The organism is Lysobacter korlensis, from assembly GCF_042434515.1.
Genome location: NZ_JBHLTG010000003.1, coordinates 1 through 112,026 on the forward strand (window position 1 = coordinate 1; position 112,026 = coordinate 112,026).

Sequence of the window (112,026 nt, forward strand, 5' to 3'; positions counted from 1 at the left end):
TACCGGCCGCAGCCGGAAAAGAGACAAGGGCCGAGACCAAGGGTAGAGGGCGGGCAGGGCGGCACAGCAACAGGCAGAGCCGTCAGTCGGCAGCGGCGGAAGGCAGTCAACTCGGCGGCGACGCCTGAAGAGCGCACGGCCCCAGCGGACAGTGCGTTATGGAAGAACGCCCGAAAGGGCGGCGAGGGCGCGAGCCGGAAGAGTCAGAGGCCCGATGCGGCCGAAGTCAGCCAACGGTCCCGAGCGAACTTGCGGGCGCTGCGATGAACACCGCGGTGCCTTTGCCTGGGGACGGCAGCAGCTCGAAGCCATGCAGAGCACCACCGGCCAAGACAGCACTGTTGCCCGCCTAACACCTGAGTTAAGCCGCGCCGCGAAGCGGCGTCGGCTTGGACGAATTGTTAGGCGGCGCGCCTACGGTAAAGCCACAGGGCGGGCAACCAGCACATTGCTATGAAAGCTCCGAGCCAAAACCACGCCCACGGACGGCGATAGTAAGGCACGAACTGGGTGGTAGACGGCAGTTCGCAGGTGAAAGAGCGGAAGACAAACGCACCGTTTCCTTCCTCTACGCAGGACTCACTGATCGCGCCCCCGAAGAGCAGAAGGGCGCTGATCGTGAGCAGCCAGCCGAAGCAAAGTGCCACGGTCCACCAAGGTTCTCTCATGAGCCGCCTAACACCTAGTAGACCCCCAAAAGCGGGTGTCGCACCGTATGGTTGCCGGGTTCAGCGAAGGCGGTCAAGGAAAAACCCTACAAAGAATCAAGCGTTTGTCTTACCCACTAGAGCCTGCCGCCTAAGGTAGCTTGCCCGTAGATCTTCGATTTCGGGTACGTATGCAATATGACCTCGCGTGCGCGGTGAGAACCCGCGTTTTCGTTCATGAAGATCCGCCTGGGCGGGGCGATGGAAGCGGCCGTCGGAACGGTAGGAGTGCATATCCTCCACCGGCTGGTGGCGTTCCCAGCCGTCGGGCCTCGCCTCCGCGTGCCGACGCTGCGCCTTCGGCCTCCGTCCACGCGCTGAGGCCGCGCTCATCAGCAAGGCCGGGGTTGTTCGAAGAGGTTGCCCGGCAGCTGCGGTTGCGGCACTACAGCCACCGTACTGAGCAGGCGTACCTCGGATGGATCCGGCGCTATGTGGCGGCGAACGATCGCCGGCACCCGCGTGATCTGGGCGCCCCGGAGGTCGAGCGGTTTCTGACCGCACTGGCGGTTGATGAAACGGTCGCCGCGGCGACCCAGAATCAGGCGCTTTCGGCACTTTTGTTCCTGTATCGGGACGTGTTGAAGATGCAGCTGCCTTGGGTGGAGCATGTGGTGCGGGCCAAGCGTCCGCAGCGGGTGCCCACGGTCCTGTCGACCTCGGAAGTACAGCGTTTGCTGGCGGCAATGGATGGGCGCCCGTGGTTGCTGGCGAGCCTGCTGTACGGCACGGGCATGCGGCTGCTCGAGTGCCTGCGATTGCGTGTGAAGGACGTCGACTTCTCGCGACATGAGCTGACGATCCGCAACGGCAAGGGGGGCAAGGACCGGCGGACGGTGCTGCCGCGCACACTGGTCGAGTCGCTGCAGCGGGAAATCGAGCGCGCGCGGACGCTGCACTGCGCCGACCTCGCCGAAGGCTTCGGTGCGGTGTGGTTACCGGACGCGCTCGCGCGCAAATATCCGAATGCATCGACCGACTTCGCGTGGCAATACGTCTTTCCGGCCGTGCGTCGCGCGGTCGACCCGCGTAGCCAGACGCAGCGACGGCACCATTTCGATCCGGACATGCTGTCGCGTGCGTTGAAGCGGGCCCGTGCGGCGGCCGGCATCATGAAACCGTTGAGCGCGCACACACTGCGCCACAGTTTCGCGACCCACATGCTCGAGGCCGGATACGACATTCGCACGGTCCAGGAGTTGCTGGGCCACAAGGACGTCGGCACCACCCAGATCTACACGCATGTTCTCAACCGCGGTGCGGGCGGTGTGCTCAGCCCGCTGGACCGCAGCTGAGGCATGACGGCGGCAGCCGACGGCCCGATGGTCGGCCAGCCAGTGGCATGCGATTCGACGACCAGTTTGTGAAAAGCGGAACGGACCTCAAACGGCGACCACGCTGCCGATCCAGACGACGCGCGTGTGAGCACCCGCCAGCCGCCTCACCCCAGCAGGATCATCGTCGCCAGCCCGAGGAACACGAGAAAGCCCATCGTGTCCGTCACGGTCGTCAGGATCACGCCACCTGCGAGCGCCGGGTCGAAGCCGAGGCGCTTCAGGGTAAGCGGAACCAGCACGCCGGAGCCCGCGGCGAGCAGCAGATTGATCGTGAGCGCGGTCGCGATCACAAGCGACAGCAACGGGTCGCCCTTCCATGCCCACACGATCAGACCGAGCACGAGCCCGAGCGCCAGACCATTGATGAGCGCGACGCGAAGCTCTTTCCACAGCAGCACCCGCACGTTCGATGCGCCTACCTGGCCGAGGGCAAGGCCGCGCACCATCAACGCGAGTACCTGAGTTCCTGCATTGCCGCCCATGCCCGCGACGATCGGCATCAGCGCAGCCAACGCGACGAGCTCCGCAATCGTCGCCTCGAAGCGGTCGATCACGCTGGCCGCTAGGAACGCGGTGCCGAGGTTGACGCCGAGCCAGATCAGGCGCCGCCGGAATGCGCGTCGAACCGGGCTGAACAGGTCTTCGTCCTCGTCGAGGCCGGCCGCGCTCAGTGCCTGGTGTTCAGCCTGGTCGCGGATGATGTCGACGACGTCGTCGATCGTGATGCGCCCGAGCAGGATGTTGTTTTCATCGACCACCGGGGCGCTGATCCAGTCGTGGTCGGAGAACTGGCGGGCGACCTCCGAATCGGTTTCGCCGACGTCGATCGCCGGTTGCTCGTCATCGACGAGGCGGTTGATCGGCGTTCCGGGTTCGTGCGTCAGCAATGCCGCAAGCGCGATGCGCCCGAGGTACTGGTGCCGGCGGCTGACCACGTAAAGATGGTCGGTGTGCTCGGGCAGTTCGCCGCGAAGGCGCAGATAGCGCAGCACGACATCGACCGTAGTGTCGGCGCGCACCGTCACCACGTCGGGGTTCATCAGGCGCCCAGCGGTGTCCTCCGGATAGCTCAGCGCTTGCTCGAGCCGCTCGCGGTTCTCGCGGTCCATCGACTTGAGCACCTCGTCGATGACCGTGTCGGGCAGGTCCTCGACGAGGTCGGCAAGGTCGTCGATGTCGAGGTCTTCGACCGCGGCGACGAGCTCGTCGGGGTCCATGTCCGCGATCAGGCTTTCACGCACCTCGTCGCCGACGTGCAGCAGCACTTCACCGTCATCCTCGGCGTCGACGAGACCCCAGACGATCTCGCGTTTGCCGGGCGGCAGCGATTCGAGCAGGTTGCCGATTTCCGCCGGCGAGAGTGTGTTGACCAGCCGGCGCACCGGGCCGAGGCGACCGCTGTCGAGCGCGTCGGACAGCAGTCGCAGCTGCCGCGCGGTCTTGTCGTGGCGGATCGTTTCGGCCATGGCGGCGCTCCTGGACTGCGAGAGCCGCACCGTCGCATCGCGCGACGGGACGACCGATTTCAGGTGTTCATGTCGTCATTATCGCCCGCACGGCCGCGGCTTGGACAGCCGCATCTGGAACCGCGGGCAGGGATTGGCGGTCGGCCGAGCGAAATGTCCCCGTTCAACGATCATGGTTGCGAGGAAATTCGAACGCACGCGACGAGGGTCCGTAACGGAAGACGAGGTGGTGGAAGCGCCCGAGATCGGCGGCCGCTGTGGCGATCGGCCGGATCGGCAGCCAGTTGGACGCCGCCTCAGCCCGTCGCGCACTCGTGCTCGCGCATCCATTCGAGGATGCCGGCGCGATCATGCGCGCACATCAGGGCGGGCGCGGCGGCCCGCAGTCGGGACAGGTCGCAGTGGCGGATCTTGTTGCGCACCTCCAGCAACAGGCCCGGGTGCAGGCTGAATTCGCCCAGGCCCAGCGCGAGGAGCAACGGTGTGAAGCGTGTATCGCCGGCAATCTCGCCGCAGACGGCGACCGGGCGGTTGCGTGCATTCGCGAGCCGGATGATGTTGCGCAGCATGCGAAGCACCGCAGGGTGCAGCGGCGTGTAGAGGTCACCGAGCGCATCGTTGTTTCGGTCCGCGGCGAGCATGTACTGCACGAGGTCGTTGGTGCCGATCGACAGGAAATCGATCTCGTCGATGAAACCGCGCAGCGCGAGCGCGGCGGCGGGCACTTCGATCATCGCGCCAAGCGGCACGTGGTCGGCAACCTCGCAACCGTCAGCGCGCAGCTGCGCGGCAATGCGGTCCATGCGTGCGCGCACTCCGATCATCTCTTCGCGCGAACTCACCATCGGCACCAGCACCCGCACGGGGCCGTAGCCCGAGGCGCGCAGCAGCGCCCGCAGTTGTGCATCGAACAGGTCGCTGTTGGCCAGCGACAGGCGCACGCCGCGCACACCGAGCGCGGGATTGGGTTCGTCGCGCAGCACCAGGCCCGTGCGGTCGGCCTTGTCGGCGCCGAGATCGAGCGTGCGGATCGTGACCGTGCGGCCGGTCATGCCCAGCACGAGATCGCGATACGCGCGGAACTGTTCCTCCTCGTCCGGCAGCTCGGGGCGCTGCATGAACAGGAATTCGGTGCGATACAGACCCACGCCGGCCGCGCCGAGCGCGTGCGCTTCGGCGACGTCCTCGAGCGATTCGGAGTTCGCCCACAGCTTGATGTCGACGCCGTCGGTGGTCCGCGAGGGTTCGCGCCGCAGTCGATTGAGTTGGCGGCGCTCGCGGGCCTGCTCACGGACGCGTTCGCGGTGGTCGCGCAGGTCGTCGGCGTCGGGCTCGAGCACGACGGTGCCGCCGTTGCCGTCGACGCAGAGCACGTCGCCTTCGTTGACGCGCTGCAGGGCAAGTGTCGCGCCGACGACGAGCGGCAGGTGCAGGCTGCGCGCGAGGATCGCCGTATGCGAGAGCGGGCTGCCGACCGTGGTGATCACGGCCAGCACGCCTTCGGCCTGCAGTTGCGCCAGCTCCGCAGGCGCGACGTTCTCGCAGACGAGGATGTCGCCCGCACGTCCACGCGCATCGCCTTCGTACAGGTGCAGTGCTGCGCGGATGCGGCCGATGACCTGGTCGATGTCTTCGACACGGCTGCGGAAGTACGCATCGTCCATCGCCTCGAACACCGAGGCGATGCGGTCGCGCTGCAGCTTGAGCGCGTAATCGGCGCTGTAGCGTCCGCTGCGAATCAGGTCATCAAGGCCCTGAAGCAGTTCGGGGTCGTCGAGCAGCAGTGCATGCAGGTCGAGGAACTCGCCGACCTCGTGCGCTAGCGCGCCGTGCAGCCGCTCGCGCAGTGCATGCATTTCGTCGCGGACGGTCGTGATCGCCGCATGGAGCCGGTCCAGTTCGGCTTCAACCGCATCGGCGCTGATGTGCTCTTCAACGACATCGAGCGTCGCCGGTAGGCGAACCCGGGCACGGCCGAGCGCGCTGCCGCGCGACGCTCCGTGCCCTTGGAACACCTGCCGCATGCGTCAGCTGTCCTCGTCGAAGCGACGCTCGAACAGCGCCGTCACCGCGTCGGCGGCTGCGGTTTCATCTTCGCCATCGACACGCAGCTTGAGCTGCGTGCCCTGACCGGCAGCGAGCAGCATGACGCCCATGATGCTCTTGGCGTTGATCTCGCGGCCCTTCGCCGTCAGCGTCGCGCTGCACTTGAAACCCGACAGCAGTTGCACGAGCTTCGCGGTTGCGCGTGCGTGCAGGCCGAGGCGGTTGCTGACGGTAAGTTCGCGTTCGATCATCGGGCTGGGATGCTCGTCGTTTCGGATGGGGCTGCAGCGCGTTGGGAAGCGCTCACTGCAGCATGGTGAATGCACACGCACGGGTGGCCGGCCACGGTCGTCCCGGGCCGGTCGGCGCGCTGGGCTGCGCCGTGGTTGAGTCCGGGAACTCGCGCGTAGGCTTCATGCATCGTCGAGCACCACGCCGTTGCGTGCTCCCGCGGCAGCGACGCGCGCGAGCTCCTCGAAAGGCTGCTCGGCGTAGTTCAGCACGCGCAGCAGCATCGGCAGGCTCAGCGCTGAAACGCGGTGCACCGGCGTGCCCAGTGCCGCGACGCGCGCGGCGAGGTTGCTTGGCGTTGCGCCGTAGAGGTCGGTCAGCACGAGCACGCCGTCGCCCTGGTCTGCGCGGCGCAGCGCGAGGCTGGCCTGCGGTAGCAGCACGTCGAGGTCGCCATCGAACGGGACTTCGAATACCTCGACGACAAGCGGCAGCGGACGCAGCATTTGCGCCGCGACCGCGCGCACTGCGGTGCCGATGCCTTCGTGAGTGATGAGCAGGATGCCGACGGCCATGCCGGTAACCTACCAGACCAGCGTGACAGCCCGGAAGCGCCCGAACGGGCAGTTCGACGGCATCACGCCAGCCCGCTTGGCGGGATCAGTCCAGCTCGCGATGGTGCACGGCGACTTCCTGCCACCCCTGCGAACGCGCATGCGCCGCCATGCGTTCGGCGAGGTAGACCGAGCGGTGCCGGCCGCCGGTGCAGCCGAATGCGACGGTCGCGTAACTGCGCGTGGTGTCCGACTGCAGCCGCGGCAGCCAGGTGTCGAGAAAACCGGTGACCTGGCCTGCGAACAGATTGACGTCCGGATCGGCATCGAGATGCTCGCGCACGCCGGCATCGCGGCCGGACAGCGGGCGCAGGGCGGCGTTCCAGTGCGGGTTCGGCAGGCCGCGCGCATCGAACACGAAATCCGCATCCGGCGGCACGCCGCGGCGATAGGCGAACGATTCGAACAGCAACGACATGCCGCTCTCGCCGGCGAGCGCGAAGTCGCGGATCACGTGGCGCCGGAGCTGGTGCACGTTCATCGCGCTGGTGTCGATGACGGTGTCGGCGATTTGCCGCAGCGGCTTGAGCACCTGGCGTTCGAGCGAGATCGCATCGGCCAGCGCGAGTCCGAGCTGGCTCAGCGGATGACGCCGACGCGTGTCGGCGTAGCGCTTGAGCAGCACCTCGTCCGAGGTCTCGAAGAACACCAGCCGCGGGTCGAAACCGAGCGAGCCGACGGCCGACAGCCAGTCCGGCAGGTTGCCGAGGTCGCGCCGGTTGCGCACGTCGATGCCGACCGCGAGCTTCGGCGGCGCGCCGTCCTCGGCGCCCACCGTCTGCACGAACTGCGGCAGCAGTTCCGCCGGCAGGTTGTCGACGCAGTAGAAGTCGACATCCTCGAAGGTGTTGAGTGCCACCGACTTGCCCGAGCCGGACATGCCGCTGACGATGATGAGGGTAGGCAGGCTGTTGCTCATGTTTCCCCGCGTTCCAGGAAATGACTGTGCCGGGCCATGAACGCCGCGGCCGGGTCCACGCCCTTCGCCCGCAGGATGTGCGTGCGCGTGGCCGCCTCGGTCAGCACCGCGAGGTTGCGGCCGGGCATCACGGGCAGCGTGATCAGCGGTACGTCGAGGTCGAGCACGCGCCGCGCGCCGAGATCGCCGGTGATGCGCTCCAGGCCACCGGGCTCCGGATACAGCGACGGCTGCGTCAGGTGCACGATCAGGCGCAGGTACTTGTTCCGCTTGACCGCGGTGTCGCCGAACATCTGCCGCACGTTGAGCACGCCGAGGCCGCGCACCTCCAGCATGTCCTGCAGCAGCTCCGGGCAGGTGCCGTCGAGCACGTCGGGCGCGATCTGGGTGAACTCGGGTGCGTCGTCGGCGACCAGGCGATGGCCGCGCGTGACCAGTTCGAGTGCGAGTTCGCTCTTGCCCGAGCCCGATTCGCCGGTGATCAGCACGCCGATCGAATAAATCTCCATGAACACGCCGTGCAGCGTCACGCGCGGTGCGAGCTTGCGCGCGAGGTGGTACTGCAGGTGGTTGAACAGCTCATGGCCGCGCCGCGGCGATACCCACAGCGGCGTGTCGGTTTCCTCCGACGCGATACGCAGGTCTTCCGGGCAGGACTGGCTCTTGCTGATCACGAGTGCCAGCGGGCGGTACTGCATGATCTTTTCGATCGTTTCCCAGCGCAGGCGCGGCTCGAGGCCGTCGAGCCACGCTAGTTCCTCGCTGCCGAGGATCTGCACCTTGTTCGGGTAGATCGTATTGAGATAGCCGGCGAGTGACGGCCTGCGGGCCACGGTATTGGCTGCTTCGAGCACGCGGGACTCGCCACGGCTGCCGGCGATCCAGCGCAGGTCGAGTGGTTCGCGCTGCTGTTCGAACAGTTCGAGCGCGCTGATGCGGGCGGTCATACCGGGTCTCCGATCGAGCGCCGGGCAGGGCGGGGCTCGAGCAGTATCGCGCGCAGCGATTCGACATCGCCGGCATCGCGCAGGCGGTCGCGGAAATCGGCGTCGGCGAAGTGCTCGGCCAGTTCGGCCAGTTGCTGCAGGTGCTGCTGGATGTAGTGTTCCGGCACCGCGAGTGCGAGCACCAGATCGACCGGGATGCCGTCACTGGCGCCGAATGCAACCGGCGTTGTCAGCTTCAGGAATGCGCCGCGGCTTTCTTCGAGTGTGGCGATGCGACCGTGCGGGATCGCAACGCCGTGCCCGATCGCGGTACTCGCCAGCCGCTCGCGTGCCTGCAGGCTGCTGGCGATCGTCTCGGCCATACCGGTCGGTGAAGCATCCGCGGGCTGGCTCAGCAGACGCGCCGCGGCATCGAGCACGTCACCGCGCTCGGCCACGTCCGAGAGAATCGCCACGCGCTCGGCGCTGAGCAGGTCCCGCATCGGCATTGGCGGTTAGGCCTGCCAGGTGTGGATCGACGCCAAGGTCAGCCCAGCTCGCCGTTGCGCACCAGGCTCTCGCCGCGGTGGTGGTCGACGAGCTTTTCCTTGTGCTTGACCAGCAGCCGGTCGAGCTTGTCGGCCAGCAGGTCGATCGCGGCATACATGTCCACGCCGGATGCGTCGGCGTGCATCGTGCGCCCGGCGATGTTGATCGTGCCCTCGGCGCGCTGCTCGGTCTTGTCCACCACGAGGAGCGTGCGGACCTCGACGAACGGCTGGTCGAAGTGTCGCTGGAGGCGCGCGAGCTTGGTTTCGACGTAGCTGCGCAGTGCGGGTGTCACTTCGATCTGCTGGCCGTGGGTCTCAACGCGCATGGTGCACCTCCGACATCGACGGGGAACCAGCATATCGCACCGATGCAACGCCCCGGCAGTCGAAAACGTGACTGGAGCGATACCGCGTCACGAAATGCACCAATGTGTGAAAACGCCCGTGCCGTCGCACTCGGACGCAGCGGCGACAGGCTGAACAGGGCAGGCGCCCTGAAGCGGCGCGGCTCAGGCGATGCGCACCCGTTCCTGCGAGGACGGGATGTTCATCGACTCGCGGTACTTCGCGACGGTACGCCGTGCGACCGGCACGCCACTGGCCTTGAGCGTCTCGGCCAGGCGCGCGTCCGACAGCGGCTTGCGCGGGTTCTCGGCGTCGATGAGCTGGCGGATCATCGACTGGATCGCGGTGCTCGATGCCTCGCCGCCGCTGCCGGTGTCGATGCCGGATGCGAAGAACGCCCGCAGCGGCACGGTGCCTCGCGGCGTGCGCGCGTACTTGCGGGCGATCGCGCGCGAGACGGTGGACTCGTGCAGCCCGACTTCGGCTGCGACCTCACGCAGCGTCAGCGGCCGCAGCGCGCTGTCGCCGAACTCGAGGAACGCCGCCTGCTGGCGGATCAGGCAGCGCGCGACCTTGAGCAACGTGTCGCCGCGCGCCTCCAGGCTCTTGAGCAGCCAGCGCGCTTCCTGCAAGTGGCCGCGCAGGTAACTCGCATCGGCGCTGCTCGCACCACGGATCATGCTTTCGTAACCGCGATGGATGCCGACCTTCGGCCGCATCCCGTCGGCTAGCGCGACGCGCCAGACGCCATGCTGCCGCCAGATCACGACATCCGGCGCGACGTAGGTGTCGCTGGGCAGGCTGCCGATCTGGGCGCCGGGGCGCGGGTCGAGCGAGCGCAGCAGCTGCACCGCGGCCTCGACGTCCTCGACCGGCACCTTCATCTCGTTCGCGATGCCCGGGATGCCGACCCGCGGCAGGCGTTCGAGCGGGCCGTTCGCGATGTCGCAGGCGAGCTGCTTGGCCGGCGTGTGGTCGGCGATCGTTTCCAGCTGCAGGCACAGGCACTCGCCGAGCGAGCGCGCGGCGACGCCGACCGGATCGAAACGCTGCACCTGGTGCAGCACGGTCAACACCTCGTTCTCGCCCACCTCGATGCCGGGCCGCAGCGATTCGGCGATCGTGGCTAGCGGCTCGCGCAGGTAGCCGTCTTCCTGGATCGCCTCGATCACCGCAACACCGATCACCCGGTCGCGCGGCGACAACGGGCTCAGGTGCAGCTGCCAGAGCAGGTGGTCCTGGAGGGTGTCAGTCTCGGCGACCTGTTCGGCCGCGGGCGAATCGTCGTCGCGGTCGCTCGGCCCGACGCGCTCGTACCAGGTCTCGCCGTCGTTCGCGCCCCAGGGATCGTCGGCGGGCGTTGCCGCGATGACGTCATCGCCGCCCGCGGGCGCGTCCTCCTTGGCGGAGGGCGTGGCGATGTCGGTCGTGGTTTCCGTCCAGTCCAGCAGTGGATTGCTTTCCACCGCAGTCACGATTTCCGCTTCGAGTTCGACCGCCGACAGCTGCAGGAGGCGGATCGCCTGCCGCAGCTGTGGCGTCATCACCAGATGCTGTCCAAGCGTGGCTTGCAGGCGGGGTTTCATGTTCAGTGCGGACGCGACCTTCTGGTGGCGGTGGCGGAATACCGGTCGGGGTAGCCGATCTTGCGGCAGCCCGGCTTCGCAGCCAGTGAAGGGCTACCGGTGTGCCGACCTTACAGCCGGAACGTATCGCCGAGATAGACCCGGCGCACATCCGGGTTCGACAGCAGGTCTTCAGGCGCGCCCTGGGCGAGCACGCCACCCTCGTTGAGGATGTAGGCACGGTCGCAGATGCCGAGCGTCTCGCGCACGTTGTGGTCGGTGATCAGCACGCCGATGCCGCGGTTCTTGAGGTGCAGCACGATGCGCTGGATCTCGCCGACCGAAATCGGATCGACGCCCGCGAACGGCTCGTCGAGCAGGATCAGCCGCGGTCGTGCGGCGAGCGCGCGTGCGATCTCGACGCGGCGTCGTTCGCCGCCCGACAGGCTCGCGCCGAGCTGGTCGGCGACGTGGGTGATCTGCAGCTCGTCCATCAGCGCGGCGAGTTCGCGCTGGCGGCCGGCGCGATCGAGGTCTTCGCGCAGTTCGAGCACCAGCAGGATGTTGTCCGACACCGACAGCCGGCGGAATACCGAAGGTTCCTGCGGCAGGTAACCCACGCCGTATTTCGCGCGGGCATACATCGGCTCGGAGGTGATGTCCTTGCCGTCGAGCACGATGCGCCCGTCATCGGCGGGCACCAGCCCGACGATCATGTAAAAGCACGTGGTCTTGCCGGCGCCGTTCGGGCCGAGCAGGCCGACCACCTCACCCGCGTCGAGGGTCAGGCCGAAATCGCGCACGATCTCGCGCGAGCGGTACGCCTTGCGCAGCCCCTGCGCGACGAGCATCAGCCGCCGCCCTGTGCGTTACGCGGAAGGATGCGCATCTTCACGCGCCCGGAGTCCTTGCCGCCGCTCTGCACCTGGCCTGTGCGCATGTTGTAGACCACACGCTGGCCGCTCAGCGAACCGCGCGGCTGCTGGATCCGGACGTTGCCGGTGAAGATGACGATCTCGGTGGTCAGGTCGTAATCGACCTTCGTCGCGGTTGCGCTCATCGGCGTACCGTCGTCGAGTTGCTGATTGAGCTTGGCCGGAGCGCCGGTTAACACCACGCGCACGGGCTCGCCGCCACGCTGGGTGATGTCGGCCCGGTTGGCGCGGATGTCCAGCGTCCCCTGCGTAATCGTCACGCCTTCGGTCAGTACCGTTGGCTGGCTGTCGTCCAGCGAATAGACGGCATTGCCTGCGTCGATGTCCATGTCTTTGTTGCGGTCGGACGAGCGCGCCGAGACCGTCGCCGGAGCGACGATGACAGCGAGCAGCATTGCCAGCGCACTAGCGCGCAGTGCTTTCATAACGGGCCTTGACGTCGTTGAGGTGCACGCGCTTTGCATCGAGTTGGGCTTCGAGGCTGCGCCCGTTCAGTATAAGACCCGGCTGCCTGACCGTGACCGCAACCGGCGAGGTGGCACGTTTGGTTTCCGGAAAGACGTTCAGTTGCTGCGTGTTCATTGTCACCGGGCGTCCCTCGGCATCCACGCTCTTTGCAAGCACGTCGCCGCGCAGTCGCAGCTCGTCGCCTTCGGCGCTGACCCAGCCGGTGCGGGACTTCACTTCCCAGTCGCCGGTGCTCGCATCCGGGCCCGCGGGGAGCGTGAAGACGGGCGTCGCGATATCCATCGTTTCGCGCGTGGGATCACGCGTCAGTCGAGGGGCGCGCAGCGTGAACGATTCGCGGCCCTGTTCGTCGAGCGCGACCAGCTCGAAATCCTCGAGTACGTAGTCCGAACGCTCGGTGCCCGGCGCCGCTTCGATATCGTCGGTCTGCTGCTGCCACAGTGACCACCCGGTCAGCGCCGCGGCCGCGAGCAGCACCAGCGTCAGCCAGACTCGCCAGCTCATGACTGCCGCCCAAGCGAAGGCGTGACCGCCGCCAGTACCGGATCCAGCAGGCCCTGCGCCTCGAGCAGCAGGTCGCACAGCTCACGTGCGGCGCCACGGCCGGCATGCGCCTGCGTGGTCCAGTGCGCGCGTTCGCGGGTCCATGCATGCGCGTTGGCCGGTGCGACGCCAAGGCCCACCTGCGCCATCACCGCGAGATCGGGCAGGTCATCCCCCATGAACGACACCTCGTCCATCCCGACGCCGAGGCGCGATGCGATATCGCCAACACAGGCGAGCTTGTCGGGCACCGCGGTGTGCACCTCGGTGAGTCCGAGTTCTGCGCCGCGCTGCTGGGCGATCGTGCTCACGCGCGCAGTGACGAACGCCACCGTGATGCTGTTTTTGCGAAGCAGCACGAGGCCCTGGCCGTCATGGACGTGGAACGCCTTGAGTTCACGACCCTCGGTGTCGAACCACAGGCGGCCGTCGGTCAGCGTGCCGTCCACATCGAAGCAGGCCAGCCGGATGCGGGCGGCGCGCTCGCGGATGTCGGGTGGAACGTTTGAGGCATGGCCGAGCGGCATGGACGGGTTCGCGGGTGCGGGCATCGGTTCAGACCACCCGTGCGCGCAGCAGGTCGTGGATGTTGAGCGCGCCGACCATGCGTCCGTCGTCATCGACGACGAGCAGGCCGCCGATCTTGTGCGTTTCCATCAGCTGCGCGGCTTCGATCGCGAGAGCGCTTGCGCTGATCGTCTTCGGCGAGCGCGTCATCACCGCATCGATGCGCGTGGTGCGCAGGTCGACCTGTGCATCGTCGATCGTGCGGCGCAGGTCACCGTCGGTGAAAAGGCCGAGCAGCCGATCGCCCGCATCGACCACCGCCGTGAAGCCCAGGCGTTTGCGGCTGATCTCGACGAGTGCCTCGCTGATCGTGGCATCGGCGCCCACGCGCGGAATGTCGTCGCCGGCGTGCATGACGTCGGAGATGTGCAGCAGCAGGCGGCGTCCGAGTGCGCCGGCCGGGTGCGAGCGTGCAAAGTCGTTGGCGGTGAAGCCGCGTGCCTCGAGCAGCGCGACCGCAAGCGCATCGCCCATGGCGAGCGACGCGGTCGTGCTCGACGTCGGTGCAAGCGCGAGCGGGCAGGCCTCGGCCGGCACGCTGACGTCGAGGTGGATGTCGGCCTCTCGCGCCATCGTCGAATTCGGCCGGCCGGTCATCGCGATGAATTTGTTGCCCTGGCGCTTGAGCACCGGCAGCACGGTGAGGACCTCGTCGCTTTCGCCCGAGTACGACAGCCCGAGCACGATGTCGCAGTCGGTGATCATGCCAAGGTCGCCGTGTGCGGCTTCGCCCGGATGCACGTAGAACGCGGGCGTGCCGGTCGAGGCGAGCGTGGCGGCGATCTTTCGGGCGATATGGCCCGACTTGCCCATGCCGGTGCAGACGACGCGGCCGGGCGAGGCCAGGATCAGCCTGCATGCGGTGGTGAAGTCGCCGTCGATCCGTGCCGCGACCGCAGCCAGCGCCTGGGCTTCGAGCTCGAAGACGCGACGCCCGCTGGCAGCGATGTCGGTGGCGGGTTCGGCGATTCGTGCGTCGGTTGCCATTTCGGGCCGGGGGTGTTTCCGCTAGGCTAATCGGCCATTCTATGCGGTGCGCCGGTCCCTGCCCAACGCGGCGCGTCCGGGCGCGAGCCTGCGGGCCGCGCCAGCATCGCCCAGCCAGGCGCGACCGTGAACGCAGACACCATCAAGACCCTGATCGAACAAGGCCTGCCGGGCGCACGTGCCGACGTGCGCGGCGACGACGGCGTGCACTTCGAAGCGACCGTCGTATGCGAGGCATTCGCCGGCAAATTGCCGCTTGCCCGCCACCGCATGGTCTACGCGACGCTCGGCGACCGCATGGGCGGTGAAATCCACGCACTTGCGCTGAAGACCGTCACGCCCGACGAAGACGCGCGCTGACGTCCGTCCCAATCCGTTCCGTGCGGAGCGCGGAACCTGCTTTGCCGTGTCAGGCGCGCGAGGAACGCAGCGCCGGCACGCTTCCCGGACCAGGCGCTGAGCCATGCAGAAGATTGTTGTAGAAGGCGGCGCCGCGCTGAACGGCGAAGTGCGCATTTCCGGCGCGAAGAACGCGGTGCTGCCGATCCTGTGCGCGACGCTGCTCGGCAACGAGACGGTCGAGATCCGCAACGTGCCGCGGCTGCACGACGTGGTCACGACCGAGCGCCTGCTAACGCAGCTCGGTGCGGACGTGATCGATCACGGCGATGGCGTCATTACGGTGGATCCGACGACCGTGAACAGCCAGGTCGCCTCGTACGATCTGGTCAAGACGATGCGCGCCTCGGTGCTCGTGCTAGGACCGCTGCTTGCGAAGTACGGCCATGCCGAAGTGTCGCTGCCCGGTGGCTGCGCGATCGGCTCGCGGCCGGTGGATCTGCATATCAAGGGTCTGCAGACGCTCGGCGCCGAGATCACGGTCGAGAACGGCTACATCAAGGCCCGGGCCGATCGCCTGCGCGGTGCGCGGCACGTGTTCGACATCGTCAGTGTCGGCGCGACCGAGAACGTGCTGATGGCGGCCACGCTCGCCGAGGGCACGACCGTGCTCGAGAACGCGGCGATGGAGCCGGAAATCGTCGACCTGGCGCAATGCCTGAACACGATGGGCGCGCGCATCGAAGGTGCGGGCAGCAACCGCATCATCGTGCACGGGGTCGAGCGGCTGCACGGCGGCGTGCATTCGGTCGTGCCCGATCGCATCGAGACCGGTACGTTCCTCGTCGCCGCAGCGATGACCGGTGGCCGCATCACCGCCACGCATGCGCGTCCGGATACGCTCGATGCGGTGATCGACAAACTCTCCGAGGCGGGCGCACGCATCGAATGCGATGGTGACCGCATCACGATCGACATGGGCGGGCGCCGGCCGCGCGCGGTGAACCTGACGACCGCGCCGCATCCTGCGTTCCCGACCGACATGCAGGCGCAGTTCATGGCGATGAACTGCATCGCGGACGGCGTGGGCGCGATCAACGAGACGATCTTCGAAAACCGCTTCATGCACGTCAACGAGTTGATGCGGCTCGGCGCGGACATCCGCGTCGACGGACACACGGCGGTCGTGCGCGGCGTTGAACGGCTCAGCGGCGCGCCGGTGATGGCGACCGACCTACGCGCTTCGGCGTCGCTGATCCTGGCGGGTCTCGTGGCGAACGGCGAGACCGTCATCGACCGCATCTACCACCTCGACCGCGGCTACGAGAACATCGAAGCCAAGCTCGGTGCGCTGGGCGCGAAGATCCGGCGCATCAGCTGAGCCCGTCGCTCATGCGATAAAAAAGCCCCGCTTCGGCGGGGCTTTTTCGTTGCGCGTCGTACCAGCGCCTCAGCGAACCGCCTGTACGCGCAGGTCGATCGAGTCCTTGCCGTCTTCCTTCTGCACGATGCGCGCGGGCACCGGCATGCCGTCAACGACCCAGGCGACGGTCTGCTTGTCGCCGGACGTCGCGACCACCTTCGTCGCCTGCTGCTGCTTGCCACCGACGTCGATCGCCTCCTTGCCGGCGACCGTGTAGTTCATCTGCTTGACCCGGCCGTCCTCGACCATGCGGTACTTCAGCGGCTTGCCGGCGGCAACGTCGCGCACGAGCGCGAGGTTGATCAGCAGCGCATCGAGGTCACCCGGCTGCAGCTTGATCGGGCCCGCGCGATCGGCCTTCACGTCGCCGGTCCAGGTGGCGACGCCCTTGCTCCAGTCGTACTCGGCCTGCTTGTTGGACTTCTTGACCATCACCTTCGAGGCGTCGGTGCCCGACAGCGGGCGCAGCTCGCCGTCGCGCTCTTCGAATACCGTGCTCTGGCTGAGGTCGGCGAGCTGGTTGCGAATGCTCAGCGTGTAGCGCCAGCGGTTGTCGCCGGCCGGCTCGAGCGCCATGCGGCCGTTGCCCTGCATGCCCATGTAGTTGGCCTGGTAGGTCGCATTGAAAGGCTTGACCGCGAGCGCCGGGGCACTGGCGAGCAGAAGCGCGGTGGTCGCGGCCGCGGTGCGGAGCAGGGTGGACATCGTCGCCATCGTCATTCGTTTCCTCGGTATTCGGTCAGGCGCAGGTCGTAGGTGTCGCTGCCGTTCTCGCGTTGCAGGATGCGCACTGGTGTCGGAACGCCGTCGACGACCCAGATCACGGTCTCGTCGGCATCCGAATGCAGGCGACTCACGCGCAGCGCGTTGTAACTCAGATCCCCGACTTTCACCGGCTCCGGTTCTGCGGCGACCAAGTAGCGGTGCACGCGTGCACGGCCGTCGTCGACGAAACGGTATTCCAGTGTCCGGCCGGGTTGCGCGTCGCGGATCACCGCGAGGTTGATCAGAAGCCCGCTCATGTCGCCCGGTTGCAGTGGCACCGGCGCCTGGCGGGTTTTCTTGACGTCACCTTGCCAGCGGGCCTGACGCGCGGACCAATCGTAGATGCCGGTTCTCTGCCGGCGCGTGAACACGGCGCGGCGCAGCGTGGCCTGGCTCAGCGGGCGGTAGGTGTCGCCGACGGTGTCGAACACGGTGCTCTGCTCGGCGTTGATGCCGGCGATGCGCATCAGCCCGGTGCCGCGCATGGTCAGGTCGATGCGCCAGCGGCCCGCATCGCTGGGGCTGAGCTGCATCGTCGCCTCACCAAGTTCGCTGCCACCGCGGTAAACGTCGTACTGGGCGACGAACGGCACCAGCGCGGCCGCGGGGAGGCTGCACGCCAGCGCGGCACCGAACAGCAGGAGCTGGAGGAGCGGGCGCATGCGGCGGGTCAGTCAGCTCGACGCGAGCAGGCGGCCCGCGGCGTCGAGCTGCAGTGGCGCTGCCAGCGTTGCGCCGTCGAGCTCGACACCCGCGTCGCCAAGGCGGATGCGCCCGCCCGCGAGCAGGCGCAGCGACTCCACCAGCAGCGGGTGCTCGCGTTCGAGCACGCGTGCGCCGAGCGTGGCGGCGTCGTCGCCGGCGAGCACCGGCACCCGGGCCTGCGCGATCACCGGGCCGCCGTCGAGTTCAGGCGTCACGAAGTGCACGCTTGCGCCATGCACCGGCGCGCCGGCCGAGAGCGCCTGCTCGTGCGTGCGTAGGCCCTTGAATGCCGGCAGCAGTGAGGGGTGGATGTTGACCATGCGGCCGCGGTTCGCCTCGACGACGGGTTCGCTGAGAAGGCGCATGTATCCCGCGCAGACGATGAGGTCGGGCTGAACGGCGCCGATATGTTCGAACAGCGCGGCGTCGAATTCGAGCCGGTTCGCGAAGTCGCGCGGCCGCAGCGCGGCGGTGTGGATGCCGGCCTGCTCCGCGCGCTGCAACGCGACCGCGTCGGGGCGGTCGGAAAACACGCCGGCGATGCGCACCGGCAGGTCGCCGGCTGCGATCGCGTCGATCAGTGCCTGGAGGTTGCTGCCGCGGCCGGAGGCAAGAACGGCGATTCGGTACGACATCGTGGGGCGAATCCGGGAGCGGGGCGGCAGGTGCGGAACGCTCGCGGCCTTGCGCCGGGCCTGCGCCAATGGCAGCAGGCTCGGCCCATGCGACGAGGCGCCGAGCGGCGGTGGCTCAGCCGATCCGCACGCGCTCGTGGCCGGTGGCGTTCGTTACCTGGCCGATCGGCCGGTTAGGCAGGCCGAGACGGTCGAGGTCGGCCGACACCGCGGCCACGTCGCCCGGCGCAACCGCCAGCACGAAGCCCACGCCGCAGTTGAACGTGCGCCACATCTCCTCGCGCGGCACCGCGCCCTCGCGCTGCAGCCAGTCGAATACCGGTGGCAGCACCAGCGTGGAGGCGTCGATCTCCAGCCTCAGCCCGTCGGGGATCACGCGGATGATGTTCTCGGTCAGGCCGCCGCCGGTGATGTGCGCCATCGCGTGGATGCGGTCGGACTTCGACGCGTCCTGCGCCTCGCCGCCACGGCCGAGCAGTTCGAGGATCGGCTTGACGTAAAGCCGGGTCGGCTCCATCAGCGCATCGATGAGCTTCACGCCGCCGAGGTCGAGGTCGGCCGGCCGGCCGGCGCGGTCGAAGATGCGGCGGATCAGCGAATAGCCGTTCGAATGCGGACCGCTGGATTCGACGCCGATCAGCGTGTCGCCGGCCTGCACGCGGCTGCCGTCGAGGATCTGGCTTTTCTCGACGCCGGCCACGCAGAAGCCCGCGAGGTCGTACTCGCCGGGCGGGTACATGTCCGGCATCTCGGCCGTTTCGCCGCCGATCAGCGCGCAGCCCGAGAGTTCGCAACCGCGCGCGATGCCGCCGACGACCGCCGCGGCGGTGTCGATGTCGAGCTTGCCGGTCGCGAAGTAATCGAGGAAGAACAGCGGCTCGGCGCCCTGCACGAGCACGTCGTTGACGCACATCGCGACCAGGTCGATGCCGATCGTGTCGTGGCGGCCCAGCTGCTGCGCAAGCTTGAGCTTGGTGCCCACGCCGTCGGTGCCCGACACCAGTACCGGCTCGCGGTACTTCTTCGACAGGTCGAACAGCGCGCCGAAACCGCCCAGCCCGCCCATCACCTCGGGGCGGAAGCTGCGCTTGACCATCGGCTTGATGCGCTCGACGAGCTCGTTGCCCGCGTCGATGTCGACGCCCGCGTCGCGGTAGGTCAGCGGGGTGGGAGTGTTCGATGTGGACACGGCGGGCTCGTCGGTCGCGGAAGGAAGCCGGCGATTTTAACAGCGGCGGCCGGCCGTGCCCGCGCATTGAATGGACGTGCCGGCGCGGCTGCGGCACCATTCCCGCGATTTCGGCCCTCGGGAAATGCGATGCCGTTCGTGACTCGCGCAAGACGTTGGATCTGGGTGGCGATGCTGGTGATGGCGAGCTTCGGCGCCGCCGCGCAGCGCGTGGAAGGCGATCGCGCAAAGGCGGAGGGCGCGTATGCGGCCGAGATCACCGTCACCAACCAGGCGCCGGCCCAGCGCAATGCGGCGTTTACGCGCGGCCTGGTCGAGGTGCTGACGAAGATCACCGGCGACCGCACGGTCACGTCCAAGCCCGGCGTCGGCCAGGAGCTGCGCAAGGCCGGCGAGTACGTGAAGGGCCACGACTACCGCCAGGACGAGGGGGTGTCGGCCAGTGGCGCGCCGAGCTTCCGCACGGTGCTGGTGGTGCGCTACGACGAGGAGAAGATCGAGGCGCTGGTCGACACGCTGGGCCTGCCGGTGTGGCCGCAGCCGCGCGCGAAGCCGGTGCTGTGGCTGGCGATCGACGATGGCAGCGGCCCGCGTCTGGTCGGCCTGCAGGGCGCGGCCGCCGCTCGCTCGGTGCTGGATCGTGCGATCGAGCGCGGCTACCGCCTCGGCCTGCCGGCCGGCACCGCCGCCGAGCAGGCGCTGGTGGCCGCGATCTGGCGAGGCGACACCGCCGCGATCGCGCGCGCATCGCAGCGCTATGCACCCCCGATGCAGCTGATCGGCAAGCTCTACCGCGACGGCAAGGGCGGCTGGACTGCCGACTGGATCATGGTCGACAACGGCAAGGTGCTGTCGCAGTGGTCGAAGACCGAGCGCGATGCACGCCGGGCGATGGCGAGCGGCGCCGATGGCGCGGCCGATGCGCTGGTCAAGAAGTACGCCAAGCCGCGCGAGGGCGCCGGCCCGGCGGGCGAATACACGGTGACGTTCACCGGCCTGCGCAGCGGCGACGACTACATCCGGTTGATGGGCTACCTGCAGAAGCAGGCCGTGGTGCGCCGTATCGTGCCGGTCACCGCCTCGCCCGATCGACTGGTGCTGCAGCTCGAGCTCGTCAGCGGCGTGGAGGGCTTCAAGCGCGCGACCGCGAAGGACGGCGTGCTGGCGGCCGATGAAGGCGACGAGCCCGCGTTCCGGCTGCGCTGATGGACGTCGCCGCCACTCCGATCGAGGAGATCGCCCGCTTCCTGAGGCGACTCCAGTGGGCGGCCATCGTGCTGTTCGCGCTGTGGGTGCTGTGGCTGCTCGCGCCCGTGCTGACGCCGTTCGTCCTGGCGGCGATGCTGGGCTGGCTCGGCGATCCGCTCGTCGACCGGCTCGAAGCCGCGGGCCGCTCGCGCGGCACCGCGGTCGCGCTGGTGTTCTCGGCGATGACGGTCGCGCTGGTGCTGGTATTGCTGCTGCTGGTGCCGCTGATCCAGCGCCAGGTCATCACGCTGATCGAATCGCTGCCGCGCTACCGGGAGTGGTTCGTCGATACGCTGCTGCCCTGGGTTGAAACGCGCACACGGGTGGATGTGGACCGCTGGCTGGACTTCGATTACGCGGTCGCGATGGTGCGCGAGAACTGGCAGCGCGCCGGCGGTTTCGCCGCGACGGCGCTCGCGTACCTGTCGCGCTCGGGCTCGGTGCTGCTGTCGTTGCTCATCAACGCGCTGCTGGTGCCGGTGCTTGCGTTCTTCTTCCTGCGCGACTGGGACAGGCTGGTCGAGCGCATCGCGTCGCTGGTGCCGCCGAGGTTGCTGCCGACCGTGAGCCGACTCGCGAGTGAGTCCAGCGACGTGCTCGGCGCATTCCTGCGCGGGCAATTCCTCGTGATGGTGATCCTCGGCGTGATGTACGGCGTCGGGCTGTGGATCGTCGGGCTGGATCTGGGTCTGCTGATCGGCATGATCGCGGGGCTGCTGACGTTCGTGCCGTACCTCGGGCCGGCCAGCGGCGTCGTGCTCGGCGTGATCGCCGCACTGGTGCAGTTCGGCGATTGGCAGCACGTAGCCGGCGTGCTGGTGGTGTTCGGCGTCGGCCAGCTGATCGAAAGCTACTGGCTGACCCCGAAGCTCGTCGGCGATCGCATCGGCCTGCACCCGGTCGCGGTGATCTTCGCGGTGCTCGCCGGCGGCCAGCTGTTCGGCTTCCTTGGCATGCTGCTGGCGCTGCCGGTGGCGGCGGTGGGCAACGTACTGCTGCATTACGCGCAGGAGCGCTACACGCACAGCCGGCTGTATGCGGGCGACGTGCCGCACATCGTGCTGGACCCGTCCGAGCGGGCATCGGGCCGCGAGCCCGGCTGATGGCCTCGCTCGAGCCCGGACCGGTGCCGCAGCTGCCACTGGCGCTGCGCGCGCCCCCTGACCAGTGCCTGGAGACCTATCTCGATGCGCCGGCAGGTGCGATCGCGCAGCTGCAGGCGGCCGCGTGCACGGCCGGCGGGGACTGGCTGTACCTGGCCGGTGCGCCGGGAACCGGCAAGACCCATCTGCTGCTCGCAAGCTGCGCCGCGGCCGAGGCGGCAGGCCGCCGCGCCGCGTACCTGCCGCTGCAGGCCGCAACCGGGCGCGTGCGCGACGCGCTCGAGGCGCTTGAGGGTAACGACCTGCTGACGCTGGACGGGCTGGAGTGCATCGCCGGCAACCGCGACGACGAGATTGCGCTGTTCGACGCCCACAACCGTGCACGCGCGTCCGGAGCGACGCTGGTTTATGCGGCGACCGAGCAGCCCGATGCGCTCGAACTCGCGCTGCCCGACCTGCATTCGCGGCTGTCGCAGTGCACACGCATCGTGCTTTCGCCGCTCGACGAGGCTGGCCGGCGCGAAGTGCTGCGCCAGCGCGCGCAGCGGCGCGGCCTGGTGATCGAAGAACCTGCGCTGGACTGGTTGCTGCGTCGCGTCGGGCGCGACCTTGCGGGGTTGACCGAACTGCTCGACCGGCTGGACCGCGCATCGCTGGCCGCGAAGCGGCGGATCACGGTGCCATTCCTGCGCGAAATGCTGGGCACTGCCTCGCGCTGAGCTGGCGCGGGGTCTGCGATCCAATCCCAACCGGATGCGACGCGAGGCGGCTCGCGCCATACGCGTCGTGTTGACCGCCGTCTGCTAGCCGCGCAGCCGTGTGTCGAGTTCGGCCAGCCGCTGTGGCGTGCCGACGTCGGTCCATTCGCCGTGATGGTGCTCACCGGTGACGCGGCCCGTGGCCATCGCCGCCCGCAGCAGCGGCGCCAGCTTGAAGCGCGGCGGGGAGGCATCGACGCCGGGCGCATCGCCGATGACGCTGCGCCAGCGGTCGAGCAGTGCAGGTCGGTAGACACCGATGCCGGAGAACGTCAGCCGGGCCGGGCCGTCGCTGCGCACAGTGTCGCCGTCGAGTGCGAAGTCACCGGTCGGGTGCTGGACCGGGTTGTCGACCAGGACCAGGTGCGCGTCCCCACGCGGCTCGCGCGGCAACTGCCTGAAGTCGTAATCGGTCCACACATCGCCGTTGACCGCGATGAACGGGTGTCCGCGGTCGGCGCCGAGCAGCGACAGCGCATGCCACATGCCGCCGCCGGTCTCGAGCGGAGTGGGGCCTTCGAACGAGTAGCGGATACGCAGGCCCCATCGCGAGCCATCGCCGAGCGCGTGCGGAAACTGGTCGGCGAGCCAGCTGGTGTTGACGACGACCTCGCGCACGCCGAGCGCGGCCAGCTTTTCGAGGTGCCAGACGATCAGCGGCCGGCCGGCGACCTGCAGCAGCGGCTTGGGTGTGTGGTCCGTCAGCGGCCGCATGCGCTCGCCGAGGCCGGCTGCGAAGATCAGGGCGTTCATGCCGCGAGCGCAGGCCGGACGTGGCGATCGAGCACCGCGAGCAGCGGCGCGAGTTCCGGGTAGCGCGGCACCACGCCGTCGAGGTAAGTAAGAAACCGCGGCGCATCCTCGAGGTACTTCGGCTTCGCGTCGCGATGGTGCAGCCGCGCGAAGATGCCCATGACCTTCAGGTGCCGCTGCACGCCGATCCAGTCGGCGTCACGCCGGAAGCGCGCACGCTCCGGCACCGGCAGGCCGGCCGCCTGTGCCCGCTTGTGGTACTGGTCGAGCCATGCGTCGACGCGCGCTTCGGGCCAGCTCAGGAACGCGTCCTTGAACAGGCTCAGCGCGTCGTATGCGATCGGCCCGCGGACCGCGTCCTGGAAATCGAGCACGGCCGGGCCGTCGTCGACCGGCATGAGGTTGCGCGGCATGAAGTCGCGATGCACCAGCACCTGCGGTTGCGCGAGCACCGCATCGATCAGGCGGCGGTAGACGAGGTCGAGCTCTTCCATGTCGCGGCAGTCGAGCGTGATGCCCAGGTGCCGCGTCAGGAACCATTCGTCGAACAGGCGCAGCTCGCGCGCGAGCAAGGCTTCGTCGTAGGCGGGCAGGTCGGCCGGGCAGGCAATCGCCTGCAGCTTCAGTAGCTGGCCGATCGCGGCGTCGAAATGCGCATCGGCATTGCCTTCGTCGATCACCTGCAACAGCGTCTGCGCGCCGAGGTCCTCGAGCAGCAGGAAGCCGGCATCGACATCGCGGGCCAGCACCTGCGGCACGCGCACGCCACCGGCTTGGAGCAGGTCGCGGATGCGCAGCCACGGCCGCACGTCTTCCTTGTCCGGCGGCGAGTCCATCACGATCCGGCTGATGCCGTTCGCATGGCCGCGCCAGTAACTGCGGAAACCGGCGTCGGCCGAGGCACGCACGAGTTCTAGCGAGGAGTCGCCGGTGGCGGCCCGGGCCCACTCGAGGCGGGCAGACTCGCGCAGGTCGGAATCGGTGGAGGCGGGGACGGTCATGCAGGCTCCGCGCGGCCCAGCGCCGCGAGCCGCACAGCGTAGCGGCGCATCGCTGCTGTGCAACTGCAACCGGTCTCGTTTTTGCCGGTGGCGGCAGCGAGGGCCGTCACCGGGATCAAAGGCGAAACGGGGGATAATAATCAGCTCAGCTTTTTGCAGAAACCTCAGCGGATTGGCCTTGGGCAACAAACGAATGAACGCAGCCGATGCAGCATGGCCGGTGGCGACCCCGTCGGCAGACCCGCGGGGTATCGACTCGCTGCTGTTCGAGGCCAGCCCCGACTGCGTGAAACTGCTCGACCTCGACGGGCGGTTGCTGCAGATGAACCGCAACGGCATGTGCGCGATGGAGATCGACGACTTCGGGCCGCTGTGCGGTCAGGAGTGGACCAGCCTGTGGCCCGAGGAAGGCCGCGCGGCGTTGACCGCCGCGGTCGCGGAAGCGCGGCAGGGGCGCTCCCGCCGGTTGACCGCGTTCTGCCCGACCCAGAAGGGTACGCCGCGCTGGTGGGACGTCACCGTCGCGCCGGTGCCGGCCGGGGATGGGGAACCGCAGTCGATCCTGTCGGTCTCGCGCGATATCACCGAGCTGCACCGGGCGCGGGACGAGCAGCGCGAGACGGTGGCGCGTCTGGGGTTCATCCTGGCCAGTTCACAGCTCGGCGCCTGGGAGCTCGACCTGGCGACCGGCGCCGCGCGCACCTCATTCCTGCACGACCGCTGCTTCGGCTACGACGAGCCGGTGCGGAACTGGAACTACGACGCGTTCATTGCCGCGGTGCACCCGGACGACCGCGCCTGGGTGGTGGCTGCGTTCGCGCAGGCCCGCGACACCGAGCAGGACTGGAGCTTCGAGTGTCGCGTGGTCTGGCCCGACGGGTCGATCCACTGGATCGCGGTGCATGGCAGTTTCTTTCGGCCCGACGGCGGTGCGGCCAAGCGCATCCTCGGCACCGTGGTCGAGATCACCGCACGCAAGCAGACCGAAGCGGAACTGCGCGAAACCACGCTCGCCGCCGTGCAAGCCGCGGAGGCCGCCGAGACCGAACGCGGGCGACTCAACGCCCTGCTGGAGGCGACGCCGGTCGGCATCGTGTATGCCGACATGCATGGACAGCTGACGGTTTCGAACGCCGCGATGCGGGAGATCTGGGGCGATTACCCGCAGTCGGATTCCGTGGAACGATACGTCGATTGGAAGGGCTGGTGGCCCGACGGCACGCCGGGCGCGGGACAGCGCCTGACCGCCAATGACTGGCCGCTGGCGCGTGCGCTGCAGGGAGAGGAAGTGCAGGGCGAAATCGTCGAGATCGAGCCATTCGGCCGGCCGGACGAGCGCGTCACCATCCTGCTGCGCGCCTCGCCGGTGCGCGACGCCGCTGGTGAGGTCATCGGCGGCGTGGTGGTGCAGCAGGACGTCACCGACCGCATGCGCATCGAGCGCGAGCTGCGCGACAGCGAGCGCAGGTTCCGCACGATCACCGAAGCGATGCCGCAGATGGTGTGGGCCAGCCAGTCCGACGGCTACAGCGACTACTTCAACCGCCAGTGGTACGAATTCACCGGCGCGGCCGAGGGCGAAAGCTACGGCGACGGGTGGATGCGGCTGCTGCACCCCGACGATGTGGAGCGCACCCGGCAACGCTGGGAGCAAAGCCGCACGACCGGGCAGATGTACGAAATCGAATACCGCCTGCGCCACCGGTCGGGCGACTACCGCTGGGTGCTGGCCCGCGGCGTGCCGGTGAAGATCAACGATGGCGACGTGGTGCGCTGGATGGGCACCTGCACCGACATCCACGAGCATCGGCGCCTGCTCGATGCGCTGGGCGAGCGCGAGGAAGCGCTGCGGCTCGCCGACCGCCGCAAGGACGAGTTCCTGGCGATGCTCGCGCATGAGCTGCGGAACCCGCTCGCGCCGATCAGCACGGCTGCGCAACTGCTGCGCCTGGCCGCTGACGATCCGCAGCGCGTGCGTGCGTCGGCGGAAGTCATCGGCCGGCAGATCACGCACCTGACCAACCTCGTCGATGACCTGCTGGACGTGTCGCGCGTGACGCGCGGGCTGGTGCAGCTGGACATGGAAACGCTGGACCTGTCAGGCGTGGTCGCGGCTGCGGTTGAGCAGTCGAGGCCGCTGATCACCGCCCGCGGCCATGCGCTCAGCATCCGCTCCGGCCCGGGTGCGCCCTGCGTGCAGGGCGACCGCACGCGCCTGGTACAGGTCATCGTCAACCTGCTCAACAACGCAGCGAAGTACACACCGCCCGGCGGCCACATTACGGTCGAGGTCGAAGCCAGCGATGGCATGGCCCGCGTCTCAGTCACCGACAACGGCATCGGCATCGATAAAGCGCTGCTGCCGAACGTGTTCGACCTGTTCTCGCAAGGCACCCGCACGCCGGACCGCTCGCAGGGCGGGCTCGGCATCGGGCTGGCGCTGGTGCGCAGCCTCGTGGGCCTGCACGGCGGTCGCATCAGCGCTGAAAGCCAAGGCGCGAATGCCGGCAGTCGCTTCACGATCGAGCTGCCGCTGTCGAATGCGAAGCCGGATTCAGGACGGCCGATCGCAGGTCAGGTGGCTTCGGTGACCACGCCGTTGCGCGTGCTCGTGGTGGACGACAACGTCGATGCCGCGATGCTGCTCGCCGACGTACTGCGGATGGCCGGGCACGAGTCCCATGCCGCGCACAACGCCGCGGACGCGATAGAAAGCGCGGAGCGGCTGGGGCAGATCGACGCGTTCATCCTCGACATCGGGCTGCCCGACATGACGGGCTACGAACTGGCCACGCGGCTGCGTGACCACCCGGCTGGCGAGCGGGCGATGTACGTCGCGCTGACCGGCTACGGCCAGCCGCACGACCGCGTTCTGTCGCGTGCGGCGGGCTTCGACCATCACTTGGTCAAGCCCGCCGATGCACAGAAGGTGCTGGGGATTCTGGCTGATGTGGTGCGTCGCGGCCCGGCGCGACAGCCGGGCTGAGCGCGCTACGACGTGACATGAAAACGGGCGCACGGCATTGATGCCCGGCGCCCGTAATTTTCATCGAAGCGGCCTGTGGCAGTTGCGCCACCGGCCGGGTTTGCATTGCCTGCCTCAGGCAGCGGTGGTCTCGGCTTCGAGCGATGCCAGCCACTCGTCATCCGAGCCTTCCGCGACGCCTTCGAACAGGATCGTCGACAGATAGCGCTCGCCGGTGTCGGGCAGCATTGCCAGCAGCACCGAGCCCTGCGGCGCGGACTCCGCCACGCGCAGCGCGGCAGCAACCGTCGCGCCGGCCGACAGGCCTACGAACACACCTTCCTCGGCCGCCAGGCGACGCGCGGTATCACGTGCGAGCAGGTCGTCGATCGGCAGGATGTCGTCGGTGATGTCGCGGTTGAGCACCGACGGGATGAAGTCCGGCGTCCAGCCCTGGATCTTGTGCGGCTGCCACTCCTTGCCTGACAGCAGCGCCGCGCCGGCTGGTTCGCAGGCGATGACTTTCAGATCCGGACGCGCGAGCTTGAGTACCTCGCCGGCGCCGGTGATCGTGCCGCCCGTGCCCCAGCCGCTGACGAAGTAATCGAGCTGCTTGCCGGCGAAATCACGCAGGATTTCCGGGCCGGTGGTGCTGCGGTGGAAGGCCGGGTTCGCCTCGTTGTCGAACTGGCTGGCCAGGAACCAGCCGTGCTTCTCGGCCAGCTCGCGCGCCTTGCGCACCATGCCGGTGCCGCGCTCGGCGGCCGGCGTGAGGATGACCTTGGCACCATATGCGCGCATCAGCTTGCGGCGTTCGATCGAGAACGTCTCGGTCATCACCGCCACGAACGGATAGCCGCGCGCGGCGGCCACCATCGCCATCGCGATGCCGGTGTTGCCCGACGTCGCCTCGACGATCGTCTGGCCGGGCTTGAGCACGCCGCGACGCTCGGCATCGAGCACGATCGCCAGCGCGAGACGGTCCTTGACCGAGCCGCCGGGGTTGAACGATTCGACCTTCGCATAGAGCGTGACGTGCTTCGGCGCGATGCGATGGAGCTTGACGATCGGCGTGCTGCCGACGGTGTCGAGGATGCTGTCGTAGAGGGCCATGGGGACTCCGTAGGAATTGGCAATTCGATTGGCGAAAGCACACCGGATTGCAGGGCTTGGATTTCGATTGCGGCAGCGCCCAGAGCGCCATTGCCGGCTTTTCTACCAGCTACCGCATTCGATCCGAGGGCGTGCCGGCGGGGGGCGCGATGAGCGGCCCATGGATGGGCCGCGCGGCCAGTCAGGCCGGGATGACCTGACCGAGCCGGAAGCGAGCCGCCCCGGCCGACACGCCCGGGCCGAAGCACTCGCTTCCACACGCATAAGTACGATCAAGCCGCCTCCGCAAACACATGCGTCACATCACCCACCGGCGGCGCACCGAACCAATGCAGCTTCGTCGCCAGCGCCGCCACTTCGCCAACGATCAGCAGTGCGGGCGACTTCACCTGATGGGTACGCGCGGTCTCCGGCAGATCGGCCAACGTGCCGGTGATAACGCGCTGCTCGGGCCGCGAGCCGTTCTCGACGATCGCAAACGGCGTCGAGGCCGCACGCCCGTGCGCCACCAGCCGATCGCGCAGCGTTTCCAGACCGGCCACGCCCATGTAGATCGCCAGCGTCTGCCGTCCCGCTGCGAGGTTCTGCCAGTCCAGCGTGTCGGCCGAGTCCTTGCAGTGCGCGGTCACGAAGCGCACCGACTGCGCATACCCGCGATGGGTCAGAGGAATGCCTGCGTAGGCACCGCATGCGAGCGCCGCGGTGATGCCGGGCACGACCTCGAACGGAATGCCGTGCGCATGCAGCACCTCGAGTTCCTCGCCGCCGCGACCGAATACGAAGCTGTCGCCGCCCTTGAGCCGAACCACGTGGCGGCCGGCTCGTGCGTGTTCGAGCAGCAGCTCGTGGATGCGTTCCTGCGTGACCGACTGGCCGCCGGCCTGCTTGCCGACTTCGACCAGCTCGGCGTCGCGACGCGCGAGTGCGAGTACTTCTGGACTGACAAGCCGGTCGTAGAGGATCACGTCCGCCTCGTTGAGCAGGCGCAGCGCGCGCAGCGTCAGCAGGCCGGCGTCGCCCGGTCCGGCCCCGACCAGCGCGACGCGGCCGGCGGCGCGCTGCCCGGTGTCGGCGGTTGCCAGCGCCTCGTCGAGCGCACGCACGGCTGCGAGGTGCGCGCCACGGCGCAGCAGGCCCGGCACCGGCCCGGCCAGCAGGCGATCGAAGAAGCGGCGGCGCGCCTGCAGGTCGGGCAGACGCGTGCGGATGCGCTGGCGCGAATCGGCGAGCAATTGGGCGAGTGCACCGAGCGATTCGTCGAGCTGCGTCTCGAGTTTTTCGCGCAGGTGGCGCGCGAGCATCGGCGCGCCGCCGCCGCTGGAAATCGCGATCTGCAGCGGGCCGCGCTCGATACGTGCGGGCACCTGGTAGCTCGATAGCTCGGCGTCGTCGACCACGTTGACCCAGATCCGCCGCGCCTCGCCGGCAGCGGCAACCGCGCGGTTGGTCTGCACGTCGTCAGTGGCCGCGACCGCGAGCCAGGCGTCGTCCAGCCATCCGGCCTCGAACGCGCCGACGCGGTGGTCGATGCGGCCGCTCGCGGCGAGCTCGGACAACTCGGGGGCGAGCGCCGGCGCGCCGACGACGACGTGGGCGCCGGCTTCGAGCAGGGCGGCGACCTTGCGCCGCGCAACCGTACCGCCACCGACGACGAGGACGGTGCGGCCGTTGAGATCGGCGAACATCGGAAACAGGGCGGCCATGGCGCAGGTCCGGGAGGGTGAAATCGGACCCTACGCAGCACCGCCACCCGGCGGAAATGACCTGCCACTGTTCGCTCATGCCGGCTGGGAATGAGCTGGACATGCTGAATCGGTCAAGCTAGGTTGTCGCATCCCTCTATTCGGATGGAGCGATAGAGGCCTGGCCCGACCACTGGCCAACAACCTCGAAACGCTCCCATGCCAGCCCCATCACAGTGCATTGGATCCGCTACGGCTGCCCCGATCCGTCAACGCCCCGGACACCGCCGCAATGACCCTGACCCAGCTCCGCTATTTCGTCGCGATCGCCGATTCAGGCCTCAACATCACGCTGGCCGCCGAGCGCGTGCATGCCACGCAGCCGGGTCTGTCGAAGCAACTCAAGCAACTCGAGGACGAGCTGGGCTTTCTGCTGTTTTCGCGCAAGGGCCGCAGCCTGGAGTCGATCACGCCGTCGGGTGTGCAGGTGCTCGCGCATGCGCGGCGGCTGCTCGCCGAAGCCGCAAACATCCGCTCGTTTGCCGCCAACCAGCGCCGCGACAGCCAGGGCCGGCTGGTGCTGGCGACCACCCACACGCAGGCGCGCTTCGTGCTGCCCGCCGCAATCGCGCGCCTCAAGCAGGGCTATCCGCAGGTCAGCGTGCACCTGCAGCCAACCGGCGATGAAGAGGTGCTCGCCACGCTCGGCCGCGGCGAAGCCGATTTCGCGCTGATCAGCACCGCCGGCGACACGCCGGGCGGCGGCCTGGCCGTGCCGCTGTTCCGGTGGTCGCGCCTGGTGCTGGTGCCGCGCGCGCATCCGCTGGCGCAGTCCGGCGCGGCGCCGACGCTGGAGCAGCTGGCCCAGCATCCACTGGTCAGCTACGAATCCTCGATCCGGCCCGATTCGTCGCTGCGTCGCGGCTTTGCGCTGGGCGGATTCGAACCGCAGTTCGCGATGACCGCCCGCGACGCGGACCTGATCAAGACCTACGTGCGCGCCGGGCTCGGCGTCGGCCTGCTCGCGGAAATGGCGATGCTGCCCGACGACAGCGACCTCGTGGCGCTGGATGCGCCCGAGGCGATCCCAACCTGCGTGGCCTGGGCCGTGCTGCCGCGCGAGCGCGTGCTGCGCGATTACGCGCTGGACCTGCTGCATGCGGTGGCGCCGCAGATCGACCGGCAGGACCTGCGCCGCGTGTTGGCTGGCAACAGCGAGGCCGACTGGCCGGCGCCGCCGAGCTGGCGCGAGCTGAGCCAGACGATCACGATGTAACGGCTGCGGCCTCGTCGGCGTCGATTGCGCCGGGGCGTTTTACGGTGCATTGCTCCAAGGTTGCCCTACAGCTGCGCAGCTGTGTGGAGGCCGCCGTCATCGCGTACGCCGTCCTTATCGATGCCGGAACGCATCACGCCCATCCGCAGCTGCGGGCGTTATGCAGGACCCGCCAACCCGCGCGCTTGAGCCACCGAACCGCGTAGCCGCGAAAACCGCCGAGTTACGCACTGGCGTTGCTGGAGTCAGAGCCTGTCGACGTGCTGGTGCCGGACGTGGGCATGTCCGAGATGGACGGCTACGAGCTGATCCGCCGGGTGCGTGGCATCGCGCGGTTTGCGAACCTGCCGGCGATCGCTGCAACCGGTTTCGCGCGTGACGACGATGCGCGCGCGGCGATGGAGGCCGGTTTCTCGGCGCACATCGGCAAGCCGGTCCTGATCGAGCAGCTCGCCGAGGTGATCGACGAGGTGATGCGGGTGCAGCACGAGTCGTCCTGACGCGGCGCCGGCACCGCGCGGATCGGCCTGTGCAGGGCACCTCACGCTGCCCGGTCGGAGGTCTCGCCCCAGAGTTCGTGCAGGCCGCATTCGCGCTTGAGGCCGAAGAAGCGCGTTTCCTCGACGTCCATGCCGGGCTCGAGGCGGCGCGTGGTGTGCACGTCGCCGATCGACACATAGCCTTCGTGCCACAGCGGGTGATACGGCAGGTCGTGCTGCTGCAGGTACTGCCAGACGTCGCGGTCGCTCCAGTCGGCGAGCGGATGCACCTTCCAGCGCCCGTCGCGCAGCTCGACGAAATCGATCTCGGCGCGGCTGCGCGACTGGCTGCGGCGCAGGCCGGCAATCCAGGTGCGCACGCCCAGCTCGTTCAGTGCACGCTGCATCGGCTCGACCTTGCGCATGCGGTTGTAGCGCTCGATGCCTTCGACGCCTTTCTCCCACAGCTTGCCCATGCGCGCTTCCATCCACGCAGCGCCGATCTGCGGGCGGTAGACCTGCAGGTTCAGCGACAGGCGCTCGGTCATCTCGTCGATGAAGCGGTAGGTCTCGGGGAACAGGTAACCGGTATCGACCAGGATGACCGGGATGTCGGGCTTGACCTGCGTGACCAGGTGCAGCGACACCGCGGCCTGCGCGCCGAAGCTCGACGACAGCGCGTGGTTGCCCGCGAGGTTCTCGAGCGCCCAGGCGGTGCGCTCTTCCGCATCGCGTGCGCCAAGCCAGCGATTGAGTTCGGACAGCGCGCGCGGCGATTCAGCGGCGGTGATCGGATCGGGCGGGCTCATGCGGCTACCTCCAGCGAAATGCGGCGATCGCGCACGACACCGGTGCGCACGAGGAAATCGCCAAAGTGTTCGTCGTGTGCGCGCTCGGCGGCGAAGCTGGCGAGCAGCGGATCGAGCGAGTCGAAAATCGCGGCCTCGTCGACGTTCTCGCGGTAGATCGTGTTCAAACGCTGGCCGCGGTGATCGGCGCCGAGCATCAGGTTGTAGCGGCCCGGTGCCTTGCCCACGAGCGCGACTTCCGCGAGGTACGGTCGCGAGCAGCCGTTCGGGCAACCGCTCAGGCGCAGGTGGATCGGCTGGTCGAGCAGGCCATGGCGGTCGAGCAGCTGCTCGAACTTCTCCACGAACTCGGGCAGGTAACGCTCGGCTTCCGCCATCGCGAGGCCGCAAGTCGGCAGCGCGACGCAGGCAAGCGCGGCACGCTTGAGCGGCGAGGCTGCCACGTGCGTGTCCAGTCCGTACTCGGCGACCAGCGCATCGATCTGCGCGCGCTGAGCGGCCGGCACGTTCGCGATCACGAGGTTCTGGTTCGGCGTCAGCCGCAGCTGCACGCCGTCGGCTTCGAGCAGGGCCTGCGCGATTGCCCGCATGCCGCTCTGGTGGCGCAGTCCGTCCTGGTCCCAGATGCGGCCGGACAGGATGCGCAGCGTGAGGTGCGCACGGCCGTCACCGGCTTCGGTCCAGCCGAAGCGGTCGCCGTTGTGGTCGAACGCAAACGCGCACGCTGGTGCGAACACGAGGCCTGCACGGCGCTCGACCTCGGCCTTGAATGCGTCCAGCCCGTGGTCGTCGATCGTGTACTTCAGGCGCGCGCGCTTGCGCACGGTGCGGTTGCCCCAGTCGCGCTGCGCGGTCACCACCGCTTCGGCAACCGCGATCACCTGGTCCGGCGTGACGAAGCCGACCACGTCCGCAAGGCGCGGGTAGGTCTCGGCATCACCGTGCGACGCGCCCATGCCGCCGCCGATGCTGACGTTGTAGCCGACGATCGCGCCGTTTTCGATGATCGCGATGAAGCCCAGGTCCTGCGCGAACACGTCCACGTCGTTCAGCGGCGGCACCGCGAAGCCGATCTTGAACTTGCGCGGCAGGTAGGCCTCGCCGTAGATGCGGTCGGCCTCGGCATCGCCGCCGACGCGCTCGTCATCGAGCCAGATCTCGTAGTACGCGCGCGTGGCCGGCAGCAGGTGTTCGGACACCGCGTTCGCCAGCGCGAACACCTCGGTGTGCACCTCCGGCTGCAGCGGGTTCGGCGCCACCGCGACGTTGCGGTTCACGTCACCGCAGGCGGCCAGCGTGTCGATCAGCGCAGCGTTGATCGCCTGCATCGTGGCTTTCAGTTCGCGCTTGATCACGCCGTGGAACTGGAATGCCTGGCGCGTGGTGACGCGCAGGCCGCGCTCGGCGAACGTGGTGGCGACCGCATCGAGCTGCAGCCACTGCGACGGGCTGACCACGCCGCCGGGCGTGCGCGTGCGGATCATGAAGCTGTACGCCGGCTCGAGCTTCTGCTGCCGGCGCTCGTCGCGGATGTCGCGATCGTCCTGCTGGTAGCTGCCGTGGTACTTGATCAGCGTCTGGTCGGCCTCGGCGAGCGCGCCGGTGACCGGGTCGGCCAGGCTTTCCAGCAGGCTGCCGCGCAGGCCGCGGCTGGCCTTCTTGATGTCTTCGACGGAGTGCGCGCTCATCAGTACACGTCCCGGGCGTAGCGGCCCTGCGATTGCAGATCGTTGAGGTAGTCGGTTGCGGCCTCGGCATCGCGGCCGCCGTGCTCGGCGATCACGTCGACGAGCGTGGCGTGCACGTCGCGCGCCATGCGCGTCGCGTCGCCGCAGACGTAGAGGTGCGCGCCGCTTTCGAGCCAGGCGAACAGCTCGCGGCCGTTCTCGCGCAGGCAGTGCTGGACGTAGGTCTTGGCGGGCGTCGCGTCGGCATGGCCGACCGCGCGAATGCCATCGCGCGAGAACGCGAGGTCGAGCCGGTGCAGCTGGCCACGCTTGAGCGCGTCCTGCCACTCGATCTGGTAGAGGAAGTCCGTGCGCGCATGCGGGTTGCCGAACACCAGCCAGTTGCGGCCGCTCGCGCCGGTCTCCGCACGGTGCTGCACGAAGCCGCGGAACGGCGCGACGCCGGTGCCCGGGCCGATCATGATCACGTCGCGCGAGGTGTCGGCCGGCAGGCGGAAACGCTCGTTCGCCTCGACGAACACCGGCAGGTGCTCACCCTCGGCCGCGCGGGCGAGGAAGTTCGACGCCGTGCCCCAGCGCAGCTCTTCGCCGACCGCGTATTCGACATGGGCGACGGTCAGGTGCGCTTCCTCGCCGACCACGGCCTGGCTGGAGGCAATCGAATACAGCCGCGGCGTGAGCGGGCGCAGCGCGGCGACGAACTCGTCGGCCGTCCACGATGCGGGGTACGTGCGCAGCAGGTCGATCAGCTGCTGCTCGGCAATCAGCGATGCAAGCAGGGCCGCGCCTTCGGGCGCGAGCACGCCGTCGAGCACGTCGCTGCGCGCCCGCTTGGCATGTTGCAGCAGGAACGGGCGCGACAGGCGGGTCAGCTCGCGGCGACGCAGCAGCGCCTCGCGCAGCGACAGCGAGTCGTTGCCGAGCGTGACGGGCTGCTCGCCGTCGAAGCCGAGCGCATGCAGCACCGCCTCGACCAGCGCCGGCGGATTGACCGGCCAGATGCCGAGCGCGTCGCCGGGCTCGTAGTGCAGGCCCGAGCCCTCGAGCGAGATCTCGAGGTGGCGGATATCGCGGTCGCTGCCGCGGCCGGTGATGCGCTGGTTGGCCAGCAGCTCGGCCGCGAACGGCGCCTCGCGGGTCGGCGCGCTCGGCGCTGCGGCGAGCGGGCGCAGCGGCGTGACGCTGGCGCGCGGCGTGGACTTGATCGTCTCGCGGGCCACGGTGAGCGCGCGGGTGACCCAGGGCTCGGCGACGGTTTCGAGGTCGAGGTCGGCATCGCCGCGGTCGAGCAGGCGCGTGGCGCCAAGTTCGGCCAGGCGGGTGTCGAGCTTGCGGCCGATCTCGCAGAACTGCGGGTAGCTGGAATCGCCCAGACCGAGCACGGCGAACTTCAGCTCCGGCAGCGCCGGGGCGCGCTTGCCGCTGATGAACTCGACGAAGCCGCGGGCGTCATCCGGCGGATCGCCGTCGCCCTGGGTGCTGATAACGACGTAGAGATAGCGTTCGTTCTTGAGCTCGCGCGTGGGGTAGGCGTCCGCGCGCAGCAGGCGCACCGCGAGGCCGGCGGCCTCGGCCTGTCCGGCGAGCGATTCGGCCAGCCGCTTCGCATTGCCGGTCTGGCTGCCGTAGACGATCGTCAGCGTCGTGGCGGGCTGGGCCTCGGGGGCGGCCGGCACGGCGGTGCGGGCCGCCGGGGCCACGCCGGCACGGGCCAGGCCCGCGGCATAGCCGGACAGCCACCACAGCCCGGCACTGTCGAGGCCGCCGGTGAGGCGGTCGAGCAGGGCCGCCTGTTCGGACGACAGCGGCTGCGTGGGGGGCAGCAGGGAGGCGGGGGACGCGGACATGGCAGGCCTTGGGCGTACGACAGCGGGATTTCGACACCCGCAGGCTAGGCAGTGCGCACGCCGGCCGGAAAGGACCCCTCGTTATGCGCTTATGCCGCGCCCTCGTTTCCGGCGGCGCGGGCCCGTCCCGATACTGCCGGCCATTGCCCGTGCCAGGCCTGCGCTCCAGATGGAACTGCCCACCGACTTCCTGTCCTACGTTGCGATCGGCATCGCCGCGCAGCTGATCGACGGCGCGCTCGGCATGGCCTATGGCGTGATCGCGTCCAGCCTGCTGCTCGGGCTTGGCCTGCCACCGGCCGTGACCAGCGCGACCGTGCATGCGGCCGAGTGCTTCACCACCGGTACCTCGGCGCTGTCGCACCGCGCGTTCGGCAACATCGATCGGGCCCTGTTTCGCGGCCTGCTGCTGCCGGCCGTGCTCGGCGCCGGGACCGGCGCCTGGCTGCTCGCGAGCCTGGACGGCGATCTGCTCAAGCCGTGGGTCGCCAGCTACCTGCTGGTGCTCGGCGTGGTGATCGTCGCGAAGGGTCTGCGCCGCGCGCCGACGCGCCGGGTGACCTCGCGCCTTGCGCCGCTGGGTTACTTCGGTGGCCTGATCGATGCGGCCGGTGGCGGCGGCTGGGGCGCGATGGTGTCCGGCAACCTGCTCGCGCGCGGCAATGAATTCCGCCTCACGGTCGGCAGCGTCAACGCGGTGGAGTTCTTCGTCACCCTGACCGCGTCGATCGTGTTCCTGCTCACGCTCGGCCTGACCCACTGGAGCGTCATCGTCGGCCTCGCGGTCGGCGGTATCGCCGCGGCCCCGTTCGGCGCCTGGTTCGTCGGCCGCGTCCGGCCGCAGCCGATGCTGGTCGCGGTCGGCCTGGTGGTCATCGCGCTGAGTGTGCGCACCCTTGTCCTGCATTTCGGAGCGCCATGAATCTTCCGCATGCCCTGACCGGCACTTCGGCCGGCTTCGCCGCGTCCCCGGCGGCGTCTACCATGCCGGCAGCGTCCAGCCCGGCCGCGCGTCATGCCGCGGGCGCTTCCGTCTCCGCCTTTCCCCCGAGCCCCATGCCCGCAGCCGCCCTGAGCCACCTCGACCGTCTCGAAGCCGAGAGCATCCACATCCTGCGCGAGGTCGCGGCCGAGTTCCGCAACCCGGTGATGCTGTACTCGGTCGGCAAGGACAGCTCGGTGCTGCTGCACCTGCTGATGAAGGCGTTCGCGCCCGCCAAGCCGCCGATCCCGCTGCTGCACGTCGATACGACGTGGAAGTTCCGCGAGATGATCGAGTTCCGCAATCGCCGTGCGGCCGAGACCGGCGTCGAGCTGCGCGTGCACATCAATCCCGACGGCGTCGCGCAGGGCATCGGCCCGGTCACGCACGGCGCCAGCGTGCACACCGACGTGATGAAGACGCAGGCGCTCAAGCAGGCGTTGGACCAGTACGGCTTCGATGCGGCCATCGGCGGCGCGCGCCGCGACGAGGAGAAATCCCGCGCGAAGGAGCGCATCTTCTCGTTCCGCAACGCGCAGCACCGCTGGGACCCGAAGAGCCAGCGCCCGGAGCTGTGGAGCCTCTACAACACGCGCATCGACAAGGGCGAGAGCGTGCGGGTGTTTCCGATCTCGAACTGGACCGAACTCGACGTCTGGCTCTACATCTACCGCGAGAAGATTCCGGTGCCGTCGCTGTACTTCGCCGCCGAGCGCCCGGTGATCGAGCGCGACGGCGCGTTGCTCATGGTCGACGACGAGCGCCTGCCGCTGCGCGAGGGTGAAACCGCGCAGATGCGCCGCGTGCGTTTCCGCACGCTCGGCTGCTACCCGCTGACCGGCGCGATCGATTCCGACGCCGATTCGCTCGAGAAAATCATTGCCGAGATGCTGGTCGCAACCACGTCCGAGCGGCAGGGCCGCGTGATCGACCACGATCCGTCGGCCTCGATGGAAAAGAAGAAGCAGGAGGGGTATTTCTGATGACGCGCCTTGATGATTCGGCCGCGACCGTCGCCGCCTACCTGCAGCAGCACGAGACCAAGGGCCTGTTGCGCTTCATCACCTGCGGCAGCGTGGATGACGGCAAGAGCACGTTGATCGGCCGCCTGCTGCACGACACGCGCGGACTGTTCGTCGACCAGCTGGCCGCGCTGGAATCCGACAGCCGCCGCCACGGCACCCAGAACGGCGAGATCGATTACGCGCTGCTGCTCGACGGGCTGTCCGCCGAGCGCGAGCAGGGCATCACGATCGACGTTGCTTACCGCTTCTTCAGTACCGAGCGGCGTAAGTTCATCGTCGCCGACTGCCCCGGCCACGAGCAGTACACGCGCAACATGGCCACCGGTGCATCGACCGCGGATGTGGCGATCGTGCTCGTTGATGCGCGCAAGGGCCTGCTGACGCAGACGCGGCGGCACAGCTACATCGTCTCGCTGCTCGGCATTCGCCACGTGCTGCTCGCGGTCAACAAGATGGACCTGGTCGAGTACGACCAGCGCGTGTTCGACGAGATCGAATCCGGCTACCGCGCGCTTGCGGAGCAACTCGGCATCGAACACGTCACCACAGTGCCGCTGTCGGCACTCAAGGGCGACAACCTGCTGCAGCGCTCGCGGTCCACGCCGTGGTACGAGGGCCCGAGCGTGCTCGAGTACCTGGAAACCGTCGACACGGCACGCGATGGCCGTGATGTCGGTTTCCGCCTGCCGGTGCAGTGGGTCAACCGGCCGAACCAGGACTTCCGCGGCTTTGCCGGCACGATCGTCGCCGGGCAGGTGAAGCCGGGCGACGAGATCGTCGCGCTGCCGTCGGGCCGCCGCTCGCGCGTGGCGCGCATCGTCACCGCGGACGGCGACCTTGCAACCGCGGCCTCGGGGCAGGCGGTCACGCTGACGCTGGACGACGAGCTCGACATCAGCCGCGGCGACGTGATCGCCGATGCGCACAACCCGCCGCAGGTCGCCGACCAGTTCGCCGCGCACGTGCTGTGGCTGGGCGAGCAGCCGCTGCTGCCGGGCCGGCCGTACTGGCTCAAGATCGGCACGCGCACCGTGAGTGCGAGCGTCACCGAGATCAAGCACAAGGTCGACGTCAACACGCAGGACGAGCTTGCGGCCAAGCACCTCGAGCTCAACGAGGTCGGCTACTGCAATCTCTACCTGGACCAGCCGGTCGCGTTCGAGGCGTATCGCGACAACCGCGAGCTCGGCGGCTTCATCCTGATCGACCGCCAGACCAACGCCACGGTCGCCGCCGGCACCCTGGACTTCGCGCTGCGCCGCGCCGGCAACATCCACTGGCAGCACATCGACGTCGACAAGGCGGCACGTGCGCGCAGCAAGTCGCAGCAGCCGCGCTGCGTGTGGTTCACCGGCCTGTCCGGGTCGGGCAAGTCGACGATCGCAAACCTCGTCGAGCGCAAGCTGCACACCCTCGGCCTGCACACCTACATCCTTGACGGCGACAACGTGCGCCACGGCCTCAACAAGGACCTCGGGTTCACCGACGAGGACCGCGTCGAGAACATCCGCCGCGTTGCCGAAGTGGCGAAGCTGATGACCGACGCCGGGCTGATCGTGCTGGTCAGCTTCATCTCGCCGTTCCGGGCCGAGCGGCAGATGGCGCGCGAGCTGTTCGACCCGGGCGAGTTCGTCGAGGTGTTCATCGACACGCCGCTGGAAGTGGCCGAGCAGCGCGACGTGAAGGGGCTCTACGCGAAGGCGCGCGCGGGCAAGATTCCGAACTTCACCGGCATTTCCTCACCGTACGAGGCGCCCGAAACGCCCGAGCTGCGGCTGGACACGACCGCCGTGCCTGCGGCCGAGCTTGCCCAGCGGGTCGTGGAGCGCCTGCTGGCTTGAGCGCCGACGCGTATCGAACGTGCGGACCATCTCAGTTCGGATGGCCTGCCGCGGACGACGGGGCGGGGGGTGTGATGATCGTGCCCAGACGTCCCGGCCGATCGCGTGATGCGCTCCTTGCACCCCTGTCGCAGGCAGGTTCAACCCGATAGGCGCCGCCGGTGTCACGCCGGCTGGCGGGCGGTATGGGGTGTGCTGCTGCTCGCCCTGTCGCTGGTCGCGCAGGCAGCCGGTCAGGGGCCGGAGCTGCCGCCGCACCAGCGGGTCTGGCGGCAGTGGACCGTGGCCGAAGGCCTGCCGCAGATCACCGTCAACGCCATCCTGCAGGATCGCGCGGGCTTCCTGTGGGTGGGCACGCAGGACGGCATCGCCCGCTTCGACGGCGTGGCGTTCCGCAACTACACCCCGGCCGACCACCCCGGGCTGGGGCACGGCGTCATCAACGCGCTGGGCCTGGACCGCGACGGTGCGCTGTGGATGGGGTCGATGGCCGGCGTCTCGCGGTTCGTCGACGGACGCATCGTGCCGGTGCAGGCCGACGGCGAGGGCACTGGCATCGTGCTGGGCGTACGCCCGCATCCCCAGGGCGGCGTCTGGGTCAGCGCGGAAAATGGGCTGTTCCATGCCCAGGACCGCAAGGCCGTGCCGCTCCGGTTCGGGCAGAAGCGCATGCCCATGCTGACGGTGCTGCAGCCGCCAGGCCGACCCGAACTCGCGCTGGGGCATTTCCATCTGGTGGTCGACCCCGGTGGCAAGGGCCGGGTCATCCCGCTGCACAAGCACCTTCCCGCAGTGCTGTCCGGCGCGCTCGCTCGCGAGGGCGGACTGTGGCTCGGTACGCTGGGCGGGCTGTACCGCACCGATTTCGAAGGCCGGATCCAGGGCGATGTGCTGGCGCCGGGGCGCGAAGTGCAGAGCGTGGTGGAGGAGCCGGACGGGACGTTGTGGTTCGGCACCGACCGGGGCCTGCTGCGTCGCCGTCCGGGTCACGATGTCGAGCCCGCCGTGGTGCCCGGAATCGACGCCACCGAGTGGGTCGGTCGCGTCTTTATCGATCGCGAACGCAATCTCTGGGTCGGCACGCAGCTGACCGGACTGCACCGCTCCTGGGCCGATCGGTTCCGCCGCTTCACCGCGCGCGACGGTCTGGTCGACGGCGCGGTCTGGTCGGTCTACGAGGCGCCCGACGGCGAAATGTGGGCGGGCACGCCCAATGGGCTCTACCGTGGCGGGCTGGGGGGCTTCGAGAAGGCGATTGGCGGCGAGGACCTGCCGCACCCGAACGTGACCGCGATCCTACGCGACCGCCGACAGGGGCTTTGGGTAGGCACCTACAGCGAGTTGGTGCACCGCCCCGCGGGCAGCTCACGGCTGGTGCGGGTGCCGCAGGTGGGCAAGGCCGGAACATTCGCGCTGGTCGAAGACGACAACGGCGATGTCCTCGTGGGATCGCTTGAGGGACTGTTCCGGATCCGCGACGGCCGGGCGGAGCGCACCGAGCGCGTCAGTCTGCCGGGTGCATCGAATGGTTTTGGCGTCAGCGGCATCGCCCGCGGCCGCGACGGGCGGCTGTGGGTGGGCTACGAGGGCGGTGTGGCGTACCAGGACGGCGATCGCTGGGTGCTAGCACCGGCGCCGGCGAAGACCCGGATGCGGTCGGCCACGCTGACGCCGTTCGGCGACGGTGTGCTGGCGGCCGGCCTGGATGGTCTGTTCTTCGTCGACCGCACCCAGGTTCGCAAGCTGGGGCGGGAGGAAGGCCTGCATGCCGACAACGTGCATTCGGTGCTGATCGGCGGTCGCGACGTCTGGTACCAGGGCCCGCGTGGCGTCGGCCGCATCTCAGCGGACGCCTTGCAGGCGCTGCTGCGTCGTGAGCGCACGCGCGTCGACGTGGACGTCTTCGGCGATCTCGGATCGGCCCAGATGGCCCAGTGCAACGGCGGCCACCAGGCGTCGGGCGCGCTGACGCAGGGGCGCTGGCTCTGGTGCCCGGATCTGCAGGGGCTGATGGTGTTCGATACCGCGCGCGCCGGTGAACTCGCGCCGCCTCCGGAGACCCGGCTGCAGGCGCTGGTCACACCGAAGCGGCGCATCGACGTGACGGGCGTACAGCCCGGCGCCATCGAGCTGGCGCCCGACGAGCGCGATCTGCAGATCGATTACACCGGGCTGTACATGCGCGCTGCCGACCGGCTGCGTTTCAACGGCCGGCTTGTCGGATACGACACCGCATGGCGCGCGTTCGACGGGCGTCGTGCCGCGTACTACACCAACCTGCCGGCCGGGCAGTACACGTTCGAGTTGTACGCGACCAACGAGGACGGCGTGCGCGGTCCGACCATCGCGATCCCGTTCGGCATCCGTCCGCACTGGCATGAGACTGCGCTTGCGCGCAGCGCTGCGGTGATCGTGCTGCTGCTGCTCGTGGCCGGTGGTCTGCGCTGGCGGCTGCACGCGCTGCACCGGCAGCGCCAGATGCTCGAAGCGCGGGTGCGCACGCGGACCGGCCAGCTGGAAGCGGCCAATGAAGAGCTGGAAGCGTTGAACCGCAGGCTGGAGGCCGCCAGCGTCACCGACCCGCTCACGGGCCTGCACAACCGCCGTTACCTGCTCGAGCACCTGCCGCACGAACTCGCGCGTCTGGACCGGCTGCATGCGCCGGGGCACGAAAGCCCAGCGGTGCTGACCTTCCTGCACCTGGACCTGGATAACTTCAAGCGCATCAACGACACCCACGGCCACCACATCGGCGATCGCGTGCTGCAGATCGCAGCCGACCTGCTACGCCGCAACTCGCGAGCGGCGGATTTCGTGTTGCGCTGGGGCGGGGAAGAAATGCTCGTCATCGGCCAGGAGGCCGGACGCGATGATGCACATGCCTGGGCGATGCGTATCGTCGAGAGCTTCCGTCAGCACGTGTTCGAGACCGAGGTGGGCCCATTGCGCGTGACCTGTTCCATCGGCCACGCGGTGTATCCGATGTTCCCGGGCCGACGCGATGCGCTCGGCTGGGAGGCGGTCATGAACCTTGCCGATGCCGCCACCTACCTTGCCAAGCACGAAGGCCGGGATCGCTGCATCGGGTTCGAACTGCTCCGCGGCGACCTGCCGGACGACTTCTTCGCTCGCGCACATGCCGATCCACGCGGACTGGAGGCCGAGGGGTGGATCCGGATCCGCAGTGAAACCCACTGCGCTGCCGGTGTCTTCGAACTGCAACCGGCAGACTGAAACCATCCGGGGCGTCGCCCGCCGCAGCGGGCGCGCCCCGTCGTGATGACCTGCGTTAGACGCGCGGAGCGCGGCGGTGGCCGCGGAAGCGCTCGTAAATGAACAGCAGGATGATTGCCGAGATAATCGCGACGATCCAGCCGAGCACGCCGCCACCGGCGATGCTGCCGCCGATCAGTGCGCCGACGATGCCGAGCACGATCGTCATGATCCAGCCCATCGGATCCGCGCCGGGCTTGAGCAAGCGCGCGAGGATGCCGATGACCGCGCCGCCGATGATGTAACCGAAGATTCCGTCGAACATGGCCAGCTCCTTCGAACTTGGACACCGGGGGATCCCGGCTTGGATCGATGCTGGCAGCGCGCGCGTGGCGGGACCGTGGAGGCCGTTCAAGCGTTCAGGTTGGGGTTGAATTGCTCGTCGCGCCTGCATTCCGGCGCCGGGACATCCCGACGCCGGATCCGACCTCAGCAGCAGCCGTGTCCGCCGTGCTGCTCGCCACCGGCGACCGCGGACACACCGCGGGTCTCGCCGCGTTCGCTGGCTGCATGGTGCTCGGCGATCACGTGCGCGACGCATGCGGTCACGCGCTTGCCCATCGGGATGTGCAGGAACTCGTTGGGACCATGCGCATTGCTGTGCGGGCCCAGCACGCCGGTGATCATGAACTGCGCGCCCGGGAACTTCTCGCCGAGCATGCCCATGAACGGAATGCTGCCGCCTTCGCCCATGTACATCGCGGGCCGGCCGAAGAACTGCTGGCTCGCGTCGCCGATCGCCTTGGCCAGCCACGGCGACATCGCCGGTGCGTTCCAGCCGGCCGAGGCCTTTTCGAGTTCGAGTTCGACGTGCGCGCCGTTCGGCGGATTGCTGAGCAGGACCTCTTTCAACAGCTCGCCGGCGCGCTTGCCGTCCAGCGTCGGCGGCAGGCGCAGCGACAGCTTGACCGCGGTGAACGGGCGCAGCACGTTGCCCGCCGACGACAGCGCCGGCATGCCGTCCACGCCGGTTACCGACAGCGCCGGCCGCCAGGTGCGGTTGAGCACGAGTTCGGCCAGGTCGTCCGCCATCGGCGTCATGCCGGGCAGGAACGGGAATTTGTCGAACACCGCGGTGTCGAGCACGCGCGCGGCTTCCTGCGCCTGGCTGATGCGCTCGGCCGGGATCTCCGCATGCAGGCCCTCGACCACGATGCGGCCGGTCGTCTCGTCCTCGAGTCGCGACAGCAGCTGGCGCAGCAGGCGGAAGCTCGATGGGACAATGCCCGACGCGTCGCCGGAGTGGACGCCTTCCTCCAGCACTTTCACCACGAGGTTGCCGCCGGCGAGGCCACGCAGCGACGTCGTGCACCACAGCTGGTCGTAATTGCCGCAGCCCGAATCCAGGCACACCACCAGCGACGGCTTGCCGATGCGCTCGGCGAGGTGGTCGACATACGCCGGCAGGTCGTAGCTGCCCGACTCCTCGCAGGCCTCGATCAGGATCACGCAGCGCGAGTGCGGCAGGCCCTGCTTCTGCAGCGCGAGCACCGCGGTCAGCGAACCGAAAATCGCGTAGCCGTCATCCGCGCCGCCGCGGCCGTACAGGAGATCACCCTTGATCACCGGCTTCCACGGGCCGAGGTCCTCGTCCCAGCCGGTCATCTCGGGCTGCTTGTCCAGATGGCCGTACAGCAGCACGCAGTCGTCATTGCTGCCGCCGTTCGCGGCGGGGATCTCGACGAAGATCAGCGGCGTGCGGCCTTCCAGGCGCACGACCTCGACCTGCATGCCCGGGATGTCCTGCGCGCGCGCCCAGCGCTCCATGAGCTCGACGGCTTGTTCCATGTAGCCGTGTTCGACCCAGTCGGCATCGAACATCGGCGACTTGTTCGGGATGCGGATGTAGTCGACGAGCTGCGGGACAATCTCGTCGTCCCACATGCCGGAGACGAACTGTTCGATCTGGCGTGAATCCATGGGGGCGACCTTGTGTGCGGGCGGTCCAGTTTAACGCCGCGCTGCCGGTAGGACTTTTCCGACCCGGGGCCGAGGCGGTTCCGGATGCGCTAGTGGCGGCGCAGGCGATGCCGCGCGCAGTGCGCGTTCGCCAAGCTGTCTCCACCGGCGCCGCAGCACGTGGAGGCCGGATCACCCGACCACCTCAAGGAAGACCGCCATGAAACTCGCCGTTCTGATCCGCTCGCTCGTGCTGTCGCTGCTGCTCGTCGGCAGCGCCGTCGCCAGCGAGAAGGTCAACATCAACACTGCCGACGCCGCCACGATCGACCGCGTTCTGCTCAATGTCGGCCCGTCCAAGGCCGAAGCGATCGTCGCGTACCGCAAGGCGAACGGTGCGTTCAAGAGCGCCGAACAGCTCGCGCTGGTCAAAGGCATCGGCCTGAAGACGATCGAGAAGAATCGCGATCGCATCGCGCTCGGCGGCGGCGCGGCTCCGGCCCGCAAGGTCGCGCCCGCCACGACGCGCAGGCCCGCGCCTGCCGCACGCACCGCGGTAAAGGGCTGATCCACACGGCGCTGCAGGACGCGGCGCAGTCACCGGCCCGGCATGGAAGGCCGGGCATTCGGGCGGAGTCCCGGACATGGATGTGGCCGCCGCCCCGGAAGGATTCGGGGTGGCGGCGTCGTGATGGCCGCTCACGGACGCGCCGCTAGACTTGCGCGCAACCCGTACGGATGGCCCCGATGCTTGCAACGCCGACCGCCGAATCGTTCGTCATCCCCGCCAACGAATACCGGCGCGAACGCTGGCGCAATGGACTGGGCTGGACGCGCGAGATCCTGCGGCGGCAGTTGCCGGCTGTGGGCGCGGATGCCTCACCCGATGCCCAGGTATCGGGCGATGACTGGCACTGGCGGCTGTCGATTGCCGAGATCGAACGCGATGCGCCGTTCTCGGCGTTTCCGGGCGTGGATCGCGAACTCGTGCTGCTCAGCGGCAATGGCGTGCGCCTGCGTTTCAACGACGGCGAGATGCACGAACTCGAACCGCCGCACGGCCGGCTGCGCTTTGCCGGCGAGCGCGAGGTGACCGGCGAGCTCGTCGACGGCCTGACGCACGACTTCAACCTGATGTGGCGCCGCGAGCATGTGAGCGCGATGCTGTGGCACCGGCCGCTCGTGGGCCCGATGGTAATCTTCGCCGAGCCCGGAACGGCCTGGGCGGTGTATCTGATCGCAGGGCAGGCCGAGTTTGTCGACCACTCGGGCCTTCCGCCGCTCGCAGCCGGCGATACCGCCGTGCTGCAGGCCGGAGACGCCCGGCTGCGGCACGTGCTCGACGGTGGCGGTGAGGTGTTGCTGGTGCGCGTGACGCCGGCGGGCGATTGACCGCCCTTCGCTTGAACTGATCAGCCGAACGCGGCGCCCAGCACGACGGCCAGCACTGCACCGGACAGGCCCAGTACGCTCAGCAGCATCTGCTTCGCGGTGCGGCCGCGCGCCCACATCCAGATGCCCGACAGGCCGAGCAGCACCATGCCGATCGCGAAGCTGTCGGCCAGCAGGTTCCAGGCCCAGCCGCCGCCGACTCCCTTGTGCAGCCGGGTCACCACCGCGAGCGGGCTGTGACTCGATCGCTTCACCTCGGCGGTGGCGTTGCCGGGCACGTACTCCAGCGACCACGACGAGCCGCCGGTGCCGCCCGAGAGGTTCCACTTCGCGGGTTCGACCACCGCGCGGCCGGCAAGCCGCCCTTCGGACGGCTTGCCTTTGCGCACGACCCGGGCATCCAGCCCGCGCGCCTCGCGCAGCCACGTCGCGAGCGCTTCGGGAGAAGCGCCTGCAGACGTCGGAACTTCGATCACCAACCGTCCGGATTCCTCGCTTTTGCCTTGGGGCCAGGCGTTGTCACCGAAGCGGTTGTTCATCACCAGGCCGGTGAATCCATACAGCACTGCCGCGATCGCCCCCCACGCACCGACCCACAGATGCAACTGCCGCATCCATCGATAGGCCGTGGTCCCCTTCCGGCGTGCGGGGGTGCCGACAGCGGAGAGCGGAACGGGGCGGGCGGCGGCGTTCATCAGGCTGGGTACGTGTGATTTCGAACGCGGATCAGAAGCTCAGGTTCACACCGAGGTACACGCTGCGCGGCGCGCCGGGCAGGATGTTGTCGTTGGTGTGGGCCGACGCGTAGTAGGTCTCGTCGAAGAGGTTCTCGACGTTGAGCTGCATGCGAACCGAGTCGCTCAGCGTCAGGTAGACCGCCGCATCGACGCGGGTGAACGACGGCAGCACGACGCTGTTGCTGGTCGTCGCGAACACCTCGTCGCGGTACACCGCGCCCAGCGCGACGCCCCACATCGGGTTGAAGTCGTAGCGGTTCCACAACGACGCGCTGTGGTGCGGTAGCTGGGCCAGCTGTCCGTCGATGAATCCGGCCGACGGACCACCCGGATCGACCGTGCTCAGCGTGTAGCCTTCCTGGTACGCGTAGCCGCCCATCACGGTCCACGCCTCGGTGACCCGGCCGGCAATGCCGAGCTCGACGCCTTCGGTCTGCTGGCCGTCGATGAGGATCGACTCGCGCGCGTTGAACGGGTTGACCACGACGACGTTCGTGCGGTCGAGGCGGTACGCGGCGATCGTCGCCGACAGGTCAGGTCGGATATCCCACTTCGCGCCGACCTCGAGGTTCTCGAACTTCTCGGGTGCGGTCGTGCGGGTATTGGCCGCAAGACCGTTGAGCTGCTCACCCGCCCGCGGCGTGTAGGCGACGCTGTAGCTGGTGTAGATCGAAACCGGCTCGCTCGGCTTATAGATCAGGCCGACGCGCGGCGAGAACAGGTCGTCGCCGGTCTCGAGGCGCTCGCCCGTGCCGCCGTTCGCGCGGTTGTTGGTGAAGTCCAGCGCGAAGCGGTCCCAGCGGGCACCGATGATCGCCTGCCACTGCGGCGAGAACTCGATCTGGTCCTGGATGTAAACCGAAGCGATGTCGGCCGTGCCGGTGTTGTCGAGCCCGGGTGCGGTCTGCGGGAACGTGACCGCCACCGGGCCGTCAGCATTGGCCAGCGGTACGCAGACGGTGTTCGTAACAACGACGGCCGTAGCCGACGCGATGCACGGCCGCACGTCCGGCGACGCGAAGAAGCCGTTGACGCGCAGGTTGTCGGTTTCCTGGCGGCCGATTTCGGCGCCGACCAGGACGGTGTGGCGCACCTTGCCTTCGAATACCTTGACCAGGTCCGTCTGGTTGAAGAAGTTCTCGCGGTCGGTGCCCGAGTTGTAGGCCGACAGGAAAAGGTGGGTCCGGTCCGCGTTGACGGTCGGCAGGTTCCGCTGGCCGCCTACGATCGATGGCGCACCCGGATACACGTTCTGGTAGAACTTGTCGTAGCTCGCGATGCGGGTCGCATTGCGCAGTGTCATGCCGTTGCCGAACTCGTGTTCGACCGTCGCCGTGAACGCGTGCGATTCGAAGTCGCTGAAGCTCAGCTCCGGATCGCCGAAGAACGTCTCGACATCGACCGCTAGCGGGCGCAGCTGGAAGCTCGGCACGCCGCGGTCGGTGGTGCGGTCGTCGCGGAAGTACTCGTAGCCGAATGTCGCCGTCGTGTTCTCACCGAAGCGCACGGCGAACGTCGGGTTGATGCCGAAGCGCTCGATCTCGACGTGGTCGCGGAACGTATCGGAGTTCTCGTACAGCGCCACGACGCGGAACGCGGCGTCGGGGCTGATCGGGCGACCGAAATCGGCGACGCCGCGGCGACGGCCGTGACTGCCGAACTGGAATTCGAGCTCGTCGTGCGCCAGCCAGTTCGCCTGCTTGGTCACGCGGTTGATGATGCCGCCCGAACCACCGCGGCCGAAGATCATCGAGTTCGCGCCCTTGAGCACCTCGATGTGCTCGACGTTGTAGAGGTCGCGCAGGTACTGGACGTCGTCGCGGATGCCGTCGATGAAGAAGTCGCTGGTGGAGACGTTGCCGCGGAAGATCGGCGCATCGCGATGGCCTTCGCCCTGCGCCATGCCTACGCCCGGCACATAGCGCACGACGTCGGCCATGCTCGTCATCGCCTGGTCGTCGATGAGGTCCTCGGTGATGATCGTCACCGCCTGCGGCACGTCACGCAGCGCCGTCGTCGTCTTGGTCGCCGTGCGCGTGGCATCGACGTTATACCCCTGGGCCTGGCCATAGACGCGGACTGCATCGAGGTCGGCGGCGGCCGGTGCGGGCTCGGCGAGGGCAGGCAGACTCAGGGCAAGGGCGAGGGCGCCGGCAAGCGGCGAAAGAGCAGGCAAATGACGCATTGAATCCATCCAGAACGGTGCAGCGGTGGCGCTGCGGGCCGGCGCATGGTAGTGAGAAGGATTCGCATTTGCAATGTTATTTTAACGACTTGCCCCGTACAGTACGGCCGCGCCTGCTAGTCGCGTGCCGGGTGGGTGCGTCCGGGCCTCTGCTGACTCACCCCGCGACCATGCGCGCGTCGGCCGCCACCACCGCGGTGCGGCTCAGCGGTCGTCCCGCGTCCACACTGCGCCGTCCTCGACCTTGACCGGAAAGCGCGGCACTGGCGCATACGCAGGCGCGCACAGGGCGCGGCCGTCGCGCACGTCGAACTTCGCGCCGTGCAGCGTGCACTCGACCGTCCCATCCTGGCCGTCGAACGCGCCTGCGGAGAGCTCGAAGTCCGCGTGCGAGCACTTGTCCTCGAGCGCGTAGAAGTCGCCGTCGTAGTTGCACACGAGGATCGGCGTGTCGCCGTCCCACGCGACGGTGCTCTCACCCGGCAGCAGTTCGGAAGTGGCGCAGACGCGGATCCAGTCGGTCATGGGGTTCGGCGGACAAGAGTGGATGGGGTTCTAAGGTCCCGCCGCCTGGGCGACCAGGTGCGCCGGAACACATGCTTCGTCGCATCAGCGAACGGAGGTGGAGCTGCTAACGCGCCGGCTCAGCCCAGCGGCTTTTCCAGCACTTCAAAGCGAAGGTCATCCCGACGTGGAATGCCGAAGCGCTCGTCGCCGTACGGAAACGGTTTGACGATGCCGGTGCGTCGGTAGCCGCGGCGCTCGTAGAACGCGATCAGCTCGTCACGCACGTCGATCACGGTCATGCGCATCACCGGCAGGCTCCAGTGTTCGCGGACGAAGCGCTCGGCATGCTCGAGCAGGCGCTTGCCAATGCCGCCGCCCTGCAAGCCGGGGCGGACGGAGAACATGCCGAAGTATCCGGCCCCGTCCTCATCGGCCACGTGCGCGCACGCAACAAGGTCGCGTCCGCCATCGTCGTCGAGCTCCGCCAGCAGGATCGTGCTGCGCGGCCTTGCGATGCAGGCCGCCACGTCGTCCGCGCCTGTGCGCCGCCCGTCGAGCAGGTCGGCTTCCGTGGTCCAGCCGGCGCGGCTCGCGTCGCCGCGGTAGGCGGATTCGACGAGCGCAACGATTGCGTCAGTATCGGCGGGTGCGGCACGGCGGAACTGCAGCGCCGCGCTCATGCCGACACCATCCCTGCGTACGACGACCACAGCAGCGCGACGATTGCGAACACGAGCGCCGGGGCGATCACCCACGGCGCCACCTTGCTGGTCGCGCTCGCGCGCGCCTGGATTGCTTCGGCGCGGTCGTTGATGCGTTCAACGCGCTCGATCTGGCTCTGGGCCAGCGCGAAGTGCGCGCGCTGCAGCTCGATCGCCTGCACTTGCAATGCAAGCTGTTCGCGCTGCTGGTCACGGATCATGCGCAGCAATGACGCCAGGTCGGACTCGTCGGCCATCGCGTTCCCCCGAACGGAAAGCGCTCAGGCTAGCAGCCTGCGCACCTTCTGCAATGCCGCCACGAACGCGTCGATTTCCTCGTGCGTGTTGTAGAACGCGAACGAGGCACGACAGGTCGCGCCCACGCCGAGCTTCTGCATCAACGGGTGCGCGCAGTGATGGCCGGACCGGATTGCGACGCCTTCCAGATCGAGCAACGTCGCAAGGTCATGTGCGTGTGCGCCTTCGACGAGGAAGCTCACCACCGCGGCCTTCTCGCGCGCGTTGCCGAAAATACGCAGGCCTTCGACGCCTGCGAGCGCCTCGGTGGCATGCGCCAGCAGTTCCTGCTCGCGTGCCTCCACGTGCTCCATGCCAAGCCCGGTCAGGTAATCGACCGCCGCGCCGAGCCCGACGAAGCCGGCGATGTTCGGTGTGCCGGCCTCGAAGCGATGGGGTGCGTCGTTGTAGACCGTGCCTTCGAAGCGCACTTCCTTGATCATCTCGCCGCCACCGAGGAACGGCGGCATGCTCGCGAGCAGTTCGCGCCGTGCCCACAGTGCGCCGGTGCCGGTCGGACCGGCCATCTTGTGGCCGGTGACCGCATAGAAGTCGCAGCCGATCGAACCGACATCGAGCGCGCGGTGCGGCGCAGCCTGTGAACCGTCGATCACCGTCACGATGCCGCGCCGGCGCGCCTCGCGGCAGATCTCGCGTACCGGGTTGACGGTGCCGAGCACGTTGGACACGTGCGACATCGCCAGCAGCTTCACCTCGGGTGTCATCAGTGCGTACAGGCCTTCGAGATCGAGCTCGCCCGCCTCGTTGAGCTCGGCAACCTTGATCACCGCGCCGGTGCGCTGGGCGACGATCTGCCACGGCACGATGTTCGCGTGGTGCTCCATGCGCGTGAGCACGATCGCGTCGCCGGCCTTGAGCTGGGGCAGGGCCCAGCTGTAGGCGACGAGATTCAATGCGAACGTCGTGCCGCTGCACAGCACCAGCTCGTCGCTGCGCACGTTGAGGAACGCGGCCAGCCGGTTGCGCGCCGACTCGTACGCCTCGGTCGCCTCGGTGCCGAGCGCATGCACCGCGCGGCTGACGTTCGCGTTGTGGTGCCGGTAGAAATCATCGACCGCTTCGATCACGGCGGCCGGCTTCTGCCCGGTGTTGGCCGAGTCGAGATAGATCAGCGGCTTGCCGTGCACCTCGCGCTCTAGCAGCGGGAAGTCGGCGCGCACGCTCGCCCAGTCGGGCGGGCCGATGCGCGGCGGCTCCGGCAGCGGGCGGGACACGTGGGGATGGTTGCGGGTCATGCGGGCTCCAGTCGCGCGAGCGCGGCGTCCAGGCGCACCGCGAGCGCATCACGAACGGTGGCGTCGTCGATCACGGTGAGCGTCTCCCGGCAGAACGCGGCAGTGAGCAGCGCGCGCGCCTGCTCGGCCGGCAATCCACGCGAGCGCAGATAGAACAGTGCAGTCGGGTCCAGCTGGCCAACGGTCGCGCCGTGGGCGGCCTGCACTTCGTCGGCGTGGATCACGAGCACGGGCTGCGTGTCGATCTCGGCCGCGTCGCTGAGCAGCAGGTTCTTGTTCGACAGCGAAGCCGAGGTGCCGTCGGCACCTTCGCGGATCAGGATGCCGCCGTGGAACACGGCTCGCGCGCGGTCGGCGCCCAGGCCGCGCCAGACCAGCTCGCAGGCGCTGTCGCGGCCGATGTGGTCGATGCCGAGGCGGGTGTCGAGGTGACGGCGACCGGTCGCGAGCAGGGCGCCGTTCGCATGGGCCTGCCCGCGCTCGCCTGAAAGCGTGATGTTGAGTTCGTGGCGCGACAGTGCCGCGCCGAGTTCGAGGTCGAGGCGCCGGTAGCGGGCGTCGGTTTCAACGATCGCGTCGGTGCGCGAAACCACCGTCGCGCCGTGTGACTCGTCCTGCACGCGCCAATGACCGAGTTGTGCACCCGCGCCGACGCGGATGCGCATGAGATGGTTCAGCAGGTGACGGTGCTCGCCGCCGCCGAGCTGGTACTCGACGAGTTCGAGCTGTGCGCGCTCGCCGAGTTCGACGAGATGGCGCAGGTGCCAGGCCCTGTCGCCTTCGGCGGGTGCGCCGACGAACACCAGATGCAGCGGCGAGGCTGCCTGCGCGCCGGCCGCGACGCGCACGACGACGCCTTCCTCGGCCAGCGCGGTGTTGAGCCGGGCGAACACCTCGTCGGGCGATTCGTACTGCCCGGCCAGCAGGTGCACCGCGCTGTCGTCACCGGCGGACAGCACCTGCGACACCGGCTGCAGCGAAACACCGTCCGCGAGAGCGGACAGGTCGGAAGCCGTAGCGTTGAAACGGCCGTTGACGAATACGAGCCGCGGCGCCGGGATGCCGTCGAGCAACGCGGGGTCGAATGCGACCAGTGCCTGATCGGCAGGCGCGAACCTGCGCCGCTCGAGTGCGCGGAGCGGCGTATAGCGCCACGACTCGCGGCGCGCGTGCGGCAGGCCATCGCGCAGCACGGCATCGAGCGCTGTTTGGCGAGTGCCGGCAGCCCCGGCCGCTTCCTGCGCCGCCGTGCGCCCGAACGGCGCGGTCAGCGATTCGATCAGCGCGTTCATGCCGCCCTCGGGGCCACGCGATCGCGGTAGATAACCGGAGCCCTCATGCCGCGGCCTCCGGGCTGATGCGGTCCTTGACCCACTCGTAGCCGTGCTGCTCGAGCTCCAGCGCGAGTTCCGGCCCACCCGTTTCGACGATGCGTCCATTCGCGAGCACATGCACGAAGTCCGGGCGGATGTAGTCGAGCAGGCGCTGGTAATGGGTGATCACCACGAACGCACGGTCCGGCGAGCGCAGCGTGTTGACGCCGTGCGCGACCGCCTTGAGTGCATCGATGTCGAGGCCAGAGTCCGTTTCGTCGAGGATCGCGAGCTTCGGTTCCAGCAGCGCGAGCTGGAAGATCTCATTGCGCTTCTTCTCGCCGCCGCTGAAACCCTCGTTGACGGCGCGGTGCAGCAGCTCGTCCTTCAGGTGCAGCACGGCCAGCTTCTCGCGCACCCGACGCAGGAACTGCATCGAGTCCAGTTCCTCCTCGCCACGCGCCTTGCGTTGCGCGTTGAGCGCCGAGCGCAGGAAATAGGTGTTGTTCACGCCCGGGATTTCCACCGGGTACTGGAACGCGAGAAACACGCCAGCGGCGGCGCGCTCCTCGGGCTCGAGCTCGAGCAGGTTGCGGCCTTCGAACGTCACCGAACCCTCGACCACCTCGTAGCCTTCGCGGCCCGCGAGAATGTTGCCGAGCGTGGACTTGCCCGCGCCGTTCGGGCCCATGATCGCGTGCACCTGGCCCGGTTGAACCTCGAGCGACAGCCCCTTGAGGATGTCCTTGCCGGCGACGCGGGCGTGCAGGTTTTCGATCTTCAGCATGATGCGGTCTCGAGAGAAAGAGATGCGCCCACCGACGGGTTCGGCAGGCGGAAAATGACGTCGCCGCGTTCTGTCATCGCGCCGCGCTGCCAGCCGGCGGCGCGGTAGAAGCGGTCGGCGCGGGTATCCGGCGTCGTGCCCAGTTCGATCGCTTCCGCCCCACGCGCGAACAGCCACGCGATGGCCGCATCAAGCAGGGCGCGGCCGATGCCGCAGCCCTCGCAGGCTGGATCGACGAACAGCGCCCAGATGTCGCGCTCGCCCAGGCGTGCGGTCGAGAAGCCGACGATGCGGCCGTCGAGTTCGGCCACCCAGGTGCAGCCCTTGCTGCCCGTTGCCAGATACGTGCGATATACCTCGGGTGTCAGCCAGGACGGATCCGACAGCGTGTTCTCGCGCACGGCCAGACGGATCACATGCATCGGCGCGATGTCGGCATCCACAGCTTCGCGGATACGCGGGTGCATCAGCCCACCGACCCTTCCAGGCTGACTTCCAGCAGCTTTTTCGCCTCGACCGCGAACTCCATCGGCAGCTCGCGGAACACGCTCTTGCAGAAGCCGTCGACGATCAGCGACACCGCGTCCTCTTCCGAGATGCCACGCGAGCGGCAGTAGAACAGCTGGTCCTCGCTGATCTTCGATGTGGTCGCCTCGTGTTCCACGGTCGCGGTCGGGTGCTTGACCTCGATGTAAGGGAATGTGTGTGCGCCGCACTTCTTGCCGATCAGCAGTGAATCGCACTGGGTGTGGTTACGCGCGCCTTCGGCACTGCGCTCGACCTTCACGAGGCCGCGGTAGGTGTTCTGTCCGCGGCCGGCGCTGATCCCCTTGCTGACGATCTTGCTCTTGGTGCGCTTGCCGATATGGATCATCTTCGTGCCCGTATCGGCCTGCTGGCGATGGTGGGTGAGCGCCACGGAATGGAACTCGCCCACCGAGTCGTCGCCGATCAGCACGCAGCTCGGGTACTTCCAGGTGATCGCCGAACCGGTCTCGACCTGCGTCCAGGTGATCTTGCTCTTCGCGCCGCGGCACTCGCCGCGCTTGGTCACGAAGTTGTAGATGCCACCCACGCCGTTCTCGTCGCCCGGATACCAGTTCTGCACCGTCGAGTACTTGATCTCGGCGTTTTCCAGCGCGACTAGCTCGACAACCGCTGCATGCAGCTGGTTTTCGTCGCGCATCGGCGCGGTGCAGCCTTCGAGGTAGCTCACGTACGCATCGTCCTCGCAGATGATCAGCGTGCGCTCGAACTGGCCGGTATTGACCGCATTGATGCGGAAGTACGTGCTCAGCTCCATCGGGCAGCGCACGCCCTTCGGGATGAACACGAACGAGCCGTCGGAGAACACCGCCGAGTTCAGCGCGGCGAAATAGTTGTCGCCGACCGGCACCACGCTGCCGAGGTACTGGCGAACGAGCTCCGGATGCTCCTGCACCGCTTCCGACATCGACATGAAGATCACGCCCTTCTCGGCGAGTTCCTTGCGGAACGTCGTGCCAACGGAGACCGAGTCGAACACCGCATCGACGGCAACGCCTGCGAGCTTCGCGCGCTCGTGCAGCGGCACGCCGAGCTTCTCGTAGGTGTCGAGCAGCTCCTGCGGCACTTCATCGAGCGAGGCGTACTTCGGGCCCTTCGGCGCGCTGTAGTAGCTCAGTGCCTGGTAATCAATCGGCGCGATGTTGAGCTTCGCCCAGTCCGGCGACGGCATGGTCAGCCAGTGCCGGTAGGCTTCAAGGCGCCAGTCGGTCATCCATTCGGGCTCGCCCTTCTTGGCGGAGATCGCGCGGACGATGTCCTCGCTGAGCCCTGCAGGCAGCGATTCGGACTCGATATCCGTCGTGAACCCGGCTTCGTAACGACGGCCGAGCTGCTCGTGGATCTCGCGGTTGGGAACGTGGGTTTCGATCGCGTCGGTGGCCATGTGGCTGCCTATCGTTCAGACCGGTTCTAGGCGCACATCGATGCGCCGGGTCCGTTTGGAAGGGGAGGGCGGAGGCGGCTCTAGCATCTGGGCCAGCGTCATGCTGCGCAGCGCGTCGACCACTACGTCGTTGATGCGGCGCCAGTTCGCGCGTACGCCGCAGGAGTGCTCGATGCCGCATTGGCCGTCGTGGCCGCTGCATTCGGTCATCGCCAGCGGGCCTTCCATCGCCTCGACGATGTCGATCAGGCCGATCTGCGCCGCCGGGCGTGCAAGCCGATAGCCTCCGTTTGCGCCGCGGAAGCCTTCGACAAGGCCGGCCTGCGCCAGCGGCTTGAGCAGCTTGGCGACCGTCGGTGCTTCAAGGCCCGCACGCTCGGCGAGTTCCGACGCGCTGAGCACGGCATCGGGCCGCGCGGCGAGCACGGTCATGACGACGGTGGCGTAATCGGTGAGCTTGGTGACGCGCAGCATGGCCGGGCACTTTTGAATCAGTACCGGAATTGTACGTTTTCACGCGCCTGCGGCCAAGCACGGCCCGGCGCCTGGTGGCCGCGTCGCCGCCGCTTGTTGGCGCGCCTTCACGTGCAATGGATAGCCGCCGCACGGGCGCGCGGGCAGAATGCTGGCTCGACCAGCCCGGACTTCCGCATGCCACGCAAGATCGTCGCCCGCCGCTCCGCCATCCACGGCAACGGGGTATTCGCCCTGGTGCCCATCAAAAAGGGCGAGCGGATCATCGAGTACCGAGGCATGCTGCGGACGCACGAGGATGTCGACGCGGGCGAGAGCGGCGCCGCTGAATCAGGCCATACGTTTCTGTTCACGCTCAACGACGAGTACGTGATCGATGGCAATTTCGGCGGCAACGTCGGGCGCTGGATTAACCACAGCTGTGCACCGAACTGCGAGGCCGTGCTCGAGGAGGCCGAGGGCGACGACCGCACGCGTGACCGCGTGTTCATCGATGCGATCCGCAACATCAAGCCCGGCGACGAGCTGTTCTACAACTACGGCATCACGCTCGGCGAAGCGCATACCCCGCGCATGAAGAAGATCTGGGAGTGCCGCTGCGGGGCGAAGAACTGCACCGGCACGATGCTGCAACCCAAGCGCAAGCCGAAGGCGGCTGCAAAGCCCGCCAAGGCCGCGAAGAAGTCGCGGGCCACGAAGGGCGCGGGCGCGAAGAAAAGCGCTGCAGACTCGAAAGCCGGCAGGCCCGCCCGCAAGCGCGCCTGACCCCGCGACGCGCCGGTGACGCAGCCCGCGCCCAACGCGGCGGCTGCGGGTTTCCTGTCCCGCCGGCGCCAGCGCCTGCAACCGGACACGATGGGTCAAGCCGCGGCATGACTTCCGTCAGTCGCGCCGCCCGGGTATGCGTCTAGGCTTGCGCGGCCATCCCCGCCGCGCCCGCAGGCGCGCCGACGTCGCCGCACCCACCGGGTGCGATGCCGCACACCGAAGGTCTTCATGCGCACCCCGTTCCCGTTCGCCCTGCTCGCCGCGCTTGCCGCACCCGCCGCCGTTGCCGTCGAGATCGATGGCCGCATCGACCCGGCCGAGTGGGAGGGCGCGCAGCACGTCACCGATTTCCGTCTCACACAGCCGCTGTCGCGCGCGCCGGCGCCGCAGCCGACGGAGGCTTGGATCAAAGCGACGCCCGAAGGCCTCGCGGTCGGCTTCCGCAACCTGCAGGACGCCAGCGTGCCGCGCACGCGCCAGCGCACCCAGCGCGACGAGGGCGGGCCGGTCGATCGCGTGAACCTCTACGTCGACTTCAACGGTGACGGGCGCACCGGCTACAACTTCATGGTCACGCTTGCCGGCAGCGTCGAGGACGGTACGCTGACGAACGAAAACCAGTTCAGCAACGACTGGGATGGCGACTGGCGCTCGGCCGTGACCGAGGACGAGGCCGGCTGGAGCGCGGAAATGCTGATCCCGTGGCATACCGCGCCGATGCGCAGCGCCGAGGGCGGCACGCGCACGATCGGCATCGCGGTCGACCGCGTGCTGGGCGCGACCGGTGAGCGGTCGACGTGGCCGGCGATCATCTACACCGAGCCGCGCTACCTGTCGGTGTTCCAGAAGATCCAGATCCCGGCGTTCAGCCAGTCGCTGCTCGCGGTCACGCCGTACGTGGTCGGCGTGCAGGACATGGTGGCTGGCGGCGCCGAGTTCGACGCCGGCGGCGACCTGTTCTGGAAGCCGAACGGGCAGTTCCAGCTCAGCGCGACGCTCAATCCGGATTTCGGCCAGGTCGAGAGCGACGAGCTGGTGGTGAACTTCGGCGCGGTCGAGACGTTCTTCAACGACAAGCGGCCGTTCTTCACCGAGAACCAGAACTTTTTCGACGTGCCGTTCGGCTCGCCCAACAACGCGAACCGGTTGATCTACACCCGCCGCGTCGGTGGCCCACGCGATGACCGGCTGGGCTCGGCCGACGTGACCGCCGCGCTGAAGGTCAACGGCAGCATGGCGGGCTTCAATTACGGCGTGTTCGCCGCGACCGAGGGCGACGAGGTTGGCCGTGATTTCTACGCCAGCCGGGTGACGCGCGATTTCGGGAGCCAGGGCCTGGGCGCGACGCTGACGCATGTCGACCGGCCGTTCTTCGACCGCCAGGCGACCGTGTATGAAGTCGACTACCGCTGGGCGCCGAACGCGCGCTGGAACATCCGCAGCACCGCGGTGGCCTCGTCGGTGGACCAGTCGGGCCGCGAAGTGCGCGATACCGGCGCGCAGGTGCGCATCGACCACAGCTTCGCGCCCGGCTGGCGCCAGCAGCTGTTCGCGGTGCATCTGGGTGATCAGCTGCAGCTCAACGATTTCGGCTACCTCGAACGCAACGATTTCAACTACGCGCGCTACGAGATCGCGCACCGGCTGACCGCGCTGCCTGACACCTCCGCATATAACGCCCACGAGATCCGCGGCGCATTGTCGCGACGCATGAACAACAGCGGCCGGCACATCGCCGATGCCTGGGCGGTCAACTGGTCCAGCGAGCGTCGCGACGGCGGCCAGCAGATGTTCGACATCTCGGGTTGGACGGACGGGTTCGACGACCTCATCACGCGTGGCAACGGTGCCGTGCGCGTACCGCCGAAGCTGTACGCGATCGTCCAACGATTTCGCCCCCAGAAGGGCCGCTGGAGCTGGCGCGCGAATGCGCGCTACGCAGCAGATGGACTCGGGGGCATCGACGAGGGCGCGCTGTCGATCTCCGTCGAGCCGGTCTACCATTTCAGCGACTCGCTCAACGTGTTCGTCGGAATGGAGGCCCGCTACGACCCCGACTGGCTGGTCTGGCGCCCCGACCAAGACCCGGCCACGCTGGACAACCGGCTGGGCACGTTCGAATCCAACCGGCTTTCACTCGATGCAGGCGCGACCTGGCTTATCGATTCGAAGCAGGAGCTGCGCGTTCGACTCGAAGTGATCGGCCTGGACGCGGAACTCGAGCAGGTCTGGCGGGTCGCGCCGGACGGCACGCCGGTCGCGGTCGACGAGTCCGTCGGTGACATCGGACTGCGCAACATGGGCTTCCAGGTGCGGTATCGCTATGAGCTGGCCCCGCTGTCGCACCTGTACATCGCATACGTGCGGGGCGGTGCGATGTACGACGAGGAGATCGGCGGCCCGTTCGATGCGCGCGACGAGTTCACCGATGCATTCAGCCTGCGCGACAGCGAGCAGTTGCTGGTGAAGCTGTCGTACCGCTTCGAGTTGTGAACCGGAGTGCGTGCGGGGCGCGCGTGTCGGTTTGAACGGTGCGGGCCGCTCGATGCGGCATGCGGATCACCGGGGCTTCCACTGCTCCGGGGTGACGATTGCAAGGCCGCACTCGCGCTGCATGCGCCGCGCGAGCGCAAGCACGGCATGGTCGCGACTGACCAGCCAGTGCGCCTCGCAGGCCCAGGCCAGCTCGAGGAACTTCTGATCGTCCGGATCAGCGCAGCGCGGCAGCGGGCGAGGCGCGCGCCGCCTCCCCAGCGGCCTGCTGCGGCGGTCGAACTCGACAAGCAGCGCCTGCCGCCGGTCGGGCGGTAACGCCAGTTGCGGGTAATCGAGCACGCGCTGCCACTCGGCGCGGCAGGCGTCGTCGGTGACGGCTTCGACGCGACCGCTTTGCAGCGCTTGGTCGAGCCGTGCAGCCCGCGGATCGCGAAATACCAGGAGATCGAGCCACGCGTTGGTGTCGAGGACCACGCGCGGCGCACCGGTTGGCGCGGTGCTCAGGGCGCGCCTTCGCGCAGGCGGGCCGCGGCAATCCGCCAGCCCGCAGCCGGGTCGCCGTCGGCACGGCGCAGCACGTAGTGGCCGACGAGCCGACGCTCGCTACCGTCGCGGCGGCGCAGCGTCATCGTGACCGGCACCTGGGCCATGGCCGCATCGGCGCGTGTCGGTGGAGCGATCTCGACCGACATTCCGTCGACTGCGGCAAAGCCGTCGGCGAACTGCTGTGCGGACTGGCCGCTGGCCTGTCCGCCATCGCCCCAGAGCATGTAGGCCCGTCCGTAGGCATTGCCGTTGATTGCGTCGTGGTACTCGCGCACCACTGCAACGGCTTCGCTCGCCGCAAGCGCATCGACCGTGGGCACCGCTGCGGGGTCGACCGGAACCGGCTCAGTGGGCGACGTCGCTGGCGGCTGCGTGGCCGGATCGACCGCGTCCGCTGCCGGCGCGTCGGGCGGCAGCGGGTTGCCGTCGGCGTCCAGTGCAACCTCGGGCGCGACGACGGCGGCGTCCGGGTCACGGATCCCGTTCGGGCCGGGCTCGTCGGGCATGCCGGTCACCGCCGAGCCCGGGGCGCCCGCCGGCGAAGGCAGTGCCTCGTTCGCGATGCCGTCGGGCGTGGCGACGCCCGGGGATGCGCTCTGATCCGCGCCGCACGCGGCAAGCAGCGTCGCGAGGATGGCAGACATCAGCAGGTCACGGCTCAGGCGCATGGTGTTGTCGGTGGTCTCAGTTGCCGAGGTGGACGACGACCTGGCCCTGCTCGATCCGGGTCTCCGCGATGCGTCGCGAACCCAGGCGGCCGATCAGGCTGTCATCGAAACGGTAGACGGGCTCTTCGCGGGCGTAGTCGACCAGCCAGCGGTTGAGCGCCCCGCGCGCGGTGTCGTTCATGACGCCGCCGAGCGACGGGATGTCCACCCGTTCGATGCTCGGTTCCATCAGGTGCAGGCCGCGCGTGGCGGGATCGTAGCGCAGCGCGCTGGTGAGCGTGAAACGCCCGTCCGGGGTGCGGCTGTTGCCGCCAAGCGCGGCGATGCCGAGGTCGAAATCCAGCCGCAGGCGCGTTGCGCCGGGCGGAATCGACAGGCGCGGATTCATCAGGCTGACCGACACCAGCCCACCGAGCTTGTCGTAATCGCGCGGGAAGCGGCGATCAAGCGACTGCTGCAGCTCGGGCGCGGTGAACGTGACCTGGTTGCCGAGCAGGGCGCCGACCGCATTGAGTGTCGAGCACGCCGACAGCACGAGGCCGATGCAGAGCAGGCCGGCAATCAGGAGGAGCTTCTTGAGGTGCATCGCGGGACTCCGGTTGGTTGGGGGGTGCCCCGGTTGATCCGGGGCCGGGCCTGGCCACCTTAGGCCGTCATCATGAATATCGCCTCATCGGCGGATGACGGTCGGAGCCGGGTCAGCGCCGCTTGGCTCTTCGTCTTCCGGTGACGGTCCAGCCGCCTGCAAGCGCGGTACGGGATTCAATGCGCCGCCGGCGCTGTAAATCCCGTAATGCAGGTGCGGCGGCGTGCCGCGGGCATTGCCGGTGGTGCCGACGGTGCCGAGCATGCTGCCGGGCTGCACGATGTCGCCCGCGGCGAGCGCGAACGCCCAATCGTCGAGGTGGGCGTAGTAGTGGCGCTCATGGCCGGGTCCGAGCACCCAGACCTGCCGCCCGCCGAGGCCGCTGTCGCGGACCGAGAGCACCACGCCGCGGGTGGCGCTGCGCACCGGCGTGCCGCGCTTGGCGAAGATGTCGACGCCTTCGTGCGTGCGGTCACGGCCGCGCGGCGCGCCCCAGGTGTCGGCGATGTCGTCTGGCTCGACGCCGTCCACCGGGACCGGAAGCCACGACGGGGCCGGAAGCTGCGACAGTTCGGTCACCGTGCGCGGCACGCGCATGAAAGGCTGGTGCCAGCTCCAGTGCAGCCATGCCCCGACTGCGAGCGCGATCAGCGCGAGTACGACGATGCCCCGCGCGATCGGTGCGTAGTCGCGCCGGGGCGGTTGCGCGGCTGCGGGCGGGCGCATCGGTTCCATTACGCGACTCTAGGGACACGCGTTGCCACGCGACGTCGTCGGGCGGGGTTTCACGCGCCTGCATGCGTGTGGTGCGTAGCGTAATTGCCGTGTATCCGCGGCCTGCCATCTCATCCGCACTCTTCCAGCGCGTCGCTCAGCCACTGCTGCTTGCCGCGACGCTGCTGCTGGGCGTGGTCGCCGCTGCCACATCACTCGCGGCAACCGGTGAAACGCTCAGGCTGCGCGCGTTGCTGTTCGCACCGTCCAGCGGTTCCGACGCACCGGCCGAAGCGCGCAGCGATCATGGCGAAGCGCGGCTGACGATCCGCCCTGACGGAGACGCAAGGCTGGACCTCGTGACCTGGGGCCTGCCGGACGGCACCGCCGAGGTCGTATTGCACGTCGAGCCGGGGGAGGGAAACGCCGTGCCGGTGATTGCACTGCCGCTCCAGCGCGACCACGACGAAGGCCGTGTGATCGGCGCGCGCTTCGCGATCGATGCCGACATGCGCGAACGCCTGCGCAACGGGGAGGGCCGGCTGGTGCTGCTGCCTGTGCAGACGGAGGGCCGCGCGATCGAGGGGGCGCTCCGACGGCATGGCAGCCGCGTCGATGCCGCCGTGCCGATCGAACCGCCGCTACCGTCCCCGCCACTGCCCCTGCTGCTGCCCAGCGACTGAGCAGGCCTGGCCCCGCGGCGCTGCGGGGCGCAGGTGGCCGCGACCCCGACGGGGTCGCGGCAGCGTTGCCTATTCCTCGTCGTGGTGTGGTCGGTAGGCCGCGACGAGCTTGTGCTGCACCTGCGCGGGCACCGGCTCGTAGTGGCTGAAGTCGAGCGAGTAGCGGCCGCGACCGGCCGTCATCGATTTGAGTTCGGCCGCATACCCTTCGAGCTCCGAGAGCGGCACCTGCGCGCGCACGACGACCTCACCGCGCGCCGCATCGGTGCCGGTGATGCGCGCGCGCTTGGCCGCGAGCGAGCCGCTGATGTCGCCCATGTGCTGCTCGGGCGCGCTGACTTCCAGATCGACGATCGGCTCGAGCACCTGCGGCCGCGCCTTCGACACCGCATCGAGGAATGCCTTCTTGCCGGCGGTGACGAACGCGATTTCCTTGCTGTCGACCGGGTGGTGCTTGCCGTCGTAGACCACCACACGCACGTCCTGGATCGGATAACCGGCCACCGCGCCGGTCGCGATCGCCTGCCGAATGCCTTTCTCGATCGCCGGCAGGAACTGCCCGGGGATCGTGCCGCCCTTGACCTCGTCGACGAACTCGAACCCGCCGCCACGCGGCAGCGGCTCGATGCGCAGGAACACCTCGCCGAACTGCCCCGCGCCGCCGGTCTGCTTCTTGTGCCGATGGTGGCCCTCGGCCGCTGCGCTGATCGTTTCGCGGTACGCGATGCGCGGCGGTCGCGATTTCACCTCGACGCCGTACTTGTCGCGCAGCCGGTCGAGGTTGATGCGCAGGTGCAGCTCCGACAGCCCGCGGATCACGGTCTCGTTCGTCTCGACCTGGTGCTCGACGGTGAAGCAGGGGTCTTCTTCAGCGAGTTTGTGCAGCGCGGTCGCGAGCTTCTGCTCCTGGCCCTTGCGGGCGGCCTCGACCGCGAGGCCGAACATCGGCTTCGGAAAGTCCAGCGCCGCCAGGTGCACGTGGTCCTCGTCATGGCGGTCGTGCAGCACCGCGTCGAAGTGCAGCTCGTCGATCTTCGCGACCGCGGCGATGTCGCCAGGCACGGCCTGATCGATCTCGACATGCTCGCGGCCCTTTAGCTTGAACAGGTGTCCGACACGCACCGGCTTGCGCCCGTCGTCGACGAAGAGCTGGCTGTCACGCCTGACGGTGCCCTGGTAGACCCGAAACACGCCGAGCTTGCCGACGAAGGGGTCGTTGACCACCTTGAAGACGTCCGCGATCACGTGCTTGCCCGGGTCCGGCTCGGCGATCAACGGTTCGGCCGGGCCGCTGCCGTTGGTAACCAGCGCGGGCGGGTTGGCCTCGGCCGGGTTCGGGAACAGCCGCTCGGCGACGTCGAGCAACTCGGCGACGCCGATGCCGCTGCGCGCCGAACAGAACAGCACCGGCACGAGGTGGCCTTCGCGCAGGCACTGCTCGAACGCGTCATGCAGTTCCTGCCCCGACAGGCCGTCCTCGCCGGTGTCGAGGTAGTGCTCCATTACGGTCTCGTTGATCTCGACGACCTGGTCGATGATCTTCTGGTGCCAGTCCGCGACCGGGCCGAGGTCACTGTCGCCCGAGGACTGACCGAAGCAGTCGACCACGCACGTGCCGCGGTCGGCAGGCAGGTTGAGCGGCAGGCACTCCGAGCCGAACGCCGCGCGTATCTCGTCCAGCAGCTGGCCGAGGTCGGCATCGGCATGGTCGATCTTGTTGACGACGACGACGCGGCACAGCCGGCGCGCTTTCGCGTACTCCATCATCCGGCGCGCGCCGTACTCCACGCCGGTGTCGGCGTCGATGACGATCGCGACGGTTTCTACTGCCGCCAGCGCCGACAGCGCAGGCCCACGGAAATCCGGATAGCCGGGCGTGTCGATGAGGTTGACGTGGATCGGGCCATCCCGCGTGTCGTGGTCGATGCTGGCGACGGCGAGGTCGAGCGAATGCCCGCGCTGTTTCTCGATCGGATCGAAATCGGACACGGTATTGCCGCGTTCGATGCTGCCTGCCGTAGTGATCGTGCCGCCGGCGTGCAGCAGGGCTTCGAACAGCGTGGTTTTGCCGGCGGCGGGGTGGCCTGCGAGGGCCACGTTGCGGATGGAAGCGGTGGAGTAGGGCATGAAGGCGTTCTCCCAGAAGCGAAGTGCCGGCCGGGCGGCCGGGCTCTTACGGGGGTCGGAAGTCCCTCGAAGGGTCCGGCCAACAATGGCCAGGCTCTTGCGCAGGGCCCGCATAACGCCGTCATGGCTGTCTGCGCTGCGCGCCCGAGCGGGGCGCTGGGCGGGCGGTCATGGCGGGGGTGCCGGCGGTGCAGCACCGGCCTGCCGAGCGTCCTCCCGTCGCGGCGCCCGGTCAAGGCCCGGACCGCTTGTGCCATGCCTGCGTCACGGCCGCGCGGGTACGCTGCGCCGTCCATTCGATCAAGGAGACACCCATGGCAATTACCCGCCACGCTAGCGCCCGTTGGGAAGGTGACCTCAAGGGCGGCGAGGGCCGGCTGTCGACACGGCAGAGCGGCCTGCTCGACGAGACGCGCTACGGCTTCAACAGCCGCTTCGGCGACGAGAAGGGCACGAATCCTGAAGAACTGATCGCCGCGGCGCACGCCGGCTGCTTCGCGATGGCGCTGTCGGCCAAGCTCACCGAAGCGGGCCATGCACCGACGCGGCTCGATGCACAGGCGCATGTCGAGCTGTCGATGGAAGGCGGACCGAACATTTCGCGCATCCGCCTGACCGTCGAAGGCCAGGTGCCAGGGCTCGATGAAGCGCGCTTTCGCGAGATTGCCGACGACGCCAAGCAGAACTGCCCGGTGTCGAAGGCGCTCGCGTCGGTGCCGATCGAACTCGAGGCTTCGCTTGCGAAGTAAGTTCCACGCACTGCGCCCGCTGCGTTGAGCGCGTTGCAGCGCGGGTTCGACCACGCCCGCTCGGTCGACGTGTCGCGCCCGCGAATCGCAGCTGCCATCTGCGTGCACGGCGCCGGTGGCGGCGCATGGGAGTGGGCATTGTGGCGGGGCGTGTTCGAGGCAGCCGGTCTGGCCTGCCTCGCGATCGAGCTTCAGCCGGCGGCGGGTGGGCTCGCGTCCACCCGATTCGACGACTACGTCGACCAGGTGCACGCGGCAGTCGCCCACGCGCCTCGGCCGCGTGCGCTCATCGGGGCCAGCCTCGGCGGGCTGCTTGCGCTGCGCTGCGCGGAAGAGGCCGATGCGCTGGTGCTGGTGAATGCGCTGCCGCCCGCACCGTGGGCCTTGCAACTGCCGGCGCGCACGTCGCCGGACGTGGTCGCCTGGGGTGCCGACGCGCGTTTGGCGTCGACCCGCCGGGCATTGCCCGACGCCGATGAGGCGACCGTGATCGAGGCGATGCGCCGGTGGCGCGACGAGTCGGGGCAGGTGTTGCGCGAAGCCCGCGCCGGTATCCGCACGGTCCCGCCGCGCTGCCCGGTGCTGTGCCTGGCCTCGGGGCTGGACGACGACGTTCCCGCTGCGCTGACGGCCGATCTCGCGGCGGCGCTCGGCGCGGATCTGATGCGGTATCCGACGCTGGGCCACGTCGATCCGTTGCTGGGCCGAAGCGCGGCAAACATCGCCGCCGCGGTTGCCGCCTGGCTCGCGCAGCGCTGAACCCGTTACAACCGCCTATTCAGGTTCAGCCCCGGTTGACCGGCAGGGCGCACTCTGGCCCGGCCAATCCCGCGTCGGAGCCCTGCCATGAAGCGCCTGTCTGCCTCGATCCTCGCCATCAGCCTGGCCATGACGGCCGTGCCGGCCGCTGCGCAGTACCAGCATCTGCAGCCGTATCCTGACTCGCAGGGCCATGTGTCCGGGGCGCAGTACGACTATGCACGCGTCATCCGCGTGGATCCCGTCATCGGCGGCGGCTACGGCCGCAGCGATGCGCGCGCGCACTGTCGCGAGCAGCCGACCTACGTCGGCGGCGACCGCTACGACCCGGGCTATTACGGTCAGAACGGCTACGGGCGTGATGGCTACGCACGCGACAGCTACCGGCGTGACAGCTATGGGCGTGACGGTTATGGCCGTGACGGCTACTACGACCGCGGTTACAGCGATCCCTATGCTGGCCGCCAGGGTGGGCAAGCCGGCGCGACAGTCGCGACCGTCGTGGGCGGCGTCGTCGGTGCGGTGCTCGGCAGCCAGGTCGGCGGCGGCTCAGGCCGTTACGTGACCTCGGCGATCGGCTCGATGGTCGGTGGCATGGCGGGCCGGGAGATCTACGACCGGTCGCGCCAGCGCGACCGCGTCGGCAGCGTGCGCGTCTGCGACCCGGTGCCGGCCGACGGGCGCTACTACCCGGCGGGCGACCGCGCCGTCAGCGCATATGACGTGACGTACGAATACGCCGGCCGGCAGTACACCACGCGCACCGACCATCATCCGGGCGACCGCATCCGCGTGCGTGTCGACGTGCGTCCGGACTGACCAGCGGCTTACCGGGGCGCGAAGCCGTCTACGCGCTCCAAGTGACACTGCACTGCCTGCGTGACCGGCTCGGCCGGTCATGCATTGCCGCTACCAGTCGATCGAACCGCGCACCACGTTGCAGACGCGTCCGCCCGACCAGACTTCGCCGTCGGCATCCACGCGCAGTTGCAGGCGTGCATCGAACCCGACCTCGCGCCCCTGGCTGACGACGTAGCGTCCATTGCTACCCGGCAGCGCGCCGCGGTGGTTGAGCCAGGCAGCAAGCGTCGCGTTCGCGGCGCCGGATGCGGCGTCCTCGAAATGCGCCGGCGCGCCGACGAATGCACGCACGACCAAATCGTAATCCCGGCCCGGCTCGGCGCGGGCGAATGCGCACAGACCCATGCTCTGGCTGGTTTCGGCCAGTGCGCAGATCGCGGCCCAGTCCGGTGTCACCCCGCGCAGCGCGGCCTCGCTCTCGACTTCGGCCAGCCACCAGCGGCGGCCTCCGTCCATGAGCACCGGCGGCAGTTCGCCGGCGGGCAACGCTGCCAGCGCTTCTGCAAGCCGGATGTCCTCGCGTGAGGCGACCTCGACCACGCTGGCCCGCGGCGTGCGCACGGCGACCGTGCGCGTCGGGCCTTCGCCCTCGACCGCCAGCGGCAGCACACCCGCGGCGCCTTCCTGCCACAGCAGGCCATCGCGCGGCGTCACGACGCCGGCGTCGAGCAGGACCTGCGCGGTGCCCACGCTCGGGTGCCCCGCAAACGGCACCTCGCGGCGCGGGCTGAACATGCGGATGCGGTAGCTCGCGTCCGGATGCGTCGGTGCGAGTACGAACGTGGTTTCCGGCAGCCGCGTCCAGCGTGCGATCGCCTGCATCGTCGCGTCGTCGAGCCCTTCGGCATCGATCACGACGGCAAGCGGATTGCCCGCGCCCGGACGGTCGGCGAAGACGTCGAGCTGCAGGTAGCGTCGGGCCTTGGTGGGAGAGGTCATGGCGCGAAGGAGCGGGAAGGGGGCGCGAAGCTTACCAATCGACGTGTCCACGGATGACCGCCTGCACGCGACCACCGATCCAGACTTCACCTTCGGCATCGACCTGCACCTCGACGTAGCCGTCGCGCCCGACCTCGCGGCCCTGGCTGGCGAGATACCGGCTACCGTCGCCGGGCACCCGGCTGGCCTCCGCGAGCGCGGCGGCGACGCAGGCGTTCGCGCTGCCGGTCACCGGATCCTCGGGGATGCCATCGGCCGGGCAGAACGCGCGCACGACGAGGTCGTAGCCTGCGGTGGAGGACCGCGCGAACACCGCCAGTCCCACTGCGCCGTCGTGCAGCGTCAGCGCCGAGATCGCCGCTAAGTCCGGGCACATCGCGCGCAGCTGCGCCTCGTCCGCCAGCTCGACCACCCACCATTGCGGCCCGTTGTCCCACAGCGCGGGCGCCAGCGCCCCGCGCGACAGGCCGGCCAGCGCGCGGTCGAGCAGCGCGTCAGAACCCGCGGGCGGCGAGATACGCTTCGCACGCGGCGCACGCACGCTGATCACACGGTCCGCGCCGACACGCACCGGCAGTCGCCCCGCGGCGCACTGCTGCACCAGATCGCCGTTGCCCGGCTGTGCAAGCCCGGCCTCGAGCGCCGCCCAGGCCGCGCCCACGCTCGGGTGACCGGCGAACGGCAGCTCCTGGCGCGGGGTGAAGATGCGCACGCGGTAGTCCGCGCCGGCGTCGGGCGGCAGCAGGAAGATCGTCTCCGACAGGTTTGTCCAGTTCGCGAACGCCTGCATCGCTTCCGTGTCGAGGCCCTCGGCGTGCACGACGACGGCCAGCGGGTTGCCGGCGCCCGGGCGCTCGGCGAACACATCCAGTTGCATAAAGCGGCGTTGGGTCATGGGGTCGCTCCAGCGGCGTCGACTAGAATGAAAAGTTATTCGCCACGGAACGGCGAGCGCCAGATTCTATGGCGCGCGGGCCGCAGGGGGCGGCCGCGCCTGTCATGTCGACATTCCCGATCTGTCGGTCGGAGCCATCCATCTCGAGGCCAATGCGGTGCAAGTGAATCGTTGGGTCGTACTCAAGTTCGGCGGCACATCCGTGTCACGCCGAAGCCGTTGGGACACCATCGGACGCATCGCCGCCAAACGCATGGCCGAGGACGACGCACGCGTGCTCGTGGTGGTGTCCGCGCTGTCGGGCGTCACGAACGAGCTGCAGGCAATCGCAGCAGGCCCTGTTGAGGCCGGCGACGGAATCGACACGCGCATCGCCGCGCTGGTCGAGCGGCACCGTGCGTTCTGCACGGAACTCGATCTGGACGCAGACACCGTTCTCGGCGAGCGCATTGCCGCGCTGCAGCGGCTTGCGAGCGATCCACGCGCGCAAAGCCGGTCGCTGGACTGGCAGGCCGAGGTGCTGGGGCAGGGCGAGTTGCTGTCCTCGACGCTCGGCGCGGCCTATCTACGCGCGCAGGGGCTGGACTTCGGGTGGTGCGACGCGCGCGAATGGCTGGATGCGGTTTCGCTACCGAATGCGAGCGAGTGGGCACAGCGCCTGTCGGTCAACTGCCGTCATGACGGCGACGGCCCGACGCGCGAGCGCTTCGCGCAGCATCAGACGAGGATGTTGATCACCCAGGGCTTCATCGCGCGCCATCGCGACGGTGGCACGGCGATCCTCGGACGCGGCGGCTCGGACACTTCCGCGGCGTACTTCGGTGCATTGCTCAAGGCGAGGCGCGTCGAGATCTGGACCGACGTCCCCGGCATGTTCAGCGCGAACCCGCGCGAAGTGCCCGACGCACGCCTGCTCGCACGCCTGGACTACGCCGAAGCGCAGGAAATCGCGACCACCGGCGCGAAAGTGCTGCATCCGCGCTCCATTGCGCCGTGCCGCGACGGCAACGTGCCGATGGCGATCCTCGACACCGAGCGCCCCGACCTGCCGGGCACGCGCATCGACGCATCGGCCGTCACTGTGCCGGGCGTCAAGGCGATCAGCCGCCGCAACGGCATCGTGCTGGTGTCGATGGAATCGATCGGCATGTGGCAGCAGGTCGGCTTCCTCGCCGACGTGTTCGAGCGCTTCAAGCGCCACGGTCTGTCGGTCGACCTGATCGGCTCGTCGGAAACCAACGTCACCGTGTCGCTGGACCCGAGCGAAAACCTCGTCACCAGCAACGTGCTCGAAGCGCTCAGCGCGGATCTGTCCGAGGTCTGCCGGGTCAAGGTCATCGCGCCATGCGCGGCGATCACGCTGGTCGGCCGCGGCATGCGCTCGTTGCTGCACAAGCTCAGTGACGTCTGGGCGACGTTCGGCGAGGAGCGCGTGCACCTGATCTCGCAGTCGTCGAACGATCTGAACCTCACGTTCGTGATCGATGAGGCCGATGCCGACGGCCTGCTGCCGCAGCTGCATGCCGAGCTGATCCGCGGCGGCGCGATGCCGGTGCAGGACGCCAGCGTGTTCGGCCCGAGCTGGCGCGAGGTCGTGCACGGCCGCACGCCGCGTGCGACGCCGTGGTGGAGCACCCGGCGCGAGGCGTTGCTGCAAACAGCAAACGCCGGAACGCCGCGCTATGTCTACGACCTCGCGACGGTCCGGGCACGCGCACGCGCGCTTGCCGGAACCCCTTCGGTCGACCGCTGCTTCTACGCGATGAAGGCCAATCCGCATCCTTCGATCCTGCGTGCGCTGGTCGAGGAGGGGTTCGGCCTGGAGTGCGTATCGCTTGCCGAGATCGAGCACGTCTTCGCAACGCTGCCCGAGCTGCCGCCCGCCCGCGTGCTTTTCACGCCGAGCTTCGCTCCGCGGCGCGAATACGAAGCCGCGTTCGAGCGCGGCGTGACCGTCACGCTCGACAACATCGAAGCGCTGCAGCGCTGGCCCGAGCTGTTCCGCGGCCGCACGCTGTGGCTGCGGCTCGACCTCGGGCACGGCGAGGGCCACCACGAGAAGGTCCGCACCGGTGGTGTAGCCGCGAAGTTCGGCCTGCCGCTGGCGCGGTTCGACGCGTTCCTCTCCGAAGCGCGCCGGCTCGGCGTGCGCATCAGCGGCCTGCACGCGCACCTCGGCAGCGGCATCGACGTGCCCGGGCACTGGCGCGAGGTGTATGCGAACCTGGCCGGGCTGGCCGACAGCGTCGGCACCGTCGAGATGATCGACATCGGCGGCGGCCTGCCGATTCCGTACACCCCCGACGCGCAGGACTTCGACCTCGAGACCTGGCGCGCCGGCCTGGCGGAGATCAAGGCCGCGTATCCGCGCTACGGGCTGGTGATCGAGCCCGGGCGGTACTTGGTCGCAGAAAGCGGCGCTCTGCTGCTGACGGTCACGCAGGTGATCGAGAAGGACGGCGTGCGGCGCGTCGGTGCGGACGCCGGCATGAACGCGCTTGCGCGGCCTGCCATGTACGACGCCTACCACGGCATCCATAACCTCAGCCGGCTTGACGATGCAGCGCTCGCCACGTTCGACGTGGTCGGGCCGATCTGCGAGAGCGGCGACGTGCTCGGACGCGACCGGCGCCTGCCGGACGCGACCGCCGAGGGCGACGTTCTGCTCATCGCCGATGCCGGCGCATACGGCATGGCGATGGCGAATACCTACAACCTGCGGGCACTGCCGGCAGAGGACGTGATCGAATGAGTCAGTGGTCGTTCCAGCGCGACGCGATCCACGCGTTCCGCTTCGTGCGCTGCGGATTCGATGCCGCTACCGGCATCGCGCAGCTTGTCTATGCCTTCGACGACGGCCCGGAGCTGGTCGAGACCATCACCGTACCCGGCGCCCCGTTCGCGGTCGAAGGTGCGCGCGCCGCGGCGCTCGAAAAAGCGCTGCAGCTGCTGCATCTGATCGCCGGCGTGAGCTACTACAAGGCGGCGGTGCCCGGCGAGATCCGCGTCGAGTCGTATGCGATCGATCCCGAGACCGCGGCGCTGCTCGAGACCGTTTACCTCAACGGGCTGGGTGAATTTGCCTACCGCAACGGCCTGGACCTGCGCGAACGCATCCGTTTCTCGGCGCCGCTCGAAAGCGGCAGTACGCCGGCCCCTGCGCTCGGCCTGCGCGAACATGCGCTGGTCGCGATCGGCGGCGGCAAAGACTCGCTGGTGAGCATCGAGGCGCTGCGTTCGGCCGGCGTCGACCAGACCGTGACCTGGATCGGAGGCTCGCAGCTGATTGCCGACTGCGCCGCGCGCACCGGCCTGCCGACGCTCAACATCGGCCGCGCACTGGCGCCGCAGCTGTTCGACTACAACCGCGAAGGCGCGTGGAACGGCCACATCCCGGTTACTGCGGTGAACTCGGCGATCCTCGTGTTCGCCGCAATCCTGCACGGCGTGGACCAGGTGGTGTTCTCGAACGAGCACTCGGCCAGCTACGGCAGCCTCATCACCACGCCTGACGGCAGCAGCACCGCCGAAGTGAACCACCAGTGGTCCAAGGGCTGGGCGTTCGAGTCCGCGTTCGGCGACCACATCCAGCGCCGCGTCGCCGCGGACCTGCAGTACTACTCGCTGCTGCGCCCGCTCAGCGAACTCGCGGTCGCGCGCCAGTTCGCGAAGCTCGACCGCTACGACGCGCATTTTTCCAGCTGCAACCGCAATTTCCACATCCGCGGCGAGCGCCCGGCCAATCGCTGGTGCGGCGTCTGCCCGAAGTGCCACTTCGTGTTCCTCGCGCTCGCGCCGTTCATGCCCAAGCCGCGGCTGGTCGGCATCTTCGGGCGCAACCTGCTCGACGAGGCCTCGCAGACGCCGGGCTTCGATGCGCTGCTCGAGTTCCAGGACCACAAGCCGTTCGAATGCGTCGGCGAAGGTCGCGAGTCGCGCGCCGCGATGACCGCGCTTGTGCAGCGGCCGGAATGGCGCGAGGACGCGATCGTCGAGCGCTTCCAGCGCGTGATCCGTCCCCAGCTCGACGAGGCGGGTCTGGCGAGCGAGCCGCTGATGGCGATCGATGCGCAGCACCGGATCCCGGCCCGGTTGTGGGAACGCCTGCGTGCGCATTTCGCAGCTTGAAGGCCGCGTCGTCGGGCTGTGGGGCTGGGGCCGTGAGGGCCGTGCGACCTACCGTGCGATACGCGCCCGGTTGCCACAGCTGCCGCTGACGGTCCTGTGTGGTGCCGACGAGGTCGCCGACGTCGATGCGCTCGGTGACGCGGCGCTGCAGGCCCGGTCCGATGTGACTGCGCAATGTCTGTCGTCGTTCGACGTCGTCATCAAGTCGCCTGGAATCAGCCCGTACCGGCCCGAGGCGGTGGCGGCGACGGAGCAGGGCACACGCTTCATCGGCGCCACCACGCTCTGGTGCGCCGAGCATGCCAACGCGCGGGGCCTGCTGGCCCGGACGGTGTGCGTGACCGGCACCAAGGGCAAGAGCACGACGAGCTCGCTGCTCGCGCACCTGCTGCGCGCCGGCGGCCACGTCACCGCACTGGCCGGCAACATCGGCCTGCCGCTGCTGGAGCTGCCTGACGCGCCGGATGTCGAGTTCCATGTCATCGAGCTGTCGAGCTACCAGACGGGCAACCTCGCCGCGAGCGGCGCCGGACCCGAAGTTGCGGTCGTACTGAACCTGTTTCCCGAACACCTGGATTGGCACGGTTCCGAGCAGCGCTACATCGAGGACAAGCTCAAGCTCGTGACGCACGCACGTCCGTGCATCGCGGTGCTCAATGCGGCCGATCCGCTACTGTCGGCGCTGAAGCTGCCCGACAGCGAAATCCGCTGGTTCGGCCGGCAGGACGGCTGGCACCTGCGCGGCGATGCGCTGTATCGCGGCGACGCGTTCGTCATGGACACGCTGCCACTGCCACTGCCGGGGCGGCACAACCGCGGCAACCTGTGCGCTGTGCTTACCGCGATCGAAGCGCTCGGGCTGGATGCCGCCGCGCTGGCGCCGCATGCGGCCTCGTTCCAGTCGCTGCCGCACCGGCTGCAGGTACTCGGCACGCGCGATGGGCTCACCTACGTCAACGATTCGATCAGCACCACGCCGCATGCGAGCCTCGCCGCGCTCGACTGCTTTCGCGCGCAGGACGTCGCCATTCTCGTAGGCGGACACGATCGCGGCGTTGACTGGCAGGCGTTCGCCGATGCATTGGCGAACGGCGATGCGGCACCGGTCGCGGTAATCACGATGGGGCAGAACGGGCCCCGGATCCTCGAGCTGCTGGCTCCTATCGCGGCCGAGCGCGGCATCGCACTCTCGGCCGCAACCGACCTTGCTGATGCGATGCGCCAGGCCCGGGCCGTGCTCGTCGATGGTGGCGTCGTGCTGCTCTCGCCCGGGGCGCCGAGCTTCGGCATGTACCGCGACTACGTCGAGCGCGGCCGTCACTTCGCCGCGCTTGCCGGCTTCGACCCCGACAGCATCAGTGCGATTCCCGGGCTCGGCATTGCCTGAGCTTCACGCGCTACCAACCCGGGCCGCGGGAGCCTCGCACGCACCTTGCGCCACCCGGACAACGCCATGCAGCGAAGCCTTCTTGCCATAGCCCTTGCGTGTTTCGCCCTGCCTGCCTCGGCGGCAATGGTGGAAAAGCCGGTCGAGTGGAAGATCGGCGGCGACTCGTTCACCGGCACGCTCGTCTACGACGACGCAACGGATGCGAAGCGCCCCGGGCTGATGATGGTGCCGAACTGGAGGGGCGTCACCCAGCCGTCGGTCGAGCACGCGAAGAATCTTGCCGGCGATGACTACGTGATCCTGGTCGCCGACGTGTACGGCACGAAGGTCAGGCCGCAGTCGAACGAAGAGGCCGGAGAGGTTGCAGGCCAGCTCAAGGCTGATCCGGCCACGCTGCGCACGCGTGCGCAGAAGGCGGTCGAGGTGCTCAAGGCCCAGGCCGGGAAGGCGCCGGTCGACCCCGAGCGGATCGGTGCGATCGGTTTCTGCTTCGGCGGGACCACCGTGCTCGAGCTGGTGCGCGCGGGCGCCGACCTTGCGGGCGCGGTGAGCCTGCACGGCGGGCTGTCGACGCCGAAGCCCGCACAGGAAAGCGCAATCGAGACGCCGGTGCTCGTGCTCAACGGCGCGGCGGACAAGGCCGTTACCGATGCCGAGATCGATGCGTTCGAGCAGGAGATGGATCGCGCGGACGCGGACTGGCAGTTCGTCAATTTCGGCGGCGCCGTGCACTGCTTCGCCGAGCCCAGCGCAGGCAATGATCCGGCCAGCAACTGCCGCTACAGCGAGCAGGCCGCGACGCGCGCGTACGGAATGATGGCCGACTTCTTCCGCCGCCAGTTCACAGCGGCCGAGTAAGCCGCCGGGTCAGTGGTCGCGGCTGACCGCGTAACGCGCGAGGCCGCGCAGCGCCGATACAAACTCGTTCTCGCCGACGCCATCGAGCGCTTGCTCAGCGGCTTGGGCGTACTGCGACGCGCGTTCGCGGCTGTACTCCAGGCCACCGGTTGTCCGGATCGCCGCAAGCACGTCCGGCAGCGCTTCGGTATCACCCTGTTCGATCGCAAGCCGCAGCCGAGATCGCGTGGTCTCGTCGCTGTGCGCGATCGCGTGGATCAGCGGCAGCGTCGCCTTGCCTTCAGCGAGGTCGTCACCGAGATTCTTGCCGAGCGTCTCGGCATCCGAAGCGTAGTCCAGCACGTCATCGGCAATCTGGAACGCATAGCCGAGGTTGAGCCCGTATTCGTGCAGTTTCTGCTCGGTCGCATCGTCCGCACCGGCAAGTAGCGCACCGAGCCGCGTCGCCGCGGCGAACAGTACCGCGGTCTTACGCTCGATCACGCGCAGGTAGGCGGCCTCGTCGGTGTCGGGGTTGCGCACGTGCAGCAGCTGGAGCACTTCGCCTTCGGCTATGCGATTCGTCGTGTCGGCGAGGATCTGCATCACCGGCAGGCGCTCCAGCTCGACCATCAGCTGGAAGCTGCGCGAGTAGAGGAAGTCGCCGACCAGCACGCTTGCTGCATTGCCCCAGACCGCATTCGCGGTGCGGCGCCCGCGGCGCAGGTCGGATTCGTCGACCACATCGTCGTGCAGCAGCGTCGCGGTGTGGATGAACTCGACGACGGCCGCGAGCTGGTGCGCGTCCGCGCCGCGATGGCCCAGCGAACCTGCCGCCAGCAACAGCAGCATCGGCCGCAGCCGCTTGCCACCAGCGCCGACGATGTATTCGGCGACCTGGTTGATCAGCACGACGTCCGACGCCAGGCGCTCGCGGATCAGCGCATCCACCGCCGCCATGTCGTCGCGGGCGAGGGCCTGGATCGCGGGCAGGTCCAGCGCGGGGGCGAGGGCAATCGGCGGCATGACGGGCTCGGATTCGACAGGCCGCAATTATAGGCGGCCGGTCCGCGATGCGCTGGCGCTAGAGGGCGCCATGGCACTGGCGCGCGAGATGCGCGGGCTCTGCCCGACGGGAAGGGGATGCCCACGCTTGGCGAGACGGGCGCGCGGACCAGGCGTCGGGTCTCGCTCCGTGAAATCGACTCGCGGGAAAATCCTACGGCTGTGCGCGCCTCTCCGGAGCGGAGAGGCCGCCGGCTATACTCCACAATCGGTCACCGCCCGCCCGGGCGACAACACAGGACCTGCAATCCCATGGCACGCGGCGTAAACAAGGTCATCCTCGTCGGCAATCTCGGCAACGACCCCGAGGTCAAGTACACCCAGGGCGGCATGGCCGTCACGAGCCTGAGCCTGGCGACCACGAGCGTCCGCAAGGACCGCGACGGCAACACCCAGGAGCGCACCGAATGGCACCGGGTCAAGCTGTTCGGCAAGCTCGGCGAGATCGCCGGCGAGTACTTGAAGAAGGGCCGCCAGGTCTACATCGAAGGCTCCATCCGCTACGACAAATACACCGGTCCGGACGGCGTGGAAAAGTACTTCACCGACATCGTCGCTGACGAAATGCAGATGCTCGGTGGCGGCGAAGGTGGTGGCGGTGGTGGTGGCGGTGGTGCACGCCGCGAGTTCGGCGGTGGCGGCGACCGGCCGTCGCGTGCCCCGCAGCGCCAGGAATCCGCACCGCGCCGGGAAGCCCCGATCGCGAAGAACAACGACTTCGCCGATGACTTCGCGGATGACGACATTCCGTTCTGACGCGCTAGAAGACCGCGTCTTTTGTATTTAACCAAGGAGTTCTAGCGTGCCAACCTGGCTCGTGACCGGCGGCGCCGGTTTCATCGGCGGCAATTTCGTACTCGACGCGGTTACGCAGGGCATTCGGATCGTCAATCTCGACGCCCTCACGTATGCGGGCAATCTCGACACGCTCGTATCCCTTGAGGGCTCGGCGGATCATGTTTTCGTGCAGGGTGATATTGGCGACGCTACGCTGGTCGAGTCCTTGTTGCGCGAACACCAGCCAGACGCGGTCATCAACTTTGCCGCCGAAAGCCATGTCGACCGTTCCATCGACGGTCCGGCGGCGTTCGTGCAGACCAATGTCGTCGGCACGCTAGTTCTGCTGGAGAAGGTGCGCGACTACTGGAAGTCGCTAGACGCGGCCCGGCGCGATGACTTCCGGTTCCTGCATGTGTCGACCGACGAGGTCTATGGCGCGCTCGGCGAGACCGGCAAGTTCACCGAGCAGACGCCGTATGCGCCGAACTCGCCGTATTCGGCGTCCAAGGCGGCGTCCGATCATCTCGTGCGTGCTTTCCACCACACCTACGGGCTGCCGGTGGTGACCACCAATTGCTCGAACAATTACGGTCCCTACCAGTTTCCGGAAAAGCTGATCCCACTCGTGATCGCGAAGGCACTCGCCGGAGAGGCCCTGCCGGTGTATGGCGACGGACTCAACGTTCGCGATTGGTTGTACGTGGGTGACCACTGCGCCGCCATCCGCCGCGTTCTCGAGGCCGGACGTGTAGGTGAGACCTACAATGTCGGTGGCGACGCCGAGCGCACGAACATCGTGGTCGTCGAGACCATCTGCAACCTCCTTGATGAGCGTCATCCACTCGCAAACGGACGCAGGCGCACCTCGCTTATCACCTACGTGAAGGACCGGCCGGGTCACGACCGCCGTTACGCGATCGATGCGTCCAAGCTCAAGCGCGAGCTCGACTGGGCGCCGACGGTGACGTTCGAACAGGGCATTGCGCAGACCGTCGACTGGTATCTGCACAATCAGTCCTGGGTCCAGCGTGTGCTCGACGGCAGTTACCGCCTGGAACGCATTGGTAGCGCGGGCTAGACACCCCGGCGCCTGTAGTGGCTCCGTCCCCACTACATAGGTGACGAAGCCACCTTGGCCTATGCGAGGAATTCGCTCATGAAGAAAGGCATCATCCTGGCTGGTGGTTCGGGTTCCCGCCTGTATCCGCTGACCCAGGCAATCAGCAAGCAGCTGCTGCCTGTGTACGACAAGCCGATGATCTATTACCCGCTCAGCGTGCTGATGCTCGCGGGTATCCGGGATGTCCTGATCATCAACACGCCCCACGAGCAGGTTTTATTCAAGAACCTGCTCGGAGACGGGTCGAAGTGGGGCATGCGTATCGAGTATGCGGTGCAGCCGAGCCCCGACGGTCTGGCGCAGGCCTACCTGATCGGCGAGGAGTTCGTCGCTGGCGACCCGAGCTGCCTGGTCCTTGGTGACAACATCTTCCACGGCCCCGGTCTTACGGCCATGCTCAAGCGCGCAGGGGCTCGGGAAACCGGGGCGACTGTATTCGGTTATTGGGTCAATGATCCCGAGCGGTACGGCGTGGCCGAGTTCGATGAGATTGGCAAGGTGATCGGCATCGAAGAAAAGCCGGCGCAGCCGCGCTCGAACTACGCGGTGACTGGTCTCTATTTCTACGACGGTCGTGCAAGCGAATTCGCACGCGCGCTCAAGCCTTCGGCACGAGGGGAACTGGAGATCACCGACCTCAACCGGTGCTACCTCGACGAAGGAACGCTACATCTGGAACAACTAGGTCGGGGTTATGCATGGCTTGACACGGGGACCCACCAGTCCCTGCTGGAGGCGTCAAACTACATCGAAACAATTGAAGCCCGGCAGGGGCTGCGCGTCTGCTGTCCCGAGGAGATCGCTTGGTCCAACGGCTGGATCAACGACGAGCAGCTGGACCGGCTTGCCAAACCACTGGTCAAGAATGGCTATGGCAAGTATTTGCTTGGCTTGGCCGAGCGCGGCTTTGTACCCTGAGCTGGAGCAGGAATGAAATCCATCGAGACCGATCTGCCCGGCTGCGTGGTGTTTGAACCGCGTGTCTTCGCTGATGAGCGCGGCTACTTCTTCGAATCCTTCAATCGCGATCGCCTCGCTGAGAGCGGACTGCAGCCGCACTTCGTCCAGGGCAATGTGTCGTCTTCGACTCGCGGAGTGCTCCGGGGCCTGCACTACCAGTGGCCCAATCCCCAGGGTAAATATGTTTCGGTCATCGAAGGCGAAGTGTGGGATGTCGCCGTCGATATCCGTCGAGGCTCACCTACATTCGGGCGCTGGACCGCAGTGATCCTTAGCGCGGAGAACAAGCGCCACTTCTGGATCCCGGAAGGCTTTGCGCACGGCTTCGTTGCGCTCAGCGAGCGAGCGGTGTTCACGTATCTGTGCACTGCGGTCTACGATCCGGCCGCGGATGCGAACATCCGCTGGGACGACCCGCAACTCGCGATTGATTGGCCGGTCACCGAACCGTCGCTTTCGCCGAAGGACGAGCGGGCGCCGCTTCTTGCAGATGTTCCCCAGGAGCGTCTGCCGACGTACCAGCCATGAAGGTTCTGCTACTTGGTGGCAACGGCCAAGTCGGTCATGAACTTCGGCGTAGCCTCGCGCCGCTTGGCGACCTTGTCGTGACTACGCGGGACGGGCTGCTCACCGGCGGGGCAACATGCGAGGTACTCGATCTGGCGGATCTCGACGCGATAGCTCCGCTGGTCGACCGTGTCCAGCCGGACCTCGTCGTTAACGCAACGGCCTATACCGCCGTCGACCGCGCGGAGTCCGAGCGCGAGCAGGCGATGCGGATCAATGCCGAGGCGCCGCGTCGACTGGCAGAAGCTTGCCATCGTGCGGGCGCGTCGCTCGTGCATTACTCAACCGACTACGTTTTCAGCGGAGACGCCACTGCGCCTTACGGCGAAGAGGCACCAACATGCCCCGTGGGTGCATACGGCGCGAGCAAGCTGGCCGGCGAAGAGGCGATCCGCGAAAGCGGTGTCTCGCACCTGATCCTGCGAACCGCATGGGTCTACGGGCTACATGGCAATAACTTCATGCGGACGATGTTGCGCCTGGGGGGCGAGCGTGAAGAGTTGCGAGTCGTGTCCGATCAGGTCGGCTGCCCTACACCGGCGTGGCTGATCGCGGATGTCACTGCGCAGCTGCTCCAAATCCGGACGCCAACACCAACGGGCGTACTGCATCTGGTCAGCCGTGGCAAGACGTCCTGGCACGGCTTCGCTGAGGCGATCTTCGAGGTGGCAGAGCGCCGCCGGGTAATTTCGCGTCCCCCACGAGTACTTGCGATTCCGACGTCGGAGTACCCGACTCCGGCCCGCCGCCCTGCCTATTCGGTGCTCGACACCACCGAGGTTGTTCGCTGGCTGCGGCGGGAGCTGCCCGACTGGAGGGTGGCGTTGGAGGGTACGTTCGACCGCGCGCAAAAGGGGATGAGCTGTTTTCGGCTGTTGAACATGCCCGAAAAGCGGTAGCCTGAGAGGCAAATGCGCGGTGGGGACGGTGCCGACAACCTGCTATGGCGGGGGGGGCGGCGCGGTGGCTGCGCATCACATATCGTCCGATCACCGCTCTGCGTCAGGTGGCGAGCGGGCCTGCGCAACTGGGGGAACAATGAGCAAGCTGGGACGCATGGCCGCGCTCGTCGCGGGATTAGCGATGGCTGTGCCTGCGACGGCGGTTGACATCCGCCAGTTCATCCAACGGGACAAGTTCGAAAGCATCAAGCTTTCGCCGGAGGGTGACTATTACGCGATGACAGTGCCGCTGGAAAACTACACGGCACTTGTGATCGTTCGCCGTGCGGACAGCAAGCTAACCGGAACCTTCCGACTGCAGAAGAACTCGCACGTCGATGATTTCTGGTGGGTTAACCCGGAACGCGTAGTGCTGAGTATCGCTGAGAAGCTGGGTTCGCTCGACGAACCCCAGCCGACTGGTGAGCTGTACGCGATCAATGCTGACGGGACCAAGGCGGACATTCTCGTCGGGCAGCGCATATATGAAAGGTCGACCGGCACGCATATACAGACCAAGAAGGCCGAGCAAGTTGCAGCCTTCTTGGTCGATGACCTTCCGAATGACGACGGTTCGGTCGTCATCTCCGTAATGCCGTTCTCGACCGATCCTTTCACCCGTGCTGAGAGGCTCGACGTCTACAGCGGCAGGCGCACGCCCCTGGCACGTGCTCCAGTGCGCAACGCGCGCTTCATGACGGATAACCGAGGCGTCGTGCGGTTCGCGCGCGGCGTCGGCGTTGACAACGTCGGCAAGCTTTACTACCGCACGGGTGAAGGCTCGGAATGGCAGTTGCTTGCCGATGAGGCGCGCGACGACGGAGGGCAATGGCCAGTAGGATTTTCCGCGGATGATCGGACCGCGTACTTGCAGGTCGAGCGGCCGGAGGGGCCCGACGCGATCGTGGCGTTTGATGTTCAAACACAGACCAGCAAGGAGATCATCCGTGACGAATACGCTGATCCGGATTCGATCATTTACCGCAACGGCACTGCTATTCCGGTAGGAGCCTTCCTTGGTAGTGGCAGGACGCGTACGGTGTTCTTCCAGCCAGATGCGCCGGAAGCCCGTCTCTACCGGTCGCTCGAGAGCGCATTCCCCGGGCATAACATTCGTGTGACATCGCAGAGCTCGGATGGCCGGCTGGCGCTGGTGGGGGTCTGGAGCGACCGGAGTCCCGGTGACTTCTATCTGTTCGATAGTGAGTCGAAGAAGGCCGACTATTTGCTGAGCCGCCGTGAGGCGGTTGATCCCGAGAAAATGGCGGAGATGCGCCCGATCCAGATCGATGCGCGTGACGGGATGAAGCTGCATGGGTATCTGACCGTGCCACAAGCTAGCAACGGGAAGAACCTGCCGATGGTCGTGCTTCCTCACGGCGGCCCGTTCGGTATTCGCGACCGTTGGGGCTTCAGCATCGAGCCGCAGATGCTGGCGCAGGCCGGCTATGCAGTTCTGCAGCTCAACTTCCGCGGGTCAGGGGGCTACGGCCAACGGTACATGGAAGCCGGCGCTCGCCAGTGGGGTGGGGCGATGCAGGACGACCTGACCGATGCTACCCGCTGGGCGATTGCACAGGGAATTGCGGACGCTGGGCGTATCTGCATCTATGGCGCCAGCTACGGCGGTTACGCTTCGTTGATGGGAGTGGCTAAAGAGCCTTCACTCTACCGTTGCGCAGTGGGCTACATCGGCGTTTACGATTTACCGCTGATGCAGGCAGAAGATACGCGCGCCAGCCGGCGTTATGCCAATTGGTCTAATGAATGGGTCGGAACGCGCGATGCGCTGGCGGCGGTATCGCCGAATCGGCTCGCTGACCGGATCAAGGTTCCGGTGTTTTTGGCCGCGGGTGGCGAGGACGAGGTCGCCCCGATCAAGCACACTCGGCTGATGGAGCAGGCTCTGCGCGAGGCCGGCGTTCCGGTTGAAACCCTGTACTTTCCGACCGAGGGGCATGGCTTCTACGTCGAGAAGAATCGGATCGAGTACTACACGCGATTGCTTGCGTTCCTCTCGCGGCACCTGGGCGGAGCAACCGCGTCGACTGGTGCAGCGGCACGAGATTCCACAGCCGCGCACTAAGTCGGTGTAGGAAAAAGAACGGCGCCTACGGGCGCCGTTCTTTTTTTGGTCCGAGCTTCGTTCGCTTGGCGGGGATGGTCTCAATCCCGCACGAGCCGCTTGAGCAAAGGCGTCGCGGCGAACAGCAGCACGCCGGCAGCCAGCCCGATCCACATCATGCGCGTGAACACTTCGGCATACACAGCCAGTGCTTCGGCCTGCGTTGCGGTCGGTGGGATCGCGGCCCAGGTGCCCATGCGACCGGCGATGATTTCGCCGAACGCGGAGAACAGGAACCACGCGCCCATCATCGTGCCGACCGCGCGCGGAATCGAGAGCGAGGTGACGGCGGCCAGGCCGATCGGGGAGAGCACCATTTCGCCGAGCACCAGCACGAAGTAGGCCAGGATCATCCACCACAGGCTGACGAGACCGTCAGCGCCGGCGTTCGCGGCCGAGTATGCGAGCACTGCGAATGCCAGGCCGCAGAACACCAGCCCCCAGGCGAATTTCGCCGGGTAGCTCGGGTTGAGGCCCCGGGTGTCGAGGCGTGGCCAGATCCAGGCGAACACCGGGCTCAGGGCGATCACGAATAACGCTCCGATTGCGGTCGTCTGGCCCGCGGTCCACTCGATGCCGAACGTGGTGCGGTCCATCACGCGATCGGCCATCGCCACCCACGGGCCGTACGTCTGTTCGTAGAGACCCCAGAACAGCGCGCTGACCGTGATCAGCACCATCAGCATGAACATCCGGCCTTTGTCGCGTGCGCTGACGCCCGACATCATCAGGCGGATGAACCAGATATACAGCCCGGCACCGAGGACGACGGCGACGACCTCGGTCAGGGTGACCTCGTGGCCACCGGCGAGCGCCGAGAGCGGGCCTAGGTCGATGCGGGTCTGCAACACCTGCCAGACGATGACGGTGAGCAGCAGTCCGCCGATATAGATCATCGACTCGCGCGACAGGCCCGCGAACACCGGGGCGCGCAGCAGGGCCGGATCGGCAGGCTCGGCATGGCCCAACAGGTATTTCTGGCCCCAGAGGAACTGCACGAGGCCGAGCGCCATCATCACGCCTGCAAGTGCGAAGCCGTAGCCCCAGCCGATCTTTTCACCGATGTAGGCGACGATCAGCGACGACAGGAACGCGCCGACGTTGATGCCCATGTAGAAGATCGTGAAGCCCGAATCGCGCCGAGGATCGTTGTCCGGGTACAGCCGGCCCACGATCGTCGAGATGTTCGGCTTCAGGAAGCCCACACCGACCCCAATGAGCGCGAGCGACGCATACATCACCTGCACCGCGAACGCGTCCTGGTCCGCTACACCCTGCAGCCCGGTGGCCGAGTCGCCGGTGTACGCCATGCCGAGCTGGCCGAACACGAGCAGCGCGCCGCCATAGACGACCGCCTTGCGCATGCCGAGGTAACGATCGGCGAGTAACCCGCCGAGCAGTGGCAGCGCGTAGGCGAGGCCGGCATAGGTGCCGAGCAGCAGGTAGCCGTCGGTGTCCGAGAACCGGTGGTGCTTGGTGAGGTAGAGAAAGAGCAGCGCCTTCATGCCGTAGAAGGCGAAGCGCTCCCACATCTCGGTCAGGAAGCAGACGTACAGGCCCTTGGGGTGGCCGAGGAATTCGCCGGACGCCGGCGGTGCAGCAGTTGCGGTTGCGCTCACGAAAGGCTCCGGGCCACGGGATGGCCGAGTATAGCGGGAGCGTTTAGGCGCCTTCGCGCGGGGGCGCCGGAAGTCGGGCTATCCCGTCAGGGGCCTGTCTTCCGGTCCGCTGACCGGCCGGCGACTGCGGGCGTGGGGCTGTCCGCGTAGAGGGCTACGTCCTCCTTCGCCCATCCGCGGACCCGAACACGGTAGGGCTTCCTGCCCGGTCCGCACTGCCGCACCATCGGCCAGCTGCGCAGCCCTGGCGCCAATCAGGCAGCCCCAACGAAGAACGAGCCCCGCATTCGATCGACCCACGGTGAAAACTCCCTGCCGGCGCGGCAACGCCAGCGCCCCCCGGTACCGCCGCTGGCACGCCCGCCGTTTTGCCGCCTTCGCACCGCTGGCTCTACCATCGGCCCCTCGTCCTGCTTGCCGGAGTGCCGAATGACCCTGCGTCCCGCCGTCCTGTCGCTGCTGATCGCCGCGGCGCTGCCTGCCGTTTCAACCGTTGCGCTGGCTGCACCGCATGGCCTGCAGCCGCGCGAGCTCGCATCGCTCGACCGCTACTCGGCACCGACGCTGTCGCCCGACGGCAGCCGCCTCGTGTTCGCCAAGCGCGTGGTCGACTTCGACGCGAACAAGTCCTCGACCTCGCTCTGGGTCGAGAACGTCGGCTCGCTCGCCGCAGCGGCGAAGCGGCTGACGCCGGAAAGCTGGAACGTCAACACGCCGCGGTTCTCGCCGGACGGAAAAACCGTCTACTTCCTCAGCGCCAAGTCCGGCAGCCAGCAGCTTTACGCCGTGCCGGTCGGCGGGGGCGAGCCGCGCCAGCTGACCGCGTTCCCGGTCGATGTCGGTGACTACCGCGTCTCGCCGGATGGCAAGCGCATCGCGTTCAACGCCGAGGCCTACCCGGACTGCGGCGCCGACCTCGGATGCACCGCCAAGCGCATCGATGAAAAAGGCAAGCAGAAGAACACCGGCGTGGTGTTCGACCGCATGTTCATCCGCCACTGGGACGCCTGGAACGAAGGCCGGTTGAACCGGCTGTTCGTCGCCGAGCTGCCGGCCGCCGGCAAGCAGGTCTCAACTGCGAAGCTGATCGGCGGCGACGTGATCGGCGACGTGCCATCGAAACCGTTCGGCGATGCGAGCGAATACGCCTGGGCGCCGGACGGCCGCTCGATCGCGTTCAGTTCGCGCAATGCCGACCGCGCCGAACCGTGGTCGACGAACTTCGACATCTACCTCGCCAGCGCCGACGGCTCGGGCGCGGCCCGCAACCTTACCGCGTCGAACCCGGCCTGGGACACCGGCGCAACGTTCAGCAGCGACGGCCGCACGCTGTACTACCGGGCGATGAAGCGCCCCGGCTTCGAAGCCGACCGCTTTGCGCTGATGCAGATGGATCTCGCGACCGGCGCCACGCGCGAGATCGCGCCGAAGTGGGACCGCTCGGCCGACGGCATCGAACTGTCGAAGGATGACCGCACGATCTTCACCACGGCCCAGCATGTTGGCGCACATCCGCTGTTCGCGGTCGACATCAAGAGCGGCGGCGTCACCCAGCTGATCGGCGATGGCAGCGTGTCGAGCTTCGACGTCGAGAACGGCCGCCTTGCGTTCTCGCGTAGCACGCTCAAGAGCGGCGACCAGCTGTTCGTCGGCGGCCTCGACGGCAAGCCGGTGCAGCCGGTCACGCCGAGCGCGAGCGAGATGCTGCCGGACGCGCGCTTCGGCGATTTCGAGCAGTTCACGTTCAAGGGCTGGAACAACGAAACCGTGCACGGTTACGTGGTCAAGCCCTGGGACTACGAAGAAGGCAAGGAATACCCGGTCGCGTTCCTGATCCACGGCGGCCCGCAGGGTAGCTTCGGCAACGGCTGGAGCTACCGCTGGAACCCGCAGACCTATGCGGGCCAGGGCTACGCCGTCGTCATGATCGATTTCCACGGATCGACCGGCTACGGCCAGGCGTTTACCGACGCGATCAGCCAGCACTGGGGTGACCGCCCGCTCGAGGATCTGCAGAAGGGCTGGGCCGCGGCGCAGAAGAAATACCCGTTCCTCGACGAGAACCGCGCTTGCGCGCTGGGTGCGAGCTACGGCGGCTACATGGTCAACTGGATCGCCGGCAACTGGAACCAGCCGTGGAAGTGCCTGGTCAACCACGACGGCGTGTTCGACCAGCGCATGATGGGCTACGCGACCGAGGAGCTCTGGTTCACCGAATGGGAAAACGGCGGCACGCCGTATGAAGTGCCGAAGAACTACGAGAAGTTCAACCCGGTCAACCATGTCAAGGATTGGCGCGTACCGATGCTGGTGATCCACGGCCAGCAGGATTTCCGCATCCCGGTCGAGCAGGGCATCGCCGCGTTCACCGCGCTGCAGCGTCAGGGCATCGAGTCGAAGTTCCTGTATTTCCCCGACGAGAACCACTGGGTGCTCAAGCCGCAGAACTCGGTGCAGTGGCACCAGACCGTCAACGACTGGCTGAAGCAGCACATCGGCCAGTGAAGTCGCAGCACCCGGCGAACCGCACGGTCCGCCGGGTTTGATCCCGTGCCGTCCCGATCGGGGTTGGCCTCATCCCTGTATCGAGGTTCTCATCCATGGCCATCGAAGCCGGCGCGCCCGACGCGCTGATCACCAATGACGCGGTCGTGCTCGGCCTGCTCGCAGTCACCCTCGGCGCCGTGTTCTGGGCGTCGTCGCGCACCAGCGGGTTCTTCCATCGCTTCTTCACCTACGTGCCGGCACTGCTGCTGTGCTACCTGATCCCGGCGATCTACAACAGCATCGGGCTCATCGACGGCAATGCCTCGCAGCTCTACCCGATGGCGCGCGACTACCTGCTGCCGAGCGCGCTCGTGCTGCTGTGCGTCGCGATCGACTTCGGCGCGATCGTGCGCCTCGGTCCGAAGGCCGTGATCATGTTTCTGACCGGCACCGCCGGCGTCGCGCTCGGCGCGGTGGTGTCGTTCCTCGCATTGGACGTGATCAACCCGGAGACGGTTGAAGGCGACACGTGGCGCGGCATGACCACGCTCGCCGGCAGCTGGATCGGCGGCGGTGCGAACCAGGCCGCGATGAAGGAGGTTTTCGGCGCCGACGCCACGCTGTTCGGCCAGTTCGTCGCGGTCGACGTTCTGGTCGCGAACGTATGGATGGCGGTGCTGCTGTTCCTCGCGGCGCGCTCGGATGCGTTCGATCGCTGGACGCGCGCCGATACGAGCGCGATCACCGACCTCAAGAACCGCGTCGAGGCCTACCAGGCCCAGCATTCGCGCATTCCGACCCTGACCGACCTGATGATCATCCTCGCGTTCGGCCTTGGCGCGACCGGGCTGTCGCACTTTCTCGCCGAGCCCGCGATCGAATGGATCCGCTCGATGCCGGCGAGCTGGCGTCTGGAGGACTACAGCCTGACCTCGGGCTTTTTCTGGATCGTATTGATTGCGACGACGATAGGTCTGGCGCTGAGTTTCACGCGCGCACGCATGCTGGAAGGCGCGGGCGCGTCGAAGGTCGGCTCGGCGATGATCTACTTCCTCGTCGCCACGATCGGCATGCACATGGACCTCGGCGCGCTGCTCGACCGGCCGTGGCTGTTCATGCTCGGGCTGATCTGGATCAGCGTGCATGCCGGCCTGCTGCTGCTGGTGGCCAAGCTGATCCGCGCGCCGCTGTTCTTCATGGCGGTCGGTTCGCAGGCGAACATCGGCGGCGCGGCATCCGCGCCGGTCGTCGCGAGCGCATTCCACCCGGCGCTTGCGCCTGTGGGCGTGCTGCTCGCGGTGCTCGGTTATGCGCTGGGCACTTACGTCGCGTACCTGACGGGGCTCATGCTGCAGGCGCTGGCGACCTGAGCCTTCGGCCGGCGATTCGTCGCCGGCCCATTCCCGTCACGCGACGCACGCGACTCAGCAGCAGCGGCTGCGCCCGCGGCCGTAACGCGCATCCATGCGTTCGCGGAAGAACGCCTCGCGGTCCATCGGCGCGCGGTCCGGGTGATGGAGCCGCCAGTGCTCCACGTAGGCGTCGTAATCCGGCACACCCACGGCGAGGCGTGCGCTGCGAACGGCGGTAGCCCACGCGCGGGAAACCGCACCGCGCACCGCGCGTAGTGCTTCAGCGTGCGGCTTCGAACGCGACATACGCGGTCTCCTGCGCCGTGGGCCGCTGCGAGCGCCGGGCCTGAAGCGCGGCACGTGCGCCAAACACCACCATCGCCAGCAGCACCCCCATAAACAGCGCACACAATGCGGCGTCGAGTCGGTTGTTGAACACGATGCGCTGCATCTCCGCCAGTGACGCGGCCGGCGCCAGCAGCTCGCCGCGACCGGCTGCTTCGGAAAAACGCGCCGCATTCGCGAGAAAGCCGATCTTCGGATCCGGATGGAACAGCTTCTGCCAGCCCGCGGTCATCGTGCAGATCAGCAACCACACGGTTGGCACCAGCGGAATCCACAAATAGCGCTCGCGCTTCATGCGCACCATCACCACGCAGCAGAACACCAGCGCGATGCCCGCGAGCATCTGGTTCGCGATGCCGAACAGCGGCCACAGCGTATTGATGCCGCCGAGCGGATCAACCACGCCCTGGTACAGAAACCAGCCCCAGCCGGCCACCGCGAGCGCGGTGCAGACCACATTCGCGCCCCAGCTCTCGGTGCGCTGGAACGGCGGATAGGCCAGACCAATCAGCTCCTGGATCATGAAGCGCGCCACGCGCGTACCGGCGTCGATCGTGGTCAGGATGAACAGCGCTTCGAACAGGATCGCGTAGTGGTACCAGAACGCCATCATGCCGCTGCCGCCGACCAAGCCGTTGAGGATCTGCGCCATGCCGACCGCAAGCGTGGGTGCGCCGCCGGTGCGGGAGAGGATCGTGCTCTCGCCGATGTCGGCGGCGGTCGCGGCCAGCATTTCGGGCGTGATCGCAAAGCCCCAGCCGGAAATCGCCGCCGCGGCCGACTGCGCCGTTTCGCCGATCAACGCGACCGGCGCGTTCATCGCGAAATAGATGCCCGGATCGAGCACACAGGCCGCGATCAACGCCATGATCGCGACGAAGCTCTCGGTCAGCATGCCGCCGTAACCGATCAGTGGGATGTGCGCTTCGTTCGCGATCATCTTCGGCGTGGTGCCCGAGCTGATCAGCGCATGAAAGCCCGACACCGCGCCGCACGCGATCGTGATGAACAGGAACGGGAACAGCGAGCCCGCGAAGACCGGCCCGGTGCCGTCGACGAAGCGCGTGACCGCCGGCATCTGCAGCTGCGGCATCGCGAAGAGGATCGCGACCGCGAGCACGGCTACAGTGCCGATTTTGAGGAAGGTCGACAGGTAATCGCGCGGGGCGAGCAGCAGCCACACGGGCAGCACGGCGGCGACGAAGCCGTAGCCGATCAGCATCCAGGCCAGCGTTGCGCCGTCGTAGGTGAACAGCGGTCCCCAGGCCGGGTTGGATGCGACCTTGCCGCCGACATAGATCGCCAGCAGCAGCAGGACCAGCCCGAGCACCGAAACCTCGAGGATCTGCCCGGGCCGGAACCAGCGCAGGTACGCGCCCATCAGGAATGCGATCGGGATCGTCATCGCGACCGTGAACGTGCCCCACGGGCTTTGTGCGAGCGCCTTGACGACCACCAGCGCGAGCACGGCGAGCAGGATCACCATGATTATCAGGATGCCGATCATCGCGACGATGCCGGCCGGCGCGCCCATTTCAGCGCGGATCATCTCGCCCAGCGAGCGGCCGTCGCGTCGCGTCGAGAAGAACAGCACCAGCATGTCCTGGACGGCGCCTGCGAACACCACGCCGAACAGGATCCACAGCGTGCCGGGCAGGTAGCCCATCTGCGCGGCGAGCACGGGGCCTACCAGCGGTCCGGCGCCTGCGATCGCGGCGAAATGGTGGCCGTAGAGCACCGACTTCTCGGTGGGCACGTAGTCGAGCCCGTCGTTGCGCCGCCACGCCGGCGTCGCGCGCGTCGGGTCGATGCCGAGCGCGCGGTTCGCGATGAATCGCGCATAGAACCGGTAGGCGAGGAAAAACACCGACAGCGAGGCCGCGACCAGCCACATCGCACTGACCGTTTCACCGCGTTGCAGTGCCAGCACCGCGAGGCTGGCGATCGCCAGCAAACCCGCTCCCGACCAGCCGACCCACGCCAGACCTTTCATACGACGCCTCCCGGGACTGCCGCGAGCGTCGCCGAGGCGGAGGCGCAGGTCAATCGCCCGCGGCGGCCGCTCGCGGAATCAGAGCCAGCCGACTTTGCGGAACCTGCGGTACAGCAGCACGCAGACGGCCACAACCACGGCGACCAGCACCGGGTAGCTCCAGCGTCCGTGCAGCTCCGGCATGTATTCGAAGTTCATGCCGTACCAGCTCGCGATCAACGTCGGCGCGGCCAGCAGTGCGGCCCACGAACCCAGCCGTTTGACCACTTCGCCCTGGTGCACCGTGACCAGCGAAAGATTGACGCTGACCGCAGCAGTCAGCATTTCGCGAAGGGTGTCGGTGGTTTCGTTGATGCGCACCACGTGGTCGAGCACGTCGCGCATGTACAGCTGCATCTCGTCGTCGATGATCCCGCCACGTGACCGCGCAAGCTGGCCGAGGATGTCCTGCAGCGGCGCCAGCGCCATGCGCAGGCGGGTGAGCTCGCGCTTGAGGTCGTAGAGCTCGCGGACGGTCTCCTTGCGGAATTCCGCCGAAAACACATCCTGTTCCAGTTCGTTGAGCGAATGGCTGAACTCGTCGACGATCGGCATGAAGTTGTCGACGATCTGGTCCAGCACCGCGTAAAGCCCGGCACTCGGCCCGTGGGCCAGCATTTCCGGGTCCCGTTCCATGCGCGCGCGGGCGGGCGCATAGCTCGTCGAGGCGCCGTGGCGCACGGTGACGAGGTACCGCGGGCCGAGGAACGCATGCGTTTCGCCGAAGCGGATGTGGCCGTCGATCATCTGCGCGGTATGCACGGCAATGAACAGCGAATTGCCGTAGGCCTCGATCTTCGGCCGCTGATGCGCGTGGTGGGCGTCCTCGACCGCGAGGTCGTGCAGGTCGAACTCCTCCTGCATCTTGTCGAGCAGCGTGGTGTCGGGCTCGTACAGGCCGACCCAGACGAAGCTGCCATCGTCCACCGCCAGCGCGTCGCTGATGTCGTCCAGCGGGATGTCGCGGCGCAGCCCGTCCTTGCAGTAGGCGGCGCAGTTGACGACGCGCGGCGCGTTGCCGGCAGAGACGGAAGGAAGGTCGTTCATGACGGTGATCGTGCCGGTGATCGCAGGCGGGCTCAACCTTCGGCGCGGGCGGCGACGCCCGTGCGCCGGAACAAGCCGAGCGCGAGGCCGAGATGGATTGGCAGGATCAGCGCGATCCAGTGCGCGTTGCGCTGCGGCTGTACCGGCAGCCAGTGCAAAAACAGCGACAGGACCGCTGCGGCCGCGACGGCCACCAGCAGCCAGTCGAACAGGTGCGCCGGCCGGCGTCCGCGCGCGATCGCCCAGCCTGCCGGCAGCAGCGCAACGCAGAGCGGGTTGAACAGCAGCAGGTTGTGGTTCGCCCAGCCGAAGCGGTGACCGGTACCGAACCAGATGAACAGCATCAGCGCACCGAGCAGCGCGCAGACTGACCAGACCGGCAACGCAAGCGCTGCGGTCAGGCGCGGACGCCGATGGCCGCCGATGGCCGCGGCAATGCCGAGCGCGACGCCGACCAGCGCCCATAGCGGCCACTGCGGACGCGATTCGACGGGCTCGGGCGAGATCCGGTGCGGCAGCAGCGGCTGCCTGTCCTCGACCAGCGGGTTGCGATCAGCTTGGCGCGCGCCAGCGAGCGCATCCGCAAGCCGCATCGGCACGAACGCCTCTTCCCACATCGACAGCGGGCGGTCGGCGGCGGGGCCCAGGCCGATGTCGAACGCAAGCCACATCCAGGGAGCAGGCGAAGCCAGGCGCGTGGCCTCGCTCCGGTAGGTCCGGCCGTGGGAGCGACCCTCGAGCTGCCTGCGCAGCTCACCGCCCAGCGCGACGTCCACCGCGTCGCGCACGCGTGTCGAGCAGTTGTCGAGGAAATAGTCGTAGCGGTAATGCGCGTTCTCGGGCCGCGCGTTGACGGCAAGCGCATCGGCCAGCGCCTGGGCGCGATCCGGCGGCAGGTCCAGCCACTGCACCGACACGCCGCGGCCGTTGTCGGCATAGATCGCGAGGTCTTGCGAAAACGGCAGCGCGACCAGCCGGTAGCGCATCTCGCCACGGATGAAGCGCGGCACGAAATCACTTTCGCTCGGATCGAAAAATCCGAAGTTGTACGAGATTGCGCGGCCGGTCTGCGGGTCCTGCACCACGATCGCGTCGTGGCCGAACCGCTCGAAGAAGATCTCGCCCGGCTGCATCGTCACCACGCCGATTCGCGGCGCGGCACCGGCGGTGCCCATGACGAGCAACAGCAGCGCGAACACGACGAGCGCCATCAGGCGCCGCAGGCGAGCGTGCCCGGAGCCGGGCCGCACGCGGGCGCTGGAAGCCCTGCAGCCGGGCTCGGCAGCGCAGCGCGAGTGGTGCGTCGCAGCGCGGCCGGCTGCGGTCACAGGCGCGCCCAAGTGCGGTCAGGCCTCGCCGAGCACGCCGACATGCAGCGCATGCACACGTCGGGCATCAGCGCGGGCGACGCGGAATACGAAACGTCCCAGCGTCAGCTCCTCGCCCGCTTCGGGCAGGTGGCCAATTGCGGCGGTGACCAGCCCACCGATCGTGTCGTACTCGTCGTCGTCGAAGTCGGCGCTGAAGCGCTCGTTGAAATCGTCGATCGGCGTCAGCGCATCGACCACGAACTGGCCGTCGGCCTGCGCCGCGATCAATGCGTTCGGATCCTCGGCGTCGTCGTGCTCGTCGTCGATCTCACCGACGATCTGCTCGAGCACGTCCTCGATCGTGACGAGGCCCGCGACACCGCCGTGCTCGTCGATGACGATCGCCATGTGGTTGCGCGACTGCCGGAACTCGCGCAGCAGCACATCCAGCCGCTTCGATTCGGGAATCAGTACCGCGGGGCGCAACATCTCGTGGATCGTCGACGGCCCGAAATCCGCCACGACGCCGCGCAGCAGGTCCTTCGCGAGGAGAATGCCGAGGATGTTGTCCTTGTCGTCGCCGTGCACCGGAAAGCGCGAGTGACCGGACTCGACCACGCTCTTCATCAGCTCGAGCAGGCTCGCGCTGGCGGGCAGCGAAATCATCTGCGAGCGCGGGATCATGACGTCACCGACGCTGAGGTCGGACACCGCGATCGCGCCTTCCATCATGGTCAGCGTGTCGGCAGCGATCAGGCCGTCGGCCTGGGCATCGCGCAGCAGTTCGACGAGGTCTTCGCGTGTGGTCGGCTCGCCGGAAAGCGCCGAGCTGATGCGGTCCAGCCAGGAGCGGCGGGGTTCCTGCGTGCGTAAGGTAGAGGTACTACTGTCGTCCTCGGACATTGCGGTCTGTTTGGTTCGCGACGGCCCGGGGGGGAGGGCGTGAAGGCGCAAGTCTATCGCGCCGGCGGCAACGCTGCCCGAACGCGCGGCACTGCCGCGATCAGGGCGGTAAAAACATCAACGTTCGAGGTATGGATCCTCGACGCCGAGCCCGGCCAGGATCTCGCGTTCAAGCTGCTCCATCGCCTCGGCTTCACGCTCGTCCTCGTGGTCCCAGCCGAGCAGATGCAGCGCACCGTGCACAGTCAGGTGGGCATAGTGCGACGCGAGCGGCTTGTGCTGGTCCGCCGCTTCGCGCGCCACCACTGGCGCGCAGATCACTAGGTCACCGAGCAGAGGCATGCGTACGCCCTTCGGCAGGCCTTCGGGCAATTCGGCGGGAAAGCTCAGCACGTTCGTGGCGTAATCCTTGCCACGGTAGTGCCGGTTCAACGAGCGGCCCTCGTCCTCGCTGACCACGCGGATCGCAAGGTCCGCCTCACGGATCCGCCCCGCGAGCGCGGCGGCAACCCACTTGCGGAAACTCACCGCTGCCGGCACGCCGGCGCGTTCGGTCGCGTAACTCACCGCCACATCGAGGCGGACGGGGCCTTTCGTCATCGCAGATTCCGCAGGTCAGCCGCCGGGTTCCGGCGTACGCTCGTCGCGCGCATCGTAGGCGCTGACGATGCGTGCGACCAGCGGATGCCGCACCACGTCCTTCGCCTCGAAGAACGTGAAGCTGATGCCGTCGACATTGCGCAGCACGTCGAGCGCGTCCTTGAGCCCGGATTTCTGGTGCCGCGGCAGGTCGACCTGGGTGAGGTCGCCGGTCACGACGGCGGTGCTGCCGTAGCCGATGCGGGTCAGGAACATCTTCATCTGCTCGATCGTCGTGTTCTGCGCTTCGTCGAGAATCACGTAGGCATCGTTGAGCGTGCGTCCGCGCATGTAGGCAAGCGGCGCAACCTCGATCACGTTCTTCTCGAGCAGCTTGACGACCTTCTCGACGCCGAGCATTTCATACAGCGCGTCGTACAGCGGACGCAGGTACGGGTCGACCTTCTGCGACAGATCGCCCGGCAAAAAGCCGAGCTTTTCACCGGCTTCGACCGCCGGCCGCACCAGCACCAGCCGCTGCACGCGCGTCTCGTTGAGCGCTTCAACGGCGCTCGCGACCGCGAGGAACGTCTTGCCGGTACCGGCCGGGCCGATGCCGAAATTGATGTCGTGCGTCGCGATCGCATGCAGATAGCGCGCCTGGTTCGGGCCGCGGCCGCGGATCATGCCGCGCTTGACGCGGATCGCGACTTCCTGGGGTTCGATGTCGTCGTTGACCTTCTCGTCGGCATCGGCATGCGTAAGCGCGAGGTGGATCGTCGACTCGTCCAGCGTGGCTTCCGCCGCTTCGCGCCACAGGTCGCGCAGCAGCGTTTCCGCCTGGCCGACCACGGGGGGCGGACCGATCACGCGGTAGACGTTGCCGCGGTTCGCGATCTCGACACCCAGGCGCAGTTCGATCATGCGCAGGTGCCCGTCGAGCGGGCCGTTGAGGTTGGCGAGGCGCTCGGCGTCCGGTGGGTCGAGCGTGAATTCGGAGGTCGTGCGAGAAGGCATCGGGGGCTGTCTTCCGGTTGGGGCTGCGGGTAAACCATGCACATCGAGTGGAAATGGCGGCGTGAGCTTGCGCCGCTACCGGCTTTTTCGCAAAGTCGGGCGATCCCCGCCTGCCGGATTTCCCATGCGCCCCTTGCTGCTTGCCCTCTCGTCGCTGCTGCTTGCCGGCACGGTTGTCCCCGCCTGCGCCGCCGGTTTCACCGTGCTCAGCGCCGGGCGCATCCACACGCTCGATCCGCGCCAGCCGCAGGCCGAGGCGATCGCATATGACGACACCGGGCGCATCGTTGCGGTCGGCACGCGCAAGGCGCTGCTCGAGCGCTATCCGCAGGCCAAGCGCATCGATGCCGGCAAGGCGACGGTGGTGCCGGGCCTGATCGACGCGCATGGGCACGTGTCCGGCCTGGGACTGACGAAGTTGCAGGTCGACCTCGTCGGCGCGCAGAGCAAGGACGAGGTCCTGCAGCGGTTGCGCGATTTCGCACGCGACCTGCCAAAGGGCGCATGGCTGCTCGGCCGTGGCTGGGACCAGAACGACTGGCCGGAAAAGGAGTTCCCGACCGCCGCAGACCTCGATGCCGCGTTCCCCGACCGCCCGGTCTTTCTCGTCCGTGTCGACGGCCACGCAGCTTGGGCGAACACGGCCGCGATGCGCGCGGTGAAGCGGGACCTCGCGGGCGACTGGCAGCCCGAGGGCGGCCAGATCCTGCGCGGCAAGGATGGGCAGCCGAGCGGCGTGTTCGTCGACTCGGCAATGCAGCTTGTCGAGCAGGCGATGCCGCCGCTCGACGACGCCACGGCCGAGCGCGCACTCGCACTCGGCATGCGCGAGGCGGTGGCCCACGGCCTGACCGGCGTGCACGACGCCGGCGTATCGCTTGCCGAGCTCGGCCGCTACCGTCGACTGGCCGATCGCGGGGAAATGCCGCTGCGGGTCAACGCCATGGCCGACGGCGACAGCGACGCGCTTGCGGCACTCTGCCGCGATGGCATCTACCAGCATCCGTCGGGCCGGCTGCAGATGCGCTCGGTCAAGCTCTACATCGATGGCGCGCTCGGCAGTCGCGGCGCGGCGATGCTCGAGGACTACAGCGACCAGCCTGGCCACCGCGGCCTGATGCTGATGAAGCCCGAAACCCTCGAGCAGGTCACCCGCAAGGCGCGCGGGTGCAAGGTGCAGGTCGCCACGCATGCGATCGGCGACCGCGGCAATCGCGAGGTGCTCGACACGTATGCGAAGGTCCTCGGCGACGCGGGTGACCACCGCTGGCGCATCGAGCACGCCCAGATCCTCGCGCCCGCCGACATCGCACGGCTCGCGCCGCTCGGGGTAATCGCATCGATGCAGCCCACACACGCCACCAGCGACATGCCATGGGCCGAGGACCGCGTCGGGCCGCAGCGGATTACCGGTGCCTACGCATGGCGGCAGTTGCGCGACACCGGCACGCGGCTCGCGCTCGGCTCGGACTTCCCGGTCGAATCAGTCGACCCCCGGCTTGGCCTGTTCGCGGCCGCGACGCGGACCGATGCGCAGGGCACGCCCGCGGGTGGCTGGTTGCCGCACGAAAAACTGACCGCGCACGAGGCGCTACGTGGCTTCACGCTCGATGCGGCCTATGCCGGATTTGCCGAGGATAAGGTCGGCAGTCTCGAGGTCGGCAAGCGCGCGGACTTCGTCGTGCTGGCGCAAGATCCGCTGGCCGTTGACCCGCAGCAACTGCGCAATGTCGCGGTGCAGGCGACGTATGTCGACGGCAAGCCGGTGTACGAGGCGAAGGCGAAATAACCGTCGGCGGAGATTGATTTTCCGCCCCGCCGCTACGTCGAGGCGCTGTCAGGCCTCGACGCTCTCCGCAACCCGCACGCGTCCGCGCAGCGAATTGCTCATCGCCTCGGTGATCTCGACCTCGACGAACTGGCCGACCAGGCGCGGATGGCCGGCAAAGTTCACCGAGCGCATGTTCTCGGTCTTGCCGGTCAGCTCGTTAGGATCTTTGCGCGAAGGGCCTTCGACAAGGATGGTCTGCACACTGCCGACCATCGATTCCGAAATCATCCGCGAGTGCGCATTGATGTGCGCCTGCAGACGCGCCAGCCGCGCGTGCTTTTCCTCGCTCGAGACCGTGTCTTCGAGGTCGGCCGCGGGCGTGCCCGGGCGGCGCGAATAGATAAACGAGAACGACTGGTCGAAGCCCACGTCCTCGATCAGCTTCATCGTCTTGTTGAAGTCCGCTTCGGTTTCGCCCGGGAAGCCGACGATGAAGTCCGAGCTGATAGAGATGTCCGGCCGCACCGCGCGCAGCTTGCGGATCTTCTGCTTGAATTCCAGCGCCGTGTAGCCGCGCTTCATCGCCGACAGGATGCGGTCCGAACCGGACTGCACCGGCAGATGCAGGTAGTTCGCGAGCTGCGGCACGTCGCGGTACGCCTCGACCAGCGAGTCCGAGAACTCCAGCGGGTGCGAGGTCGTGAAGCGGATGCGGCCGATGCCGTCGATCTGCGCGATCGTACGGATCAGCAGGCCGAGGTCGGCGACCTCGCCATCCCCGTACGGCCCGCGGTACGCATTGACGTTCTGGCCAAGCAGGTTGATCTCACGCACGCCCTGCGAAGCCAGCTGCGCGACTTCGACCAGCACGTCCTCGAACGGCCGGCTGACTTCCTCGCCACGTGTGTACGGCACCACGCAGAACGAGCAGTACTTGCTGCAACCTTCCATGATCGAGACGAACGCGCTCGGGCCTTCGGCGCGCGGCTCGGGCAGGCGGTCGAACTTCTCGATCTCGGGAAAGCTGATGTCGACCTGCGGCACACCGGTTTCGCGTCGCGCCTGGATCAGCTCAGGCAGGCGGTGAAGCGTCTGCGGGCCGAACACCAGGTCGACGTACGGCGCGCGCTTGACGATGGCGTCGCCTTCCTGGCTTGCCACGCAGCCGCCTACACCGATCAACACGGGTCGCCCGCCCCGCTTGTGCTGCTTCCAGCGGCCGAGCTGGCTGAAGACCTTCTCCTGCGCCTTTTCACGGATCGAGCAGGTGTTGACGAGGATGACGTCGGCTTCCTCGACGTTCGTCGTCAGCTCCATGCCTTCGCTTGCGGCAAGCACGTCGGCCATCTTGGCCGAGTCGTACTCGTTCATCTGGCACCCGTGGGTTTCGATGAACAGCTTGCGGGGTCCCCTGTTTTCAGTCGGGGCGGAAGGCGATTCGGGCAGGGTCGAAGGCTGGCTGGTCACGTTCGTATCCGGAGGGGCGGCGATTAGTCCGCGCCGGAAAGGGGGCGATATGGTAACCGGGCGTCGTACCGCCACGGTCCCGCTTCGCGTTTTTGCGACGCATGTCTTGGCAATGACGGACCAAATGAGGACACTCGCCCCCCATGAAGGGGAGTTTAATCACGCTTGCGTTTGTGTGCCTGCTCGGCAGCGCACCCGCCGTGGCCGGCACGGTCTATCGCTGTGAAGCGGCAGACGGCAGCCGGAGCTACGTCAGCAAACGCGTGCCGGGTGCGGCCTGCAGTGCGGTGGGCCGCTACGAGGGAGCGCGGTCGCGGCCGGCGCCGTTCGTCGCTCCCGTCCCCGAATCGCCAGCTGTCGGCGGCGTCACGTCGACCCACTTGGTCGCCGGTTCGCCTGCGTCGGGGTCGGTTCCGGCACCCGCATCTTCATCCCCGGCCCCGGCCCAGCCATCGTCTGCGTCAACGGGCTCGGGCAAGTCCCGGCTCGTGCAGGGGCAGGTGTATTCGTACGTGCACGACGGCGTGCGGCACTACACCAGCAAACCGCCGAAGGGGCTCGCGAACGCAAGTGCGGTCCGGACTATCCGGTACAGCTTCATGGAGACGTGCTTTGCCTGCGGTGCGAAGCCCGGAGTCAACTTCGGCAAGATCCGCCTCAATACCGACGCCTACCGCGACGAGATCGCCGCCGCGGCGGCCCAGTACGGCGTCGACGAAGCGATCGTGCGCGCGATCATCCATGCCGAGTCGGCCTATAACCCGAACGCTTTGTCGCGCGTCGGCGCTCAAGGCCTGATGCAGCTGATGCCGGCCACCGCGCGCCGGTTCGGTGTCAGCAACGCCTTCGACGCCGCGCAGAACATTCGCGGCGGGGTTCAGTACCTCGCGTGGCTGCTCAAGCGCTTCAACGGCGACCTCACCCTGGCCGCCGCGGGCTACAACGCCGGCGAAGGCGCGGTCGACAAGTACAAGGGCGTTCCGCCCTACAGCGAGACCCAGCGCTACGTGGTCCGGGTGGCCCAGCTGGCCGAGCGCTATCGTGGAGCGCCGGTCGTCCGCTGACGCACCCGCGATTCGAGGCGCGAGCGGATTGTCGCGCCGTTAACCGTTCCGCTACACTTCGCCGTCTTTGAGCCGCGTCGTCGCCCCCGGGCAGCGGCGCGGTGAATGTCGCTACAGCTTTGCGGAGTGCCGGATGGCCAACCCAGGGGTCAATGATCCTAGCAACCAGCCCGTGAATACCGGTCGCCGTCGATTCCTCACCGCGACGACCGCGGTGGTTGGAGCAGTCGGCGCCGGTTTCGTGGCGGTGCCGTTTATCAAGTCGTGGAATCCCAGCGCACGCGCGAAACTCGCGGGCGCGCCGGTGATTGCCGACATCAGTGCCCTGGACGTGGGGCAGCGCCTGATCTTCGAATGGCGCGGCCAGCCGATCTGGATCGTGCGGCGTTCGCCCGAGGTGCTGAAGGCCCTGCCGACGCTGGACAACCAGTTGCGCGATCCGAAATCGGAAAACCCCGAGCAGCAGCCCGAGTACGCCGCCAATGCGGGGCGATCGCTGAAGCCGGAAATCTCCGTGCTGGTCGGTCTGTGCACCCACTTGGGCTGCTCACCTGAAATGAAGGCCGAGATCCGCCCGGAGCCGTTCGATTCGAACTGGAAGGGCGGTTATTTCTGCCCTTGCCACAAGTCGAAGTTCGACATGGCAGGCCGGGTATACGAGGGCGTGCCGGCGCCGACCAACCTGGTCGTGCCGCCGCACCACTACGAGAACGACAACACGATCGTGATCGGTGTCGACCCCGACAGCGCCCAGGGAGCCGCCTGAGTCATGGCCGAGAACAAGCACACCACTTCCGGCACGTTTGCCGACAAGCGCTCGGCGCCGAATGACCCGGTAAGCGCGCTGGTCGCGGCCGGGCGCGCCTGGTTTGACCACCGTGCACCGGGCTTCGGCCCGGCGTACCGCAAGCACATGAGCGAGTACTTCGCTCCGAAGAACTTCAACGTCTGGTACTACTTCGGTTCGCTGGCGCTGCTGGTGCTGGTCAACCAGATCGTGACCGGCATCTTCCTGACGATGCACTTCAAGCCGAGCGCCGCGGAAGCGTTTGCTTCGGTCGAGTACATCATGCGCGACGTCGAGTGGGGCTGGCTGATCCGGTACATGCACAGCACCGGCGCCTCGCTGTTCTTCATCGTCGTCTACCTGCACATGTTCCGCGGCCTGATGTACGGCTCGTATCAGAAGCCGCGCGAGCTGGTCTGGATCCTCGGCATGCTCATCTACCTCGTGCTGATGGCCGAGGCGTTCATGGGCTACGTGCTGCCCTGGGGCCAGATGTCGTTCTGGGGCGCGAAGGTGATCATCTCGCTGTTCGGCGCGATCCCCGTGATCGGCAACGGCCTGACCGAATGGATCATGGGCGACTACCTGCCGGGTGACGCCACGCTGGGCCGCTTCTTCGCCCTGCACGTAATCGCTCTGCCGCTGGTGCTGTTGCTGCTCGTCGTGCTGCACCTGGGCGCATTGCACGAGGTGGGCTCGAACAATCCGGATGGCGTCGACATCAAGTACGGCCCGAAGGGCAATCGCTGGTCGCACGATGGACCGGCGGACGGCATTCCGTTCCATCCGTACTACTCAGTGAAGGACCTGTTCGGCGTCAGCTTCTTCCTGATGATCGCCGCGTTCATCATCTTCTTCACCCCTGCGTTCGGTGGTTGGTTCCTCGAGCACGACAACTTCACCGAGGCCAACCGCCTCGTGACGCCCGAGCACATCAAGCCGGTCTGGTACTACACGCCGTACTACGCGATGCTCCGGGTCGTGCCCGACAAGCTCGGCGGCGTCATCGTGATGTTCGCGGCAATCGCGATTCTCTTCGCGGTGCCGTGGCTGGATCGCTCGAAGGTGCGCTCGCACCGCTACCGTGGTCCGATCACGAAGTTCATGCTGGCCGTCCTCGTGGTGTGCTTCGTGTGGCTCGGCAAGATCGGCGCCGGCCCCGGCACCGACCCGGTGGAAACGATCATCGGTCGCGTGCTGACGTTCCTGTACTTCGCCTTCTTCCTCACCATGCCGCTCTGGACCCGGATCGACCGGACCAAGCCGGTGCCGGCACGGGTGACGACGCATGACTGAGAAAGCCTTCCCGATGCGCGCACTGCACAAGCTCGCCACCGTCGCTGCCGGCCTGCTGGTCTCGGCCTCCGCCTTCGCCGCATCCGGCGGTGCCGAACTCGAGCAGGCAGGTGTGGCGCTCAGCGATCGCGCTTCGCTGCAGCGCGGTGCCCAGCTGTACATGAACTACTGCTCGGGCTGCCATTCGCTGAAGTACCTGCGTTACTCGCGCATGGCCGAGGACCTCGGACTGACCGAGGAAGAGGTGATGGAGAACCTCAACTTCACGGGTGCGAAGTTCGGCGAGCAGATCCTGGTCGGCATGTCGCGCGAGAACGGTGAGGCCTGGTTCGGTAAGGCACCGCCGGACCTGAGCCTGATCTCACGCGTGCGCGGCAGCGACTGGGTCTACACCTACCTCAAGTCGTTCTACCTCGACGAGTCGCGTCCGCTGGGCTGGAACAACAAGCTCTATCCGAACGTTTCGATGCCGAACCCGCTCTGGCAGCAGCAGGGCCTGGTGCGCGCGGTACACGGCGCGGCCGATCCGGCCACGGGCGAGAGCCAGATCGTCGATCTGAAGGTGATGCAGGCCGGTACGATGACCGACGCCGAATTCAACCAGGTCGTTCGCGACATCACTGCATTTCTCGAGTACGCCGGCGAGCCCGCCGCGCTCAAGCGCCAGAGCATCGGCGTCTGGGTCGTGCTGTTCCTGGCGATGTTCACGTTCCTCGCCTGGCTCCTGAAGAAGGAATACTGGCGCGACGTGCACTGACGGGCCGTATCGTGCGGGCCGCCAGCACGGCGGCCTGTGTGGCTGTCCGCGCGGCGTTTCCGCCGTGCGGCGCTTGCGATGGGCGCAGCTCGGGCCGTGACGACCGACCGCAGCGTGCGGGCGGCGTCGGTGACCGGCGGATTCCGGTCCTGCCAGCGAGGTCGACATGGCCACGAGCCTACGTATGCGTAATGCCCTGACTCTGTTTTCGTCCACCGATTGCGTGCTGTGCCATCGGGTCCGCCTGGTGCTGGCCGCGAAGGGCGTGAGCTACGACTTGGCGCCGGTCGATCCGCAGAACCCGCCGGAAGACCTGATCGACCTCAACCCGTACCACTCCGTGCCGACTCTGGTCGAGCGCGACCTCGTGCTGTATGCGGCGAGCGTGGTCAGCGAATACCTCGACGAGCGTTATCCTCATCCGCCGCTGATGCCAGTCGACCCGCTTTCGCGCGCACGTCTGCGCCTGGCGACGCTGCGGCTCGAGCATGACTGGGTGCCGCAGGTGCAGGCGATCCAGCTCGGCAACAAGGCCCAGGCCGAGGCCGGTCGCAAGCGCCTCAAGGAATTGCTGACGGCTTCGGTACCGCTGTTCAAGGCCTACAAGTTCTTTCTCAACACCGAGATGAGCCTTGCCGACTGTGCGATGGCGCCGATCATCTGGCGCCTGCCGGCGCTGGGTGTCGCGCTGCCCAAGGATGGCAAGGCGATCGAGGATTACGGCAACCGCATTTTCCGTAACCCCGGGTTCGCGCGCAGCCTGACCGAGCAGGAGCGCAAGCTCCGCGAACTGCCGGCCTGACCGGTCGCGCCGGGCTCGGCCGCAGGAGCGGCGACGGGGCGACCCCAGCCGGTCGGAGTTACACTGGACCCATGAGGGATCCGATGTCGATGACCAGCCACCGCCCGTATCTGCTGCGCGCGTTGTACGAATGGATTGCCGATAACGGCATGACGCCGCATCTGCTTGTCGACGCGACGCGGCCCGGGGTTCAAGTGCCGAGCCAGTCCGTCAATGACGGCAAGGTGGTGCTCAACGTCGCCGAGCGCGCGGTTTCGCAGCTGCAGATGAGTAACGACGCCATCAGCTTCAGTGCGCGCTTTGGCGGCGTCAGCTTTCCGGTCTCGGTGCCCGTGTCGGCAGTGCTCGCTATCTATGCGCGCGAGACCGGGCAGGGCATGGCCTTGCCGGACGACGGAATGCTCGGCTCCGAGCCTGAGGACGAAACCGAGGGCGAAGAAGAGGCGGGGGTCCTGCTCAGCGCCGTGCCGTCCAGCCCTGACGATACGTCGGACGACGATGACGACGGCGGCCCCAGTCGGCCCTCGCCGCGCCGTTCCGGTCACCTGCGCGTCGTGAAATAGGCACCTTGGTGGCGTACTGCCGCCCAAGCGGTGGCACGGGCGCCGTCCCTCTGCTCGAAGCTACGTAATGTTGCGCTTCGGCCTGCTCATCGAGGATCAGGACCAGCCGCTCGTGTAAGGTGCGGCGGTCGGGCCACTTCCCTTTGGTCCGCGGTCACCGCGGCGGGCAGTCACCTCAGCAGTCTGAAGCAGCCCGCCTTGGCGTACGCTCGGGCCCATTTCCGCCCGGACAACGAGGCGCCCCAGGCCGTGGACGCCTACCCGGAAAGCTGCACGATCCGCGGCGTAACCGGGCCGGTGAACGACACCAGCCGGCCATCACGCAGTACGAGCCGCCCGGAATGGCGGTCGTCCCCGTTGAGCGAGTAATCGAAGCGGAAAGTCCGTTCGAGCCCAAGCCAACCGTTCTCCCGGCGGCATACCCGAACCCGGATTTCGTGCACGCTCTGATCTAGCCATTGCACGCCGGCCGCGTGGCAGGCATTGCGTCCGAGTGCCTCGGCGCGCTCGGCCGCGGCACGTCCCGCGCTCCAGTAGCCGAAGGCAAGAGCGCCCAGAATCATCAGTAGCACGAGGGTTGGCATGTCCGGTAATGTGGCGACTCAAACCGCCTGTCGCAAGCGGCGGTCTGATCCCACGCCGTTGGAGGCAAGTACTGCATGAAACTCGTGTTTCCCGGTGGTGAGCATCCGCAGGTGCTGCTCGGCGAGGGGGTCAACCGGATCGGCTCCGATCCGAGCGCAAACATTGTCATCAACCGCCCCGGCGTGAAGCCCCAGCATTGCCAGCTGCACGTCACGGCGACAGGCGTAACGCTCGACGTTCCAGCCGGCGCCTCCGTGACTGTGAACGACCGTCCGGTCGCAGGACTGATCGCACTGCGACGTGGCGATACGGTCGCGTTCGAGAACGTGCAGGCGCGGCTGGCCTCGGTCGATGCGGTCAGCGCGGTCAGCCAACGCATCGGTGGCGCAGGTACCTCGGCATCGAACGACGGTGCCGGTGTCACCGCCGTGCGCGTCGCACTGCCGCGTTACGTGTTGCGCACGGTGTCGGGCTCCGGTTTCGGCCGCAGCCATCCGCTGACGGGTACAACCGTTGTCGGGCGTGCGCCGGACTGCTCAATACGACTCGACGAGTCCGGGATCTCGCGCATGCACGCGCGGCTGCTGCCGACAGGCGAGGGCGTTCAGCTCGAGGACCTCGGCTCGACCAACGGCAGCTTCATCAACGGCAAGCGCGTGCTTTCCGGCGAGGCTCGCGTGGGTGACGAAATCATGTTCGACACGCTGCGGTTCCGCCTGGCGGCAGTGTCGGCCAGCGACCCGCTGCTGTCGGATGCGAACGACGTGGCTCCTCCCGCCAAGCGGTGGACGCGCCGCCGAACGGCGACGGTGCTGGCCCTCGCAGGCGCTGCTGCCGTGCTTGCGGTGGTTGCTCGCGCAATTGCCTGAGCGGCGGGCCGGCGTCTGCGCCTTACGCGGGCGGCGGGCCGAGTTTGAGTGAAAGATCGATGGCCTGGACGTGCTTCGTCAGGCCTCCGATCGAAATACAGTCCACGCCGTCGTCTGCGATCGACCGCACGCTGCCGAGGTCAACGCCGCCGGACACCTCCAGCGGGATTCGCCCGGCCGCGATGCGCACGGCCTCGCGGCGCATGTCCGCGTCAAAATCGTCGATCAAAATCCGGTCGCATCCCTGGGCGACGGCCTCGCTGAGTTCGGCGAGCGTTTCGACCTCGACGATCAACGGCAGTTGCGGCTGAAGCTCGCGAGCACGTTGAATCGCAGCCGTGACCGAGCCGGCGGCGCGCACGTGGTTTTCCTTGAGCATCACCGCGTCGAACAGGCCCATGCGGTGATTGCTGCCGCCACCGATGCGGACTGCGTACTTCTGCGCCAAGCGCAGACCCGGAATGGTCTTGCGCGTGTCGAGAATGCGCGCCCGCGTCCCGCGGACTGCCTCGACGAACGCGGCGGTGGCCGTGGCCGTCGCCGACAACGTCTGCATGAAGTTGAGCGACGCCCGCTCGGCCGTGACCAGCGCGCGGGCGCGACCGTGCAATGTCGCGAGCACGGTGCCAGCATCGACGCGGTCGCCCTCCCGGACCCGCCATTCGATTTGCACACCAGGATCCAGCCGCAGGTGGCAGGCGTCGAACCACGGCCGTCCGCACACGACAGCCGCCTGCTTGCAGAGCAGGTAGGCGCTGTCTTCGACATCGGGCAGCAGCGCTGCGGTGGCGTCGCCGGCTCCGACATCCTCGGCGAGCGCGCGGCTGACATCGGCCTCGACCACTTCGACTGGAGGCGGAACAGGTGCCATCTGATCGGAGTGCGCGCTCATGCGCCCGGAAAACCCTGCACCTGGGCGGTCGAGATCGCCTCTTCGACGAGCAGCACGGGGATGCCGTCGTCGATGCGGTACACGCGCTTGCGATCGCGCGTGACCAGCGCTTCGCGCAGCGGCTCGGCCTGTGCCGTCGCGTCATCACGCACGATGCCGCCGGCGGCGATTGCGCCATTGAGCGCCTGCAGGCCGCGCTCTTCGAGCAACAGCAGCGGCTGGCGGGTGGCGGGGCATACCAGCAGGTCGAGCAGCTTGCGGTCCATGGGCGAGGCATCGCGGAAGTGAGACGGTAGAATACGGCTTTGCCTCGGGGCAGGACCATGTCAGTTCCGCAGTCGGCGTCGCCGGCACCGCTGGTGGGCATCGTGATGGGCTCGCGTTCGGACTGGGAGACGATGCAGCACGCCGCTGCAAAGCTCGAGTCGCTCGGCGTGCCGCACGAAGTCCGCGTCGTTTCCGCGCATCGCACGCCGGACGTGCTGTTCGACTATGCGTCGACAGCCGCTGAGCGTGGTTTGCGCGCGATCATCGCCGGCGCCGGTGGCGCGGCCCATCTGCCCGGCATGCTGGCTGCGAAGACCGCGGTGCCTGTGCTCGGGGTGCCGGTGCAGAGCCGGGCGCTCAACGGACTGGATTCGCTGCTGTCGATCGTGCAGATGCCGGCCGGTATTCCGGTCGCGACGTTCGCCATCGGGAACGCGGGCGCCGCCAACGCCGCGCTGTTTGCGGCGGCAATGCTTGCGCCGCAGCACCCGCAGATCGGCGCGGCGCTCGACGCATTCCGCCAGCGACAGACCGACGAGGTCTGCAACAACGACGATCCGCGCCAATGACGACTGTTGGAATCCTCGGCGGCGGCCAGCTTGCCCGCATGCTTGCATTGTCGGGTGCACCGCTCGGGCTTCGCTTTCTTGTGATGGACACGGCCGCCGATGCCTGCGCTGGCCAGTTCGCGCCCATGGTCGTTGGTGACTACCGCGACGAGTCCGCGCTCGCAGAGTTCGCATCGAGGGTGGACGTCGCAACGTTCGACTTCGAAAACGTACCGGCCGAGTCGGCGCAGTGGCTCGCCGAACGCATCCCGGTCTTTCCGAACCCGCGAGCACTGGCGATCGCGCAGGATCGTCTCGCCGAAAAGACGATGTTTCGCGAACTCGGCATCCCGGTGCCCGACTTCCAGGCCATCGACTCACGCGAGCAGCTGCAGGCGGCGGTCGAGCAGATCGGTACACCGTGCATCCTCAAGACGCGGCGGTTGGGATACGACGGCAAGGGGCAGTTTCGGCTGCGGTCACCCGCTGATGTCGAGGGTGCTTGGCAGGCGCTGGGCGCTCAGGCTTCAACGGTCGGGCTGATTCTTGAAGGTTTCGTCGCATTCGAGCGCGAGCTTTCGGTGGTGGCTGTGCGCGGTCGCAACGGCGAGTTCCGCTGCTGGCCGCTGACCGAGAACTGGCATGTCGACGGTGTGTTGTCGGCGAGTCTCGCGCCGGCGCCTGTCGACGCCGCGCTTGCCGACCAGGCGTTCGATCATGCGCGCCGCATCGCAAAGTCGCTGGACTACGTCGGCGTATTCGCGCTCGAGCTGTTCTGTCGTGACGGAGTGCTGCTTGCGAACGAAGTGGCTCCGCGCGTGCACAACTCGGGCCACTGGACGATCGAAGGCAGTGAGACCAGCCAGTTCCAGAGCCACCTGCGTGCGGTACTGGGCTTGCCGCTCGGTGACACGCGGATGGTCGGACAGGCCTGCATGCTCAACTGGATCGGTGAGATGCCCGCGGCAGAGCCCGTGCTCGCTGAGCCAGGCGGGCACTGGCACGACTACGGCAAGCAGCCGCGCGCCGGGCGCAAGGTTGGACATGCGACGCTGCGTGCGGACAACACCGCTGAGCTCGTTGCGGTGCTCGGGCGCGTCGGTCAGGGTCTGGGCCGCATGGAGCAGGTGACCCCTGTCATCGCGCGCCTGCAGGAAGGCGCTCGCTAGTCACCCGCCGCCTGCGCTTTCGAGCCATCGTTGTGCCGGGGCCCATCGCAGGCGCGTCCAGTCGCTCGGTCCACTCCTGGCATTTCACCGTCTTGGCATGAGTGCCTGCGTAGCTGCCCGCGGCAACGCAGCGCTTCAACGACAACGGCCGGGTTGCCCCGGCCGTTCGATTCAACGTGTCACTGGTGACGCTTACTTCATGTTCGAAGACACGAAGTCCCAGTTCACCACGTTCCAGAACGCCTCGACGAACTTCGGTCGCGCGTTGCGGTAGTCGATGTAGTACGCGTGTTCCCACACGTCGCAGGTCAGCAGCGGCTTGTCGTCGCTCGTCAGCGGCGTGTTCGCATTCGAGGTGCTCACGATCGCAAGCGAGCCGTCGGTGCGCTGAACCAGCCACGCCCAGCCCGAGCCGAACGTCTTGATCGCGGTGTCGGTGAACTGTTCCTTGAACGCCGCGAAGCTGCCGAACGCCTGGTTGATCGCGTCGGCCAGCTTGCCGGTCGGTTCGCCACCGCCGTTCGGCGCCATGCAGTTCCAGAAGAACGTGTGGTTCCAGACCTGAGCGGAATTGTTGAACACCGGGCCCTGCGAGCTCCGGATGATCTCCTCGAGCGACTTGCCGGCGTAGTCCGAATCCTCGACCAGCTTATTGAGGTTGTCGACGTAGGCCTTGTGATGCTTGCCGTAGTGGTAGTCGATCGTCTCGCCGGAAATATGCGGTTCGAGCGCGGCGCGATCGTAGGGCAGGGGCGGCAGTTCGAAGGCCATGGGCTAGCTCCTTTTAGAGTGGCGGGCGGGGGAGGGCGGCGCACGAAGGTGCGGCGCGGGGCTTACAATGTCGATTCTATCCCCACCCCCGCATGCACGGCCTCATCGTCGTGCGACGGTCCATTGCAGGAGTGTTTCCATGTCCGTGATCGAACGCATCCAGGCGGAGATCGAAGGCCATCCAATCGTGCTTTTCATGAAAGGCACGGCGCAGTTCCCGATGTGCGGTTTCTCGAGCCGCACCGTGCAGGCGCTCAAGGCGGCAGGTGCAAGCTCGCTGCACACCGTCAACGTGCTCGAGGATCCGGAGGTTCGCGCCAACCTGCCGCGCTATTCGAACTGGCCGACGTTCCCGCAGTTGTTCCTGCAGGGCGAGCTGATCGGTGGTTGCGATATCACCATGGAGCTGTTCGAGTCCGGTGAACTGGCCCGCATGATCAGCGAAATCCAACGTCAGCAGTGAGCTCGACTGTCGAACAGCGCACGGGTGGCGTGCTCGAAGGTCGCGTTGTGCTCGTGGTCGGCGCGCACGGCGGGCTGGGTTCGGCCGCTGCGCTGGCCTGCGCGCGCGCAGGCGCGACGATCGTGCTTCTCGGTCGGAAGGTGCCGAAGCTCAACCGCGTGTACGACGCGATCATCGCCAATGGCGGCGAAGCACTGCTCTATCCGCTGGATTTGGAGGGTGCATCGGCGGACGACTATGCCGAACTCGCCTCGCGGATCCAGAGTGAGCTCGGCCGCCTCGATGGCGTGTTGCACTGCGCGGCCGAGTTCCGTGGCCTCACTCCGCTGCTGCACACCGACCCGGCGGCGTTCGCCCGCGCGGTCCACGTCAATCTCACTGCACGCTGGTGGCTGAGCCAGGCGTGCCTACCGCTGCTCGCTAAAGCCGATGACGCCGCCCTCGTGTTCGTCGTCGACTCACTGCAACGTACCGGCAGCGCCTACTGGGGCGGCTACGGGGTCGCCCAGCACGCACTCGCCGCGATGGTCGGCATGTTGCACGCGGAGCTTGGGAACTCGAGCGTCCGCGTGGCCGGCCTAGAGCCGGGACCGATGCGTACGCCGCTGCGTTCGCGCGTATTCGTGGACGAGAACGACCGTGCGGCCCGCGATCCGGCGGTCTACGCCGATGCCTGCGTGCGCCTGCTCTCGCCGGCGGGCGCTGCGGAACGCGGCACGGTCTGGAAGCCGTCCCATGCCTGAGCACGCTCCCGCGCCAGGGCGGGGTAGCGAGCGAGCGGTTCGATGACGATCGCCTCAGCGGCGCTGCTGCTGTTCCTGATCCTCGATCCGCTCGGCAATGTCCCCATCTTCCTGAGCCTGCTGCGCGGCCTGTCACCCGAGCGGCAACGGCTCATCATCGTGCGCGAATTGCTGATCGCGCTCGGCGTTCTGATGCTGTTCCTGTGGGGCGGCAAGTACGCGCTCGAGCTCATGCACCTGCGTCAGGAATCGGTGTCGATCGCCGGCGGCATCGTGCTGTTCCTGATCGGTATCCGCATGATCTTCCCGCGCCCGGAAGGCCTGATGGGAGAACTGCCCGAGGGCGAGCCGTTCATCGTGCCGATGGCGATCCCGCTGGTGGCGGGCCCCTCGGGCATGGCTGCGGTCATGCTGATGGGCAGCAAGGACCCGGGCCGCCTCATGGACTGGAGTTTCGCGCTGCTGCTCGCGTGGGCGGGGACCGCGACCATCCTCTTCTTCGCGCCCGTGCTCTACCGCTGGCTCGGCACCCGCGTACTGACCGCCGTCGAGCGCCTGATGGGAATGCTGCTGGTGGCGATTTCGGTCCAGATGTTTCTCGACGGACTGACCGCCTATCTACGGCCCGGAGCTGCTTGAACAAGCGCCCGCCGGACACCGGCCACTGCATTCACGTTATCCTCACAAACATGTGACGCCGTAACCGGTCTGTCATACATTCGACCTAGTATGTTAACGACCTGTTAACCCTGCCGCCGGCCCGCCCGGCGGCATTGCTTTGCACGGCGATGGACCGCGCCCGCCCGTTCCGACCTTCTGCTCCTGAGGCCTTTGTGATGACCCATTCCAACCGCGTCCGCATGTCCCGGCTCACGCTCGGCCTGCTTGTCGCCCTTGCCAGTGCACCCGCATTCGCGCAGAGCACGTCCTCGTCGATTGCCGGTCAGGTGGTCGACGCCAGCGGCCAGCCGGTCGCGGGCGCGCAGGTGACCATCCTGCACACCGAGTCGGGCACGACCAGCCGTGTCACGACCGATGCAAACGGCCGATACACGGCGCGTGGCCTCCGCGTCGGCGGCCCATACACCGTCACGGTGACCAAGGAAGGCGTCGGAGCTGACACCGAGGAGAACGTCTACCTCGCGCTCGACACCACGAACAGCGTCGACGCGCAGCTCGGCGCCCCGGCTGCGGCCACCAATGCCACCGATCTCGGCGCCGTCGTGGTGACGG

The 112,026-nt window shown here is 67.8% G+C and carries 105 protein-coding genes and 1 pseudogene (1 of these 106 only partly in view); 47 read left to right on the forward strand and 59 right to left on the reverse strand.

Annotated features, from left to right (window positions below; genetic code table 11):
- Positions 1–1,054: 1,054 nt before the first annotated feature.
- Complete coding sequence (locus ACFFGH_RS13175; RefSeq protein WP_386668974.1) at positions 1,055–2,002, forward strand: integron integrase; 948 nt, start codon at positions 1,055–1,057, stop codon at positions 2,000–2,002.
- A 146-nt stretch (positions 2,003–2,148) separates the two neighbouring features.
- Here the strand turns inward: ACFFGH_RS13175 and mgtE are convergent, their stop codons facing one another.
- From mgtE to ACFFGH_RS13245, 14 genes are all read right to left on the reverse strand, one after another.
- Positions 2,149–3,510 carry a magnesium transporter gene (mgtE, locus tag ACFFGH_RS13180; RefSeq protein WP_386668976.1) on the reverse strand — a complete coding sequence of 454 codons (1,362 nt, stop codon included), beginning with the start codon at positions 3,508–3,510 and terminating at the stop codon, positions 2,149–2,151.
- 296 nt (positions 3,511–3,806) lie between these two features.
- Positions 3,807–5,534 (reverse strand): phosphoenolpyruvate--protein phosphotransferase, encoded by a 1,728-nt coding sequence (ptsP, locus tag ACFFGH_RS13185; RefSeq protein WP_386668978.1) that lies wholly within the window; start codon positions 5,532–5,534, stop codon positions 3,807–3,809.
- Between the two features lie 3 nt (positions 5,535–5,537).
- On the reverse strand, positions 5,538–5,807 hold the full coding sequence (locus ACFFGH_RS13190) for an HPr family phosphocarrier protein (RefSeq protein WP_386668979.1): 270 nt from the start codon (positions 5,805–5,807) through the stop codon (positions 5,538–5,540).
- 162 nt (positions 5,808–5,969) lie between these two features.
- Entirely contained in the window at positions 5,970–6,362 is a 393-nt protein-coding gene (locus ACFFGH_RS13195; RefSeq protein WP_386668981.1) for a PTS sugar transporter subunit IIA, read from the reverse strand.
- An 85-nt stretch (positions 6,363–6,447) separates the two neighbouring features.
- On the reverse strand, positions 6,448–7,320 hold the full coding sequence (gene rapZ, locus ACFFGH_RS13200) for an RNase adapter RapZ (RefSeq protein WP_386668983.1): 873 nt from the start codon (positions 7,318–7,320) through the stop codon (positions 6,448–6,450).
- Entirely contained in the window at positions 7,317–8,267 is a 951-nt protein-coding gene (gene hprK, locus ACFFGH_RS13205; protein WP_386668985.1) for an HPr(Ser) kinase/phosphatase, read from the reverse strand. The genes rapZ and hprK overlap by 4 nt, the downstream gene beginning before the upstream one ends.
- Positions 8,264–8,755 (reverse strand): PTS sugar transporter subunit IIA, encoded by a 492-nt coding sequence (locus ACFFGH_RS13210; RefSeq protein WP_386668987.1) that lies wholly within the window; start codon positions 8,753–8,755, stop codon positions 8,264–8,266. The genes hprK and ACFFGH_RS13210 overlap by 4 nt, the downstream gene beginning before the upstream one ends.
- A gap of 38 nt (positions 8,756–8,793) precedes the next feature.
- Positions 8,794–9,123: a ribosome hibernation-promoting factor, HPF/YfiA family gene (gene hpf / locus ACFFGH_RS13215; protein ID WP_386668989.1), complete on the reverse strand. Its 330-nt coding sequence runs from the start codon at positions 9,121–9,123 to the stop codon at positions 8,794–8,796.
- A gap of 183 nt (positions 9,124–9,306) precedes the next feature.
- Positions 9,307–10,728 carry an RNA polymerase factor sigma-54 gene (locus ACFFGH_RS13220; protein ID WP_386668991.1) on the reverse strand — a complete coding sequence of 474 codons (1,422 nt, stop codon included), beginning with the start codon at positions 10,726–10,728 and terminating at the stop codon, positions 9,307–9,309.
- 110 nt (positions 10,729–10,838) lie between these two features.
- Entirely contained in the window at positions 10,839–11,558 is a 720-nt protein-coding gene (lptB, locus tag ACFFGH_RS13225) for an LPS export ABC transporter ATP-binding protein (RefSeq protein ID WP_386668993.1), read from the reverse strand.
- Positions 11,558–12,037, reverse strand: a complete 480-nt coding sequence (lptA, locus tag ACFFGH_RS13230) for a lipopolysaccharide transport periplasmic protein LptA (protein WP_386668995.1) — start codon at positions 12,035–12,037, stop codon at positions 11,558–11,560. The genes lptB and lptA overlap by 1 nt, the downstream gene beginning before the upstream one ends.
- A 10-nt stretch (positions 12,038–12,047) precedes the next feature.
- Positions 12,048–12,587, reverse strand: coding sequence for an LPS export ABC transporter periplasmic protein LptC (lptC, locus tag ACFFGH_RS13235; protein ID WP_386668997.1), 540 nt, complete (start codon positions 12,585–12,587; stop codon positions 12,048–12,050).
- Positions 12,588–12,610: 23 nt separating this feature from the next.
- Complete coding sequence (locus ACFFGH_RS13240; protein ID WP_386670199.1) at positions 12,611–13,180, reverse strand: KdsC family phosphatase; 570 nt, start codon at positions 13,178–13,180, stop codon at positions 12,611–12,613.
- 28 nt (positions 13,181–13,208) lie between these two features.
- Positions 13,209–14,207: a KpsF/GutQ family sugar-phosphate isomerase gene (locus ACFFGH_RS13245; protein ID WP_386668999.1), complete on the reverse strand. Its 999-nt coding sequence runs from the start codon at positions 14,205–14,207 to the stop codon at positions 13,209–13,211.
- Between the two features lie 126 nt (positions 14,208–14,333).
- Here ACFFGH_RS13245 and ACFFGH_RS13250 point away from each other — a divergent pair, with 126 nt between their 5' ends.
- Both ACFFGH_RS13250 and murA read left to right on the forward strand, forming a co-directional pair.
- Complete coding sequence (locus tag ACFFGH_RS13250) at positions 14,334–14,567, forward strand: BolA family protein (protein ID WP_386669001.1); 234 nt, start codon at positions 14,334–14,336, stop codon at positions 14,565–14,567.
- 103 nt (positions 14,568–14,670) lie between these two features.
- A complete protein-coding gene (gene murA, locus ACFFGH_RS13255) occupies positions 14,671–15,927 on the forward strand; it encodes a UDP-N-acetylglucosamine 1-carboxyvinyltransferase (RefSeq protein ID WP_386669002.1) in 1,257 nt (418 codons plus the stop codon).
- A gap of 69 nt (positions 15,928–15,996) precedes the next feature.
- Here the strand turns inward: murA and ACFFGH_RS13260 are convergent, their stop codons facing one another.
- The 4 genes from ACFFGH_RS13260 to purM form a co-directional block, all read right to left on the reverse strand.
- Positions 15,997–16,674: a DUF3108 domain-containing protein gene (locus tag ACFFGH_RS13260; protein ID WP_386669004.1), complete on the reverse strand. Its 678-nt coding sequence runs from the start codon at positions 16,672–16,674 to the stop codon at positions 15,997–15,999.
- A gap of 11 nt (positions 16,675–16,685) precedes the next feature.
- On the reverse strand, positions 16,686–17,396 hold the full coding sequence (locus ACFFGH_RS13265; protein WP_386669006.1) for a DUF3108 domain-containing protein: 711 nt from the start codon (positions 17,394–17,396) through the stop codon (positions 16,686–16,688).
- Between the two features lie 12 nt (positions 17,397–17,408).
- Positions 17,409–18,074 carry a phosphoribosylglycinamide formyltransferase gene (purN, locus tag ACFFGH_RS13270; protein ID WP_386669008.1) on the reverse strand — a complete coding sequence of 222 codons (666 nt, stop codon included), beginning with the start codon at positions 18,072–18,074 and terminating at the stop codon, positions 17,409–17,411.
- Between the two features lie 115 nt (positions 18,075–18,189).
- Positions 18,190–19,263 carry a phosphoribosylformylglycinamidine cyclo-ligase gene (gene purM, locus ACFFGH_RS13275; protein ID WP_386669010.1) on the reverse strand — a complete coding sequence of 358 codons (1,074 nt, stop codon included), beginning with the start codon at positions 19,261–19,263 and terminating at the stop codon, positions 18,190–18,192.
- Between the two features lie 129 nt (positions 19,264–19,392).
- Between purM and ACFFGH_RS13280 the strand changes: the two genes are divergently transcribed.
- Genes ACFFGH_RS13280 through hda form a run of 3 tightly spaced genes read left to right on the forward strand, consistent with a single transcriptional unit; the run spans position 19,393 to position 22,333 of the window.
- Entirely contained in the window at positions 19,393–20,469 is a 1,077-nt protein-coding gene (locus ACFFGH_RS13280; protein ID WP_386669012.1) for a DUF2066 domain-containing protein, read from the forward strand.
- Positions 20,469–21,614, forward strand: a complete 1,146-nt coding sequence (locus ACFFGH_RS13285; protein ID WP_386669013.1) for an AI-2E family transporter — start codon at positions 20,469–20,471, stop codon at positions 21,612–21,614. Before ACFFGH_RS13280 ends, ACFFGH_RS13285 begins: the two co-directional genes overlap by 1 nt.
- Positions 21,614–22,333 carry a DnaA regulatory inactivator Hda gene (gene hda, locus ACFFGH_RS13290; protein WP_386669015.1) on the forward strand — a complete coding sequence of 240 codons (720 nt, stop codon included), beginning with the start codon at positions 21,614–21,616 and terminating at the stop codon, positions 22,331–22,333. Before ACFFGH_RS13285 ends, hda begins: the two co-directional genes overlap by 1 nt.
- An 84-nt stretch (positions 22,334–22,417) precedes the next feature.
- Here hda and murU read toward each other — a convergent pair whose 3' ends face one another.
- Together murU and ACFFGH_RS13300 are read right to left on the reverse strand one after the other, a co-directional pair.
- Positions 22,418–23,125 carry an N-acetylmuramate alpha-1-phosphate uridylyltransferase MurU gene (gene murU, locus ACFFGH_RS13295; RefSeq protein WP_386669017.1) on the reverse strand — a complete coding sequence of 236 codons (708 nt, stop codon included), beginning with the start codon at positions 23,123–23,125 and terminating at the stop codon, positions 22,418–22,420.
- On the reverse strand, positions 23,122–24,126 hold the full coding sequence (locus ACFFGH_RS13300) for an aminoglycoside phosphotransferase family protein (protein ID WP_386669019.1): 1,005 nt from the start codon (positions 24,124–24,126) through the stop codon (positions 23,122–23,124). Before ACFFGH_RS13300 ends, murU begins: the two co-directional genes overlap by 4 nt.
- On the opposite strand from ACFFGH_RS13300, the gene ACFFGH_RS13305 reads away from it, so the two are divergent.
- Positions 24,125–27,112: a PAS domain-containing hybrid sensor histidine kinase/response regulator gene (locus ACFFGH_RS13305; protein ID WP_386669021.1), complete on the forward strand. Its 2,988-nt coding sequence runs from the start codon at positions 24,125–24,127 to the stop codon at positions 27,110–27,112. The two genes, ACFFGH_RS13300 and ACFFGH_RS13305, sit on opposite strands and share 2 nt — an antisense overlap.
- A gap of 114 nt (positions 27,113–27,226) precedes the next feature.
- Here ACFFGH_RS13305 and cysK read toward each other — a convergent pair whose 3' ends face one another.
- Together cysK and cysG are read right to left on the reverse strand one after the other, a co-directional pair.
- The gene (gene cysK, locus ACFFGH_RS13310; protein ID WP_386669022.1) at positions 27,227–28,204 is read right to left on the reverse strand and encodes a cysteine synthase A; all 978 of its coding nucleotides are present in this window, start codon (positions 28,202–28,204) and stop codon (positions 27,227–27,229) included.
- A 272-nt stretch (positions 28,205–28,476) separates the two neighbouring features.
- Complete coding sequence (cysG, locus tag ACFFGH_RS13315; RefSeq protein WP_386669024.1) at positions 28,477–29,907, reverse strand: siroheme synthase CysG; 1,431 nt, start codon at positions 29,905–29,907, stop codon at positions 28,477–28,479.
- 271 nt (positions 29,908–30,178) lie between these two features.
- Here cysG and ACFFGH_RS13320 point away from each other — a divergent pair, with 271 nt between their 5' ends.
- Both ACFFGH_RS13320 and ACFFGH_RS13325 read left to right on the forward strand, forming a co-directional pair.
- Positions 30,179–31,162 (forward strand): LysR family transcriptional regulator, encoded by a 984-nt coding sequence (locus ACFFGH_RS13320; RefSeq protein WP_386669026.1) that lies wholly within the window; start codon positions 30,179–30,181, stop codon positions 31,160–31,162.
- Between the two features lie 236 nt (positions 31,163–31,398).
- Positions 31,399–31,662 carry a response regulator gene (locus tag ACFFGH_RS13325; RefSeq protein WP_386669028.1) on the forward strand — a complete coding sequence of 88 codons (264 nt, stop codon included), beginning with the start codon at positions 31,399–31,401 and terminating at the stop codon, positions 31,660–31,662.
- Positions 31,663–31,703: 41 nt separating this feature from the next.
- Here the strand turns inward: ACFFGH_RS13325 and ACFFGH_RS13330 are convergent, their stop codons facing one another.
- Genes ACFFGH_RS13330 through ACFFGH_RS13340 form a run of 3 tightly spaced genes read right to left on the reverse strand, consistent with a single transcriptional unit; the run spans position 31,704 to position 35,985 of the window.
- Positions 31,704–32,450 (reverse strand): phosphoadenylyl-sulfate reductase, encoded by a 747-nt coding sequence (locus ACFFGH_RS13330; protein WP_386669029.1) that lies wholly within the window; start codon positions 32,448–32,450, stop codon positions 31,704–31,706.
- Positions 32,447–34,138: an assimilatory sulfite reductase (NADPH) hemoprotein subunit gene (gene cysI / locus ACFFGH_RS13335; protein ID WP_386669031.1), complete on the reverse strand. Its 1,692-nt coding sequence runs from the start codon at positions 34,136–34,138 to the stop codon at positions 32,447–32,449. Before cysI ends, ACFFGH_RS13330 begins: the two co-directional genes overlap by 4 nt.
- Complete coding sequence (locus ACFFGH_RS13340; protein WP_386669032.1) at positions 34,138–35,985, reverse strand: assimilatory sulfite reductase (NADPH) flavoprotein subunit; 1,848 nt, start codon at positions 35,983–35,985, stop codon at positions 34,138–34,140. Before ACFFGH_RS13340 ends, cysI begins: the two co-directional genes overlap by 1 nt.
- A 169-nt stretch (positions 35,986–36,154) precedes the next feature.
- On the opposite strand from ACFFGH_RS13340, the gene ACFFGH_RS13345 reads away from it, so the two are divergent.
- The 4 genes from ACFFGH_RS13345 (at position 36,155) to ACFFGH_RS13360 (ending at position 43,067) form a co-directional block, all read left to right on the forward strand.
- The gene (locus ACFFGH_RS13345) at positions 36,155–36,907 is read left to right on the forward strand and encodes a sulfite exporter TauE/SafE family protein (RefSeq protein ID WP_386669034.1); all 753 of its coding nucleotides are present in this window, start codon (positions 36,155–36,157) and stop codon (positions 36,905–36,907) included.
- Between the two features lie 134 nt (positions 36,908–37,041).
- Positions 37,042–37,950 carry a sulfate adenylyltransferase subunit CysD gene (cysD, locus tag ACFFGH_RS13350; RefSeq protein ID WP_386669036.1) on the forward strand — a complete coding sequence of 303 codons (909 nt, stop codon included), beginning with the start codon at positions 37,042–37,044 and terminating at the stop codon, positions 37,948–37,950.
- On the forward strand, positions 37,950–39,833 hold the full coding sequence (cysN, locus tag ACFFGH_RS13355; protein WP_386669038.1) for a sulfate adenylyltransferase subunit CysN: 1,884 nt from the start codon (positions 37,950–37,952) through the stop codon (positions 39,831–39,833). Before cysD ends, cysN begins: the two co-directional genes overlap by 1 nt.
- 192 nt (positions 39,834–40,025) lie before the next feature.
- Positions 40,026–43,067, forward strand: coding sequence for a ligand-binding sensor domain-containing diguanylate cyclase (locus ACFFGH_RS13360; protein ID WP_386669040.1), 3,042 nt, complete (start codon positions 40,026–40,028; stop codon positions 43,065–43,067).
- A gap of 55 nt (positions 43,068–43,122) precedes the next feature.
- Here ACFFGH_RS13360 and ACFFGH_RS13365 read toward each other — a convergent pair whose 3' ends face one another.
- On the reverse strand, positions 43,123–43,371 hold the full coding sequence (locus ACFFGH_RS13365; RefSeq protein WP_386669042.1) for a GlsB/YeaQ/YmgE family stress response membrane protein: 249 nt from the start codon (positions 43,369–43,371) through the stop codon (positions 43,123–43,125).
- Positions 43,372–43,535: 164 nt separating this feature from the next.
- On the reverse strand, positions 43,536–45,026 hold the full coding sequence (locus tag ACFFGH_RS13370; protein WP_386669044.1) for a M20 family metallopeptidase: 1,491 nt from the start codon (positions 45,024–45,026) through the stop codon (positions 43,536–43,538).
- Between the two features lie 199 nt (positions 45,027–45,225).
- Between ACFFGH_RS13370 and ACFFGH_RS13375 the strand changes: the two genes are divergently transcribed.
- Positions 45,226–45,573: a ComEA family DNA-binding protein gene (locus tag ACFFGH_RS13375; RefSeq protein WP_386669046.1), complete on the forward strand. Its 348-nt coding sequence runs from the start codon at positions 45,226–45,228 to the stop codon at positions 45,571–45,573.
- A 179-nt stretch (positions 45,574–45,752) separates the two neighbouring features.
- Positions 45,753–46,397, forward strand: a complete 645-nt coding sequence (locus tag ACFFGH_RS13380) for a HutD/Ves family protein (protein ID WP_386669048.1) — start codon at positions 45,753–45,755, stop codon at positions 46,395–46,397.
- A gap of 20 nt (positions 46,398–46,417) precedes the next feature.
- On the opposite strand, the gene ACFFGH_RS13385 is transcribed toward ACFFGH_RS13380, so the two are convergent.
- The 11 genes from ACFFGH_RS13385 to ACFFGH_RS13435 form a co-directional block, all read right to left on the reverse strand.
- Positions 46,418–47,092: a PepSY-associated TM helix domain-containing protein gene (locus ACFFGH_RS13385; RefSeq protein ID WP_386669049.1), complete on the reverse strand. Its 675-nt coding sequence runs from the start codon at positions 47,090–47,092 to the stop codon at positions 46,418–46,420.
- Positions 47,093–47,123: 31 nt separating this feature from the next.
- On the reverse strand, positions 47,124–49,319 hold the full coding sequence (locus ACFFGH_RS13390) for a TonB-dependent receptor (RefSeq protein WP_386669051.1): 2,196 nt from the start codon (positions 49,317–49,319) through the stop codon (positions 47,124–47,126).
- A 204-nt stretch (positions 49,320–49,523) separates the two neighbouring features.
- Entirely contained in the window at positions 49,524–49,844 is a 321-nt protein-coding gene (locus ACFFGH_RS13395) for a non-heme iron oxygenase ferredoxin subunit (protein ID WP_386669052.1), read from the reverse strand.
- 119 nt (positions 49,845–49,963) lie between these two features.
- Positions 49,964–50,506, reverse strand: a complete 543-nt coding sequence (locus tag ACFFGH_RS13400) for a GNAT family N-acetyltransferase (RefSeq protein WP_386669054.1) — start codon at positions 50,504–50,506, stop codon at positions 49,964–49,966.
- Positions 50,503–50,784 (reverse strand): hypothetical protein, encoded by a 282-nt coding sequence (locus ACFFGH_RS13405; RefSeq protein WP_386669056.1) that lies wholly within the window; start codon positions 50,782–50,784, stop codon positions 50,503–50,505. The genes ACFFGH_RS13400 and ACFFGH_RS13405 overlap by 4 nt, the downstream gene beginning before the upstream one ends.
- A 24-nt stretch (positions 50,785–50,808) precedes the next feature.
- On the reverse strand, positions 50,809–52,080 hold the full coding sequence (locus tag ACFFGH_RS13410) for a cysteine desulfurase (protein WP_386669058.1): 1,272 nt from the start codon (positions 52,078–52,080) through the stop codon (positions 50,809–50,811).
- Positions 52,077–53,372, reverse strand: a complete 1,296-nt coding sequence (sufD, locus tag ACFFGH_RS13415; RefSeq protein WP_386669060.1) for a Fe-S cluster assembly protein SufD — start codon at positions 53,370–53,372, stop codon at positions 52,077–52,079. The genes ACFFGH_RS13410 and sufD overlap by 4 nt, the downstream gene beginning before the upstream one ends.
- Positions 53,373–53,415: 43 nt before the next feature.
- On the reverse strand, positions 53,416–54,180 hold the full coding sequence (gene sufC, locus ACFFGH_RS13420) for a Fe-S cluster assembly ATPase SufC (protein WP_386669061.1): 765 nt from the start codon (positions 54,178–54,180) through the stop codon (positions 53,416–53,418).
- Entirely contained in the window at positions 54,174–54,647 is a 474-nt protein-coding gene (locus ACFFGH_RS13425) for a GNAT family N-acetyltransferase (protein ID WP_386669063.1), read from the reverse strand. The genes sufC and ACFFGH_RS13425 overlap by 7 nt, the downstream gene beginning before the upstream one ends.
- The gene (gene sufB / locus ACFFGH_RS13430; RefSeq protein ID WP_386669065.1) at positions 54,647–56,110 is read right to left on the reverse strand and encodes a Fe-S cluster assembly protein SufB; all 1,464 of its coding nucleotides are present in this window, start codon (positions 56,108–56,110) and stop codon (positions 54,647–54,649) included. The genes ACFFGH_RS13425 and sufB overlap by 1 nt, the downstream gene beginning before the upstream one ends.
- Before the next feature lie 15 nt (positions 56,111–56,125).
- Positions 56,126–56,584, reverse strand: coding sequence for an SUF system Fe-S cluster assembly regulator (locus ACFFGH_RS13435; RefSeq protein WP_386669066.1), 459 nt, complete (start codon positions 56,582–56,584; stop codon positions 56,126–56,128).
- A gap of 177 nt (positions 56,585–56,761) precedes the next feature.
- Between ACFFGH_RS13435 and ACFFGH_RS13440 the strand changes: the two are divergent.
- Together ACFFGH_RS13440 and ACFFGH_RS13445 are read left to right on the forward strand one after the other, a co-directional pair.
- Positions 56,762–57,226: pseudogene (locus ACFFGH_RS13440) on the forward strand (SET domain-containing protein); the annotation flags it as partial.
- A gap of 354 nt (positions 57,227–57,580) precedes the next feature.
- Positions 57,581–59,845 (forward strand): DUF5916 domain-containing protein, encoded by a 2,265-nt coding sequence (locus ACFFGH_RS13445; RefSeq protein ID WP_386669068.1) that lies wholly within the window; start codon positions 57,581–57,583, stop codon positions 59,843–59,845.
- Positions 59,846–59,911: 66 nt separating this feature from the next.
- Here ACFFGH_RS13445 and ACFFGH_RS13450 read toward each other — a convergent pair whose 3' ends face one another.
- The 4 genes from ACFFGH_RS13450 to ACFFGH_RS13465 form a co-directional block, all read right to left on the reverse strand.
- Positions 59,912–60,322, reverse strand: a complete 411-nt coding sequence (locus ACFFGH_RS13450) for a putative toxin-antitoxin system toxin component, PIN family (RefSeq protein ID WP_386669070.1) — start codon at positions 60,320–60,322, stop codon at positions 59,912–59,914.
- A 26-nt stretch (positions 60,323–60,348) separates the two neighbouring features.
- Entirely contained in the window at positions 60,349–61,062 is a 714-nt protein-coding gene (locus tag ACFFGH_RS13455) for a hypothetical protein (RefSeq protein ID WP_386669071.1), read from the reverse strand.
- Between the two features lie 16 nt (positions 61,063–61,078).
- On the reverse strand, positions 61,079–61,648 hold the full coding sequence (locus ACFFGH_RS13460) for a YceB family lipoprotein (RefSeq protein ID WP_386669073.1): 570 nt from the start codon (positions 61,646–61,648) through the stop codon (positions 61,079–61,081).
- A gap of 84 nt (positions 61,649–61,732) precedes the next feature.
- On the reverse strand, positions 61,733–62,383 hold the full coding sequence (locus ACFFGH_RS13465) for a M23 family metallopeptidase (RefSeq protein ID WP_386669075.1): 651 nt from the start codon (positions 62,381–62,383) through the stop codon (positions 61,733–61,735).
- A gap of 89 nt (positions 62,384–62,472) precedes the next feature.
- On the opposite strand from ACFFGH_RS13465, the gene ACFFGH_RS13470 reads away from it, so the two are divergent.
- The gene (locus ACFFGH_RS13470; protein ID WP_386669077.1) at positions 62,473–63,045 is read left to right on the forward strand and encodes a hypothetical protein; all 573 of its coding nucleotides are present in this window, start codon (positions 62,473–62,475) and stop codon (positions 63,043–63,045) included.
- A gap of 69 nt (positions 63,046–63,114) precedes the next feature.
- On the opposite strand, the gene fusA is transcribed toward ACFFGH_RS13470, so the two are convergent.
- Entirely contained in the window at positions 63,115–65,172 is a 2,058-nt protein-coding gene (gene fusA, locus ACFFGH_RS13475; RefSeq protein ID WP_386669079.1) for an elongation factor G, read from the reverse strand.
- 314 nt (positions 65,173–65,486) lie between these two features.
- On the opposite strand from fusA, the gene ACFFGH_RS13480 reads away from it, so the two are divergent.
- The 3 genes from ACFFGH_RS13480 (at position 65,487) to ACFFGH_RS13490 (ending at position 67,499) form a co-directional block, all read left to right on the forward strand.
- Positions 65,487–65,921 carry an OsmC family protein gene (locus ACFFGH_RS13480; RefSeq protein ID WP_386670201.1) on the forward strand — a complete coding sequence of 145 codons (435 nt, stop codon included), beginning with the start codon at positions 65,487–65,489 and terminating at the stop codon, positions 65,919–65,921.
- A gap of 24 nt (positions 65,922–65,945) precedes the next feature.
- A complete protein-coding gene (locus ACFFGH_RS13485) occupies positions 65,946–66,680 on the forward strand; it encodes an alpha/beta fold hydrolase (protein WP_386669080.1) in 735 nt (244 codons plus the stop codon).
- Positions 66,681–66,767: 87 nt separating this feature from the next.
- Positions 66,768–67,499, forward strand: coding sequence for a glycine zipper 2TM domain-containing protein (locus tag ACFFGH_RS13490; protein ID WP_386669081.1), 732 nt, complete (start codon positions 66,768–66,770; stop codon positions 67,497–67,499).
- Positions 67,500–67,589: 90 nt separating this feature from the next.
- Here the strand turns inward: ACFFGH_RS13490 and ACFFGH_RS13495 are convergent, their stop codons facing one another.
- Entirely contained in the window at positions 67,590–68,480 is an 891-nt protein-coding gene (locus ACFFGH_RS13495; RefSeq protein ID WP_386669083.1) for a PhzF family protein, read from the reverse strand.
- A 31-nt stretch (positions 68,481–68,511) separates the two neighbouring features.
- A complete protein-coding gene (locus ACFFGH_RS13500) occupies positions 68,512–69,375 on the reverse strand; it encodes a PhzF family protein (protein WP_386669085.1) in 864 nt (287 codons plus the stop codon).
- Positions 69,376–69,532: 157 nt separating this feature from the next.
- Here ACFFGH_RS13500 and ACFFGH_RS13505 point away from each other — a divergent pair, with 157 nt between their 5' ends.
- From ACFFGH_RS13505 to ACFFGH_RS13520, 4 genes are all read left to right on the forward strand, one after another.
- Positions 69,533–72,127: a bifunctional aspartate kinase/diaminopimelate decarboxylase gene (locus ACFFGH_RS13505; protein ID WP_386669087.1), complete on the forward strand. Its 2,595-nt coding sequence runs from the start codon at positions 69,533–69,535 to the stop codon at positions 72,125–72,127.
- Positions 72,124–73,503 (forward strand): UDP-N-acetyl-alpha-D-muramoyl-L-alanyl-L-glutamate epimerase, encoded by a 1,380-nt coding sequence (gene murL, locus ACFFGH_RS13510; protein ID WP_386669089.1) that lies wholly within the window; start codon positions 72,124–72,126, stop codon positions 73,501–73,503. Before ACFFGH_RS13505 ends, murL begins: the two co-directional genes overlap by 4 nt.
- Positions 73,484–74,890 carry a UDP-N-acetylmuramoyl-L-alanine--D-glutamate ligase gene (gene murD / locus ACFFGH_RS13515; RefSeq protein ID WP_386669091.1) on the forward strand — a complete coding sequence of 469 codons (1,407 nt, stop codon included), beginning with the start codon at positions 73,484–73,486 and terminating at the stop codon, positions 74,888–74,890. Before murL ends, murD begins: the two co-directional genes overlap by 20 nt.
- A gap of 66 nt (positions 74,891–74,956) precedes the next feature.
- On the forward strand, positions 74,957–75,751 hold the full coding sequence (locus tag ACFFGH_RS13520; RefSeq protein ID WP_386669093.1) for a dienelactone hydrolase family protein: 795 nt from the start codon (positions 74,957–74,959) through the stop codon (positions 75,749–75,751).
- A gap of 9 nt (positions 75,752–75,760) precedes the next feature.
- Here ACFFGH_RS13520 and ACFFGH_RS13525 read toward each other — a convergent pair whose 3' ends face one another.
- Positions 75,761–76,756 carry a polyprenyl synthetase family protein gene (locus tag ACFFGH_RS13525; RefSeq protein ID WP_386669095.1) on the reverse strand — a complete coding sequence of 332 codons (996 nt, stop codon included), beginning with the start codon at positions 76,754–76,756 and terminating at the stop codon, positions 75,761–75,763.
- A gap of 291 nt (positions 76,757–77,047) precedes the next feature.
- Between ACFFGH_RS13525 and ssb the strand changes: the two genes are divergently transcribed.
- The 6 genes from ssb (at position 77,048) to ACFFGH_RS13555 (ending at position 83,249) form a co-directional block, all read left to right on the forward strand.
- Positions 77,048–77,551, forward strand: a complete 504-nt coding sequence (gene ssb / locus ACFFGH_RS13530; RefSeq protein ID WP_386669097.1) for a single-stranded DNA-binding protein — start codon at positions 77,048–77,050, stop codon at positions 77,549–77,551.
- 46 nt (positions 77,552–77,597) lie between these two features.
- On the forward strand, positions 77,598–78,653 hold the full coding sequence (gene rfbB, locus ACFFGH_RS13535; protein WP_386669099.1) for a dTDP-glucose 4,6-dehydratase: 1,056 nt from the start codon (positions 77,598–77,600) through the stop codon (positions 78,651–78,653).
- 78 nt (positions 78,654–78,731) lie between these two features.
- Positions 78,732–79,613: a glucose-1-phosphate thymidylyltransferase RfbA gene (gene rfbA, locus ACFFGH_RS13540; protein ID WP_386669101.1), complete on the forward strand. Its 882-nt coding sequence runs from the start codon at positions 78,732–78,734 to the stop codon at positions 79,611–79,613.
- A gap of 12 nt (positions 79,614–79,625) precedes the next feature.
- Positions 79,626–80,183, forward strand: coding sequence for a dTDP-4-dehydrorhamnose 3,5-epimerase (gene rfbC, locus ACFFGH_RS13545; protein ID WP_386669103.1), 558 nt, complete (start codon positions 79,626–79,628; stop codon positions 80,181–80,183).
- Complete coding sequence (rfbD, locus tag ACFFGH_RS13550) at positions 80,180–81,121, forward strand: dTDP-4-dehydrorhamnose reductase (RefSeq protein WP_386669105.1); 942 nt, start codon at positions 80,180–80,182, stop codon at positions 81,119–81,121. The genes rfbC and rfbD overlap by 4 nt, the downstream gene beginning before the upstream one ends.
- Before the next feature lie 139 nt (positions 81,122–81,260).
- Positions 81,261–83,249 carry a prolyl oligopeptidase family serine peptidase gene (locus ACFFGH_RS13555; protein ID WP_386669107.1) on the forward strand — a complete coding sequence of 663 codons (1,989 nt, stop codon included), beginning with the start codon at positions 81,261–81,263 and terminating at the stop codon, positions 83,247–83,249.
- An 80-nt stretch (positions 83,250–83,329) separates the two neighbouring features.
- Here ACFFGH_RS13555 and ACFFGH_RS13560 read toward each other — a convergent pair whose 3' ends face one another.
- The gene (locus ACFFGH_RS13560; RefSeq protein WP_386669108.1) at positions 83,330–84,907 is read right to left on the reverse strand and encodes a peptide MFS transporter; all 1,578 of its coding nucleotides are present in this window, start codon (positions 84,905–84,907) and stop codon (positions 83,330–83,332) included.
- A 429-nt stretch (positions 84,908–85,336) separates the two neighbouring features.
- Here ACFFGH_RS13560 and ACFFGH_RS13565 point away from each other — a divergent pair, with 429 nt between their 5' ends.
- Both ACFFGH_RS13565 and ACFFGH_RS13570 read left to right on the forward strand, forming a co-directional pair.
- On the forward strand, positions 85,337–87,412 hold the full coding sequence (locus tag ACFFGH_RS13565) for a S9 family peptidase (protein WP_386669110.1): 2,076 nt from the start codon (positions 85,337–85,339) through the stop codon (positions 87,410–87,412).
- A gap of 95 nt (positions 87,413–87,507) precedes the next feature.
- A complete protein-coding gene (locus tag ACFFGH_RS13570; protein WP_386669111.1) occupies positions 87,508–88,764 on the forward strand; it encodes a DUF819 family protein in 1,257 nt (418 codons plus the stop codon).
- Positions 88,765–88,818: 54 nt separating this feature from the next.
- Here the strand turns inward: ACFFGH_RS13570 and ACFFGH_RS13575 are convergent, their stop codons facing one another.
- The 7 genes from ACFFGH_RS13575 to ACFFGH_RS13605 all read right to left on the reverse strand — a co-directional run bounded on the left by ACFFGH_RS13575 (position 88,819) and on the right by ACFFGH_RS13605 (position 95,979).
- Positions 88,819–89,052, reverse strand: coding sequence for a YbdD/YjiX family protein (locus ACFFGH_RS13575; protein ID WP_386669113.1), 234 nt, complete (start codon positions 89,050–89,052; stop codon positions 88,819–88,821).
- A complete protein-coding gene (locus ACFFGH_RS13580; RefSeq protein WP_386669115.1) occupies positions 89,027–91,084 on the reverse strand; it encodes a carbon starvation CstA family protein in 2,058 nt (685 codons plus the stop codon). The genes ACFFGH_RS13575 and ACFFGH_RS13580 overlap by 26 nt, the downstream gene beginning before the upstream one ends.
- 78 nt (positions 91,085–91,162) lie before the next feature.
- Positions 91,163–92,170, reverse strand: a complete 1,008-nt coding sequence (corA, locus tag ACFFGH_RS13585; RefSeq protein ID WP_386669117.1) for a magnesium/cobalt transporter CorA — start codon at positions 92,168–92,170, stop codon at positions 91,163–91,165.
- 32 nt (positions 92,171–92,202) lie between these two features.
- Positions 92,203–93,381 carry a lipoprotein N-acyltransferase Lnb domain-containing protein gene (locus ACFFGH_RS13590; protein WP_386669119.1) on the reverse strand — a complete coding sequence of 393 codons (1,179 nt, stop codon included), beginning with the start codon at positions 93,379–93,381 and terminating at the stop codon, positions 92,203–92,205.
- Positions 93,382–93,516: 135 nt separating this feature from the next.
- On the reverse strand, positions 93,517–94,383 hold the full coding sequence (locus tag ACFFGH_RS13595; protein ID WP_386669120.1) for a CorC family transporter: 867 nt from the start codon (positions 94,381–94,383) through the stop codon (positions 93,517–93,519).
- Positions 94,384–94,500: 117 nt separating this feature from the next.
- Complete coding sequence (ybeY, locus tag ACFFGH_RS13600) at positions 94,501–94,983, reverse strand: rRNA maturation RNase YbeY (RefSeq protein ID WP_386669122.1); 483 nt, start codon at positions 94,981–94,983, stop codon at positions 94,501–94,503.
- Between the two features lie 15 nt (positions 94,984–94,998).
- On the reverse strand, positions 94,999–95,979 hold the full coding sequence (locus ACFFGH_RS13605; protein ID WP_386669124.1) for a PhoH family protein: 981 nt from the start codon (positions 95,977–95,979) through the stop codon (positions 94,999–95,001).
- Positions 95,980–96,103: 124 nt separating this feature from the next.
- Here ACFFGH_RS13605 and ACFFGH_RS13610 point away from each other — a divergent pair, with 124 nt between their 5' ends.
- Positions 96,104–97,768 (forward strand): amidohydrolase, encoded by a 1,665-nt coding sequence (locus ACFFGH_RS13610; protein WP_386669126.1) that lies wholly within the window; start codon positions 96,104–96,106, stop codon positions 97,766–97,768.
- A 48-nt stretch (positions 97,769–97,816) separates the two neighbouring features.
- Here the strand turns inward: ACFFGH_RS13610 and miaB are convergent, their stop codons facing one another.
- Positions 97,817–99,196 (reverse strand): tRNA (N6-isopentenyl adenosine(37)-C2)-methylthiotransferase MiaB, encoded by a 1,380-nt coding sequence (miaB, locus tag ACFFGH_RS13615; protein WP_386670203.1) that lies wholly within the window; start codon positions 99,194–99,196, stop codon positions 97,817–97,819.
- A 164-nt stretch (positions 99,197–99,360) separates the two neighbouring features.
- Between miaB and ACFFGH_RS13620 the strand changes: the two genes are divergently transcribed.
- The 6 genes from ACFFGH_RS13620 (at position 99,361) to ACFFGH_RS13645 (ending at position 104,486) form a co-directional block, all read left to right on the forward strand.
- Positions 99,361–100,281, forward strand: coding sequence for a lytic transglycosylase domain-containing protein (locus tag ACFFGH_RS13620; protein WP_386669128.1), 921 nt, complete (start codon positions 99,361–99,363; stop codon positions 100,279–100,281).
- A 133-nt stretch (positions 100,282–100,414) separates the two neighbouring features.
- Entirely contained in the window at positions 100,415–101,047 is a 633-nt protein-coding gene (petA, locus tag ACFFGH_RS13625) for a ubiquinol-cytochrome c reductase iron-sulfur subunit (protein WP_386670205.1), read from the forward strand.
- A gap of 3 nt (positions 101,048–101,050) precedes the next feature.
- Positions 101,051–102,364 carry a cytochrome b gene (locus ACFFGH_RS13630; RefSeq protein ID WP_386669130.1) on the forward strand — a complete coding sequence of 438 codons (1,314 nt, stop codon included), beginning with the start codon at positions 101,051–101,053 and terminating at the stop codon, positions 102,362–102,364.
- Between the two features lie 13 nt (positions 102,365–102,377).
- Positions 102,378–103,121 carry a cytochrome c1 gene (locus ACFFGH_RS13635; RefSeq protein WP_386670207.1) on the forward strand — a complete coding sequence of 248 codons (744 nt, stop codon included), beginning with the start codon at positions 102,378–102,380 and terminating at the stop codon, positions 103,119–103,121.
- A gap of 166 nt (positions 103,122–103,287) precedes the next feature.
- Positions 103,288–103,923, forward strand: a complete 636-nt coding sequence (locus tag ACFFGH_RS13640; protein WP_386669132.1) for a glutathione S-transferase N-terminal domain-containing protein — start codon at positions 103,288–103,290, stop codon at positions 103,921–103,923.
- A gap of 71 nt (positions 103,924–103,994) precedes the next feature.
- A complete protein-coding gene (locus tag ACFFGH_RS13645; protein ID WP_386669134.1) occupies positions 103,995–104,486 on the forward strand; it encodes a ClpXP protease specificity-enhancing factor in 492 nt (163 codons plus the stop codon).
- Positions 104,487–104,743: 257 nt separating this feature from the next.
- On the opposite strand, the gene ACFFGH_RS13650 is transcribed toward ACFFGH_RS13645, so the two are convergent.
- Positions 104,744–105,070, reverse strand: coding sequence for a DUF3301 domain-containing protein (locus ACFFGH_RS13650; protein ID WP_386669136.1), 327 nt, complete (start codon positions 105,068–105,070; stop codon positions 104,744–104,746).
- 75 nt (positions 105,071–105,145) lie between these two features.
- Here ACFFGH_RS13650 and ACFFGH_RS13655 point away from each other — a divergent pair, with 75 nt between their 5' ends.
- Entirely contained in the window at positions 105,146–105,940 is a 795-nt protein-coding gene (locus tag ACFFGH_RS13655) for an FHA domain-containing protein (RefSeq protein ID WP_386669138.1), read from the forward strand.
- A 22-nt stretch (positions 105,941–105,962) separates the two neighbouring features.
- On the opposite strand, the gene nadC is transcribed toward ACFFGH_RS13655, so the two are convergent.
- Both nadC and ACFFGH_RS13665 read right to left on the reverse strand, forming a co-directional pair.
- Positions 105,963–106,832, reverse strand: a complete 870-nt coding sequence (gene nadC / locus ACFFGH_RS13660; RefSeq protein WP_386669140.1) for a carboxylating nicotinate-nucleotide diphosphorylase — start codon at positions 106,830–106,832, stop codon at positions 105,963–105,965.
- A complete protein-coding gene (locus tag ACFFGH_RS13665) occupies positions 106,829–107,098 on the reverse strand; it encodes a Trm112 family protein (RefSeq protein ID WP_386669142.1) in 270 nt (89 codons plus the stop codon). Before ACFFGH_RS13665 ends, nadC begins: the two co-directional genes overlap by 4 nt.
- Before the next feature lie 57 nt (positions 107,099–107,155).
- Here ACFFGH_RS13665 and purE point away from each other — a divergent pair, with 57 nt between their 5' ends.
- Complete coding sequence (purE, locus tag ACFFGH_RS13670; protein ID WP_386669144.1) at positions 107,156–107,668, forward strand: 5-(carboxyamino)imidazole ribonucleotide mutase; 513 nt, start codon at positions 107,156–107,158, stop codon at positions 107,666–107,668.
- Complete coding sequence (locus ACFFGH_RS13675) at positions 107,665–108,816, forward strand: 5-(carboxyamino)imidazole ribonucleotide synthase (protein WP_386669146.1); 1,152 nt, start codon at positions 107,665–107,667, stop codon at positions 108,814–108,816. The genes purE and ACFFGH_RS13675 overlap by 4 nt, the downstream gene beginning before the upstream one ends.
- A 192-nt stretch (positions 108,817–109,008) precedes the next feature.
- On the opposite strand, the gene sodB is transcribed toward ACFFGH_RS13675, so the two are convergent.
- On the reverse strand, positions 109,009–109,587 hold the full coding sequence (gene sodB, locus ACFFGH_RS13680; RefSeq protein ID WP_386669148.1) for a superoxide dismutase [Fe]: 579 nt from the start codon (positions 109,585–109,587) through the stop codon (positions 109,009–109,011).
- Between the two features lie 139 nt (positions 109,588–109,726).
- Between sodB and grxD the strand changes: the two genes are divergently transcribed.
- The 4 genes from grxD to ACFFGH_RS13700 form a co-directional block, all read left to right on the forward strand.
- Positions 109,727–110,050 (forward strand): Grx4 family monothiol glutaredoxin, encoded by a 324-nt coding sequence (gene grxD, locus ACFFGH_RS13685; protein ID WP_386669150.1) that lies wholly within the window; start codon positions 109,727–109,729, stop codon positions 110,048–110,050.
- Positions 110,047–110,793 carry an SDR family NAD(P)-dependent oxidoreductase gene (locus ACFFGH_RS13690; RefSeq protein WP_386669152.1) on the forward strand — a complete coding sequence of 249 codons (747 nt, stop codon included), beginning with the start codon at positions 110,047–110,049 and terminating at the stop codon, positions 110,791–110,793. Before grxD ends, ACFFGH_RS13690 begins: the two co-directional genes overlap by 4 nt.
- A gap of 42 nt (positions 110,794–110,835) precedes the next feature.
- Positions 110,836–111,432: a YhgN family NAAT transporter gene (locus tag ACFFGH_RS13695; RefSeq protein ID WP_386669154.1), complete on the forward strand. Its 597-nt coding sequence runs from the start codon at positions 110,836–110,838 to the stop codon at positions 111,430–111,432.
- Positions 111,433–111,629: 197 nt separating this feature from the next.
- Positions 111,630–112,026, forward strand: partial view of a TonB-dependent receptor gene (locus ACFFGH_RS13700; protein ID WP_386669156.1) — the 5' portion only. Its footprint extends 2,891 nt past the window's final position; the window shows 397 of its 3,288 coding nt (coding positions 1–397); its start codon is at positions 111,630–111,632; the stop codon falls past the right edge of the window.

What these genes read in the sequence shown, in the direction of transcription:
- ACFFGH_RS13435 (WP_386669066.1), bottom strand. Translation starts at nt 56,584, where the DNA reads ATGCTGCGCGTCACCAAGCTCACCGATTACGCCACCGTCGTCATGACC.
- ACFFGH_RS13570 (WP_386669111.1), top strand. Translation starts at nt 87,508, where the DNA reads ATGGCCATCGAAGCCGGCGCGCCCGACGCGCTGATCACCAATGACGCG.
- ACFFGH_RS13590 (WP_386669119.1), bottom strand. Translation starts at nt 93,381, where the DNA reads ATGGCGCTCGTCGTGTTCGCGCTGCTGTTGCTCGTCATGGGCACCGCC.
- ACFFGH_RS13630 (WP_386669130.1), top strand. Translation starts at nt 101,051, where the DNA reads ATGGCCGAGAACAAGCACACCACTTCCGGCACGTTTGCCGACAAGCGC.
- ACFFGH_RS13300 (WP_386669019.1), bottom strand. Translation starts at nt 24,126, where the DNA reads ATGACCGTCCCCGCCTCCACCGATTCCGACCTGCGCGAGTCTGCCCGC.
- mgtE (WP_386668976.1), bottom strand. Translation starts at nt 3,510, where the DNA reads ATGGCCGAAACGATCCGCCACGACAAGACCGCGCGGCAGCTGCGACTG.
- ACFFGH_RS13575 (WP_386669113.1), bottom strand. Translation starts at nt 89,052, where the DNA reads ATGTCGCGTTCGAAGCCGCACGCTGAAGCACTACGCGCGGTGCGCGGT.
- lptA (WP_386668995.1), bottom strand. Translation starts at nt 12,037, where the DNA reads ATGCTGCTCGCTGTCATCGTCGCTCCGGCGACGGTCTCGGCGCGCTCG.
- corA (WP_386669117.1), bottom strand. Translation starts at nt 92,170, where the DNA reads ATGAACGACCTTCCTTCCGTCTCTGCCGGCAACGCGCCGCGCGTCGTC.
- ACFFGH_RS13400 (WP_386669054.1), bottom strand. Translation starts at nt 50,506, where the DNA reads ATGAGCGCGGCGCTGCAGTTCCGCCGTGCCGCACCCGCCGATACTGAC.
- ACFFGH_RS13655 (WP_386669138.1), top strand. Translation starts at nt 105,146, where the DNA reads ATGAAACTCGTGTTTCCCGGTGGTGAGCATCCGCAGGTGCTGCTCGGC.
- ACFFGH_RS13305 (WP_386669021.1), top strand. Translation starts at nt 24,125, where the DNA reads ATGCAGGCTCCGCGCGGCCCAGCGCCGCGAGCCGCACAGCGTAGCGGC.
- purN (WP_386669008.1), bottom strand. Translation starts at nt 18,074, where the DNA reads ATGTCGTACCGAATCGCCGTTCTTGCCTCCGGCCGCGGCAGCAACCTC.
- ACFFGH_RS13520 (WP_386669093.1), top strand. Translation starts at nt 74,957, where the DNA reads ATGCAGCGAAGCCTTCTTGCCATAGCCCTTGCGTGTTTCGCCCTGCCT.
- ACFFGH_RS13340 (WP_386669032.1), bottom strand. Translation starts at nt 35,985, where the DNA reads ATGTCCGCGTCCCCCGCCTCCCTGCTGCCCCCCACGCAGCCGCTGTCG.
- hda (WP_386669015.1), top strand. Translation starts at nt 21,614, where the DNA reads ATGGCCTCGCTCGAGCCCGGACCGGTGCCGCAGCTGCCACTGGCGCTG.
- ACFFGH_RS13650 (WP_386669136.1), bottom strand. Translation starts at nt 105,070, where the DNA reads ATGCCAACCCTCGTGCTACTGATGATTCTGGGCGCTCTTGCCTTCGGC.
- ACFFGH_RS13370 (WP_386669044.1), bottom strand. Translation starts at nt 45,026, where the DNA reads ATGGATTCACGCCAGATCGAACAGTTCGTCTCCGGCATGTGGGACGAC.
- ACFFGH_RS13565 (WP_386669110.1), top strand. Translation starts at nt 85,337, where the DNA reads ATGACCCTGCGTCCCGCCGTCCTGTCGCTGCTGATCGCCGCGGCGCTG.
- ACFFGH_RS13220 (WP_386668991.1), bottom strand. Translation starts at nt 10,728, where the DNA reads ATGAAACCCCGCCTGCAAGCCACGCTTGGACAGCATCTGGTGATGACG.
- sodB (WP_386669148.1), bottom strand. Translation starts at nt 109,587, where the DNA reads ATGGCCTTCGAACTGCCGCCCCTGCCCTACGATCGCGCCGCGCTCGAA.
- ACFFGH_RS13500 (WP_386669085.1), bottom strand. Translation starts at nt 69,375, where the DNA reads ATGACCCAACGCCGCTTTATGCAACTGGATGTGTTCGCCGAGCGCCCG.
- ACFFGH_RS13240 (WP_386670199.1), bottom strand. Translation starts at nt 13,180, where the DNA reads ATGCCGCTCGGCCATGCCTCAAACGTTCCACCCGACATCCGCGAGCGC.
- ACFFGH_RS13390 (WP_386669051.1), bottom strand. Translation starts at nt 49,319, where the DNA reads ATGCGTCATTTGCCTGCTCTTTCGCCGCTTGCCGGCGCCCTCGCCCTT.
- ACFFGH_RS13605 (WP_386669124.1), bottom strand. Translation starts at nt 95,979, where the DNA reads ATGCCTTCTCGCACGACCTCCGAATTCACGCTCGACCCACCGGACGCC.
- ACFFGH_RS13405 (WP_386669056.1), bottom strand. Translation starts at nt 50,784, where the DNA reads ATGGCCGACGAGTCCGACCTGGCGTCATTGCTGCGCATGATCCGTGAC.
- ACFFGH_RS13385 (WP_386669049.1), bottom strand. Translation starts at nt 47,092, where the DNA reads ATGAACGCCGCCGCCCGCCCCGTTCCGCTCTCCGCTGTCGGCACCCCC.
- ACFFGH_RS13330 (WP_386669029.1), bottom strand. Translation starts at nt 32,450, where the DNA reads ATGAGCCCGCCCGATCCGATCACCGCCGCTGAATCGCCGCGCGCGCTG.
- ACFFGH_RS13620 (WP_386669128.1), top strand. Translation starts at nt 99,361, where the DNA reads ATGAAGGGGAGTTTAATCACGCTTGCGTTTGTGTGCCTGCTCGGCAGC.
- ACFFGH_RS13460 (WP_386669073.1), bottom strand. Translation starts at nt 61,648, where the DNA reads ATGCACCTCAAGAAGCTCCTCCTGATTGCCGGCCTGCTCTGCATCGGC.
- cysI (WP_386669031.1), bottom strand. Translation starts at nt 34,138, where the DNA reads ATGAGCGCGCACTCCGTCGAAGACATCAAGAAGGCCAGCCGCGGCCTG.
- ACFFGH_RS13525 (WP_386669095.1), bottom strand. Translation starts at nt 76,756, where the DNA reads ATGCCGCCGATTGCCCTCGCCCCCGCGCTGGACCTGCCCGCGATCCAG.
- cysK (WP_386669022.1), bottom strand. Translation starts at nt 28,204, where the DNA reads ATGGCCCTCTACGACAGCATCCTCGACACCGTCGGCAGCACGCCGATC.
- ACFFGH_RS13465 (WP_386669075.1), bottom strand. Translation starts at nt 62,383, where the DNA reads ATGGAACCGATGCGCCCGCCCGCAGCCGCGCAACCGCCCCGGCGCGAC.
- ACFFGH_RS13245 (WP_386668999.1), bottom strand. Translation starts at nt 14,207, where the DNA reads ATGGCAACCGACGCACGAATCGCCGAACCCGCCACCGACATCGCTGCC.
- ACFFGH_RS13665 (WP_386669142.1), bottom strand. Translation starts at nt 107,098, where the DNA reads ATGGACCGCAAGCTGCTCGACCTGCTGGTATGCCCCGCCACCCGCCAG.
- ACFFGH_RS13345 (WP_386669034.1), top strand. Translation starts at nt 36,155, where the DNA reads ATGGAACTGCCCACCGACTTCCTGTCCTACGTTGCGATCGGCATCGCC.
- ACFFGH_RS13495 (WP_386669083.1), bottom strand. Translation starts at nt 68,480, where the DNA reads ATGACCTCTCCCACCAAGGCCCGACGCTACCTGCAGCTCGACGTCTTC.
- hprK (WP_386668985.1), bottom strand. Translation starts at nt 8,267, where the DNA reads ATGACCGCCCGCATCAGCGCGCTCGAACTGTTCGAACAGCAGCGCGAA.
- ACFFGH_RS13490 (WP_386669081.1), top strand. Translation starts at nt 66,768, where the DNA reads ATGAAGCGCCTGTCTGCCTCGATCCTCGCCATCAGCCTGGCCATGACG.
- rfbA (WP_386669101.1), top strand. Translation starts at nt 78,732, where the DNA reads ATGAAGAAAGGCATCATCCTGGCTGGTGGTTCGGGTTCCCGCCTGTAT.
- murL (WP_386669089.1), top strand. Translation starts at nt 72,124, where the DNA reads ATGAGTCAGTGGTCGTTCCAGCGCGACGCGATCCACGCGTTCCGCTTC.
- rfbD (WP_386669105.1), top strand. Translation starts at nt 80,180, where the DNA reads ATGAAGGTTCTGCTACTTGGTGGCAACGGCCAAGTCGGTCATGAACTT.
- ACFFGH_RS13580 (WP_386669115.1), bottom strand. Translation starts at nt 91,084, where the DNA reads ATGAAAGGTCTGGCGTGGGTCGGCTGGTCGGGAGCGGGTTTGCTGGCG.
- sufC (WP_386669061.1), bottom strand. Translation starts at nt 54,180, where the DNA reads ATGCTGAAGATCGAAAACCTGCACGCCCGCGTCGCCGGCAAGGACATC.
- murA (WP_386669002.1), top strand. Translation starts at nt 14,671, where the DNA reads ATGCAGAAGATTGTTGTAGAAGGCGGCGCCGCGCTGAACGGCGAAGTG.
- ACFFGH_RS13455 (WP_386669071.1), bottom strand. Translation starts at nt 61,062, where the DNA reads ATGCGCCTGAGCCGTGACCTGCTGATGTCTGCCATCCTCGCGACGCTG.
- ACFFGH_RS13635 (WP_386670207.1), top strand. Translation starts at nt 102,378, where the DNA reads ATGCGCGCACTGCACAAGCTCGCCACCGTCGCTGCCGGCCTGCTGGTC.
- ACFFGH_RS13320 (WP_386669026.1), top strand. Translation starts at nt 30,179, where the DNA reads ATGACCCTGACCCAGCTCCGCTATTTCGTCGCGATCGCCGATTCAGGC.
- ACFFGH_RS13555 (WP_386669107.1), top strand. Translation starts at nt 81,261, where the DNA reads ATGAGCAAGCTGGGACGCATGGCCGCGCTCGTCGCGGGATTAGCGATG.
- nadC (WP_386669140.1), bottom strand. Translation starts at nt 106,832, where the DNA reads ATGAGCGCGCACTCCGATCAGATGGCACCTGTTCCGCCTCCAGTCGAA.
- ACFFGH_RS13640 (WP_386669132.1), top strand. Translation starts at nt 103,288, where the DNA reads ATGGCCACGAGCCTACGTATGCGTAATGCCCTGACTCTGTTTTCGTCC.
- ACFFGH_RS13410 (WP_386669058.1), bottom strand. Translation starts at nt 52,080, where the DNA reads ATGACCCGCAACCATCCCCACGTGTCCCGCCCGCTGCCGGAGCCGCCG.
- purE (WP_386669144.1), top strand. Translation starts at nt 107,156, where the DNA reads ATGTCAGTTCCGCAGTCGGCGTCGCCGGCACCGCTGGTGGGCATCGTG.
- fusA (WP_386669079.1), bottom strand. Translation starts at nt 65,172, where the DNA reads ATGCCCTACTCCACCGCTTCCATCCGCAACGTGGCCCTCGCAGGCCAC.
- petA (WP_386670205.1), top strand. Translation starts at nt 100,415, where the DNA reads ATGGCCAACCCAGGGGTCAATGATCCTAGCAACCAGCCCGTGAATACC.
- ACFFGH_RS13365 (WP_386669042.1), bottom strand. Translation starts at nt 43,371, where the DNA reads ATGTTCGACGGAATCTTCGGTTACATCATCGGCGGCGCGGTCATCGGC.
- ybeY (WP_386669122.1), bottom strand. Translation starts at nt 94,983, where the DNA reads ATGACGAAAGGCCCCGTCCGCCTCGATGTGGCGGTGAGTTACGCGACC.
- ACFFGH_RS13395 (WP_386669052.1), bottom strand. Translation starts at nt 49,844, where the DNA reads ATGACCGACTGGATCCGCGTCTGCGCCACTTCCGAACTGCTGCCGGGT.
- ACFFGH_RS13265 (WP_386669006.1), bottom strand. Translation starts at nt 17,396, where the DNA reads ATGCGCCCGCTCCTCCAGCTCCTGCTGTTCGGTGCCGCGCTGGCGTGC.
- ACFFGH_RS13695 (WP_386669154.1), top strand. Translation starts at nt 110,836, where the DNA reads ATGACGATCGCCTCAGCGGCGCTGCTGCTGTTCCTGATCCTCGATCCG.
- ACFFGH_RS13645 (WP_386669134.1), top strand. Translation starts at nt 103,995, where the DNA reads ATGAGGGATCCGATGTCGATGACCAGCCACCGCCCGTATCTGCTGCGC.
- ACFFGH_RS13380 (WP_386669048.1), top strand. Translation starts at nt 45,753, where the DNA reads ATGCTTGCAACGCCGACCGCCGAATCGTTCGTCATCCCCGCCAACGAA.
- rfbC (WP_386669103.1), top strand. Translation starts at nt 79,626, where the DNA reads ATGAAATCCATCGAGACCGATCTGCCCGGCTGCGTGGTGTTTGAACCG.
- sufB (WP_386669065.1), bottom strand. Translation starts at nt 56,110, where the DNA reads ATGGCCACCGACGCGATCGAAACCCACGTTCCCAACCGCGAGATCCAC.
- grxD (WP_386669150.1), top strand. Translation starts at nt 109,727, where the DNA reads ATGTCCGTGATCGAACGCATCCAGGCGGAGATCGAAGGCCATCCAATC.
- cysG (WP_386669024.1), bottom strand. Translation starts at nt 29,907, where the DNA reads ATGGCCGCCCTGTTTCCGATGTTCGCCGATCTCAACGGCCGCACCGTC.
- sufD (WP_386669060.1), bottom strand. Translation starts at nt 53,372, where the DNA reads ATGAACGCGCTGATCGAATCGCTGACCGCGCCGTTCGGGCGCACGGCG.
- ACFFGH_RS13375 (WP_386669046.1), top strand. Translation starts at nt 45,226, where the DNA reads ATGAAACTCGCCGTTCTGATCCGCTCGCTCGTGCTGTCGCTGCTGCTC.
- ACFFGH_RS13675 (WP_386669146.1), top strand. Translation starts at nt 107,665, where the DNA reads ATGACGACTGTTGGAATCCTCGGCGGCGGCCAGCTTGCCCGCATGCTT.
- ACFFGH_RS13610 (WP_386669126.1), top strand. Translation starts at nt 96,104, where the DNA reads ATGCGCCCCTTGCTGCTTGCCCTCTCGTCGCTGCTGCTTGCCGGCACG.
- lptB (WP_386668993.1), bottom strand. Translation starts at nt 11,558, where the DNA reads ATGCTCGTCGCGCAGGGGCTGCGCAAGGCGTACCGCTCGCGCGAGATC.
- ACFFGH_RS13210 (WP_386668987.1), bottom strand. Translation starts at nt 8,755, where the DNA reads ATGCCGATGCGGGACCTGCTCAGCGCCGAGCGCGTGGCGATTCTCTCG.
- ACFFGH_RS13595 (WP_386669120.1), bottom strand. Translation starts at nt 94,383, where the DNA reads ATGTCCGAGGACGACAGTAGTACCTCTACCTTACGCACGCAGGAACCC.
- cysD (WP_386669036.1), top strand. Translation starts at nt 37,042, where the DNA reads ATGCCCGCAGCCGCCCTGAGCCACCTCGACCGTCTCGAAGCCGAGAGC.
- rapZ (WP_386668983.1), bottom strand. Translation starts at nt 7,320, where the DNA reads ATGAGCAACAGCCTGCCTACCCTCATCATCGTCAGCGGCATGTCCGGC.
- ssb (WP_386669097.1), top strand. Translation starts at nt 77,048, where the DNA reads ATGGCACGCGGCGTAAACAAGGTCATCCTCGTCGGCAATCTCGGCAAC.
- ACFFGH_RS13445 (WP_386669068.1), top strand. Translation starts at nt 57,581, where the DNA reads ATGCGCACCCCGTTCCCGTTCGCCCTGCTCGCCGCGCTTGCCGCACCC.
- ACFFGH_RS13280 (WP_386669012.1), top strand. Translation starts at nt 19,393, where the DNA reads ATGCCGTTCGTGACTCGCGCAAGACGTTGGATCTGGGTGGCGATGCTG.
- hpf (WP_386668989.1), bottom strand. Translation starts at nt 9,123, where the DNA reads ATGCGCGTTGAGACCCACGGCCAGCAGATCGAAGTGACACCCGCACTG.
- ACFFGH_RS13285 (WP_386669013.1), top strand. Translation starts at nt 20,469, where the DNA reads ATGGACGTCGCCGCCACTCCGATCGAGGAGATCGCCCGCTTCCTGAGG.
- ACFFGH_RS13260 (WP_386669004.1), bottom strand. Translation starts at nt 16,674, where the DNA reads ATGTCCACCCTGCTCCGCACCGCGGCCGCGACCACCGCGCTTCTGCTC.
- murU (WP_386669017.1), bottom strand. Translation starts at nt 23,125, where the DNA reads ATGAACGCCCTGATCTTCGCAGCCGGCCTCGGCGAGCGCATGCGGCCG.
- ACFFGH_RS13190 (WP_386668979.1), bottom strand. Translation starts at nt 5,807, where the DNA reads ATGATCGAACGCGAACTTACCGTCAGCAACCGCCTCGGCCTGCACGCA.
- cysN (WP_386669038.1), top strand. Translation starts at nt 37,950, where the DNA reads ATGACGCGCCTTGATGATTCGGCCGCGACCGTCGCCGCCTACCTGCAG.
- ACFFGH_RS13425 (WP_386669063.1), bottom strand. Translation starts at nt 54,647, where the DNA reads ATGCACCCGCGTATCCGCGAAGCTGTGGATGCCGACATCGCGCCGATG.
- ACFFGH_RS13195 (WP_386668981.1), bottom strand. Translation starts at nt 6,362, where the DNA reads ATGGCCGTCGGCATCCTGCTCATCACTCACGAAGGCATCGGCACCGCA.
- ptsP (WP_386668978.1), bottom strand. Translation starts at nt 5,534, where the DNA reads ATGCGGCAGGTGTTCCAAGGGCACGGAGCGTCGCGCGGCAGCGCGCTC.
- ACFFGH_RS13480 (WP_386670201.1), top strand. Translation starts at nt 65,487, where the DNA reads ATGGCAATTACCCGCCACGCTAGCGCCCGTTGGGAAGGTGACCTCAAG.